Here is a 115,343-nt window from a genome sequence, read left to right on the forward strand (position 1 = left end):
TCAATAAGCCTTCTGTCGTCAAGGATCTGCCGACAGATCCGAACGCCTTGTATATTGGTCAGGGAGGAACAGGTTCACTGGTTATTTCAAAAGGAGAAACGGTTACTTCTGGCCAGAATAAGAACGATAATACAGGTTCTGTGCTGGGTTATAGCCAAGGCGATATTGGGAGTTTAACTGTCGACGGTGCTACCTGGTACGATAGCGTTACCACTTCTAATGTTCCCTCTGGCCGTGGCACCACGGCAGTTGGCGGCGGCGGCAACGGCACTCTGGACATTAAAAACGGTGGCAAAGCTTCCACGATGTTTATCAACATCGGACAAAACCAGGGAAGTACCGGCGTTGTTAACGTCGATGGCCCAGGCTCTGAGTTGTTTGCAACTGCGGATAGCACCTCTGGGATCACCGTTGGCACCAATGGCACGGGAACACTGAGCATCACCAACGGAGGGAAAGTTACCTCTAATACCTCTTCCAGTTTGGGCTATGGTCCGGGGTCAAGCGGCACAGTAAACGTTGATGGCCCAGGCTCTAACCTTACCATTACAGATGGCTCCATAGAGGTCGGTCGCCAGGGGACGGGTATATTGAACATTACCTCCGGTGGTACGGTGAATAGCCAATCTGGGGGGATTGGCACAGAGGCTGGTTCAGTGGGGACTGCCACGGTAAACGGCGCGGGATCGGTATGGAACGTCGGGCCAAAAAAAGGTATCAGCCTTGGCTTTACCCGGGATGTGAATCATCCAAACGACGTTAATAATACTGCCACCGGCACACTGATTATTGGTAATCAAGGCAAGGTCGTGGCAGAGGGGGGCATCAATGTATCTGGTAATTCCAGCACGCTCATTATTGGTGCCAAGGCTGGCGATCAGGCCATTACCCCCGGAACGCTGGAAGCTCCTACCGTTAGATTAGTGAATGCTACAAGTTCATTGGTATTTAATCACTCAGATGTTACAGGCAATTATCTGTTTTCACCCAAGGTGAGTGGCCTGGGTTCGGTGACGAACTTGAGCGGGACAACCGTCTTGACCGGCGCAAATACCTACACCGGCGGCACAACTATCAACGGTGGAACATTGCAATTAGGCAATGGTAGCTCAACCGGTTCCATCGTCGGCAATGTACTTAACAACAGCGCATTTGTTATCAATAACCCCGTAGAAACCGCCCTGACGGGTGATATCTCGGGTACCGGCACGTTGACCCAGCAAGGCGCTGGTACCACAGTTCTTAGTGGTAATAATAGCTACACGGGAAAAACCACCATCAATGCAGGCGCGTTGCGTACTGATGTGGTTGACAGTATCGCCAGCAGTAACGAGCTGAATATCAATGGCGGCGTGTTTGACCTGAACAGTAACAACCAGCGAGTGAATCGTCTGAACGGTACCGGTGGTGAGGTTCATCTGAATGGCGCAACGCTGACCGTCAACAATGCGGCCGCTACAGATAATACCCTCTTCGCCGGCGATATTATTGATGGTTCATCCAAAGGTGGGCTGACGAAAACAGGTGACGGTAGCCTGACGCTGAGCGGCAAAACCGGCTGGACCGGTGACACCCATATCGACGGTGGCGAATTGGTGCTCGATGGCAGTAACGGCGGCGCACAATTGGTCAGCAATATCATTGCCAAAGACAACACCGCGTTGTCTCTGCGTAATGGGGCTACGCTGACCGGCTGGATTGACCCGACGGATGTCAATATCGATTCGGCAAGCCGTTGGAACATGACGGCAGACTCGCTGGTCGATGACGTCAACCTCGCCGGTACCATCAACTTTGTTGCCCCAGCAACACTGCCAATGACTGCCGGACGTACCCTGACGGCCAACAACTGGAATGGTCAGGGCGGTACGGTCATGCTCAATACGGTGTTGGGGGATGATACTTCCGTCACTGATAAGATTTTGGTCAACGGCAACACCAGCGGAAACACCTTCGTGAAGGTGAATAATGCCGGCGGTGGCGGCGCATACACGGTGCAAGGCATTCGCGTGGTGGAAGTGAAAGGCCAGTCTGACGGCACCTTTACCAAATCAGGTCGTATCGTGGCCGGGGCTTATGACTATAGCCTGGAGAAAAAAGGCACCGACTGGTACCTGACCAACCTGCAAGCTGCTCCTCCGGTGGTTGTTCCGCCGGTAGTTGTTCCGCCGGTAACCGATCCAACAGACACGCCTCAGGGAGATAATTCGTCTCCGATTGTCCGTCCGGAATCTGCCAGCTATACCGCCAATTTGGCCGCGGCCAATACCATGTTCGTCACGCGTCTGCATGATCGACTGGGTGAGCCTCAGTACACCGACATTCTGACCGGTGAGAAGAAAGTCAGCAGCCTGTGGCTGCGCCAGGTGGGTGGTCATAATCGTTGGAAAGACAGCAGTGGGCAAATCAGCACTCAGAGCAACCGTTATGTGGTACAGCTGGGTGGCGATATTGCACAGTGGAGCTCGGATGAGCTGGAACGCTGGCATCTGGGGGTCATGGCTGGGTACGGTAACGAACACAGCAACAGCAATTCCAATGTGACGAGTTATAAATCCAAAGGCTCAGTTAATGGCTACAGTGTGGGCCTTTACGCCACCTGGTACCAAAACGACGAGACCAAACAAGGGATGTATCTGGACAGCTGGGCCCAGTACGGCTGGTTTAACAATCATGTGAAAGGCCAGGATATTCAGGGTGAGTCCTACAAATCCAGCGGTATCACTGCGTCGCTTGAAACGGGTTATACGCATAAGCTGGGTGAGTTTGCCGGCAGCCAGGGGTCACTGAACGAATGGTATATCCAACCTCAGGCGCAGGCCATCTGGATGGGGGTCACGGCGGAAGACCATCGTGAAAGTAACGGCACCCGAGTCAGCGCTGAGGGTGAAGGGAATCTCCAGACTCGCCTGGGTGTACGTACCTATCTGAAAGGTCATAACAAAATTGATGATGGAAAGAACCGGACCTTCCAGCCGTTCGTAGAAGTAAACTGGATCCACAATACCCAGGACTTTGGTACCCGGATGGATGGGGTGAGTATTTCCCAAAGCGGCGCCCGTAATCTTGGTGAAGTCAAAACAGGTGTTGAAGGTCAGCTTAACCCACACCTGAATCTGTGGGGTAACGTGGGTGTTCAGATCGGGGACAAGGGCTACAGCGACACCGCAGCCATGGTCGGTGTGAAGTACAGTTTCTGAACAGGTTAATGTAACCAATCACCAATCTTGGACGCATTTCAGTTAGCGACTAATGAGATCTGAGTTCAGCACTCCGCTGGACTCAGATCTTTAAATATCAGCCGTATTTATCGCTGGGTGTGAAATGCTTTTGGATTAATCCTGATTTTATTCCATTCATAGGCAGTTCATTTTAAAAAATGGACGCTGATGTTATATATTCGTTAAAACTCGCATCCACCTCAGAAAATAAAATAAAAAATAACTGCAACACAATCAACTAGTTAAATATAAATATTTTAGCTTTACTGTCTTTTTATATATGAATGTGTAAAAAAGAACATTATATATAGACGCGATAAGTTGCAAAGGTATTATATGTAAATTAGAATAATTGTGAATTACAAAATATATTGATATTTATGAAAGAAGAAACCATGTCATTTGAAGCGGTTGTTGAGAGTTACATCATAGATAGAACTCTCATATTTATCCCAGATGAATCATTTATTCAAAATTTGGAAACCAGGGAATACAAAAAACTTAAACACACAGAAAGCCAATGCTTACTGTTATTGTTGGCAAAGCAAGGCGTAGTAGTGCCACAGCTCGATCTTATGAAGTTCGCATGGGGCGAAAAACATCGAGATGTCAGTTTCAACATATTTTACCAGCGTATACTGGCCCTGAGAAAAGCTTTTGTCCAACTGGGAATGACTAAAAACATCATTATTACCCTGCCACGAAAAGGGTTAATCATAGACAATGGCATCACTATTGAAACGCATGATGAAACATCATCAAAATTAAATAATGACGCCTTTGAAATAAATGATGAAGTTTGCAAAAACAAGAACCACATGATTAATTGCTTACCTTCTCATCCCGCAATCAATTTCTTTACCACCAGACTTAATCGATATACCATCATTGCAATTATTTTATCCACAGTAATTATCAGCCTGTTTACTCTTTACTCTGGCAATGACCGAGATTACTTTTCTGATTATTATCTTGCCAGCAAAAACAACAACCCTTGCCAGATTTTTTTTAACACTGATACAGATAACCACTCGCGACACTGGCTGTTTATCAATCAGAACCTCGAGCTATGCCGCCCTAAAAAAACCATATATATCACCACCTATAACAACACAAAAAATCTATCTCTCCTAATATGTTCCGCACCAATTTATCGAACTAAAAACAATCGGTGCTCCTCATTCTACTATCCTGATTATCAAACAAAATGAAATTAATTAAGCTTTCTATGCATAAGATGGCAATTGCTGCGGTTGCTGTTTTCATCTTATCATCCACAACCTTATATTTTTTTCACATAAAAAAAGAAGAGTATCAAAAAATAACCTGCCGTGCAGATATGACAATAAAAAACACGCACTCGACTTTCAATGGTATTATGGACTTTAAAATCGGCCAAGAAAAAGGCATTGCCAATATAGCGGGCTCAGTATCCAATGAATCAGGCAATGAGTATATTGTTCAACGCACCATATTTTTCACTTTGACCAGCTACGGGGGAACGCCCATATGGCTTTCAAATAAAATCGTAGTTTCAGATGTTGAAAACTCCCCTGCAGCACTATTATCGGGCACACTTCCTGATTTTTATGTAAAGCCCTCAACAGTAAATGATGTCAATATAATCCCTATCAGCAAGGATGGCTGGTTGATAACAAAATCCAGCATCCCACTCCTATACTGTAAAAATTATAAAATAAATGATTGAATACTCGCTAAAGACACAGAGCGAGTACCAGTCTCAATCAGAAGAGGTCGCACTAATGATCCAAGTAGAGATAGTGCATCCAACTGGTCATCCGCAGCAGTACCTTGCGCATGACCGCCACGTGGGTAAAGTGATCGGAGTATACCGCCACCTGCGAGAAAATCCCGTCAGGCAATTCGTCGATTTCACTGTTGGGTGCCAGCTCAATCACCGCCAGCACGCCATCACTACCAGCGGCCACGCTCAGCGATTGTAGCGTCCCTTGCGCCTGGTAAGACCCACCGGGCACTACCGGAAGAATTCTGATCAATTTACCGGGGAATACCTGACCGGGAAAGGCATTAAACACTACTTCGGCTTCGTCGCCGGCCTTCAGGCGCAGCAAGGAGTTTTGGCGGAACTGAGCAATAATTTGCCTTTTTTGCTCAGGGATAAACACCATCACCGGCCGCAGCGGAATTGCCGCGGCATAGGTGCCTGGGCGGATCAATACCTGGGTAACGTAGCCATCGCTGGGGGCACGTATCACCGTTTGATCAAGATTATATTTGGCCTCAGCCAACTGCGCTCTGAGACTGACGATTTGAGACTGTTCCCCGTTAATCACGCTGTCTAACTGACTTTTTATTTGAGCTTGCTCAGCCACTGAGCCTTTTACCAGCGCATCTTGTGCCAGATAGTTCTGTCGTGCGTTATCAATATCACTTTCCGAAAATGGATTAACCTTGGCCTGGCTACCTTTGACATAGCGCTGATAGTCTTTATATAGCCGATCGCGCTCTGCGCTTACCCGAGAAGTATTGGCAATAGCTTCGTCGAGCTGACCTTTAAGCACCTGCGTATTATTAATTGCGGTAACCAAATCAGCCTGGAGTCGATTGACTCGCGCCTGGTAGCGCACGGGGTCTAATTTAAACAGCACTTCACCTTTTTTCATTAATACACTTTGCTTATCGGTTACTTCGATTACCACGCCAGTCACCTGTGGCGTAATAGGGATAGAGATAACCGCTTTTTGCGCCAAATAAGTATAGGGGTGGTTATAATTCATTAGCAAAATTAACGCCCCAATTAAAAATACCCCGCCTAATGCAGCCGTCGGCACGGTCCATTTATTGACTGGAATTTTGAAAATTTTAAATATTGACCAGGCAAATGCGACATAAGTCAGGATAATGAGCAGATCCATGGTGGCTACTCCAAAGGTGGCGTTTTATTATCAACCAGTTTCATCTCCAGCTCCGCTACACGTTGCTGTAACTGTGCGAACGACGCCTCCTGACCTTGCATACCCCAACCGCGCTCGGGGCGATATAAAGTAGCCCATATCCATAAAAACGGCCAGATCACGTGCAGAGTGAATAAACTCACCCAGCCCGCGACATGAATCGCATCGGCATGCGGATGGTTGCGTGCCTTGGCAATAAGATAGGGGATATCATGCAGGATAATGATCCCATAGAAAATAATAAGGAAAACCAGAATAAGTACACCCAACGCGAAGTAATTAAGAAACATAACTGCCTCTCATTTGCGGTTCCAATGTTCACTGGTAAAGTAAAGATAGTCGCGTTTTTAGCTCTTTGTGCTAAAACTGGGTAAGTTTATTACGTCGGGTGTACCTTATAGGAAATGAACCAAAACAGATAACAACGCCCCTTTGATTTTATGGGTTTTTTAGGTTTAAGCGAAAGATCCGTTACCACTCAGACGAGTAGCGCAAACCATCCAGTAATAATGATTATTATTAAAGGTAAACTCATTCAAAACCTGGAGCCCCAGTTTACGCGTATGTGCCGCATAAGAGCGTGGGTTAATTTTATTCACAAATGTGACCAAGACATCAAAACGCGATGACATTTGTTTTAATGCAAACGCAAACAGCGCTTCAAGCACCCCGCTGCCCCGAACCGAAACGTCGACACAGATCGGCCCATATTGGTAAGAGTTATCCACCGTCAACACCTGGCCGGCAAACTCACATTCTTCCAATCTGCCAATCATGTGCTCAAACAAAGGCCAGGGGGCCCAAAACTGCCAGGAAGCGGCCATCACGAACGCGACAATCTTACCTTTCTGCCTGGCGACAAACAGCCCTTGCTCTTGCTCGATCAACGCGACCATTTGCTCATAGGTCAGCAAAGTGGTCACAAAACCATCTTTCTTGTCTTCCTCACTGATGGTTGCTACCTGATACCGCTTGAGCAGTTCAGTCACTTGTTCAATATCAGCCACATTGGCCACACTCAATTCCATGCAAACCTCCTCGCAAGTCGAAATAGCCCAGTTTTTTAGAAATTTATCATTGCAGTAAAAATTAATTCTCTGTATTCCATCAAAGTTATCTTTTGATAAATAACAAACGGCTCAGTCACAGGAATATAAACCTCGGTCATTCACCAATTCGAGCTGACAAACTTTCTGCGAATGAACACATTGAATTCATTATTTCTAAGCCTTGCTAGCTAAACTACTATCAAAGTAATCTGTTTTATACGTACAGATCAGAGCGATATGGAGTGGAACAGATGCCAATGGAGCAGACGGAAGCGGGAAAACAGGGCAGCCTGTACCGTCAGATTGCCGAACAGATAAAACAGGCAATCCACGCAGGATTTTTACCTGCCAATGCACGTTTGCCGTCGGTAAGAACGCTGGCCACTCAATACAACATCAGTCTGACAACCGCACTTAAAACCTTGCGTACCCTGGAAGATGAACATTACGCCGTAGCCAAACCCAAATCCGGTTTTTTTGTCGCACCAAAGCGACATTCGCGGCAAAAGGACGCCGTTATCGTGGAACAGCCACGTGAGATTGCGCCGCTGGATGAACAAACCGAACTGCACATGGCAATGGTGGGAGAAGACTGCCGCGTTCGTCTGGATCTGGCCAATGGTGACAGCTCTTTGTACCCCATCAAAAAGCTGAGTTTGATCATGCGCCAGCTTGGTTATAGCAAACCATTTTTGCTCGGTGATACGGTCAAAGGCTCTGGCTATGCGCCGTTAAAAACAGAAATTGCCCGACGAGCGATAGACTATGGCTGCAATATTAATCCGGATAACATTTTAGTGACCAACGGCTGCGTGGAGGCGCTGTCGCTTTCTCTGCTTGCGACAGTGCAACCGGGAGATGCGGTTGCCGTTGAATCGCCCTGCTATTTCGTTTTATTGCAAATGTTGCGTCATCTCAAACTACGCGTGATTGAGGTTGAAACGGGTAACGAAGGCTATGTTGATAGCGAAAAGCTGATTGCGCTGTTCCAGAGAAAAGCGGTGAAGGTGTTTGTCACCCTCGCCAATGTTAATAACCCACTGGGCAAAACCATACCGAACGAGCAAAAAGCTCACATCGCGCGGCAGGCCGATGAAAACGATGTGATCATTATTGAAGATGACACCTTTGGCGACATCGCCTTTGGTGATCAACGGCCATTTCCCATGAGGGCCTTTAGCCCCAATGTTATCCTGTGCAGCGGTTTCTCTAAAACCGTGGCGCCTGGCGTGCGTGTCGGTTGGGTTCACAGCAACCATTACATGCGCAAAATCACCTCACTGAAATATACCTCGACCATGGGCTCACCAATATTGCCGCAGGCAACCATTGCCGAATTACTGAGCAATGGCGGATACGACGCCCATCTGCGCAAACTCAGGCATAAGTTGGCTAACCTGGTGAGCAAGATCCGTCAGGTAGTGTTACGAGCATTCCCCCCTGGCACAAAAGTCTCTGAGCCTGAAGGCGGTTATGTGCTGTGGGTGGAAATGCCGAAGAATGCCTTGAATGTACGTTCACTGTTTATCAAAGCGCGCAATGCCGGGATCGGCATCGCCCCCGGGCATATTTTTGCCACGGATGACCGCTACGATCACTGTTTCCGACTGAATGCAGGCTTTGGTTATAACGATGAGGTTGAACAGGCGATCGCCCAGCTTGGGCAATGGTGTACTCAGTCACTTGTGGGGAATGAAGCGGATTGATTGGCGGAAGATCACAGGAGTCGAACCTGCCCAGGACCGCTGGCGGCCCCAACCGGATTTGAAGTCCGGCCGCCCCACCGGGGACGAGGATCTTCCTTCGGGTACAGGAAGCAAGGGGCTGATTATAGCGCAGTTTACCCTTAGCGCTAAGAGGGAAATAGCGCTAGCCCCCGGCAATATGCCGGAGGCAGGCAGGGTTAAGGCTTCAGCAAGTCTTTGACGTCCAGCAGGATAAACTCGTTGTCATCCGCCACGTTCGGCTGGCGGCTGGAGGAGAACGGGAAGTTATTATCGTTGCCGACGATGATATGGCTGCCATCCACCACATCCACGTTTTCAATGGTGAAGAACGGGAAGGTCAGCACGCCGTTATTCAGCGGTTTGCGTGCCAGCTTGTTTGGGTCCTGAATGTTCATCAGATCAATATAAGCCAATTTATCGACCGGTTTGCCGACGTTATCGTCGGAAAAAGCGATTTTGTACACTCGCTTGAACTTCGCCACCTGGCTGAAGCAGTTATCGGTCGGTGCGCCCGCAACGCAGGCTTTGTCCGCCGTGCCTTCGTTATTATCGCGCTCGATCACCAGGCCATGGGTGGCGTCGATCATATTAAAATCGCCGATGGCGTTCTGGTTGTCTTCCAACACATATTGCCAACTGCGGCCGGTCCAGGCCTGTTGTTTCACGTCAAATTCCAGCACCCGCAGATAGCGTTTACCATCGATATTCTCGAATTTTTCACCGTCCCACAGCGCACCTTCAAGCAACGGGTACAATTTGCTGCCGTCCGGTGATGCCGCCATGCCCTCAAAGCCCTTGGAACGTGCCACCTGGAAGTTCTGTTTGCCGTCCGGTGCGCCCGGCAGGGTCAGCGTCGGGTTATCCGGCGACTTCACCACCTTGCCGTCGACCTTGGTATCGAACACCGCCAATACCTTACCGTTCAAATCGGCCTTAATCAGATAGGGGCCGAACTCATCGCCAATCCACAGGGCATTGTCGGCAAACTGGAAGCTTTCCGGGTCAAAATCGCTGCCGGTCAGGTAACGTTTATCGCTGCTCTCATTGATGATATGGAAGGGGACATTTTTGTCCGGATCGTGCAGGAATACCGTTTTCAGCGGCGTCACCGTGCCGTTGTCGAAGTCGATTTTGTAGTGGTTGAGGTACAGCATGGCGTCCGGTGAATTGGCCTTGCTGCCAAAACCGTTGTCAGTCAGCACCCAGTAGGTGCCGTCGGGCATATGTTTGATGCCGGAATGCCCCTGCAGCGGCTGCCCGTTGATCGGCAGGCCAATACCGGTCATGCGATCGGCGGATTTACCCGCCACGCTGCCCAGTTCGGTCACGCGTTTGCCGCTGGTGTATTTACCGCTTTGCTGTAAATCGGCGGGGGCATCCTGCGGTGCGGCAACGTTGGATTTCACCGCCAGTAACGCGTGCCCGGCCAGGGTTGCCGGCACCGGTTGAGCTTGCGCCCACAGGTTAGTGCTCAGCGCCATACAGCCGGCTAACAGCGCCAGGCGGGTTTTGGTTATGTGCATGTCTTGGTTCCCTTTTTGTTGTTATCGCCCAGAGGTAAAAGCAACGTCACTATAGGGAACCGCAATGACAGTAATATTATTCGGCGAACGCCCGCCGGTAGCTGCGCGGATGGAAGCGCCAGGTGATGGCGATCAGCACCACCACCAGCAGCGCATGGATTTGCCAATCCAACACAAAGTCACCGCTGTAATCACGCAACAGGCCAGAAATATAAGGCGTGGCCCCCGCCAGCAGGAAACCAATGCCCTGCATAAAGGCCACCAATCGCCCCGCTGCCGCCGGGTGCGGAATATGATCGAGCGCCAGCACCAGGCACAGCGGGAAAGCCCCGCCCAGCCCCAGGCCGGAAACCAGTACCCACAACCACGGCAACGTCTGCGGCAAATAAATCAGGCCGATGAAGCCGATCAACTGCATGACTAATGCCAGCAATAATAACGGCCGCCGATCTACCGATCGCGCCAGCGCCGGTAACAGCAGCGCCCCGACAACCTGCCCGAAGGTCATCAGCGCCAACAGCGATCCACTGGCCTGCGGCTGCCAGCCGAGCTGCATATAATACGGCGGCAGCCAGGCGATCAGGCTGGTATAGCCGCCATTGATCAAACCAAAATAAGCACCGAGCAACCAGGCGCGACGGCTGAACCACAGGCTCGGCCCGGAGGAGGTTCCGGATGGCGTCAGGCGCTTCAGGCCACGGCTGACCGGCCACCAGGCGATTAATGCCACCAGTGCAGGTACCGCCCACCAGGCCAGTGCACTGTGCCAGTCATGACCGACACTCATCAGCCAGGGGGTCATCGCCGCCCCCAAACCGCCACCGCCCATCAGAGCCGCCGACCACAGCCCGGCCACCAGGGCCATCTGCTTGAGAAAGTGATGTTTGATAATGCCGGGCATCACCGCCTGGATCACCCCAATCCCCAGTCCACCCAACACTGCGCTCAGCAGCAATTGCGTGCTGCCCGGTGCCAGTTCACGCCAGGCGGCCCCCAGGCCAATGGCCAACAGGCTCAGCACTACGCTGGTACGCTCGTCGAACAGGCGGTTGATCGCCCCACCCGCCAGCGCCATCAGCCCCATCATCAGCACCGGCAAGGTGGTCAGCAACGCCGCCCCGCCAAAACTCAGTCCGGTGGCCTGCCGCAACGTCGGCAACAACGGGCCGATCGAGGTCAGCAACGGCCGCATATTCAGGCCAATCAGCACCAGCGCCCACAGCAGGGGGTTGAACCAGCGGCGTAAGAAAGGGGGAGCAACAAATTGATTTAACACGGTCTATTCCTGAACTTCCGGGATGAAGAGTGCGGGGTCACAGAGTGGCTGCCGCAACGTTGCCTTACTCTAGGCTTCCCCGTTAGTATTGGGAAATTAAATAATAAAATAGCCAACAGTGGAAAAATGAATCGTTACCCGATGTTCAATCCGCAGTTACTGCTCAGCTTTGTCGCAGTCTGCGACAGCAATAGCTTCACTCGCGCCGCAGAGCGGGTGTTTTTGTCGCAGTCGACCGTCAGCCAACAGGTGCGCCGCTTGGAAGAAATGCTGGGGAAACCCCTGTTCGAACGTTCGTCCCATCAGGTATTGCTGACCGAGGAAGGCGTCAAGCTGTTGAGCTATGCGCGGCGCATCATCGCGCTGAATGAAGAGGCGCACGACGCCTTGACCGGCATCTGGCGCGACGGCGTACTGCGGTTGGGGATGCCGGAGGATTTTGCCGCCCCCACCACCGAACTGCTGGCGGAGTTCAGCCGGGCGCATCCGCATCTGCGGCTGGACGTCACCAGCGGCCTGAGCGCCGATCTGCACAGTGCCTACGCCCGTGAAGAGCTGGATCTGATCCTGGTTAAACAACGCCGTAGCCAGCCGCCGCGGGCCGCCCGGCCGGAACCGCTGCTGTGGCTGGACAGCCTGGCCTTCCCGGCAATAGAACAGTCGCCGGTACCGCTGGCGGTGTTCCCGCTCAATGGGTTATATCGCGATGATTTGTGTCAGGCGCTGGATAACCTCGGCAAGCGCTGGCGTATTGGCTACAGCAGCGCCAGTCTGGCCGCACTCACCGCCGCGTCTGCCGCCGGACTGGGTGTCACCCTGCTGCCGGCCAGTTGCCGCTTGCCCAGCCACCGGGTATTGGGCAGCGCCGAAGGTTTACCGCCGATCGACAACATTGAGCTGGCGCTGTATTACCGCGACGGCGCCCCCGCAGCTACGCCCGCGCTGGCCGAACGGCTAAAGGCGTTTTGTGGGTTGGTGTGATGAAACCTGTAGCTTGATTAGCTACATATGTAGCCATAACGGCTACACCCACCCTAATACCCAACCTCGCCATAACGCCCACGGTAGTCTTTGGGGGTCATGTCATAGCCCTTCTTGAACACCGAATAAAAATACTGCAGCGACGGGTAGCCACACATCTGCGAAATCTCGTTGATGGTCAATGAGGTTGCCGTCAACAGGTTGCGGGCGCGATCCAGCTTTTCCTGATGGATAACATGGTGGATAGTTTCGCCGGTCTCATCCCTGAAGCGTTTTTCCAGATTGGAACGCGACAGGCCGATCGCATCCAGCACCTGCTCAACCTTGATACCCTTGCAGGCGTGATGGCGGATGTAATGCATCGCCTGGATCACCGCCGGATCGCGCAACGAGCGGAAATCGGTAGAACGGCGTTCAATCACCTTCACCGGCGGCACCAAAATACGCTGCAATGGCAGTTCACGGCGATCGAGCAGTTGGTGCAGCAGCTTGGCGGCGCGGTACCCCATCTGGCGGGTGCCCTGCGCCACCGAAGACAGCGCCACCCGCGACAGGTAACGCGTCAGTTCTTCATTGTCGATACCGATCACGCACAGCTTTTCCGGCACCGCGATGTCCAGATGTTCGCACACCTGCAGCAAATGGCGTGCCCGCGCATCGGTCACGGCGATAATGCCGGTCTGCTGCGGCAGGGTCTGCACCCAGTCCGCCAATCGGTTCTGCGCGTATTGCCAGTTATCCGGCGCGGTGGCCATGCCCTGATACACCACGCCCTGATACTGCTCCAGCGCCACCCGCTGACGGAAAGCATGCTCACGCTCCTGCGCCCAGCGTTTACCGCCTTCACTGGGCAAACCATAGAAGGCAAAACGATTAATGCCTTTTTCTTTCAGGTGACTGAAAGCCGCCTCCACCAGCGCCTGATTGTCGGTGGCAATGTAGTGCACCGGCGGATAGTCCTCGTCACGATGATAAGAGCCACCCACCCCGACAATCGGCACCCGGACGTTATGCAGTAGTTGCTCGATGGCACCATCGTCGAAATCGGCGATCACCCCATCGCCCAGCCAGTCCTTGATGTTGTCGATACGGCAGCGAAAATCCTCTTCGATAAAGATGTCCCAATCACATTGCGAAGCCTGTAAATACTCGCCTACGCCCTCGACCACCTGGCGGTCGTACACTTTATTGGCGTTGAACAGCAAGGTAATGCGAAAGCGCTTTTCGAACATGGGCATCCCCGGTAAGTAGACTGCTCTCTGGGATAGCACAACCTCTCTGTGGGAGCAGCAGGCATCACCTCATAACTGTGAGCTCAGACGCGATTCTTTTATGCCCGGCGCTTGGTGGCGGAGTCCATCCATACCGCCAGCAGCAAAATGGCGCCCTTGACGATGTACTGCCAGAAGGTCGGCACGTCCAGCATGCTCATGCCATTATCCAGCGACGCCATAATGAATGCGCCCATCACCGCCCCGGCCACGCTGCCGATGCCCCCGGCCAGGCTGGTGCCACCAATCACGCAGGCGGCGATGGCGTCCAGCTCGGCAATATTGCCCGCCGAAGGCGAACCGGCCCCCAAACGTGAACTGAGGATCAACCCGGCGATCGCCACCATCAGGCCGTTGATGGCGAACACCGCCAGCTTGGTGCGTTCGACGTTGACGCCCGACAGCCGCGCAGCGTCAATATTGCCGCCGATGGCGTAGATCCGACGGCCAAAAGCGGTGCGGGTGGCCATAAATATCCCCGCCAACATCAGTGCAGTGAGGATCAGCACCGGCGTCGGTACCCCGCGGTAATCATTGAGCAAATAGATAGCCCCGAGCACCAGCAACGCCAAAATGCTTTGTCGGGTGACATCACCGCCTGCTGTCGCTACCGGCAAACCCAGTTGGGCACGCCGACTGCGTCGCCGCCACTGCCAGGTGACAAACAGCATCAACCCAACGGCACCGATGCCAAAACCCAGGCCGTTCGGCAAATAGCTCTGGCCAATTTGCGACATCGCCCCGCTGGTCGGCGCGACCGTGGTGCCATTGGTGATGCCGATCAGGATGCCGCGAAAGGCCAGCATCCCCGCCAGGGTGACAATAAACGACGGCACCTTGCGATAGGCGACCCACCAACCGTTCCAGGCCCCCAACAGCAGGCCGGCCAGCAGCGTCACCACGATGGTCAGCGGCAGTGGCCAACCCAGCCAGACGTCAAAAATCGCCGCCGCCCCGCCCAGCAGGCCCATCATTGAGCCGACCGACAGATCGATTTCTGCCGAAACAATCACGAACACCATGCCGACCGCCAAAATACCGGTGATCGCCGTTTGGCGCAGCAGGTTGGAGATATTACGCGCGCTGAGATAGGCCCCTTCGGTGGTAAAGGTAAAGAACAGCATAATGACGACTATCGCCGCCAACATCACAAACACCTGCAAATTGATGGATTTTAGTTTCACTATGGGTTTCTTCTCCACCATTGCCGGCACGATCGCTTCAGACTGCGTGTTTTTCGACATCTGTTTCACTCCTCAATGCGGCTTCCATCACCTGTTCCTGGGTCAGACCCTGGTTGACTAACGAAGCCTTGATACGCCCCTGGTGCATCACCAATACCCGATCGCTTAATCCCAACACTTCAGGCAGCTCCGAAGACACCACGATCACCGAAATGCCCTGCTGGACCAGCTGATTGATTAACTTATAGATTTCGTGTTTGGCACCGATATCGATACCGCGCGTCGGCTCATCCAGAATGAGAATTTTCGGCTTCAGCAGCAGGCATTTGGCGAGTATGGCCTTCTGCTGATTACCGCCGCTCAGCCGGGCTATCGCCAGTTCGGGCGAGGAAGTCTTCACTTTTAGCTGCGCCAGCGATTGGCGTATGGTCGCCTGCTCCCGGGCATCATCAATCACCGTCAGCACGCCGCTGAAATCGCTCAGCGCCGCCAATGTCATATTGGCCCCCACCCCCATCACCGGCACGATGCCATCACGCTTGCGATCTTCCGGCACCATGGCAATGCCATATCGCATCGCCTGGCGGCAATTGTTGATGACGGCCGGCTGGCCATTGAGGCTAATGCTCCCCTGCCAGCGGCCAGGGTAGACGCCGAACAGGCACTGCATGGTTTCGGTGCGCCCGGAGCCGACCAAGCCAGCGACACCGAGGATTTCGCCGCGCCGCAGGCTGAATGAGACATCGTCCACCCGACGAACGTGACGGTTCACCGGGTGCCAGGCGGTGAGATTATCCACCTGCAGGATCACCTCGCCGATATCATGCTGTTGCTGCGGATACAGCTCGGTTAATTCGCGCCCAACCATCATGGCGATAATGTCGTCCTCGCTCATTTCCGCGGCCGGGCGCGTACCGATATGTTTGCCGTCGCGGATCACGCAGATCAGATCCGAGATCGCCTTCACCTCATTCAATTTGTGCGAAATGTAAATGCAGGCGATGCCGTGATCGCGCAGATCCTCGATGATCGCCAGCAGCGTTGCGGTTTCACTTTCGGTCAGCGACGCCGTCGGCTCATCGAGCACCAGCAGCCGCACCTGCTTGTTCAGCGCCTTGGCGATTTCCACCAGCTGTTGCTGCCCCAGGCCCAGTTCGCCGATGGGGGTGTTGGGATCCACCGCCAGCTTGACCTGCGCCAGCATCCGTCGGCAGCGCAGATACATGGCGTCATAATCCATTACGCCGTATCGACGCCACTCATTGCCGAGAAACATGTTTTCCAGCACCGTCATCTGCTTCACCAGCGCCAGCTCCTGATGAATGATGGCGATGCCTTTCTGCTCGGTATCGCGAATATTTTTCGCCGCTAATAAATCATCAGAGAAATAAATATCGCCCTGATAACTGCCGTGCGGATATATCCCGCACAGCACTTTCATCAGGGTGGACTTTCCCGAACCGTTTTCACCACACAGCGATAATACCTGACCTGCCTCTAACTTCAGGCTGACATTATCTACCGCCTTCACCGCACCGAACTGCATGGTGATATTTTTCATTTCTAATAGGCTGGGCATTATTCCCCCGTATTACCGGTTAGCGGAATTAATTAATCTCGGATTTTTTGTGGAAACCGTCGGCAACAATGGTGCTGTCGATATTCGATTTATCGACCGGAATAGGGGTTAATAACCAGGATGGTACGTCTTTGCTGCCGTTATTTAATGTGGCGTTGGCCTTCGGCTGTTCACCCTTGCCCAGCTGCACCGCAATGCCCGCCGCCTCGTCGGCCAGCTTGCTGATCGGCTTATACACCGTCATGGTCTGGGTACCGGCGACAATACGCTTCACCGCAGCCAAATCGGCATCCTGACCGGAAATCGCCACCTTGCCCGCCAGGCCCTGCGCGGCCAGCGCCTGGATCGCGCCGCCGGCGGTGGCATCGTTGGAAGCTACTACCGCGTCTATCTTGTTATTGTTGGCGGTCAGCGCATTTTCCATGATTTTTAATGCGTTTTCCGGCAACCATCCGTCGACCCACTGATCGCCCACCACCTTGATTTTCCCACCGTCGATCAGCGGTTGCAGCACCTTCATCTGTCCCTGGCGGAACAGCTTGGCATTATTATCCACCGGCGAGCCGCCCATCAGGAAATAATTGCCCTGCGGTACCCGTTGCACCAGGCTTTGCGCCTGCAGCTCACCGACTTTTTCATTATCAAAGGAGATGTAAAAATCGATATCGGCGTTATTGATCATGCGATCGTAAGCCAGAACCTTAATGCCTTCCCGCTTGGCCTCGCTGATGACATTGCTCAACACCTTGCCGTTGTAGGGAATAATCACCAGCACGTCGACGCCGCGGTTGATCATATTTTCAATCTGCGCCATCTGGGTCTCTTCATTGCCATTGGCCGACTGGACAAACACATCTGCCCCCAGCGCTTTGGCTTTGCTGACGAAGATGTCACGGTCTTTTTGCCAGCGCTCCAGGCGCAGGTCGTCGATAGCCATGCCGATTTTGACTTCTTTGCTGAACGCCGGTTGGCTGGCCAGCGCCAGCAGCGCGCAGACCGAAAGGAACACAGGTTTGAATTTCATCTTATATACCTTTGTTATTTAACGTGTAGGGGCAATAATTGAAACGGGCTAGTGACGCAACTTAGAGCGGATTGTTATCGGTTATTTAATATTCAGCAATTACTGATTTTTACCGGCCAATTATGATTTTTGGTTTAATGTTGTTTTTATGATGGCGGTCATGCTTTCACGCTGAAAAACAGCAGGTCGACAAATAAAAATGAATTAAGCCTTAAATAAACTGCGGTTAATAACCGATTATGAGATCTGTCGCACATTTAATAATTCTGTGAATTTAACTGTGAAATAACGTAATTGAGCAGCCTGTCGCAAACTCCGAAGATAAAGCCATCCCGTAAACCGGGCATTGCTACCCAGGAGTCGATAATGCAATCTTATTTTGATCAGCTTGAGCAAGTGCGCTACGAAGGCCCCACCAGTAATAATCCACTGGCCTTTCATCACTACAATCCGGATGAACTGGTGCTCGGCAAGCGCATGGCGGAGCACCTGCGCTTTGCCGCCTGCTACTGGCACACCTTCTGCTGGAACGGTGCGGACATGTTCGGCGTCGGCTCGTTCGATCGCCCCTGGCAGCAGCCGGGCGACGCGCTGACGTTAGCCAAACGTAAAGCCGACGTGGCGTTCGAGTTTTTCCACAAGCTGAACGTCCCCTATTACTGCTTCCATGACGTCGATGTCTCGCCGGAAGGCGCGTCACTGAAAGAGTATCTGCACAACTTTGCGGTGATGACCGACGTGCTGGAAGAAAAACAACACAGCAGCGGGGTAAAACTGCTGTGGGGCACCGCCAACTGCTTTACCCATCCGCGTTACGGCGCCGGTGCGGCCACCAATCCGGATCCGGAAGTCTTCAGTTGGGCGGCCACCCAGGTGTTCACCGCCATGAATGCTACCCAGCGCCTGGGCGGTGAAAACTACGTGTTGTGGGGCGGCCGTGAAGGCTATGAAACCTTGCTCAATACCGATCTGCGCCAGGAGCGTGAGCAAATTGGTCGCTTTATGCAGATGGTGGTGGAGCATAAGCATAAAACCGGTTTCCAGGGCACCTTGCTGATCGAGCCAAAACCCCAGGAACCGACCAAGCATCAATACGATTACGACGTCGCCACCGTGTACGGCTTCCTCAAGCAGTTCGGCCTGGAAAAAGAGATCAAGGTGAATATCGAAGCCAACCACGCCACGCTGGCAGGCCACTCGTTCCACCATGAGATCGCTACCGCCATTGCGCTCGGCATCTTTGGTTCCGTCGATGCCAACCGGGGCGACCCTCAGTTGGGCTGGGATACCGACCAGTTCCCGATCAGCGTGGAAGAGAACGCGCTGGTGATGTTCGAAATTATCAAGGCCGGGGGCTTTACCACCGGCGGGCTGAACTTTGATGCCAAGGTGCGCCGCCAAAGCACCGACAAATACGACCTGTTCTATGGCCATATTGGGGCTATGGATACCATGGCGCTGGCGCTGAAGGTCGCGGCAAAAATGGTGACCGACGGCCAGTTACACCAGCAGGTATCAAAACGCTATGCCGGCTGGAATGGTGAATTGGGCCAGCAAATTTTGCAGGGCAAACTGTCGCTCGAGGCGCTGGCGCAGTACGCTGAAGGACATGCACTGGCGCCACAGCACGTCAGCGGCCGCCAGGAACAGCTCGAAAACCTGATGAACCGCTACCTGTTCGGCTAACTGACCCCGCGCGGCACTCGCCGCGCCTTTAAGGATCTTTTCCATGTATATCGGCATCGACCTCGGCACGTCCGGCGTAAAAGTCATTTTGCTCAGTGAGCAGGGCCAATTGCTCGCCAGCCACGGTGAGTCGCTGCCCATCTCCCGCCCTCATCCCTTATGGTCAGAGCAGGCCCCGCAGGACTGGTGGCACGCCACCGATCGCGCCATGCTGGCACTGGGCAAGCAGCACAGCCTGCAACAGGTGAAGGCCATCGGTCTCAGCGGCCAGATGCACGGCGCCACGCTGTTGGACGCACGGCAACAGGTGCTACGCCCGGCCATTTTGTGGAATGACGGCAGAAGTGGCGCGCAATGCCAGGCGCTGGAACAGGCGGTGCCGCAATCGCGGCAGATCACCGGTAACCTGATGATGCCAGGCTTCACCGCCCCTAAACTGCTGTGGGTGCAACAACATGAACCCCAGGTGTTTGAGCGTATCGATAAGGTACTGTTGCCCAAAGATTATTTACGCTGGTGCATCACCGGCGACTTCGCCAGCGACATGTCGGACGCCGCCGGCACCGGCTGGCTGAACGTGGCGCAGCGCGACTGGAGCGAAGAGATGCTGGCCGCCTGCGGCCTGACCCGCCGCCAGATGCCGCAACTGTTCGAGGGCAATCAGGTCACCGGGCAAACGCATACCGAACTGGCCCGGCGCTGGGGCATGTCTCCGGTACCTGTGGTGGCCGGTGGCGGCGATAATGCCGCCGGGGCGATTGGTGTGGGGCTATATCAGGCCGGGCAGGCAATGCTGTCGCTGGGTACCTCGGGGGTGTATTTTGCCGTCAGCGACGGCTTTCTCAGTAATCCGGCCAGCGCGGTGCACAGCTTCTGCCATGCGCTGCCCGACACCTGGCACCTGATGTCGGTGACCCTCAGCGCCGCCTCCTGTCTGGACTGGGTCTGCAAACTGACAAACGTCGAAGACGTCGCCACCCTGCTGCGCAATGTTGAACAGGCCCCCCCGACAGCGGCTCCGCTGTGGTTTCTGCCCTATCTGTCCGGCGAACGGACGCCGCATAACAATCCGAACGCCAAGGGGGCATTCTGGGGCCTCACTCACCAACATGGGCCGAACGATCTGGCTCGTGCAGTGCTGGAAGGCGTAGGTTTCGCCCTGGCAGAAGGCATGGACGTACTGCACGCCAGCGGTCTGCAACCTTCCAGCATCACCCTGATTGGCGGCGGTGCGCGTAGCCCGTTCTGGCGGCAAATGCTGGCGGATATCAGCGGTCAACGGCTGGAATACCGCACCGGCGGCGACGTCGGCCCGGCGCTCGGGGCCGCGCGGCTGGCGCAGATCGCACTGAATCCGCAGCGTCCACTCGGCGAACTGCTGCCTGAGTTGCCGCTGGAGCAGGTACATACCCCTAATACCGAGCGCCACCAGCAGTACGCCAAGCAGCGCAGCACCTTCCGCGAACTCTATACTCGCTTGTTGCCGCTGATGTAAAACCAGAGGGGGCATTAGCGTTGCCCCCTTATTATTGCCAAATCGAATAGTCTCCAGTGGCAAATGTCACTGCCAACCCGTCGGCTCCTCTCCTAAATTGGTGGCTGTCTTTTGACGCACTTCACCTCTGGATTAAGGAACTGAACGTGGAAAAAAACCAACAACAAAGCCGCAGAGCTTTCCTCAGCCAAACCGGCAAAATAACCACTGCCTGCGCGGTGATCGGCCTGACCGGCGGCATGGCGCAGGCCGCCGCACCCACCGGCAGCCCTTGTTTACCGGAGGCCCAACCCATGACCCTGACCGACAGCCACTACTGGCTGAGCGATGTGCGGCTGGAAGAGGGTTTCGAGTACGATGGCGACACGGTGACAGGCACCCGCACCGCGCTCTATCAGCTTGAAATCAAAGACGGCAAGATTGCGGCTATCCACCAGAAGGATGCAGCGGCCCCCGTCGGCGTACCGCGCTATCAGGCGCAGGGCCAGTTGCTGTTACCGGCATTTCGCGACATGCATATCCATCTGGATAAAACCTTTTACAGCGGCCCCTGGCAGGCACCGCGCCCACGTCAGGGCAAAACCATCATGGATATGATCGCGCTGGAACAAACATTAATCCCCAAACTGTTGCCCACCTCGCAACAGCGCGCAGAAAACCTGATCGCCCTGCTGCAATCCAAAGGCAGCACCGTGGCACGCAGCCACTGCAATATCGATCCGGTCAGCGGGCTGAAAAGCCTGGAACACCTGCAACGGGCACTGGAAAAGCATCAGGCGGACTTCAGCTGTGAAATCGTCGCCTTCCCGCAGCACGGGCTGCTGCATTCCAAAGTCGACGGTTTGATGCGCGAAGCCATGCAGATGGGAGTGCAGTACGTTGGCGGGCTGGATCCGACCAACGTCGACGGGGCGATGGAACAGTCGCTGGATGCCATGTTCCAGATTGCGCTAGATACCGGCAAAGGCGTCGATATCCACCTGCACGAAACCAGCCCGGCCGGGGTGGCCGCCATCAACTACATGATTACTACCGTAGAAAAGAACCCTTCGCTGCGCGGCAAAGTCACCATCAGCCATGCCTTTGCTCTGACCGCGCTGAACCCGAATGAACTGGAGGAAACCGCTACCCGACTGGCAGCGCAGCAAATCACCATCGCCTCGACGGTGCCGATTGGAGGGCTGATGATGCCACTGCCACAGCTCAGTGAAAAAGGGGTATTTGTGATGACCGGAACCGACAGCGTGATTGACCATTGGTCCCCGTTCGGCACCGGCGACATTCTGGAAAAAGCCAACCTTTACGCCCAACTGTATCGGGGTTCCGACGAGTTCCATCTGTCACGCGCCATGGCGATTTCCACCGGCGGCGTGCTGCCGCTGAATGACAAAGGTCAACGGGTGTGGCCCAAAGCCGGGGACAGCGCGGAGTTCGTGCTGATCGACGCCAGTTGCTCCGCCGAAGCGGTGGCCCGTCTGCCGACGCGCCGCGCCACCTTCCATCAAGGGCGGCTGGTGGCCGGTCAGGTGGGCAAAGCCTGATGCTGGTCCGCTAATGCCACCATGATGGCCGTTTTTGGCCTTCTCCCTTGCAGGATAACGGCTCAGTATGCGTTATACCTAATTGGCGGAGGGCCGAAAATGTCACATAGCGCGTTATTGATCATCGATGTTCAACAATCATTCCAGCATCGTCCATTCTGGCAAGAGCAGGATCTCCCCGCTTTCCAGCAGGCGCTGAGCAGGCTGATCGACGGCTGCCGCCAGCAGGGCGTAGCGCTGGTTGATGTATTCCATGTGTCGCCAGAGGGGCCCTTTTCTTTGGCGTCCGGCTGGGTAAAGCGCCTACCGTTCCTCGACCATCAGGCCGATGTCACCGTACACAAACAGGTGCACAACGCGCTGACCGAATCCGGCCTGGATGCCTGGCTGCTAGAGCGACATATCAAGCATTTGATTATCTGCGGCATTCGTACCGAGCAGTGCTGCGAAACCACCGCCCGAGTGGCGGCCGATCTCGGCTATCGGGTGACTTTCGTGACCGAGGCCACGCTGACTTTTCCGATGCAGCATCCCGGTGGAGAAGTCTTTACCACCGAACAACTCAAGCGGCATACTGAGACGGTGCTGGTCGATCGCTTCGCCCGCATCGCCAGCGTGGATGAGGCTCTGGCGCAACTCTCACAGGAGTAACCATGCCGCAGGCCGTCTACTTTCTGATGCTGCCCCAGGTGCTGTCGCTGGACGTCAGCGGCCCGGCCGAAACCCTGCGTCTGGCCGGGCAGTTCAGCCTGCACTACATCGGCCCAGTGCCGCAGGTCACCTGCTCGGTTGGCATGACGTTGAGTCAGCTACAGCCGCTGCCTGACCGGCTGGAAGACGGCGCTATTTTAGTGGTGCCGGGCGTCAGTGATTCGCAGCATTTCTTCGCCAATGCGCCGGCCGAACAGGCCCGCCGCTGGCTGGCAGCGCTGCAACCCGCCCTGCAACAGCAACGTATCACGCTGGTCTGTGTCTGTTCCGGCGCTCTGCTGGCAGCACAGGCCGGTTTGCTCGACGGTTACCAGTGCACCACCCATCACGACGTGATCGAACGCATGCGTCAGCAGGCCCCGGCAGCGCAGGTGAAAGAAAACCGCATCTTTGTTGAAGACCGCAGCGTTTACACCAGCGCCGGTATCACTGCCGGTATCGATCTGGCACTGCACCTGATTAATCGCCAGTGTGGCGCTACACGGGCGATGGAAATTGCCCGAGAAATGGTGGTGTATTTTCGCCGTTCCGGCGACGACCCGCAGCTTTCGCCCTGGCTCCGTTACCGTAACCATCTGCACCCGGCGGTACACCGGGCGCAAGACGTGATGGCCGCCGAGCCGGAAGCAGAATGGTCGGTGCCGCAGGTGGCGGAAAAGGCTCACGTCAGCAGTCGTCATCTGGCGCGGCTATTTCGCAGCCATGTTGGCATCAGCGTGCGTGAGTATCATGAGCAACTACGGCTGGCGGTGGCGCAGCAGCGCCTGCAGCAAGGCTATGGGCTGGAGAAAGCGGCGTTGGCCGCGGGGTTTTCCTCTGGCCGCCAACTGCGCCGCGCCCAGCAGCGCGGCTCAAACGGATTATGACACCAGCCGCCGAGAGTCTATTTTCTGCAGGCCTATCGACAGCAGCAGGCTAAGCGCCAGCGCCACGCCGAACACCCAGAAGATATCCAGCAACGGATGACTGGTCAGTTCCAGGTGCCGGTTGCGCATAAAATTAACGATAATGGCGTGAAAACCGTAGATCGCCAGCGAATGGCGGGAAAAAACACCCAACCAGCCAATCGGCTCCGGCAGGCAGTTTTTAAACCAGATAACCAACGATACCGCCGCGATAAACACCAGCGGGCCGCAGTAAATGTAATAGGTATCGGCGAAGTTGCCGTTAATGAACATCTGGCTTTTGGTGCCGTGAATAATCAACGCCACGCAGGACACAAAACCCAACGCCGCCAGCCCACTGACGCCACGCCCCTGGGTGTCCATCATGCCAATCGCCCGTCCGGCCAACGCATACAGCAGGTAATAGAAGGTATCGCCGTAAATATACAGATTCACCGGCAGCAGGTGCGCGTTGCCCAGGGTCAGCGAGCTGGTATTGGGGTTGGCGATCACCGCCAGGATCACCAGCACAGCGGCCAGATAGCGGCGCGATACCGGTTTGACGTTGATCAGTGGCGACAGCAAGTAAATGACCGCAATCGCATAGAAGAACCACAGGTGATAGAACACCGGTTTGAGTAGCATGCCGCGCAGCGACGGCCAGAAGCCGATTTTGGTGAACGTCGCGATATAGATCAACGCGATGGTGCTGTAGAACAGGATGCAACAGCCAATGCGGATGAAATGTTTCTTACCGGCGCTCTTCTCGCCGAAAAACAGATAGCCGGAAATCATGAAAAACAGCGGCACCGAGACGCGTGACAGCGAGTTCAGCACGTTGGCGATATCCCAGTTGTGTTCCCCCACCGCCACCCCGCTGGTAACGTAATAGGTAGTCGCGTGGATCATCACCACCATCATGCACGCCACCGCACGCAAGTTATCTATCCAGCCAGTTTTATTACTCAAAAGGTCGCCCGCAATATTGTCATCTTCGTTTGTTATAAAGAGGTTAACCAGCGAAAGTGTGGGTGGCAACCCTGACGGGTAATATCAGAATGTGCTGAAACAACACCTTATGATTGCCAAGGTGAACAATTGGCGGCAAAATAGCCGCCACAACTCGCTCAGATAGCGCTCCCCGCCCTGACAGTTCCTTATTTCTTCTTCACTTTCAGTACGATAACTATGAAAACAACATTACCACCTGCGGCTCGCTTGGGTCGACAGGCGCTTTTATTCCCTCTTTGTCTGGTGCTGTTCGAGTTCGCCACCTATATCGCCAACGATATGATCCAGCCTGGCATGCTGGCGGTGGTGGCCGATTTCAACGCCGGAGAAGAGTGGGTGCCAACCTCAATGACCGCCTATCTGGCCGGCGGTATTTTCCTGCAGTGGCTGCTGGGGCCGTTGTCGGATCGCCGTGGTCGTCGTCCGGTGATGCTGGCCGGTGTGGCGTTCTTTATCGTCGCCTGCCTGGCGATTTTGCTGGTGACCAGCATCGAGCAATTTATCTTTATGCGTTTCCTGCAGGGGATTGGTCTGTGCTTTATCGGCGCGGTCGGCTACGCCACGATACAGGAATCCTTTGAGGAGTCGGTGTGTATAAAAATCACCGCGCTGATGGCCAACGTGGCGCTGATCGCCCCGCTGCTCGGGCCATTGGCCGGTGCAGCGCTGATCCACGTCGCGCCGTGGCAGAGCATGTTCGTGCTGTTCGCGGCGCTGGCGGCCTTTGCCTTTTACGGCCTGTGGAAAGCGATGCCGGAAACCGCGTCGCTGCAGGGTGAGAAACTCTCGGCCGCCAACCTGTGGCGTGACTATCGCCAGGTGCTGTCCAACCGCCGCTTTGTCTGTGGTGCGCTGGCTATCGGCTTTGCCAGCCTGCCGTTGCTGGCCTGGATTGCCCAATCACCGGTGATCCTGATCAGCGGCGAATCGCTGTCGACGCTCGATTATGGCCTGCTGCAAATCCCGGTGTTCGGCGCGCTGATCCTCGGCAACCTGACGCTGGCGCGTTTGACCGGCAAGAACAGTGTACAACGGCTGATCAAACTGGGCGCTGGGCCAATGATGCTGGGGCTGCTGATCGCGGCGCTGGCGACCCTGTTCTCGACCCACGCCTACCTGTGGATGACCGCAGGCCTGAGCCTGTACGCTTACGGTATCGGGCTGGCCAACGCCGGGCTGTACCGCCTGACGCTGTTCTCAAGCTCCGTCAGCAAAGGCACGGTTTCCGCCACCATGGGCATGCTGAGCATGATGGTGTTCACCGTCGGTATCGAGCTGGCAAAAGTGGCCTACGTGTGGGGCGGCAGCGGGTTGTTCAATTTGTTCAACCTGATTAGCGGCCTGTGCTGGCTGGCGCTGGTGGCGCTGTTCCTCAGCAAACGCCGCAGCGGTGATGTGACACCGACGGCAACGACAAGCCTGTAATCGAATGCGGGGCGAATGTCCCCGCTTACCCACCAAAAAGACCACTGTCACGCAGCAGATGCTGGTTGCCCTTGCGGCGGGTGAAACCGCTGCGGTCGAAGAACTCCAGCACCTGGATCGCCAGCTTGCGGCCGACGCCGAGCCGATCGCGAAAATCGGCGGCATTGGCGCTGCCCTGCTCCACATCAAGCTGGCGGATCAGTGCCGCGAACTGTTCAATGCGTCGACTTAGGTAGTAACGATCCACCACCACTGCCGTGACATGCCCCAACTGTGCCGCTTTGCGCAATGTCGCCCGTATCCGGGCCTCGTCTTCGCCCAGTTCTGTCGCCAAATCGCGTACCCACCAGGCTTCATCGCCGAACCGTGGCTCGATAATTTCCCACAGGGTCAGTTCTTCGACACTGAACGCCAGGCCATGCTCCGGCAGGTGCAACCAACCCCGGGTATTGTTTATCAATCCTTCGGCCAGCAGCCGATCGATCATCATAAATACCAGCGACTCAGAAAGTTGCGGCAGTGCCATGCGCCGCAGGCGCGCCCGCCCCAGGCCGAGCTGATCGGCATGCTGCTGGTGGTACTCGGCCAATACCTGCAATAAACGCTGTTGGCCCTGCTGAGCATTCTCCTGCGCCAGCGCCATATCACCGGCAATCAGCAATTCACGACCCGCCAGCAGCGCTGTCAATTCGCCTGCGGTCAGTTGCCGCGCCCAGGCAAAAGCGGCCAGATCCAGTGCGCCATTAGGCAGATGCAACGCCAACACCTGCCGGTCATCGTCGGCCTGTGCCAGCGCCGCCAGCCAGGTCAGATATTCAGGTTGGCGCTTGCCTCGCGTCGGGGTGGTCAAACTCAGTACTCTGGCGCCCCCCAGCGTTTGGCGAGCGCCAATATCCCGCAGCACCAGCCGATCGTTTTCCGCCAGCCACAGCGGACGATCGAGGATCAGCTCTGCCAGCCCCTCATTGAGCAACGAAATTCGCCCGGTAATATGGCTGGCGGCATGATGCAGATGCAGCGGTTGCCAGTGCTTTATCGGTTGGTCAGCATCCAGCGCGACCAAAATGCGCTCGGCAGCGGCCAGCGGCTTTTGCGCCAGCAACCAGTCACCGCGCGCCACCTGTTCTTTACTGACGTCACCGCTGATATTCAGCGCGATACGCTGCCCGGCCTGCGCCTGCTCAACCGGCTGGTTTTGCGCGTGCAGACCGCGTACCCGCACCGGGGTATCGGTACCGGTCAGCCACAGCGTGTCACCCACCGCCACCTGCCCGCCTAGCGCGGTACCGGTCACCACCAGACCCGCCCCCTTCACGCTGAAGGCGCGATCCACCGCCAGACGGAAGCGACGGCTTAACGCGTGTTCGTCTGGCTGCAACGCCAGCAGGTGTGCACGCAATGTATCAATACCCTGTGGCTGAAGCGCTGCGGTAACGAACATCGGCACCTGATGCCACCCCTGGTGCGCCAGTTCGTCACTTAGCTGGCGTCGTACCTCTTCAATGCGTGCCTCATTCACCCGATCGGCCTTGGTCAGCGCCACCGTCAGCGCCGGCCGACCACTTAACCGCAGGATGGCCAGGTGCTCGCGGGTTTGCGCCATCACGCCGTCGTCGCAAGCCACCACCAGCAGCGCATGGTCGATGCCGCCAACGCCTGCCAGCATATTGGCGAGGAATTTTCCATGACCGGGCACGTCGATAAAACCCAGCACCCGGCCATCGGGCTGCGGCCAGTAGGCATAGCCCAGATCCAGGGTCATGCCGCGGCGTTTTTCTTCCGGCAGCCGATCGGCATTAATCCCGGTAATCGCCTGCAGCAGGGTGGTTTTGCCATGATCGACATGGCCGGCGGTAGCGATAATCATGCGCTCAGCGCCTCAATCAATGCGTCTTCCTGCTCCAGACAGCGTAGATCCAGCCACAGCCTGCCGTCGTTAATGCGGCCAATTACCGGCTGCGGCAGACGGCGCCAGCGTTCCGCCAGTGCCTCCAGCGTCGCGCCGCGCCCGTCCTGCGGCGTAAAGGTCAAGGCATAGCTGGGCAGCCGATCCACCGGCAATGAACCACTGCCGATCTGCGACCAGCACGGCTCGGCACGTAACTGGAAATGCCCGGCAAACTGCGGCGTCAGCGCCTGCAACAGTCGCTCGGCGGCATGCTGCATCGCCTGCTGTGGACGTGTGAGCAACCGCAACGTCGGCAACTGTTGCCCCAACAGTTCGGGTTGTTGATAGAGGCGTAAGGTGGCCTCCAGCGCCGCCAGCGTCAGTTTGCCGACACGCAGCGCACGCTTTAAAGGATGCTGTTGCAGCCTGGCTATCAGCGCCTTTTTACCCACGATGATGCCGGCCTGTGGGCCGCCCAACAGTTTGTCACCGGAGAAGGTCACCAGATCCACCCCGGCAGCCAGCAGCCGCTGCGGCATAGGTTCGGCCGGCAGGCCGTACTGCGCCATATCAATCAGCGAGCCGCTGCCCAGATCGGTGGCGGTCGGCAGGCCGTGTTCGGCACCAAGCTGTGCCAGCTCGGCTTCGTCCACCGCGGCGGTAAAACCCTGAATGCTGTAGTTGCTGGTATGTACCTTCATCAGCAACCCGGTCTGATCGTTAATCGCGTTACGGTAGTCTTTCAGATGGGTGCGGTTGGTGGTGCCGACTTCGATCAACTGGCAGCCCGCCTGACGCATCACGTCGGGAATGCGGAACGCGCCGCCAATTTCCACCAGCTCACCGCGCGACACCACCACTTGCTTGCCGGGGGCGATCGCCGCCAGCATCAGCAGTACCGCTGCCGCATTGTTATTGACGATGCAGGCGTCTTCCGCGCCGGTCAGTTGACACAATAAATCCGCGACGGCGCGATCGCGATGGCCCCGACCGGCACCATCGAGATCGTATTCCAGCGTCACCGCCGCGCCCATCGAACGTGTCACCGCCTCTATCGCCGGTTGCGCCAGCAAGGCCCGGCCAAGATTGGTGTGCAACACGGTACCGCTGAGATTAAATACCGGGGCCAACGACGGGCGCTGCTGCTGTGCCAGCCTGACGCCAAGCGCCTGCGGCCAGTCGGCACACCAGTCAGGCAGCCGTTGATGCTGTTTAATGGCCTCACGCGCCTGTAATTGCAGTTGGCGCAGTAGCTCGCTAATCAGCGTCTGGCCATGTTGTGCCACCAGCGGTTCGATAGTGGGATCGCGCAGCAGGCGGTCAATGGCGGGTAACTGGCTGTAAAGATGCTGGGATTCAGTGCTCATGGTCGCTCGGTTTTAATGTGGTGGTCTCGGCATAAAGCAAAACCCCGCCGCAGCGGGGTAAGGGAAAGCAGATCAGGGGGGCGAGGTGCGGGCAAAGCTTTCGCGGGCAAACAGCCGTTCGGCCAGTTTGATCAACGCCGGTCGTTCAACGCACCAGTTGGGCATGATGCGGCGGAAGTTGAGGTAGCCCAATGCGCAGCCGGTGGCGATGTCCGCCAGCGTCAGCGTTTCGGTGTTCAACAGCTTTTTTTCCAGCGCCAGCTTTTCCAGCGCGTCCAGCCCGTGCGTCAGCTTGGCGCGCTGGCGCAGGATCCAGTTTTCGTCCTGTTTGTCCGACGCCCGTTTGCTCTCGCGAAACAGCGTGGCGGCGGCCTCGGTGACGCCATCCGCCAGGGCTTCCACCTGACGTATGCTCAGTGCTGCCGCGCGATCGGCAGGCAGAAACGCCGGAGCCACCAACAGCAGCTCAAGGTATTCGGCGATCACCCGTGAGTCGTAAAAGACGCTACCGTCGTCAGCCACCAGCACAGGAACCTTGGCGAGCGGATTTAGCTCCACCACCCGGCTGCCCGGCTCATACGGCGGATCGTTAACGAATTCGAACGCCATCCCCTTTTCCAGCAGCATCACGGAAATCTTGCGGACAAAAGGGCTGGTGTAACTGCCAATAAGCTTCATCAGTCTTCCCCTCGGCTTGCAAACCTCAGCGTTGTTAGTTCACCGTCAGCGTGTCGATAATCTGCTGCACCAGCGCCTGATGCGCCTCCGGCGTTTTGGCCGGCGACAGCATTTGCAGCGTCACCACCCGCTTATTGAACACCGTCAGCACGATGGTGGAGACCACCTTCTGCCCGTTGATGCTCTGCTCGGTATCCAGACGATGGAATTTCTGTTTACCGACGGTGAAGTTCTCTTCTTTGGTGGTCTGGATATTCTGATAACGGTCGGCCAGCTCGGTAATGATGCTCTGCGTTAGGTCCTTCAGCATTTTATCGCTGCTGTTGAGCTTCATGTCGTCAGGCGGGATCACTTCGGAAGAGACGGTGCTCTGGCGCGATTTGCCGTCCAGAAAGCGCTGAATGGTGGATTTGCTGTCGTTGATAATGCCGCTGTTCTCGGTCTGATCGCTAAAGCCCGATGGCAATTCAAAGGTGATTTTTCCCTTTTGCATCGAGACTTTCAGGCCCGGAGGCGCTGCGGGTTTTGTCTCCACCACCGGCGGTGGCGGTGCAGGCTGCGTGACGACCGGCTTGGTATCCGGCTTCGGCACTTCCGGTTTGGTGTCGTCCTTGTTGTCACAGGCCGCCAGTCCGATGGCCAAAACGGCAACCGCCGTGAATTTCGCAATGGTCTTCAACATCGTCAGTCCCTTTCCTTTCGCTTCGCGCGTCATTGCGTAAACGTAGCAAGTCGCCCCGGCGAATGCCAGAAGCCCAGTCCGAAATTAATCATCCGTTTAATCAAATGGGCCGAATATATTCAGCCCATGAACACAATTAACGAGGATCTTAAGAACCCGGGAACAGGAACGGGTTGATGCTGCTGCGGGCAAAGCCTTCATCTTCCATTTTGGCGTCGAGCACCAGCGTGGCCAGATCGTCGGCAACCGCCTCAACCTGCGGATCTTTTTCCTGATATAAAATCTTCAGGTAAGTGCCGCAGTCACCGCAGCTTTCCGCTTTCACCGCCGCCAGTTCGCTGTCCAGCGACCAGTAGTTGAGGTCACGAGTCTGCTCGCAGTTGCTGCATTTGATTCGCACCACGTGCCACTCGCTTTCGCACAGGTTGCAGTGCAAATAACGCAGACCGCTGACGGTGCCGATATGCACCACGCTGGAAACCGGAATACTGCCGCACACCGGGCAGAATTGGCGATGCTCGCCATATTCGGCGCGAGCCTTGCCGGGGATTTGCCCGGCCATCTGCGCCCAGTAGAGCGACAGCGCGGCCCAGATAAACGGCGCTTTCTCGCTGCCAATCTTGCCGAAATCCTGGTTAAGCAAGGCGTCGGCCAGCAACTCCAGCTCGTGCGATGAGGCTTTTTCCAGGTTATCCAGCACCGCCAGAATGTGTTCCGGCGCCTGCGGGCGCAACTCGGCAATCAGCGAAGCCAACAGTTTGTGCCAGTGTTCAGTGCGCGGAAAAACGCTCAGATCCAGCGGGGGTTTGCCGCTGGCGGCACCCTGCTGCAACGCCTCGGTCAGATCCAACGTCAGCGGGTTGTCGTGCAGCGCGTGATGCTGCGCCTCGGCCAGTTGGGCGGCGAAGTTCAGGTAGTCGCCCAGCGGGTTGTCGGTCGCCAGCTTGCGCAGGCGTTCAGCACGGCGGCTGTAAAGGCTTTTCAGATTCGCGAAAAGTAACGGCGGGATGGTTTCCGCCGTTGTGGACTTCTCACGCTGTGCCCCTAACTGCTCTTTAGGAACAATGCGGATGCTCATCAGGGTTTGTCTTCCTGTTGTTTCTCGCGGACCTCTCGGTACCAACGCGGGTGATGTTTTTTAGCCCAGGCCGCCGGCACCCAGCCTTCCACCATCGCGGTAATGGTACCTTTTACCCACAACGCGGCGTAAATATGCACCATAATCACAATGATAAGGCCCACCGCCGCCAGCGAATGCACCAGCAACGCGAGACGGATCAGCGGTATCGGGAAGGACGGCGCAAAGTACGGCCGCCAGATCACCACACCGCTGGCCAGCAACAGCACCAGACTAATGATTGCCGCCCAGAATACGCACTTCTGACCGAAATTATAACGCCCGGTGTCACCCACTTCCTCGTTCATGACGATTTTTTGGATGTTTTTGGCCCAGACGATGTCTTCACGGTTGATCAGATTATGCTTCCAGTAGCGCAGGAACATCAGCAGGAAGGCCGCAAACATAATCACCCCGATAAAGGGGTGCAGAATACGCGCCAACTGCGGCGTGCCGAGAATGTTCATCAACCAGTTGAAGGAGGGGAAGAAGAACCCCAACCCGCTGATGGCGGCGAACACAAAGCAGAACGCCACAATCCAGTGGTTAATCCGCTCCGGCGCGCTGTAGCGCTGAATACGCTTTTCCTTCTTCATTTGCGCGTCTCCTCATCATGCGGCTCGTCGTCTTCGTCCTCATCGACGCGGTTAGGACCGACGCCAACATAGTGGAACACGCTCGCTGCAAAGGTAGCGGCAAAGCCGATGGCCGCCAGGGGTTTCCACACGCCTTTCCAGAACGTGACTGCCGGGCTGATGGTCGGGTTATCCGGCAAACCGTGATACAGCTGCGGCTTGTCGGCATGGTGCAGCACATACATCACGTGGGTGCCGCCCACGCCCGCCGGATCGTACAGACCGGCGTTCTGATAACCACGGGTGTTCAGCTCGCTGACGCGTTCGGCGGCGATCTCCTTCATGGCGTCCTTGGTGCCGAAATGGATGGCCCCGGTCGGACAGGTTTTCACACAGGCCGGTTCCTGGCCGACATCAACCCGATCGACACACAGGGTGCATTTGTACACCCGGTTGTCGTCCTTGTTCATGCGCGGCACATCGAACGGGCAACCGGCGATGCAGTAACCGCAGCCGATGCAGTGTTCGGACTGGAAGTCGACGATGCCGTTGGCGTACTGGATGATGGCCCCTTCCGACGGACAGGCCTTCAGGCAGCCCGGATCGGCGCAGTGCATGCAGCCGTCCTTGCGGATCAGCCACTCCAGCTTGCCGTTCTCCTCCACTTCGGAAAAGCGCATCACCGTCCACGACTTGGCGGTCAGATCGGCGGGGTTATCGTACACCCCGACGTTGTGACCGATTTCATCGCGGATGTCGTTCCATTCGGAACAGGCCACCTGACAAGCCTTGCAGCCGATACAGGTGGTGACATCGATCAGTTTGGCCACTTCCTCCTGGTGGTCACGGGCGCGCGGCGCCGGCGTGAAACCATTGGTGGCGGATTTACGAATGATGTCCTGAGATTGCATTGCCATAATTCGTCTCCGTTACACCTTTTCCACGTTGACCAGGAACGCCTTGAACTCTGGCGTTTGCGTATTGGCATCACCGACAAACGGCGTCAGCGTGTTGGCAATAAAGCCTTTCTTCGCCACCCCTTCGTAACCCCAGTGGATCGGGATACCTATGGTGTCGACGTCCTGCCCGTTCACCTGCAGGGTGCGGATACGCTTGGTCACCACCGCCTTGGCCTTGATAAAGCCGCGGTTGGAGCTGACCTTCACCGTATCACCATGCTGAATGCCTTTTTTCGCCGCCAGCTTCTCGCCAATCTCCACAAACTGCTCCGGCTGCGCGATAGCATTGAGTATCGCGTGCTTGGTCCAGTAGTGGAAATGCTCGGTCAACCGGTAAGTTGTCCCGACGTACGGGAACTTGTCGGACGTGCCCATTGCCGCCAAATCGTCCTTGAACACCCTGGCCGCCGGGTTGGAAACCACGTTCGGGTGCAGCGGGTTGGTGCCGAGCGGCGTTTCAAACGGCTCGTAGTGTTCCGGGAACGGCCCTTCGGCCATTTTATCGGTGGCAAACAGGCGGCCCATGCCTTCCGGCTGCATGATGAATGGCCCCACGTCACTGCCCGGTGCGGCGGCGCTGTAGTCCGGGATATCCACCCCGCCCCACTTGGTGCCGTCCCATTCCAGCAACTGACGTTTTGGATCCCAGGGCTTGCCCTGCGGATCGGCGGAAGCACGGTTGTACAGGATGCGGCGGTTAAGCGGCCAGGCCCAGGCCCAACCCAGCGTATTGCCGAGGCCGGACGGATCGGCGTTATCGCGCCGCGCCATCTGGTTACCGGCCTGCGTCCAGCTACCGGCGAAGATCCAACAGCCGCTGGCCGTCGTGCCGTCGTCACGCAGGTGGGCAAAGGTGCTGAGCTGCTCACCTTTTTTCGCCAACACTTTGCCGTCGGCGTCGAGAATATCCGCCAACGCCTTGCCGTTGCTTTCCATCGCCACTTCTTCAGAAGCAGGATTTTCCGGCGTCAGATAATCCCAGGTCATGTTCAGCACCGGTTCAGGTACCGCACCACCTTCACGCGCGTACATCTCACGCAAACGGGTAAAGATGCCCGCCAGGATTTCCCCGTCGTTCATCGCTTCACCCGGGGCATCCGCGCCCTTCCAGTGCCACTGCAGCCAGCGCCCGGAGTTGACGATTGAACCGTTTTCTTCGGCGAAGCAGGTGGACGGCAGGCGGAACACCTCGGTCTGAATCTTCGACGGATCGACGTCGTTGAACTCGCCGTGGTTCTGCCAGAAGTTGGAAGTTTCGGTATTGAGCGGATCAATGGTCACCAGGAACTTCAGTTTTGACAGCGAAGCCACCACCTTGTTCTTGTTCGGGAACGACGCCACCGGGTTGAAGCCCTGGCAGAAGTAACCGTTGACCTTGCCTTGTGACATCAGCTCGAAGTACTGCAGCACGTCGTAGCCTTTGTCCCACTTCGGCAGCCAGTCAAAGCCCCAGCCGTTTTCCTTCTGCGCCTTGTCGCCGTAGAAGCTCTTCATCATGCTGACGAAGAATTTCGGGTAGTTGCTCCAGTAGTTCACCTGGCCCGGCAACAGCGCCTTCGGCGTATTGGCTTTCAGGTAGGTGTCGATATCGGTCTGTTTCTCCGACGGCAGCGTCATATAGCCCGGCAGGCTCTGCGACAGCAGGCCCAGGTCGGTCAGACCCTGAATGTTGGAGTGGCCGCGCAGCGCGTTGACGCCACCGCCCGCCATGCCCATGTTGCCGAGCAACAGCTGGATCATCGCCATGGTGCGGATGTTCTGCGAGCCGACCGAGTGCTGAGTCCAGCCCAGGGCGTACAGGAACGACGCGGTTTTATCCGCCACGCAGGTTTCGGCGATGTATTCACAGACCTTGATGAAGTCTTCGGTTGGCGTACCGCAGATATTGTTCACCACCTCCGGCGTATAGCGGCTGACGTGCTGTTTCAGCAGGTTCCACACGCAACGCGGGTCCTGCAGTGTCAGATCGCGCTTGGCGAAGCCGTTTTCATCAAACTGGTAGTTCCAGGTGGTTTTATCGTACTTGCGGTTTTCCGCGTCATAACCGCTGAACAGGCCGTCTTCAAAGGTAAAGTCTTCCCGCACCAGCAGGCTGGCGTTGGTGTAGGCGTGGACGTATTCGTGGTTAATCTTGTCGTTGGTCATCAGGTACAGCAACACGCCCGACAGGAAGGCAATGTCGGTGCCGGAACGGATCGGAGTGTAGAAATCCGCCACCGATGCGGTACGGGTAAAGCGCGGATCGATGACGATCAGCTTGGCTTTATTGTGTATTTTGGCTTCCATCGCCCAGCGGAACCCCACCGGATGCGCTTCCGCCGCATTACCGCCCATGACGATAATCAAATTCGCGTTCTTGATATCAACCCAGTGGTTGGTCATCGCACCGCGACCAAATGTTGGAGCAAGACTTGCTACCGTTGGTCCGTGTCAGACACGTGCTTGGTTGTCTACGGCAAGCATGCCGAGAGCGCGACTAAATTTTTGCGTTAAATAACCGGTTTCGTTACTGGAAGCGGAGGCACACAGCATGCCGGTGCTCAGCCAGCGGTTGACGGTCACGCCCTGTTCGTTGGTTTTAACGAAGTTGGCGTCACGGTCTTCCTTCATCAGCTTGGCGATGCGGGTGAAGGCATCGTCCCAGCTCAGGCGCTGCCACTTGTCGGAACCTGGCGCACGGTACTCCGGGTACTGGAGACGGCTGGCGCTGTGGATGAAGTCGACCAGACCCGCGCCTTTCGGGCAAAGCGCGCCGCGGTTGACCGGGTGATCCGGGTCGCCTTCAATGTGGAAAATGCTTTCTTTGGCGTTTTTGGCGCCATCACCAAGGCTGTACATCAACAGCCCACAGCCGACGGAACAATACGTACAGGTATTACGGGTTTCACGGGCGCGCAGCAGTTTGTACTGCCGTGTTTCCGCTAACGCCACTTCCGGGGCAAAGCCCAGAGCAGCCACCGTAGTCCCTGCCATACCGCCAGCGCAGATCTTAAAGAACTGCCTTCTGCTGACCTGCATGGGGGTCTCCTTTCACTTGCGATTGTCACATTGTTTCAAATGGCGCTTTCCCCCTGGAAGCGGGAAGCGCTAAAATTACTGTTGTTTTTACGCGGCAATATTACCACAGCGTATATGTGGTTGTTACAAACAGGTGCCACTTAAGTGAACAATATAAACCCAGACCAACATATCAATGATATCAATGAGACCTCGCTCACCGGGGTGACCCGGTCTCAGGTGTATCAACGCGGGCAACTCGCCACCGCACAGCAGGATTGGCTGGCGGAAGAAGTCCCGGTCGCGCTGGTCTATAACGGCATTTCTCACGTGGTGATGATGTGCACCCCCAAAGATCTGGAGGCCTTCGCCCTGGGCTTTTCCCTGTCTGAAGGCATCATCGAGTCACCGCGCGATATCTACAGTATAGAGATTAACCAAACTTGTAACGGACTGGAGGTGCAAATTGAGCTTTCCAGCCGTCGCTTTGCCGGTTTAAAAGAGCGCCGCCGTGCCATGGCGGGCCGCACCGGCTGCGGCGTGTGCGGTATCGAACAGTTGGCGGATATTTTTCGTCCGTTGCCTGCACTGCCGTTTACCCAGACCTTTTCCCTCACCAACCTCGACTGCGCGCTGGGGCAGCTCAAGCAGGTACAGAGCGTCGGCCAGCTCACCGGTTGCACCCACGCCGCCAGTTGGATCTCGCCGCAAGGGGAACTGCTGGGGGGCTGTGAAGACGTAGGCCGTCACGTGGCACTCGACAAACTGCTCGGCGTGCGCGCTAAACAAGACTGGAATCAGGGAGCAATCCTGGTTTCCAGCCGCGCCAGCTATGAAATGGTGCAAAAATCCGCCATGTGCGGCGTCGAGATCCTGTTTGTGGTTTCTGCCGCCACGTCACTGGCCGTGGAAATCGCCGAACGCAGCAACCTGACGCTGGTTGGCTTCAGCAAACCCGGCCGCGCCACGGTGTTTACCCACCCGCAACGCATTGTGGATTAACCAAAGACCACAATATAAGTAGGGCATTGATAATCATTTTCAATATCATTTAAATAACTATAATGATCCGACTGCTTACGCGGTGCTCACATAATGCGCCGCCCCTATACCCTTGGAGATGATGATTATGAGTTACTCACTGCCATCCCTGCCGTACGCCTACGACGCACTGGAACCGCATTTCGACAAGCAGACGATGGAAATCCATCACACCAAACATCACCAGACTTACGTTAACAACGCCAACACCGTGCTGGAAGCTTACCCAGAGCTGGCTCAATACAGCGTTGAAGACCTGATCCAGGATCTGGATAAAGTACCTGCTGACAAGCGCACCTTCATGCGTAACAACGCCGGCGGCCACGCTAACCACAGCCTGTTCTGGAAAGGCCTGAAAATCGGCACCACTCTGGGTGGCGATCTGAAAGCAGCTATCGAACGTGATTTCGGCAGCGTTGAGAAATTCCAGGAAGAGTTCGAGAAAGCCGCAGCGACCCGCTTCGGTTCAGGTTGGGCCTGGCTGGTACTCAAAGGCGACAAACTGGCTGTAGTGTCTACCGCTAACCAGGACAGCCCGCTGATGGGCGAAGCCGTTGCCGGCGCTTCAGGCTTCCCAATCGTGGGCCTGGACGTGTGGGAACACGCTTACTACCTGAAATATCAAAACAAACGTCCAGACTACATCAAGGCATTCTGGAACGTGGTTAACTGGGATGAAGCCGCTGCACGCTTCGCTGCGAAGAAGTAATTCGCCCCCAGAAATGAAGATACCCGCTTAATGCGGGTATTTTTTTGACCAAAATTCGCTAAAGTTTGACCGTTCTTTGCCGATGGTTTGTTCAATTGACGTTCGCCCGAAGGAAAGGAAAATCATTATGGCGGCATTGAAAACCTTGGCAGGAAAGTTTGTTCATCTCACCGTGGGTAAAAAGCTCGGCCTCGGATTTGGCCTGATGCTGCTGCTGACGGCGATCATCGCCGGTACCGGCGCCCAGTATCTGAATATCATCGAATCCCGCGCCAACCGCATCGATTTCAGCAACCGGCTGAACGACGAGATCAATCAGGCCAAATACAACCGTGCTTTATTCGGCCAAACCTACAAACCGGAATACCTGAAAAATAACCGCACCAATATCGAAAATGCGGTCAAGCTGATCAACCAGGGCCAGGAGCTGAACTGGGATGCGCAGAGCCGGAAAGATCTGCAGCGTTTGGTCGGGCTGATTGGCCAATACCAGCAACAGCAAAACGCCTTCGAAAAGGCAGTGGCGGCAAAAGATGCCGTACGCCAAAGCTGGAACATGTCGGAAGTGCAGGACAGCCTGAATCAGGTGGAGCGGCAAATCACCAATGCCGACCTGCAACTGGCCTTTATCCAGTTGAACCAAAAGCTGACTCTGGTGCGCTACGGTGCTCGCGGCCTGTTGCTGAGCCTGAGCGCGGAATCCGAAGCCCCTCTGGTGGCGGCGATTGACGATGCACGCAGCGCGGCCAATGCGCTCAGTCGCCGGCTCAGCGATGCTCAGCGCCCCTTACTGCAACCCCTGCTGACCGCACTCGACGACTACAAAAACCGTATCGAAGCTTACCTGCCGGCCTATCAGCAGGAACAAGCGGTCAGTCAGTTGCTGGGCAACAGCGCGCAAGAAGTCGGCACCCTGGTTAACGCCTTTATGCAGGATGAACTGACGCAAACCCATAACGACATCAATTCGGCGCAGTTGCAGATGGGCATCACCACGCTGATCGCCATTATCGCCGGATTACTGGTTGCCTGGCGTATCACGTTGCAAATTACCCGACCGCTGCAAAGCACGCTGGCACTGGCGGAACGCATCGCCAGTGGCGACTTGCGTCAGGCGCAGACCAGTACCCGCCGCGACGAACTGGGCCAGTTACTGAACGCGGTGGCAGCCATGAGCCAGAACCTGCGCGATATGATTGAAAAAATCCAAATGGGCGTCAGCCAGGTGTCCACCGCCGCCGCCGAGATTGCCGCCGGTAACACCGATTTGTCCTCACGCACCGAACAGCAGGCGGCCGCAGTGGAAGAAACGGCCGCCAGCATGGAACAACTGACCGCCACGGTGAAGCAAAACGCCGAAAACGCCCATCATGCCAATCAGTTGGCTACCGACGCCTCGCAGACTGCCCAGCAGGGCGGCAAGCTGGTGGAAAGCGTGGTCAGCACCATGCGCGATATTTCCAGCAGTTCGCAGCGGATCGCCGAAATTACTACCCTGATCAATGGCATTGCCTTCCAGACCAACATTCTGGCGCTGAACGCGGCGGTGGAGGCTGCACGTGCCGGCGAACAGGGCCGTGGCTTCTCGGTGGTCGCCAGCGAGGTGCGCAATCTGGCACAACGCAGTGCCCAGGCGGCAAAAGAAATCGAAGGGCTGATTGCCGAGTCGGTCAACCGGGTGCAGACCGGCACCACACTGGTGGAAAACACCGGCAACACCATGGAGCAGATTGTCCTGTCGGTCACCCACGTGCGTGACATCATGGCGGAAATCGCCGCGGCCTCCGACGAACAGACCCGCGGCATCGCCCAGATCGGCCAGGCGATTGTCGAAATGGACCACACCACCCAGCAGAACGCCGCACTGGTGGAAGAGTCCGCCGCCGCCGCCGACTCGCTGGAGGAACAGGCAGAAATGCTGCTGCAAAGCGTCTCGGTATTCCGTCTGGCGGAGCATTCTGCGCCTGCCGCCGCGAAAGCCGTCGCGGTCAAAGCCCCGATCGGCAAACAACCGGCCAGCCAAACCGCCGGGCAAGACAACTGGACCACCTTCTGATGCCTTAAGGCGAAGAGTGGAAACATTCTTCGCCTTATTCTCGGGTTAGCAGATGTGTCGCCATGCCCCAGGTCACAAGTTCAAAACTTCCGTAATTCACATCGATAATGGCGTAGCCACAATTGTGATGACTGTATTGACGGAGATCGTCCTGCGGATCTTCACCTTTCAGTTTCCATATCAACGCCTGTAACGCATGCCCATGAGTGACGAGACAACACGTTTGATTATGATGATCGGCGCTAAGGCTTAGCAGGCAGGAAGCCATACGCCAGGCAACCTCAGGCGTACTCTCCCCTCCTGGCGCCCATGCGTCGGACTCACCGGAAAAAATGCGCCGGGCCGCATCAGGATAATCTCGCAGTACCTGCGCATGCGATAATCCCTCCAGCATGCCAAAGCTCTGCTCCTGTAGGCGCTCATCCGTCCGACAAGGACAATTGAACTGCGCCGCCAATGGCTGTGCCGTGGCGCAGGCTCGTCCAGCAGGCGAACTGATCACCCACGAAATAGGCATCGCTTGCAACGCCAGCCAAAGCGCGGTGATTTGGCTATGGCCCTCTGGAGTCAACGGGCTATCCCTTCGCCCCTGAATTATCCCCTCGCGATTCCACTGTGATTCCGCGTGCCTCAACACGATAAAACGCATAGCTGCTCCTGCACGGAAAAAAAATAACTATAGACTGACAAACAACATTTTTCAGTTCCGCTGAAAGCCAAGTGGTCTGGCCCAGCAACTCGGGCTATGCTGGACCTTCGACGCGAGACAAGGAGGCGCATATGCATCACCCAGAGGTTTACATCGGCACTATCCAACCCTACGAAGGCGGGCGGCCCAGCGGCATTGCCAAGCGCCTGGTGGACGGTGCCGTCAAGCTGACCCCGCTCGGCCTGGAAGGCGATGAACAGGCGGAGAAAAGTTATCACGGCGGGCCGGATCGCGCGCTGTGCCACTATCCACGTGAACATTATGACCACTGGCGTCAACAGTTCCCGGCGCAGGCGGAACAGTTCAGCGCGCCCGCTTTTGGCGAGAACATTTCTACCCTCGGGCTGACCGAACATAACGTGTTTATGGGCGATATCTTCCGCTGGGGCGAAGCGTTGATCCAGGTCACCCAGCCGCGTTCTCCCTGCTTCAAGCTCAACTACCATTTCGATATCGACGACATCTCGGTGCTGATGCAGCAAAGCGGCCGCTGCGGCTGGCTGTACCGCGTGGTATCTGCCGGCAAGGTCAGCGGCGATCACCCGCTGGAACTGGTGACGCGCAACAGCGATATCTCGGTCGCCGAGGCCGTCGGCATCGCCTGGCATATGCCGTTTGATGAAGAGCAGTATCGGCGTCTGCTGGCGGTGGCCGGGCTGTCTGCCAGCTGGAGCAAAACCATGTTGACGCGCATCAGCGAAGGCCGTCTCGAAGACTTTAATCGCCGCTTGCTGGGCCGCTAAAATAGACCGGTTGAAAATAAAACCTGGCGCAGCCTACAGCGCTAAACATTTTCACCGGCCTATACTGTTCAGCGTCGGTCGTTCCGGCAACCTCATTCAGGCAGGAGCAAAGTTATGAACACCCCGTCTCATTCGATTCACCCTGCAGCAGCCGAAGGCTACCAGGCCAACGCCGATCGTTACGTTAAAGGGCGTCCGGATTACCCGCCAGAAATAGCTACCTGGCTGCGCGACACCATCGGCCTGCACGCCGGTATGACGGTGATCGATCTCGGTGCCGGAACCGGCAAGTTCACCCCGCGCCTGTTGGAAACCGGTGCGCAGGTGATCGCCGTCGAACCCGTGGCCCAAATGCTGGAAAAGCTGTCGGCGGCGCTGCCGCAGGTGAAAACCCTGGCGGGCACTGCGGAGTCGATCCCGCTACCGGATGAGTCGGTCGACGCGGTGGTTTGCGCGCAGTCCTTCCACTGGTTTGCCACGCCGCAGGCTTTGGCCGAAATCCAGCGTATCCTCAAGCCCGGTGGCAAGCTTGGTCTGGTGTGGAACATGCGCGATGCGCGCGTAAGTTGGGTGCGTAAGCTCAATCAGATTGTCGACCGTCACGAAGGCGACGCGCCGCGTTTCTACACCGGTGAATGGCGTAAACTTTTCCCGTCCAAAGGATTAGAACCGCTGCAGGAACAGGTGTTTATGCTCGGCCACCAGGGCGCGATAGAAGATGTGATTTATAACCGGGTGCGCTCCACCAGCTTTATCGCCGCCTTGCCGCACGAGCAGCAGGAACAGGTGATCGAACAGATTCGGCAGTTGGTGGCAGAGGAAGGGGAATTGCAGGGCAAGGATACGGTGACCGTGCCTTATCAGACCAAGGCATATTTCACCACCAAGCGTTGAAAACCGGGCGCCACAAAAGGCGCCCCGGCAATCAGAATGCTTTTCTGGCGTAGCCGGTGACCACTTTCAGGCCCATTTCACGGCCCAGTGCGGTCATCGGGTGCACCACGATCAGGCCGCGCACGTTTTTCTTCAATGTGCCCATATCCGCCTGCTCTTTCTTGGTGATTTCACGGCTGAACGGCAGTTGGCTCAGCTTTTGCGCTTCGGCGCTCAGCTTTTCAACGCGCACGCCTTTCAGGCGCTCAATTTCCGCTGCCATCTTCTCTTTTTCTTTGGTGTGCTGTGCGATCAGGTCAAGATTGCCCTGTTGGATAATCAGGGTGTCTTTGTGCTTGAGGGCATCCAGCAGGTCGCTAAGGCGCTTGATCTCTGCCTTTTCTATTTCTTTCATGGTTTCTGGCCTGTTGTGCCGATACGGCACGCTAATCAATGATGTCCACATTGTAGCAAAATGCGCGCGTGGTTACTCGTCTTGCGCAATGCCCGGCGGCAAGCCGCTCATCTCGCAGGCTTTGGCGCCGACACGCGCCAGCGCCTGACTGTAACGTGCATTAAACGGGTAGCAGCAGGAAAGTCGCAACGCGTTACGATAGCGGCCACTGGGGGAGTACAGCGTGCCGGGCGTCAGGCAGATTTGTTCCTCCAGCATCTGGTGGAATAGCGCTACGCTGTCGACCCCGGCCGGGAACTCCACCCAGAATACAAAACCGCCCGCGGGTTGTGTCGCCCGGGTACCGCGTGGGAAGTGACGCGCAATCAGCGCCCGCGCCTCATCCACCTGAGCGGCGTAGCGTTTTCGCAGGTTGCGCAGATGGTGATCGTATCCGCCGGTTTCCAGAAACATCGCCAGGGTTTCCGACAGCAACTGCGACTCGGACATCGACGACACCGCCTTCAGCTTGCGCAACGCCTCGTTAAAGCGGCCACCACTGATCCAACCGATGCGAAAGTCCGGTGCCAGGGTCTTGGTAAAGCTCGAACAAAACAGCACCCAACCGTCGCGATCGAAAGATTTTACCGCCGGGGACAGCGCACCACCGAACTGCAGCTCTGCGTACAGCCCATCTTCAATCAAGGGTACCTGATGATCGTTCATCAACCGCGCCAAACGTTTTTTCGCCGCCAGCGGCATGGTGCTGCCCAAGGGGTTTTGCACCGTCGGCATAGCGATCACCGCGTTCAACCGCTTCTCATTGAGCAACAGCTCCAGCGCATCCAGCGACAGGCCGTGCTGCGGATCGGTAGGAATTTCCAGCGCCTTCAGCCCCAGGCTGGCCAGCAGTGGCAGCAGATAAAAATAGGTCGGTGACTCCAGGCCGACGCAGTCGCCCGGCCTGGTAGTCACGCGCAGCGCCAGTTGCAGCGCCTCCATGCAGCCGTGAGTCAGCGTGATGTCGCCGGGCTCCAGCAGCATGCCCAATGTCATCGAACGCCGGGTGATTTGCTGGCGCAGCCGCAGGCTACCGGGCGGCAACGCGTACTGGCCAATCAGATTCGGCTGGCGGCGTAACTGTGACGAAAGCATCCGCCCCAACTTGCCGCCGGGATAGAAATCAGAAGTCTGCGGGCAGGCCAGCGAAAGATTGGTGAACGCCGGATTTTGCTGGGCGGCAAACACCGTGTCGATCAACGCCAGTACGTCGTCCGCCGGTGGCTCTATCCGGCTGCTGGTCGGTGAGGCGGCTTTCAACGCCGGCAAGGTGTTGCAGACATAAAAACCGGACTGTGGCCGTGCTTCTATCAGCCCGCGATCTTCCAGGGTGCGGTAAGCCGCCACCACGGTATTGATACTGACGCTATGGCTCTGCGCGCAACGGCGCACCGAAGGTAAACGGCTGCCGGGTAGCAGCGTGCCGCGGCGTATGGCTTCTGCCAGCGTATCCGCCAGTTGCTGGTAGCGCGTTTCCGGCATTTCATCGAGCAAGGTCACAGTTTGTCTCCAGGTAATGGGTACAGTTTGAATTTGCTACAACTGTATCCATGACAATAGCGGGTTTTTGGTTCTGTCACCATCTGCCTGTAGGTTTTATGCTGGTTCCCTTGCTTCTCAGCCCTTGTAAGGTACCCGTTATGCTGGACTCCGCCTTTATCAGTTATGTCACCGTCATGTCGATCACCCCTGGCCCCAATAACCTGCTGCTGGCCTCGTCCGGGGTCAATTTTGGTCTGCGTCGCACCCTGCCGATGGTGTTTGGCATTAGCGTCGGCTGTGCGGTGCAGCTGGCCCTGACCACCACCCTGCTGGCACTGATCCTGAGTTCAGCCGCTATGATCCGCTTTCCGTTGGCGGTGATCGGTTGTACCTATCTACTCTGGCTGTCATGGAAATTATTCAGGGCGGCCTCGCCTGACGGCAAACAGCAGGCACAGCCGATGCGCTTAATCAGTGGCGCGCTGTTTCAGGCGGTGAATCCCAAAGCCTGGCTGATGGCGATTAACGTCGCCATTCTGTTCACCCCGCGTGAAGGTGCCAGCCTTGGCCATACGCTGATGATCATTGCCGGTTTCACCGCCCTGAACATTCCTTGCGTACTGGTGTGGGCGATATTGGGCGATCGGCTGCGTGATGCGCTGCGCGTGACCTGGAAACTGCGGTTGTTTAACGGCGTCATGGCGGGCTTGATGGCAGCCACGGCACTGTGGCTGTTATTCGACGAGTGGCGCGCGGCCTTTGCTTAATTGCGGCCGAGCGGGGAAAGCCGGGACGGTTGCTTGGCACCGATACCGGCGATCAGATCGGTGACCGAAAGCACCATGGTGGAGCGTAACACCTGCTGGTATCGCTGACGCTGCATGGCGATCAGCGATTCTTCCGCTTCGCCGGGCTGCAGGAAGGTTGGTACCGGCGGCAGCGCAGCCACGCAATGCAGTTCGCCGAACGGCCCGAGGATTTCATCATCGACAAAACGGTATTCCGCCCCGTCGTGGTTCAGTTCTTCGCGCATTGCCATCAGCAGTTCGGCGTCTTCGTATTCGTGACGTGAGATCACCCCCAGCCCATACATCAGCTTCAGGCGTACCGACAGCTCACCCAATGGACCGGCGCCGGACAATAGCGGTTCGACGGCATACTTCACCGCATAGTCATCTTTGCGGAACACCTGCACCACCAGCACGTTCAGCGCTTCCGCCAGCAGCTCTACCGCCGCGATCAGGAAACTGCGCACCGTCTTGCCTGCGTTCAGCCGTTCCAGAACCTTATTTTCAAATGCCTGTGCTTCTTCCATCGTCGCTTTTCGAATGGCCTGGGTGGCGCCGTCAATGCCGAAGTCGGGGTGTAGGGGCGCAACTTGCTGCGCCCGAAGATTCATCATATCGAATCTACTTTTGCATGGCGTTATACACAGCAACCGCCTGTTCTACAACCTCACTTTCCGCCGGCAGGCCGGAAATTTGCGCCAGCGCCGCTTTTGGCCCCAGTTTGGCCAGCAGTTCCACCAGCTCTTTGGCCTGCGGATCCTGCTCGCTGCGGTAGCTCATGGCGGCGGCAATACCCTGAATCAGGTTGGCGTGCGGCAGACCGTACTCCAGCGTGCCGAGCAGCGGCTTGATCAGGCGATCGCCGGCGCTCAGCTTGCGCAGTGGCTGACGGCCCACACGCTCCACGTCGTCGTGCAGATAGGGGTTTTCAAAACGGCTGAGGATTTTTTCGATGTAAGCGGCGTGTTTGGCGGCGTCAAAACCGTAGCGTTTGATCAGTACCGCACCGCTTTCTTCCATCGCGCCTTTCACCACGCGGCGGATCGCCGGGTCGAGAATGGCATCGCGGATGGTCAGCAGGCCGGCCTGCTGCCCAAGATAAGCGGTAATCGCATGGCCGGTATTGAGCGTGAACAACTTGCGCTCAACAAACGCCATCAGGTTATCGGTCAGTTCCATTCCGGCAATCGCCGGTGGCTGCCCCTTGAACTGGGTTTGATCGACAATCCACTCGCTGAAGGTTTCTACCGTCACTTCCAGCGGATCGCTGCTGCCCGCTTCCGCCGGCGGTACAATGCGGTCAACCGCCGAATCAACGAAGCCAACATGCTGTTCGACCCACGCCTGATCTTCCTGCGGCAACACATCGAACACGTGCTGTTTTAACTGGCTGGTGCCACGCACCATGTTCTCGCAGGCGATGATGTTCAGCGGTTGGCTGTTGCCCTGCTGATGACGTTTGATTAGCCCTTTGGCGATAGTCCCGGCAATCTTGGCCAGGATCTGCGGGCCCACGGCGGTGGTCACGATATCCGCTTCGGCGATCAGCGCAACCGCCTCTTCACTGCCGCTGTTCACTGCGCTGACGTTGTTGACCTGCTCGACCCGGGCCTGCTCACCGACCACGTTGACCTGGTAGCTTTTACGGCTGTTCAGCAGGTCCAGCACCGTCTGATTAACGTCGGCAAAGGTCAGCTCGGCCCGCGCGTCCGCCAGCAGCTTGCCGATAAAACCACGGCCAATATTTCCCGCACCGAAATGTAATGCTTTCATATTCCTACCTTTCTAATGTCGAAGGGTGCAGCAAGCTGCACCCCTTAAAATGATTCCGTTATCCGCGTTTTTTGCCGCCCAGCAGATCCAGCACTTCCTGCACGCTGGTGGTATTCGCCAGCCGCTCGATGACGCCGTCGTCATCCAATGCATTGGTCAGGCTGGTGATCACCTGGATATGTTCGTTATTGCGTGCGGCAATACCGATGACCAACCGCGCCACCTCGTCTTCTTCATCACCGAAACGCACACCCTGCGGGTATTGGCAGAACACCACGCCGGTGCGTAGTACCCGGTCTTTGGCTTCGATGGTGCCGTGCGGCACGGCGATCGACTCGCCCAGATAGGTGGAGGTCAGTTTTTCGCGCTCCAGCATCGCAGGAACGTATTCCGGTTCGACGTAGCCGCCTTTGACCAGTTGCTCACCGGCAAAGCGGATCGCCTGTTCCTTGTCGCTGGCCTGCAGGTTAAGGAACACGTTGCTTTCGCTGAGACGGAACAGGTTTTGCTCGCTCGCTTCAAAGCTATCGTCCAGCGTGCTGATCACTTTCTGCTGGTTGTCGGTGGTTTTGTTGGCCGCCACCAGACGCTCGGTCAGATCGCTGTACAGCTTGCTGTCGAGGAAGTTGGTCAGCGAAATATGCTGAGCCTGTGGCGCATGGCGCATCGCTCGCTCGGTCAGATCGCGGTGAGTGATCACCAGATCCACATCGTCCGGCAGGCTGTTGATGGCACTGTTGGTTACCGAGATATTTTTCAGCCCGGCATCCGCCACTTTCTTGCGCAGTACCCCAGCCCCCATTGCACTGGAGCCCATACCGGCATCACAGGCAACGATGATTTTACGCACCGTGGTCAAATCGCCATCGACCGCTGCATGAGCCGCCGCGCCGCCTTTAGACTGCGCTTTCATATCCTGCATGCGACGAGTCGCCTCTTCCAGGTCGTCCTCTTCTTTCACTTTTGAGGTCTTCAGCAGGAAGCTGGCGACCACGAATGACACCACAAAGGCCGCACCGATAGCCGCCAGGTTGGCGAAATAAGCGCCCTTCGGCGTCATCGCCAACACCGCCAGAATCGAACCCGGTGAAGCCGGTGAAACCAAACCACCATGTAACAGGGTCAGGGTGAATACGCCGGTCATGCCACCCAGGATCACCGCCAACAACAGGCGTGGGTTCATCAGCACGTACGGGAAGTAGATTTCGTGGATACCACCGAAGAAGTGGATGATCGCCGCACCACCGGCAGACTGCTTGGCACTGCCGCGGCCAAAGAACATGTAGGCCATCAGCACGCCCAAACCCGGGCCTGGGTTGGCTTCAATCAGGAAGAAGATGGATTTACCGGTTTCTGTCGCCTGCTGGATGCCCAGCGGTGAGAAGATACCGTGGTTAATCGCGTTATTCAGGAACAGGATTTTCGCCGGCTCCACGAAGATGGACGCCAGCGGCAACAGGTTGTTGGTCACCATGATATTTACACCGGCAGCCAGGATATGCGACAACCCTTCAACCAGCGGACCAATCGCCATAAACGACAGAATAGCCAACAACATACCGATAATGCCGGCGGAGAAGTTGTTCACCAACATCTCAAAGCCGCTTTTGATCTTGCCGTCTACCCAGCGGTCAAAATGCTTAATCGCCCAGCCGCCCAGCGGACCGGCAATCATCGCACCGAGGAACATTGGCATGTCGGCACCGACAATCACACCCATGGTAGTGATGGCACCGACCACGCCGCCGCGATCGCCCCCCACCAGGCGGCCACCGGTGAAACCGATCAGCAGCGGCAGCAGGTAAGTGATCATTGGGCCAACCAACTTGGCTAAGGTTTCGTTCGGCAGCCAACCGGTAGGAATGAATAACGCGGTGATGATACCCCAGGCGATAAATGCGCCAATGTTGGGCATCACCATGTTGCTTAAGAAGCGGCCAAAGTTCTGAACTTTGACTTTGATATCTGGTGAAAACATAAAACACACCCCTATTGTTACGCGCTGACAATAGAGCGCGTGATTATTGTTGTTACGATCCAGCTGTGTTGTGGCTGTATGCGAAATGGACTCTATCACGCTGCTTTTACCGTGCGAACTTCACGAATTTTTTGTGATGCAGATCACCAACACCACCCCACTCAATGGGCACTTATGGTGATTTGCATCACATTTAATCGGTGTAGAAAAAATACAACGCGCTAAATCCACCCTAAAATCCCGGAAAAATGCGATGCACGTCACATTTTCATATTGCGTGTTTGTTTTTAAATTGTGACGTTAATCACAATTTATTTGTTGATGGCTACCGAATCCTGGTCTGGAGGTGTTCTTCCCTGTGAGCATTCATCCCGTCGGGAAATAACAGTGCGATGGATGAATGAAAGAAAACTACATGTCGGAAAAGGATGATTAATTGAAGTGTAGTACAGAAGCGACGAGCAAGAAGTGAGCAAGTGATTGGAAAGACTGGCAGGGAATGGCTGAAGAGAAATGGCAGAAGCCGGGATGCCGGCCTCTGCGTTTACACTATTACTGGGTGACGCTTGAGACGGTTTTCTGTGCGTTCAGTAAATCCTGCTGCTTGGCGACCAGATTCGACATCATGGTGTTGTACTGCGTTGCCTGCTGAGAAGTACGGAATTGCACGCCGTTATTGTTAAAGCTCACCTGATTGCCCTGAGTGCGCAGGAAATCCCCCACCTGCACCAGATCCTGAACGAAACTGGCGGTAGCTGGAATAACCGGCATCAGCGCATTGGCAGGCCCGGTGACAATTTTGTCGTAGGCCTGGTTATACACCGCTTTCAGATCGTCAGGTTGCTTCAGCGCTGCCCGGGCGGTATCCGCCTGTGACTTGGCTGACTGGATCTGCTGCCCCAGCAGGTTCAGAGCCCCAACGGACTGTTGCAGCGAATCACGCTTGCTCATGTAGTCCTGTGCGGTGCGGATCTGGTTAATCTGATCCAACGCCGGCGTCAGGCTGGCATCCAGTGACTTGGACAACTGCTGTGAAAAACCGACCAAAATAGCGTAATCACCGGCATAGTTGCCGAACTTCTGTTTCTGATCTTCGCTCAGCGTCGGGATTTTCGCGCCGCTGCGCATCACCGTATTCTGTATGTAATCAATAAACGCCTTGCGTTGTTCCGGCTCTTTATCGCCGCAAGCAGTCAGCTGCATGACCACCAACAATGCCAATACCGGGGCCAACCAACGCGCGAAATTTCTGCTCTGGATCCCTACCGCCATGTGACATAACTCCTGTTATAAACCTGCTTTTTCATCGGACTCCGTCCCTTTTGCTGCACTCCCTGCGCCTATAAGAATAGATCAACTGAGTGCGATACGATACGCGATTCACCTTTCGGGGGTTATTCTTCGGTGAAAGGTGGGCAATGACGAAGTCCTACCCCCCAAGTCAGCCCCCAAGTCCCCCCCCAAGTCGGCGAGCTTTTGGCCGCGTTAAAAGGAACTGGTTTGACACAAAACCGTCCACTGCGGAAACAGCAATAAAAAAGGCGCCCTAAGGCGCCTTTTCACAGCAAAACCGCTTATTGCAGCACGGAGATATCCGCGACCTGCAGGAACAGCTCACGCAGCTTGCTCAGCAGCGTCAGACGGTTCACACGCACCGCTTCGTCTTCTGCCATTACCATGACGTTGTCGAAGAACGCATCGACCGGCTCACGCAGGTCAGCCAGCTCCACCAACGCATCCTGATAGTTGCCTGCCGCAAAATACGGCTCCAGCTTATCGCGCAGCACCACCAGATGGGTCGCCAGTTGGATCTCAGCCGCTTCTTTCAATACCGAGGCATGGACGCGGTCATTGAGCGTATCGGTAGATTTCGCCAGGATATTGGAAACGCGTTTGTTGGCCGCAGCCAGCGCAGCTGCCGCTTCCAGGGTACGGAAGTGGGTCACCGCTTTGACGCGCGCATCGAAGTCCGCCGGTTTGGTTGGACGACGTGCCAACACCGCCTGAATGGTGTCTACCGCGTGACCTTCTTCCTGATACCAGGCGCGGAAACGGCCCAGCATAAACTCAACCACTTCATCGACCACCTTGGCGTTGGTCAGCTTGCTGCCGTAAAGGCGCACGGCCTCTTCGGTCAGGGTCTGCAGATCCAGCGTCAGGTTTTTCTCAACGATAATACGCAGCACGCCCAGCGCAGCACGGCGCAGTGCGAACGGGTCTTTATCGCCTTTCGGATGTTGCCCGATACCGAAAATACCGGCTAGGGTGTCCATCTTGTCAGCGATCGCCAGCGAACAGGCCACCAGCGACTCTGGCAGCGCATCACCGGCAAAGCGCGGTTGATACTGCTCATTGAGTGCAACCGCCACGTCTTCAGCTTCGCCGTCATGACGCGCGTAGTGCATGCCCATCACGCCCTGGGTGTCGGTGAATTCGAAGACCATGTTGGTCATCAGATCACACTTCGACAGCAGGCCCGCACGGGTGGCGTGGTTAACATCGGCGCCAATCTGGCCGGCAACCCAGCCCGCCAGCGTCTGAATACGATCGGTCTTGTCGCGCAGGGTACCCAGTTGCTGTTGGAACAGCACGGTTTCCAGACGCGGCAGGTTATCTTCCAGACGTTTTTTGCGGTCGGTGTTGAAGAAGAACTCGGCATCGGCCAGACGCGGGCGCACCACCTTCTCGTTACCGGAGATAATTTGCTGCGGATCTTTGGATTCGATATTGGCCACAAAGATAAAGTTCGGCATCAGTTTGCCCGCGGCGTCATACACCGGGAAATACTTCTGATCGCCCTTCATGGTGTACACCAGCGCTTCCGCCGGCACCGCCAGGAATTTCTCTTCGAATTTGGCGGTCAACACCACCGGCCACTCGACCAGCGAGGCCACTTCTTCCAGCAGGCTTTCGCTCAGATCGGCCTTGCCGCCAATGGTCGACGCAGCCAGCTCGGCGTCACGCTTGATCATTGCCTTACGGGTTTCGTAATCGGCGATCACCTTACCGCGCTCCAACAGGATCTGCGGATATTGGTCGGCGTTGTCGATAGTGAACTCGGCTTCACCCATGAAACGGTGGCCGCGAACCGTACGGGCAGAATCGATGCCCAGCACGGTGCCTGGGATCAGTTCCGCACCCAGCAGCATCGTCACGGTGTGCACCGGACGCACGAACTGCACGTCGGAATCACCCCAGCGCATTAGTTTCGGGATCGGCAGCTTGGCCAGTGAATTACTGACCATGCCCGCCAGCAGCGCTTGCGCGGACTGGCCTTTAACGTGGGCGCGATACAGCAGCCATTCACCTTTGTCGGTCGCCAGACGTTCGGCCTGATCGACGGTAATACCACAACCGCGTGCCCAACCTTCGGCCGCTTTGCTTGGCTTGCCTTCGGCGTCAAACGCCTGGGCAATGGCCGGACCGCGTTTTTCGACTTCGCGATCGGCCTGTGCAGCGCTCAGATTAGCCACTTTCAGCGCCAGACGGCGTGGAGCGGCAAACCAGCTCACTTCGCCGTGCTCTAGGTTGGCGCTATCGAGCTCGGCGGTAAAATTCGCGGCAAAAGCTTCTGCCAGTGAACGAAGAGCCTTCGGCGGCAGCTCTTCCGTGCCGATTTCCACCAGGAAAGTCTGTTGAGTCATGGCTGCCTCTTAGCTCTTGTTCTTTTTGCACATTGGGAAGCCCAGCGCTTCGCGAGAAGCGTAGTAGGCCTCGGCAACGGCTTTGGTCAGCGTGCGAATACGCAGAATATAACGTTGACGCTCGGTCACCGAGATCGCCTTGCGCGCATCCAACAGGTTGAAGGTGTGGCCAGCCTTCAAAATACGTTCGTAAGCCGGCAGCGGCAGTGGTTTTTCCAGCGCCAGCAGCGACTGGGCTTCTTTCTCGTACTGCTCAAAGCAGGAGAACAGGAAGTCCACGTCGGCGTATTCGAAGTTGTAAGTAGACTGCTCCACTTCGTTCTGGTGGAACACGTCACCATAGGTGGTCACACCCAGCGGGCCGTCGCTCCACACCAGATCGTAGACGCTGTCCACGCCCTGGATATACATCGCCAGACGTTCCAGACCGTAGGTGATCTCGCCGGTTACCGGCTTGCATTCCATGCCGCCAACCTGCTGGAAGTAAGTGAACTGAGTCACTTCCATGCCGTTCAGCCACACTTCCCAACCCAAGCCCCAGGCGCCAAGCGTCGGGTTTTCCCAGTTATCTTCCACGAAGCGGATGTCGTGAATGGTCGGATCCAGACCCAGCTCTTTCAACGAGCCCAGGTACAGTTCCTGAATGTTGTCCGGCGATGGCTTAATCACCACCTGGAATTGGTAATAGTGTTGCAGACGGTTTGGGTTTTCACCGTAGCGGCCGTCGGTCGGGCGGCGGGACGGCTGCACGTAGGCGGTGGCCATAGGCTCCGGCCCCAGTGCGCGCAGGCACGTCATCGGGTGTGAGGTTCCCGCGCCGACTTCCATGTCCAATGGTTGAACGATGGTGCAGCCCTGGCGCGCCCAATAGTCCTGCAGTGTCAGGATCAGGCCCTGAAAGGTCTTGGTATCAAACTTTTGCATGTTGAATTCGCACGCGATACAAGTGGATTTAAATGGGATGCGCCAGTATACCCGTTGACCGTAAGATATACAGCCCGAATCCGGTAACAAGTGTGATTCATCAAAGAAGCGGGGCGTTTTTGCGCACTGAAATGGGGCAGATGCGCCCGAATGGCACTGTTTCACTCTGCGGATACATCACGGCCCCCTGCCCACCCTGGCCGCCGAGACTGGCACTAACCTTGCTAGCTTCCTGATAACCAACATTTCAGGAGGTTCGCTGATGACTACCGCCTTAACCGACAGCCGCTATCGCTACCGTATTTTCGCCATGGTGTTCTTTATTGCGTTGATCAATTACGTCGATCGCGGTGCGCTGTCCTTCGCCGCCAACGATATCTCCCGAGAATTCAACTTCAACAAGGCCCAGTTGGGTGCCGTACTCGGTTACTTTGGCTTTGGTTATTTATTCGGTTCGCTGTGCGGAGGCTTTCTGGCCGACCGCGTCGGCACCAAAAAGGTCTGGCTGATCGCCGGGGCCCTGTGGTCGCTGCTGGAGATTGCCACCGCCTGGGCGGGTGAACTGGGGGTGGCACTGTTCGGGGGTTCGGCAATCATGGGCTTCGCCGCACTGCGCATCATGTTCGGTTTTGCCGAAGGCCCGGCCTATGCGCTGATGAACAAAACCATCGCTAACTGGGCACCGCGCAAAGAACGCGGATTTTCACTGGGCATCGGGCTACTGAGCACCCAGGTGGGGTCGCTGCTAACCGCACCGCTGGCGGTGGGGCTACTGCTGCTGACCGATGACTGGCGCAGCATGTTTATTTTGCTGGGGCTGTTCTCGCTGATCGCCATTTTGCTGTTTGCCCGTTTCTTCACCGACACGCCGCAAGAGCATCCGCAGGTCAACGCCGCCGAACTGGCAGTTATCAGCGCCGATCAGGAGGCAGACAGTCAGCAACCGCGTCTGCCGTGGTGGGCTTTCTTCACCAACCGCACTCTAGTGTTTAACGCCCTGGGTTACTTCTCTTTCCTCTATGTCACCTTTGTGCTGGTCACCTGGGGGCCTAAATACCTGCAAGATACCTTTAATTACGATCTGCACTCGCTGTGGTATGTAGCGATGATCCCGTGGAGCGGAGCCTGTTTCACCGTTCTGCTCGGCGGCCGCATCGCCGATGCGCTGCTGAGACGCTTCGGCAACCTGCGGCTGGCCCGCAACCTGTTTGCGGCGGTAACGCTGCTGTTGACCGCCACCTGCTTCCTGTTGATCCCCTTTATGAGCACGCCAACCGAAATCATTTTGCTGATGACGTTGGGAAACGCGCTGAATGCGCTGGTGAATAATGTGTATTGGTCGGTGGTGATCGACGTAACGCCGAGAGCTTCCGTAGGGGCTTATAGTGGCATGACGCTGGCGATTGCCAATATTGCCTCGATCACCGCACCTATGCTGAGCGGCTGGCTGGCCCAACACCACGGCTATGGCGCCATGTTCTTGGCCACCGCCGTGGTGTCTTTCTGCAGCATGCTGTGCATGACTGTACTGCAGCCGGAACGAAAGATCGGGGCTGGCAGCGCGCAACCGAACCACAGTGGCATGCAACACGTAGCGCAGTGATAACAACAAAACCATGAGGCAAGGATGCCGTCAGATTCACGCATGTCGAGTTAAGTTAATTTTGCTACCCGCCGGTAATGACGCTTCATTTTCCCTATCGCGGAAATTAACTGGTTTGCATACATATTACGATACTCGTCCGTTAGCCTTCCGCGTCGAAGAGGACAGGCCGGATTAGCTGAAGCTCAACCCCAAGCCTAATGGCATGTTTAGCGTTAGTAACACCCAGTTTTTTTACGGCGTTACCAATGTGGTATTTTATTGTCGTCAGCTTAACACCCAAGATAAGTGCGATTTCAGGATAGGATTTCCCCATACTTGCCAGATAAAGCACCTCATTTTCACGAACGGAGAATATTTCCTTATCGTTTATCTTTTCAAAATAACCCGTACTGTTCAGACTCTGGTACTCTCCAATTAATCTTTCATGCATTGTTATTAATAACATTTGCAGTTTGTTTTTATTTTTCTCTATCAGGTCTATATTCCCAGATTTTTGGCCACCCAGGAAGAAAGATAACACAGCAAGATTGTGATGATGATCATGCAGGACAAATGTATAGCCATTGGCAATATTATAATTTTTAGCGGCGTCAAATAACTTTGAAAATTTCACGCCTGATTCCACAATCAGATTCTCATCCCAGGCAAAGGGAGTTATGCGATTGGATGCAGTAATAAGCACGGGGTCAATAAATTGAAAGTTATTTTTCGTATAAGTCTCAAACCAATCCACTCTGTTTGATATAACAGAAAAGTTTGCCGGGTTCCTTTTGTTCATTATAGCATAAACATATTTTATGTTATTATAATTGATAATGTGACTCTCTAAATCCCTTTTGATTCCCTCGTTGATTAATTCATTATCAAAGAATGAGCTAGTCACGTATACGCCTCCGTGGAAGAAAGTAAAGGTATAATATAGCAGTATTTGAAATGTGTATTAAGAACCGATCCAACGGAGGCGACCATAGGGTCAAAAAACAGGCTATTCGTCCAACGGCATGTCTGGATAAGTTTTAACGCGAAGTGACAGAGCGATGAGTTGAAAAATCAGCAATCGGTGCGGTTACCCGGTCTGAAATGAACATCTTGGTGCAACCTTGATAACACGGAGAACACCAGAGCTGTCCGGCAGGGAAACTGAAGCGCCCAGAAGGGCACATTCCAATTTGTACTACAAATTCCATCTTATTGATTAATAATAATTCCCTGATGTTGAAGCATAAGTTGTAAAGCGACTTTTTTCTGTAATTGCCTATTTCGTCGCTGTAAAGCGCCCGTCACCAAGCACCCTACTAAAGTACAGTGACAACACTATGCTTTTTCCAATGGTATGTAAATACCCTATAAGGCCAGCCCCTGACTGCTTCGGTGAAAGATTCAATAAAAAACCTAATTTTCAATCATTAACAGCAAAAACCTCAGCCAGAGAACTCTTCCAAATCAGACAGCCCTCTTTGAATGGGCCTGTACTTTAGGCCCATACGTTTGAACTATCAAAACCGAGCACTGACGCCGACGTTATACATAAACTGTTCGCCGCTGCTCAGGCCGCCGGTCTGCGAAACGGTGGCGAACGCGGCCACCTGATCGGTCAGCGGCATGTTTGCTCCCAGGGTCACATCCACCCAGTTTTTATCCTGATTGGCGCTGTCGCGGGTAAAAGAGGTCTGGGTGGACTTCAGTCCACCGCCGGCCCGATAGACATCATCGCCAAACTGATGCTGATAGCTCACCTCGGCGTACGGATTAAACAGGCCGAAATTGCTGTCTAACCGCCAGCCCAGCGCACCAATCTGCGAATGGTAGTTCTGGTCATTGAACCGCATGGCGGTGCTGTCGTTGCCGTCCTCGCTGTAACCGGAGACGTTACTGTAATCCCAGGCGAACTGCGCCATCGGTCCGGTGGTCAGGTAGGAGGTAACAGGGAAGTCATAACCGGCGGTGACCCGTGCGCCCCACTGCTTGCCATCGGTGCTACCGGTTTCGGTGCGGGTTAACGACCCTAGCTGCATGCTGCGGCGAATATCATCGTAATCCATTGTCGCGTAGTGCAGATCGGCGTTCACCCAACCGTGCTCAAACACATCCAGGGCGGTAAAGGCCGAAAACAGCAGGCCGCGCGCCTTGTACTCATAGCGGCTGGAAGGCTGCTGATCGTCATTGGAACCGGAAATCAGCGCCCCAATTAACCAGCCGTCCGTCAACTGGTAGTCCACCCCGACCGTCAGATTATGGGTGGTGGCGTTGCCGTCACCTGCCGCCAGATTGGAAGAATAGTCATAGTGTTGTCCGGCATAACCGCCGAACACGCCCAGCGCCCCTTGCGGGTTGTCGCCATTGCGTAGCTGTTGGAAACGGCTGTCGAGGGTAGCGCGGCTATCACGCGCCATGGCCGCCGTCGCCTGATTCAGCGCCACTGCCTGCGCCGGGCCGTCCAGCACCGCCTGAATGTAATCGGCAATCAGTTGATGTGCCTGCGGGCTGGGGTGGAAATGATCGGCAAACAGGTAGGATTGGCTGCTGTCAAAACCCGGCATCGCAGAGCTGCACACCGCGGAAGAAACACCTGGCGGGCAGGCCATACCGGCGGTATTGGTAAAGCCAAACTGCGCCGGATTGGCGATGGCTTCGCTAAACAGCTTATTTACGTCAACCCGAACGATATTGCCACCACCCTGTGCCAGCAGGCGGTCTTCGCTTTGGTTATAAAAATCGGTCAGTTGCCCGGCCTGAGCGCTCAGGCTGTCAAAGGCGGCAATCAGCTGTGCGGCAATCGCCTGCTGCACCTGCGGGATGGCACTGCCCTGCGCCGCCGCGGCCGTCAGCGCCTGGTGGATGGCCTGAGTCCGCGAGTCATTGTCCGGTGTCGCCAGCGAATTAAGGGTGGCGTAGGCCGCCTGCACTGCCGCGTTTTGCACCGGAGTCAGCGCCTGCTGGATAATCAGCTCCATCAGTTGCGGCGTAGAGCCAATATTCGGCACCGTCGGAACGATCACCGTACCGGCGCCGGCATTTAACAACGAGTGAACCTGCGCGGCGGCGGCGGCCGCACTGTTGTAGGCCACACCCGGCGCAGTCGTCGGGTTTAACGCCGCCGCCGCCAGGTCATTGCCACCAATCCAGTGAATATACAGGCCGTCACCATCGGCCCGGCCATTGACCCGGTTGAGATAGCTCTGCACCTGATCCTGAGTGTTATCCGCCGGGTTAAGCGCCGGCACCGCCACGCCACCACCGGCGGCATAGTTGTCACCACCGTTATCCGAGGCCACCAGCGCAGCACCGATACGTTGCGCCAGCACTTCGTCGTATAACAGGTGTTTATTACTGTCGTAGGTAAAGCGGCCATTGTTGCCGGTGTCGCTTAGGCTGTCGCCAAACACGTAGAGTTGGTCATAGGCCAGCACCGGGGTCGTCATACTGCATAATATTGCCACTGCAAGCACCGCTGGGCGGGGCATACGAGTTATTTTTAGAGGCATGAACAGACTCCTGAGAGCCAAGCAAATGAAGGAAAATACCTTTTTATCATTGGCCTTTTTGGCTACCGGCCATCTAGTAAATATTGCTGGCTTTTTCGCCACGTCAAGCCGGTTGTTGATAAAACAATCAGGGGCTTGCCAAGTTCGCAACTTCGGGCGATGCTTACTGTAAATAAACACAGCACAAGGACAGTCAGTATGGTCAATGAACGTTGCGGTTGGGTGACGGCAGATCCGTTATATCTCGAGTATCACGACAAGGAATGGGGCGCGCCGACCACCGATGCGCAGGAACTGTTCGAAATGCTGTGTCTGGAAGGACAACAGGCCGGACTTTCCTGGATCACCGTGCTGAAAAAGCGTGAAAACTACCGTCGCGCCTTCCACAATTTCGATCCGCAGCGGGTGGCGGCCATCACTGAACAAGAGGTGGAAACCTTGCTGCAGGACAGCGGTATTATCCGCCACCGGGGCAAAATCGAAGCCATTATCGCCAACGCCAGGGCCTATCTGGCGATGGAGGCGGCCGGAGAAGACTTCGTCAGCTTTATCTGGGCGTTTGTCGACGGCGAACCGCTGCTCAACCGTTGGCAACAGTTAAGTGAAGTACCGGCAAAAACCGAACGCTCGGACGCCATGTCCAAAGCGCTGAAAAAACGCGGTTTCAAATTTATCGGCTCCACTACCTGTTACGCCTTTATGCAGGCCAGCGGGCTGGTGAACGATCATCTGACAGGCTGCCTCTGCTACCCAAAGCCATAGCGATCCGCCCTTGCCATCCGGGCGATCTGCCGCGACTGATGGCCCTGTGGCTGCCCAGCACCATCGCCGCCCATCCGTTCGTGAAGGAAAGCTACTGGCTGGAAAGCGCCACCCTGGTGCAGGAAAACTACCTGCCGCGCGCACACAGTTGGGCGTATTGGCACGAAGGGGAAATCGTCGGCTTTATCAGCGTGTTGGATCAACGCTTTATTGGCGCGCTGTTTGTTGACCAGGCATTTCACGGCCGTGGCGTCGCCCAGGCGTTGATGGCGTATGTGCAGCAGCGCTATCCCCGGTTAAGTCTGGAGGTCTATCAGCAAAACCTGCGGGCCTGCGCGTTCTACCATAAGCAGGGTTTTCACGTCACACAGCGTTTGTTTAATGAAGAAACTCAAGCCCATACGTTGATCATGAACTGGGCCGCCAGCGTTTGATTTTTGTCATTTCTGGCTAAAAACAGCGCACTCCGCACCGGGGTGCGCTCAATTCAGAATCCGCTGCATGGTATTCCCCTCCGTTTTACCGGATAACAAGCGCAGCCCGTGAGCCGCTTATAAATTGTCACGTTTTTTTCCGGAACTGCCGGAGGAGATGCGCGTCATAGTAGCGCCGCAACCTGGCGTGCCAGGCGGCCAACGGTTTTTTTAGCGTCCCCGAGATTGGACTGACGCACACAGATTTTGATGCCACAAAGGAAAAAACATGAATAAACGCATTGCGATTATTGCCGGCGCGGTGAGCCTGGCGCTCACGCTGTCAGCCTGTACCACCAACCCGTACACCGGGGAATCTGAAGCCGGAAAATCCGGCATTGGCGCAGGGATCGGCGCGGCATTGGGCGCAGGCGTCGGCATGCTGTCCTCGTCTAAAAAAGACCGCGGCAAAGGTGCACTGATTGGTGCCGCTGCCGGTGCAGCACTGGGCGGCGGTGCCGGCTATTACATGGACGTGCAGGAAGCCAAACTGCGCGACAAAATGAAAGGTACCGGCGTTAGCGTGACCCGTCAGGGCGACAATATCGTGCTGAACATGCCAAATAACGTCACCTTCGACAGCAGCAGCGCTACCCTGAAACCGGCGGGTGCCAATACCCTGACCGGCGTGGCCATGGTGTTGAAGGAATACCCGAAAACGGCAGTTAACATCATCGGCTACACCGACAGCACCGGCTCCCGTGCGCTGAACATGACCCTGTCGCAGCAACGTGCCGACGGCGTCGGTAGTGCGCTGATCACCCAGGGCGTAGCGGCCAACCGCATCCGCACCTCAGGTGCCGGCCCGGACAACCCGATCGCCTCCAACAGCACCACAGAAGGCAAGGCGCAAAACCGCCGCGTTGAAATCACCCTCAGCCCGCTGCAGTAATCCCGTGCGGGGCGCTCTGCCCCGCCACTTCTTATCCCCCGGCGCTCCGCCATTGGGCATTCCGGCTCTGCGCCGGGTGTGTTAGTCTCCTTGGCAATTAACCACAGGGGAGATCGGCTGTGAGCAGTGTTAAGGCAATGCGCGCCTCGGGGCGGGCCACCATCAGCGATGTGGCGAAAACCGCCAAGACCGGTAAAACCAGCGTATCGCGCTATCTCAATGGTGAGCAGCACCTGCTTTCTGACGATCTCAAACAGCGCATCGAACAGGCGATCCACCAGCTCGACTATCGCCCCAGCCAGATGGCACGCAGCCTGAAGGGCGGCCAAACGCGGCTGATTGGCCTGATCATCGCCGATATCACCAATCCCTACTCGGTGGACGTGATGCGCGGTATCGAAGCGGCCTGTCGTCAGCATGGTTTTACCCTACTGGTGTGTAATACCAATAACGAGGTCAATCAGGAACAGCACTACCTGCAACTGCTTAGCAGTTACCGGGTAGAAGGCATCGTGGTCAATGCCGTCGGTATGCGCGAAGAGGCGCTGTCGACCCTGCAACAATCGATGTTACCCATGGTGCTGATTGACCGCAAAATCTCTGATTTTGCCTGTGATGTGGTGGGCCTCAACAATCACGAAGCGGCAACCGTCGCCACGGAACACCTGTTGCAACAGGGTTTCGAAGCCATTTTGTTTCTCAGCGAGCCGATCGGCACGGTCAATACCCGCCTGGAAAGGCTGCACGCCTTTAACCAGACTATGGCGCAACATGCCGGACTGTTGGCCGAACAGGCCGAAACTCCGCTTAACGACGTTAAGCAGCTGGAAGGCGTGATCCGCGACTTTAACGCCCGCCATCGCGGTATGCGCAAGGCGGTTATTTCCGCTAATGGTGCCCTGACGCTACAGGTGGCACGCGCCATGCGCCGATTGGGTATCCAATGGGGCAGCGATATCGGCCTGCTGGGCTTTGACGAACTGGAATGGGCCGAACTGGCTGGGGTGGGCATCACCACTCTGAAGCAACCTACCTATCAGATGGGCCATGCGGCACTGGAACAACTGGTGCAACGCATTCAGGGTCTGAATACCCCTATCAGCGAACAGATGTTCCCCGGTGAACTGATCGTACGCGGCTCCACCACCCGATAATCTCCCTTCTTTCCCGCCGGGGCGCGCCTGTGACGCCCCTTCATCACATCATCCAGACTATTTTTTGCTCAGGTTCGTGATTGCGATCATATTTTTACACTCTGTCGCTTTCACCTGGAACCGGTACCATTTAACTTGTGGTTAACAGCATCGGTGGGACTAACACCACCTCAGGAGCAAAAATGACCAGAGAAATTATCATAGTGACCGGCGCCTATGGCACCGATACCGTCCAGCAGCTCGGTGGCCAGGCCGCTTTACTGCCGATTATCGCCGCGGCAGGTGCCGACGGCGTAGAAATCCGCCGCGAACTGTTTTCTGCTCAGGATCTACAGGCCCTGCCGGCTCTGGCTCAGGCCATCGAACAGCAGCAACTGTTTGCCGTTTACTCCGCACCTGAAGCCCTGTTTACCCCACAGCACACTCTGAACCCCAACCTGGCGGCTCTGCTGGCGGAAGCCCAGACGCTGAACGCACGCCAGTTAAAATTATCCCTGGGCCATTACCAGCCCGGCTTCGATTTTACCGAACTGAAAGTGGCACTGGAGCAGCATCCGGTCAGCCTGGTGGTGGAAAATGACCAGACCCCGGACTGCGGCATTCTGTCACTGCTGAACGCCTTTTTCCACGCGGCGGAAGATAACCGTCTGCCGGTCAGCATGACTTTCGATATGGCCAACTGGCACTGGGTCGGGCAAGACGCCTTCGCCGCTGCCGAGCGTCTGGCTCGCCACGTCAGCTATGTGCACGTGAAGGCGGCCACCCATGGCCTGCGCGGTTGGCGCGCCGTGGCGCTCGACGACAGTGACGGCCGCTGGCGTGAGTTGCTGACCCGCCTGCCACAGGATGTCCCACGCGGTATTGAATTCCCATTGCAGGGCGACAGTCTGGAAGACGTAACCCGCTACTACGTTAACCTGTTACGCGCGGAGTAAAACATCATGACAATGCTGACAGCCGCGCATAGCGCACCCTTGGACGTCGTCACCCTGGGTGAAGCCATGGCCATGTTCGTGGCAAGCCAAACCGGCGATATGGCGGAAGTAGAAACCTTCACCAAACGCATTGCCGGTGCCGAGCTGAACGTGGCGATCGGTCTGGCACGTCTGGGCCTGAACGTCGGCTGGGTCAGCCGCGTCGGCAATGACAGTTTCGGCCGTTTCACCCTGCAACAATTGAAAAAAGAAGGCATTAACGCCCAGCAGGTCACGGTAGACGGCAATTATCCGACCGGTTTTCAGATCAAATCGAAAACCACCGATGGTACCGATCCCAAAGTGGAGTATTTCCGCAAAGGTTCGGCGGCCAGTCACCTTTCTGTGGACGATTTCAACCGCGATTACTTCGGTTCCGCACGCCATCTGCACCTGAGCGGCGTAGCGGCAGCCTTGTCCGGCCAGTCGCTGGCGCTGTGTCACCATGCCGCGCGTGAGATGCGGGCAATGGGCAAAACCATTTCGTTCGACCCTAATTTGCGTCCGGTGCTGTGGTCCAGCCAACAGGTGATGATCGAGCAGCTCAATAAGCTGGCGTTTGCCGCCGACTGGGTGCTACCGGGGCTGAAAGAAGGACAAATCCTCACCGGCCAATCAACGCCGGAAGGCATTGCCGATTTTTATCTGGAGCGCGGCGTACAGGCGGTGATTATCAAAACCGGCCCGGACGGCGCCTGGTTTAAAACCGCTGCTGGCGATCAGGCGGCAGTCGCGGCCATCAAAGTCGACAACGTGGTGGACACCGTGGGGGCAGGCGACGGTTTTGCCGTCGGCACCCTTAGCGCTCTGCTGGAAGGCAAAACGCTGAAACAGGCGGTTCAACGCGGTAACAAAATCGGCTCGCTGGCGATCCAGGCCATCGGCGATAGCGAAGGCTTGCCGACCCGCGCGGCACTGGCTGAATAAATATAACAAACATAATCGGTTAACCGACTTCTCCACACGACGTGTACCTCTGGCCCTACAACCAGGACGCGTTGGGAGAACACTGAGGAATCTGAACATGAACAAAGCGACTATCGCGGCTAAACGCTGGTGGTACATCATGCCCATCGTGTTTATCACCTACAGCCTGGCCTATCTCGACCGAGCCAACTTCAGCTTTGCTTCGGCTGCCGGTATCAATGACGATCTGGGCATCACCAAGGGCATGTCCTCGCTGTTGGGGGCGCTGTTTTTCCTCGGCTATTTCTTTTTCCAGATCCCCGGCGCCATCTATGCCGAACGCCGCAGCGTTAAAAAACTGATTTTCTGGTGCCTGATCCTGTGGGGGGCCTGCGCCTCACTGACCGGCATGGTCAGTAATATCCCCATGCTGGCCGCTATCCGCTTTATCCTCGGCGTGGTTGAAGCCGCGGTCATGCCGGCGATGCTGATTTACATCAGCAACTGGTTCACCAAATCAGAACGCTCACGCGCCAATACCTTCCTGATCCTCGGCAACCCGGTAACGGTGCTGTGGATGTCGGTGGTTTCCGGCTATCTGATCCACGCCTACGGCTGGCGTGAAATGTTCATCTTTGAAGGCATTCCGGCGGTGATCTGGGCCTTCTGCTGGTGGGTGCTGGCCAAAGACAAACCCGCCCAGGCCAAATGGCTGAGCGACAATGAAAAGCAGGCGTTGCAACAACAGCTGGAAGAAGAACAAAAAGGCATTAAAGCGGTACGGAACTACGGTGAAGCCTTCCGCTCACGCAACGTTATTCTGCTGTGCGCACAGTACTTTGCCTGGAGTATTGGCGTGTATGGCTTCGTGCTGTGGTTGCCTTCCATCCTGCGCAGCGGCATGCAGATGGGCATGGTGGAAGCCGGCTGGCTGTCGGCGGTGCCTTATCTGGCGGCGACTATCGCCATGATCCTGGTGTCCTGGGCCTCCGACAAAATGCAAAACCGTAAGCTGTTCGTCTGGCCACTGTTGCTGATTGGCGCGCTGGCTTTCTTCGGCTCTTACGCCGTCGGCGCCAACCATTTCTGGGTCTCTTACACCCTGTTGGTAATTGCCGGTGCCGCCATGTATGCCCCTTATGGGCCTTTCTTCGCCATCATTCCTGAAATGCTGCCGAAAAACGTTGCCGGTGGCGCCATGGCACTGATCAACAGCATGGGTGCGCTGGGCTCCTTCTTCGGCTCGTGGTTTGTCGGTTACCTGAACGGCGCTACCGGTAGCCCGGCGGCTTCTTATATGTTTATGGCCATTGCCCTGCTGGCAGCGGTGGTGCTGACGCTGGTAGTCAAACCCGCTCGCAACGAGGCCCAGCCACAACTGGCCTGATCGACCTGAATGACCGGGGTGACGGGCGCTGCGCCCTTCACCCTTTTTGCTTTATGTTATGTTGGATCCCCAACGTCCTAATCGTTAGCTTGCTGGAGTTCGTGATGAAGCCTTCTATCGTTTTATACAAAAACATCCCTGCCGACCTGCGTGAACGACTGGAACAGCACTTCACCGTGCACGCCTTCGACGGCCTGACCCCGGATAACCGCGATGAGCTGCGCCAGGCGTTGCAACAGGCGGAAGGGATCATCGGTTCCGGCGGCAAAATTGATGAGGCTTTCCTGCAGCAGGCGCCAAAACTGCGCGCGGCCTCAACCATTTCCGTCGGCTACGACAATTTCGACGTCGACGCGCTGAATGCCCATAACGTGCTGCTGATGCATACCCCTACCGTGCTGACCGAAACCGTCGCCGATACCATCATGAGTCTGGTGCTGGCGACAGCGCGCCGGGTGGTTGAAGTCGCCGAACGGGTCAAGGCCGGCGAATGGCAGGGCAGTATCGGGGCCGACTGGTTTGGCGTCGATGTGCACCATAAAACCATCGGCATTCTCGGGATGGGCCGAATCGGCCTGGCGCTGGCGCAACGTGCGCACTTCGGTTTCGGCATGCCGGTGCTGTATAACGCCCGCCGCACGCACGAAGAGGCGGAACAACGTTTTAACGCCCGCCGCTGCGACCTGGATACCCTGCTGGCCGAATCCGATTTCATCTGCATTACGCTGCCGCTGACCGATGAAACCTTCCATATGATCAGCCGTGAGCAACTGGCGAAGATGAAAAAGAGCGGCATCCTGATTAACGCCGGTCGCGGCCCGGTGGTGGATGAAGCGGCACTGATTGAAGCACTGCAAAACGGCACTATCCACGCTGCCGGGCTGGACGTGTTCGAAAAAGAACCGTTGGATGTGTCTTCACCGCTGCTGAAGCTGCCAAACGTAGTGGCGCTGCCGCATATCGGTTCTGCGACCCATGAGACCCGCTACGGCATGGCCGAATGCGCCGTCGACAACCTGATTGCCGCCCTGACCGGCACGGTCAAAGAAAACTGCGTGAATCCGCAACTGCTGAAGAAATAGTCATGAAGGGCGGCGCCCGCCGCCCATTTCGTTCCATCCCTCTCCCCCTGCCACCTCCTCCCGGAAAATTATCTGTTGGGATGAGGCGACTTTTTCATCATTTGTCACACTGGGCATTACCCTACAAGAAAAACGCTTCCTGCCACGCGTAAGGAGAGCCATGAAACGCCTGACCCTTTCCCTGCTGATGCTGCTGTCACCGGCGGCAATGGCGAGCTGGACGCTGCAAGGCTTCCCGGCCTTTGACGAGTCCGCCAGCGGCTTGTTCACCAGCCACGCCACCTTGCCCAAGGGCGAACTGCCGCTGAAGATTTACCAGGACCAACAGTGCTGGCAGCCGACCACTGCGGCCAAACTGAATCAAGCCCTGTCGCTGCAACCTTGCGGCGATAACCCACCGGTTAACTGGCGGCTGTTCCGCGCCGGCGAATATCAGGTGCGCATCGACACCCGCAGCGGTACGCCGACGTTGCAGCTCAGCCTAAAAACCGCACCGGAAATCGCCGCCGCTACGGTAGCGCGCACCTGCCCACGCTGGAACGGCTTGCCGGTCACTCTTGACGTGGCGGCGACCTTTGCCGAAGGCGAAAGGGTGCGTGATTTCTATTCTGGCCAAACGACCAGGGTCAGCCAGGGCAAAGTCACCCTGCAACCGGCCGCAGGCAGCGGAGGATTACTGTTGCTGGAGTCAGCAAACAGCGAGAAAGCCGCGCCGTTCAACTGGCACAACGCCACGGTCTACTTCGCCCTCACCGATCGCTTTGAAAACGGTAACCCGGCCAACGACCACAGCTACGGCCGTCGCAGCGACGGTATGCAGGAGATAGGCACCTTCCACGGCGGCGATCTGGCCGGCCTGACGCAAAAACTCGACTATCTGCAACAGCTTGGCGTCAATGCGCTGTGGATCAGTTCGCCGCTGGAGCAGATCCACGGCTGGGTCGGTGGCGGCACCAAGGGCGACTTCCCGCATTACGCCTATCACGGATACTACGCATTGGACTGGACCCGGCTCGATGCCAACATGGGCAGCGAGCAGGATCTGCGCACGCTGGTCGAGCAAGCCCACCAGCGTGGTATCCGCATTCTGTTCGACGTGGTGGTGAACCACGTCGGTTACGCCACGCTGGCGGATATGCAGACCTTCCAGTTCGGCTCGCTGTATCTGAAAGGGGCAGAGATCGAAAAAACGCTGGGTAAAAACTGGGGGGACTGGCGACCGGCGGCAGGCCAAAACTGGCATAGCTTCAATGATTACATCAACTTCAGCGATAAGGCCGGTTGGGATACGTGGTGGGGTAAAAACTGGATCCGTACCGATATCGGCGACTACGACTCGCCGGGCTATGACGACCTCACCATGTCGCTGGCCTTCCTCCCGGACATCAAAACTGAAGCGCCCGGTGCCAGCGGTCTGCCGCTGTTTTATCGCCATAAACCCGACACTGCTGCGCACGAAATTCCCGGTGCCACAACCCGCGACTACCTGACTACCTGGCTCAGCCAATGGGTACGCGATTACGGCATTGACGGCTTTCGCATCGACACCGCCAAACACGTAGAGAAACCGACGCTGGCGCTGCTGAAACAGCGTGCCACGGCGGCGTTGGCCGAGTGGAAAGCCGCTCATCCGCAACAGGCGCTGGATAACGCCCCATTCTGGATGACCGGTGAGGCCTGGGGCCATGGCGTGATGAAAAGCGACTATTACCAGAACGGCTTCGACGCGATGATCAATTTTGATTTTCAGGATCAGGCGTCGCAGGCGCTGAATTGCTTTTCCAGTATTGACACCACCTATCAACAGATGGCCGACAAGCTGCAGAATTTCAACGTGTTAAGTTATATCTCTTCGCACGATACCCGGCTGTTCTTTGCCAGTGATGCCAAAGGGTCGCTGGCACTGCAACAGCGTGCCGCCGATCTGCTGTTGCTGGCCCCCGGCGCGGTGCAAATTTACTACGGTGATGAAAGTGGCCGTCAGCTTGGGCCGAGCGGCTCGGACCCGTTGCAGGGCACCCGTTCCGATATGAACTGGAGCGAGCTGCAGGGCGACAAAGCCCCGCTGCTGGCGCACTGGCAGCGGCTGGGTCAATTCCGCGCTCGCCACCCGGCAATAGGTGCAGGTAAACAACAGTCGCAACAAACGGCGCAATACTACGCCTTCAGCCGTCAGCTCGGTGACGATAAGGTGATGGTGGTGTGGGTCGGCGATCGGTCACATTAATTGAGATAAATATGCTGTGAAATAACCATCAGGTGAAGTTTACGCCTGATGGTTATTTTATGAACCGCATTGCGCCGGAAATTGTCAGGCGGTATGGTGGGCGATTACCTGCTAAAAACACTACAGCTGCACCTATGACTTTTTCACTTTTCGGCGACAAATTTACCCGTTACGCGGGCATTACCCGTTTAATGGATGACCTGAACGAAGGCCTGCGCACCCCCGGTGCCATCATGCTTGGCGGCGGTAATCCGGCGCAAATTCCAGAGATGGAAAGCTACTTCAAGCAACTGTGTCAGGACATGCTCGACCAGGGCAAACTGACCGAGGCGCTGTGTAACTATGACGGCCCGCAGGGCAAAGACTCCCTGCTGAAAGCGCTGGCCAAATTGCTGCGCGACGAGCTAGGCTGGCAGATCTCTCCACAGAATATTGCACTGACAAATGGCAGTCAGAGCGCGTTTTTCTACTTGTTTAACCTGTTTGCCGGCCGCTATGCCGACGGCAGCCGCCGCCGCGTACTGTTCCCGCTGGCGCCGGAGTATATCGGCTATGCCGATGCCGGGTTGGACGAAGGGCTGTTTGTCTCGGCCAAACCCAACATCGAACTGCTACCGGAAGGTCAGTTCAAATATCACGTTGATTTCGAACATCTGAACATCGGCGATGATATCGGCATGATCTGCGTATCACGCCCGACCAACCCGACCGGCAACGTGATCACCGACGAAGAGCTGATGAAGCTCGACCGACTGGCGCAGCAGCGCAACATTCCGCTGGTGATCGATAACGCCTACGGCGTGCCCTTCCCCGGCATTATCTTCAGCGACGCAACGCCGCTGTGGAACCCCAACATCATTCTGTGCATGAGCCTGTCGAAACTCGGCCTGCCCGGTTCACGCTGCGGCATTGTGATCGCCGATGAAAAGACCATCAGCGCCCTGACCAACATGAACGGCATCATTAGCCTGTCACCGGGCAGCATGGGGCCGGCGATGGCAACGGAAATGATTGAACGCGGCGACCTGCTGCGCCTGTCCAACGAAGTGATCCGCCCCTTCTACAAACAGCGTGTCGAGCACACTATCGAGATCATTCGCCGCTACCTGTCACCGGAACGCTGCCTGATCCATAAACCGGAAGGGGCCATTTTCCTCTGGCTGTGGTTCAAGGACCTGCCGATCACCACCGAGCTGCTTTATCAACGTTTGAAAAAACGTGGCGTGCTGATGGTGCCGGGCCACTACTTCTTCCCGGGGCTGGAGCACGAATGGCCGCATACCCATCAGTGCATGCGGATGAACTACGTGCCGGATCCGGAGAAGATTGAGCGTGGCGTGGCGATCCTGGCGGAAGAGATTGAACGCGCGCATCAGGAAGCGGGCTGATCGTTGAGACGGGGCACCCAAGTGGCGCCCCGTCGTTTTACATCGCCCAGTTTTTTACATTGCCCAAAAAAGTACCGCCAGCAACTGCGGTGACATGATGCGCAGGAACATCGCCAAAGGATAAACCGTGGCGTAAGACAGCGCGGCAGCACCGCTGGTCGGGTGCAGGCCGTTAGCGAAGGCCAGCGCCGGCGGATCGGTCATTGACCCCGCCAGCATGCCCGACAGCGTCAGGTAGTTCATCTTGCCCACCGTCCGTGCCAATACGCCCACGCTGAACAGTGGGATAGCGGTAATCAGCGCACCATAGCCAATCCATGCCAGCCCTTCGCCATTGATCAGCGTATCGACAAAATTGCCACCCGACTTCAACCCGACCACCGCCAGAAACAGCACGATCCCCAGTTCCCGCAACGCCAGATTGGCACTGGGCGGCATAAACCAGTACAGCTTGCCGATGCTGCCGATACGCCCAAGGATCAGCGCCGCCACCAGCGGGCCACCGGCCAACCCCAGCCGCAGTGCCGCCGGGAAGCCCGGTATAAACAGCGGGATAGATCCCAACAGCACGCCCAGACCAATACCGATAAACACCGGCAGCATTTGCACCTGCTGGAGCTTCTGCTGGGCGTTGCCGACAATCGCCGCCACCGCCTCGATGGATTCGGGCCGCCCCACCAGGTTGAGGATGTCACCAAATTGCAGCGTCACATTGCTGCCGGCCACCAGTTCGACCCCGGCACGGTTGAGGCGCGAGATCACCACATCGTATTTTTGCTTGAGATTCAGATCGCGGATTTTGCTGCCCAACACCTTCTCATTGGTCACCACCGCTCTCACCACCTGCAGCTCTGTACCGCGCGTTGAAAGCGAGACGTCGACCTCTTCGCCAATCACCAGCCGGGCATTTTCCAGGCTTTCGCGCTTGCCCACCAGATGCAGGTAATCGCCCAGTTCCAGCCTCTCCAGCGGGGCCGGCACCATCAGCAAATCGCCGCGTTTCAGGCGAGAACAGATGATATCCTCACCGTTCAACAAGGGGACATTTTTGATAGCCATTCCCTGTAGATTCGGGTTTCGCACCGCCACGTTCATGGTGTGCAACAGTTCGCGCTGGTTGCCCAGGCTGCTTTCAAACGCCTGCGCCTCTTGTTCGATATTAATGCGGAAAAACAGGCGTATCAGCCACATCACCAACAGAATGCCGCAGATGCCAAACGGATAGGCCATGGCGTAACCCATACCCATGCGATCGACCAGTGCCGGATCTGAACCCAAATCGGTAAGGATTTGCTGCCCGGCACCGAGCGCGGGAGTATTGGTGACCGCCCCGGAGAACACGCCGAGAATGATTGGCAACGGCACGGCAAACAGCTTGTGAACTACCGCCGCGACCAGCCCACCGACCAGCACCAGTAAAATGGCAAAGCCGTTGAGCCGCAGCCCAGAGACCCGCAAGGAGGAGAAGAAACCCGGTCCGACCTGAATACCAATGGTGTACACGAACAGGATCAGGCCGAACTCCTGAATGAAGTGCAGCATGTCGCCATTAAGATTGAGCTGCCAGCTCTGGGCGAAATGCCCAACGATAATGCCACCGAACAGCACCCCACCGATGCCCAGCCCTACCCCATAGATTTTCCAGTTACCCATCCACAGCCCGAGAACGGCCACCAACGCCAACATACTGACGGTCAGGGCGATTTCGCTCATAGCTCACATCCTTGCCAGAAGTTTAACAACCGGTTTGCGGTTAAAAGCACACAATTAACAGGGATTCTGGCACAGGCGGGAAAGGGTGACTGTGGCTTGTGCCACAGAAAGCAAAGGGGGAAGCCCATAAGGACTTCCCCCTGAAAATTTAACTGTTTCTCAGTCGGTTATTTGGCTTCCAGCCCTGGCGTGGTGCCGATGGCAATCCGCTGTGGCTGCAGGGCTTCCGGCACCTGGCGCACCAGATCGATATGCAGCAGGCCATTTTCAAACTGGGCCTCGGACACCTGCAAATGCTCAGCCAGCGTGAAGGTCAACGTGAACTCTTTGCACACCAGCCCCTGATGCAGATATTCCACCTGTTTTTCCGATGGCGTCGGCTTACCGCGCACGGTCAGGCGTGGGCCTTCGACTTCGATATCCAGTTCGCTTTGTTTGAAGCCGGCCAGCGCCAGAGAAATGCGGTAGTGGTTATCGTCGCTTTTCTCGATGTTGTATGGCGGGAACCCTTGCGGCTCCTGGCCGCCCATTGAACTGGCCAATTTGTCAAAGCCGATCCACTGACGCAGTAGTGGGGATAAGTCGTAATTACGCATAATATTAACTCCTTCTATGAAGCGAGATGAGGTTTAATCGCCCCCTGACGGCAGGCAAGTTAACTAACATTCATTGCAGCGGCGGTTCATTCCGCCGATGAAATAAGAATTATTTAATTTCTATCCGGCGCGGTTTTAATGTTTCCGGCACGATACGTTCCATATCGATATACAACAGGCCGTTTTCCAATTTGGCGCCTTTAATTTGGATATGCTCGGCCAACTGGAATTTACGTTCAAAGTTGCGCTCGGCAATGCCTTGATATAAGTAGGTTCTTTCCGCTGGTTCGTTATTATGAGCACCACGCACAATCAACAGGTTATCCTGAGTCGTGATCTCGAGTTCTTGCTCGGCAAACCCAGCCACCGCGATGGCGATGCGGTAATGATTTTCATCCACCAGCTCAACGTTATAAGGGGGATAGCCGCCATTACCCTGACTCTGCCCCGCCTCCAACGCATTAAACAAACGGTCAAAGCCAATCGCGGAACGGTAGAGTGGAGAAAGATCGAAATTACGCATAAAACAGCCTCCTAAGGCACTTCAGCGAGGTTTAATAATTAGGCCTTCCATCATGGACAGGCTAAATAATCAGAATTCCCTTACGGCGAATTCTTAATTTACTTCTGATAAGAAAATGGGGGTGGCTTTCACCATTTCAAGCGGCGATGATCAAAAAAATGATAATCAGTGCGGCGAAAGTTTTTTTATCCCTTACAATAAACTGAGACGGCCGCCACAGAGCGGGCTCTTGCTCCTTTTAAAACATCCACAAGATGTTATAGATCAGCAGATTTTTGGGGAACAGCACCCTGCAGGATGGAATAATGAAAACGATAAGAGTCATAGCAACCAGTTGCATGCTGTTAGCGACCAACGGCTGCTCCAGCGTGATGAGTCACACCGGCCCGAATCAGGGCTACTATCCGGGTACCCGTGCCAGCATGGACGTGCTGAGGGACGACAATACCAGTTGGGCGATGATGCCACTGGTGGCGCTGGATCTGCCATTCTCGGCGGTGATGGACACGGTGTTACTGCCTTACGACTATATGCGCTCCGGCAGTGACGGTACCGCAGACTCGCCGAAAGCGCGTATCTTGCGTGGCGAAGAACAGAATCTGGCCGCCAGCGGTGACCCCGCCCATGCCGCCACGGCAACCCCACATTAAGCGACTCTGATGCGGGCTGTTCGCCCGCCGTTACTCACACCTCGGCCACAAAAATCTGGCTGAATCCACCGATCTCACGCATAAACGCCACTTTGCTACCGTCAGGTGAGAACACAATAGCGTCCCCCGAAGGCGGTAATGTCGTTCGCTGCGTCAGGCGTTGCATCCGTCCGCTGGCTACCTCACATAACATCAGGCTGTTATCACACACCAGCGCGATACGACCGCCCTGCGGATGCCAACTGAACGCCGATTGAATACCTTGCTCACCCTGCGTGACCTGACGCGGATCGCCGCCGTTGGGTGAGACAACCCACAGCTGTACCACGCCCGCGTCATCCTTCATCAGGCAGGCAATCATACTGCCGTCGGGTGAACTGCGCAGCCAGTGGCGGGGAGTGGTCGCCACACCGGGGAAACGTCGCTGGCCGGTAAAGGTCAGTCGACGTTGGCGTACCCCCAGCGGGGGGGCAGGTAAATGGGTGGCAGTACCTTGCAACGGCCGGGCACCGGCTTTGGCGTAATCAGCATCATCCTGCGGCAAATCAACGATGAACACCTCCGGCAGCTTTTCGCCGCTGCTGGAAATCGTATCGCCAATAAACGCCAGCGCCCAGCGCTGTTGCCGCCCATCAGGCCGGGTATAACCGCCCAGGCCAACCCAGCCCTCTTCATAGGCCCGATTAATTTGGTCACTGCCCGGCTGCGGTTGTGGCGTTGTCTCGCTGACCAATACGCAGTAATGGCTGCCGTCATATTCACGCGGATGCTGCTTGGGAGGATTCACGCCCTGTAATGGCACGGCTACCCCCACGTTGCGCAGATCCAGCGCCGGGTCCAGCTCATGCATCACATGGTCATTATAAGTAAAGCTCAGGCGGCTGCCGTCCGGACTAAATACGTGCACGTGAGTGCCGCCGCGCAGTGCGCCGGGAGTATAGGGCGCGGTGATATCCATCGCATCGAGGGTAATGGCCAGCTCGCGATCCGGTTCGCTGACAATCACTCCGCGACGATGGTGAAAATCGTAATGCCAAACGCTATCAGGATGCTCCGGGCCGTGGATAAATACATAACGGGCCGGTGCGTCCGGGCTGACGGTCACCACGCCCACGTGAGCACCGTGTTGGGCACGGTACACCACTTCTACCACGCCGCTGTCGACGTTCACCCGCTCAATGCTCAGGCCGGTGAAAGAAGCGCCGCTCGGGCGTACGTCGTAAGCCAGCCACTGGCTGTCCGGCGTCCAGACGTTAATATTGGTTAGCTGATGCCCACGTGGATCAAAAGTCAGCTGTTTTTCCCGATGGCTCATGGCGGCTCCCCTGCTCATGCTGGCACTGAGCCGCCATCTTACCGGATCAGCCGACGCGTTTCACATCACCCACCAACAGCAGATACGACAACGCGCCGAGTAGAGCCACAACGGCGATATAAATCAGTGAGGGTGCAAAACCATAATCTTGCGCCAGATAGCCCACCACCAGCGGTACTGTGATGCCCCCCAGCCCGCCGACAAAGTTAAACACCCCACCGGTCAAGCCAATCAACCGGGTCGGTGCCAGCGATGACACCAGCGACCAGGTAATGGAGGCGAAACCGTTGCCAAAGAATGCCAGCGCCATCAGCACCATAATCCACAGCGGATCGTCAGTGTAATTGGCGCCCATGATGCAGGTAGATAGCAACAACCCGCAGATGATCGGCGTTTTGCGCGCAAAACCAATTGAACGACCGCTGCGCAGCAAGCGATCGGCAACAAAACCGGATAACAACACACCGCAGAACGCCGCCAGGAAGGGCACCGTGGTCATAAAACCGGCGGTCAGTGCGGCAATGTGTTTTTCCTGCGTCAGATAATTCGGGAACCAGGTGAGGAAGAACCACAACGTAGAGGTAATGGCGAACTGGCCGAGATACACCCCCACCAGCTTGCGGTGAAACACCAGTTTCCAGTCAGCGGCGGTGAGCGCGACGCGGTTTTTCTTTTCCGACGCCACGTCGCCGTCCACCATACCGCCACCGGCCTGAATATATTTCAGCTCGGCGTCATTCACCCCTTTGCTGTTGCGCGGCGACTGATAAACACGCTGCCACACCAGCGCCCAGACGATACCGACACCGCCGGTGATGATGAACACCCAGTGCCAGCTAAGGATCTCTTGTACCCAGATCAACAGCGGCGTCAAAAACGCCAGCCCGACAAACTGCCCGGAAGTATAGAACCCCACCGCCGAAGCACGCTCCTGCTCGGGGAACCAACTGGTGACGATGCGATTATTGGTGGGGAATGCCGGCGCTTCAAACAGTCCGGTCACCGCACGCAGGCCAATCAGTGATACCAGGCCACTGGCGAACCCCTGCAGCAAGGTGGCGATCGACCAGCCCATAATGGCAATAAAATAGGTCAGCTTTGAGCCGACACGATCCAGAAACCAACCGCCAGGGATCTGACACAGGGTATAGGTCCAGGCAAAAGCAGAGAAAATATAGCCCATCTGCGCCTTGCTGATGCCGAACTCCTGCTGAATATGCGCCGAAGCCACTGCCAGATTAGCGCGGTCGACATAGCAGATCACCACGGTGACAAATATCATTAATAACGTTAGATAGCGGCGCTTACTTTTTGGTGCTGAGGTCAAGGTTGTATCCATTATCGTTATTCCGTTATTTTTCGGATTTTAATAATAGCGGTGCGATGTTGTAGGGTAGCGCCGCCGAGTAGATTTACTGGTGATGATTTAAAATTCTCAGATGACACACTGAGGAAAACCCACCTGACGGCGGCATTAACCTGTTATGGAAATACGTTAACGATATATGTTTTTCTTAAAAGAATAATAAAACCCACATAATTGAGAATTGCGACTGATTATTCATTGCTTAGCCTCTCATTATTTATTTCATGTTTGTCCCTCGCCTGACGGCGACGTCAAGCGAGACACCATTGAAGTATCTTTTCAGAATGAATTTAATAATTATTATTTAAAGCTGTATTACCACTCGGCAACTGCGCCGTCAGGATAGCGCCACACGGGATTACGCCAGTCCGTCGCTTGTTTGCTGCGCTCGATCACCAGCTCTTCGTTAATCTCCACCCCAAGACCCGGTTTAGTCAGTGGGTAGAAATGGCCATCGGTCATTTTGAAATCGTCTTTATTCACTACGTAGTCCAGCAGTTCGGCCCCCTGATTGTAGTGAATGCCCATGCTTTGCTCCTGGAACACCGCGTTACGCGCCACAAAATCCACATGCAAACAGGCAGCCAACGCAATCGGCCCCAGTGGGCAATGCGGTGCCAGCGCCACATCATAGGTCTCGGCCATGGCAGCGATCTTGAAACATTCGGTGATGCCACCGGCGTGAGACAGGTCGGGCTGAATAATCGCCAGGCCGCCCTCTGCCAGCACCCGTTTGAAATCAAAACGCGAATACATACGTTCACCGGCAGCAATCGGGATATGCGTCTGCGCTGCCAGGCGCGGATAGTACTCGGCCTGTTCCGCCAGCACCGGTTCTTCGATAAACAGCGGGCGGTACGGCTCCAGTTCTTTAATCAGGATTTTAGCCATCGGCGCATCGACACGACCATGGAAATCCAGACCGAACTCGATACGATTGCCAAAGGCTTCGCGGATCTGCGCCACCACCGCCACCGCAGCATCCACCTTGCGCGCACTGTCGATAATGCCCATTTCTTCGCAGCCGTTGAGCTTAAAGGTGTCGAAGCCGATTTCCGTCAGCTTGTTGATACCGGCGATCACGTCGGAAGGACGATCGCCCCCGACCCAGCTATACGCCTTGATTTTGTCGCGCACCAGACCGCCCAGCAGCTGATAAACCGGAACCCCCAGCGCCTTGCCTTTGATATCCCACAGCGCCTGATCAATACCGGCGATCGCACTCATCAGGATGGGGCCGCCGCGATAGAAACCGCCGCGGTAGAGCGTCTGCCAGATATCGTTAATCCGCGCGGGATCCTGGCCCACCACGTATTCCGACAGCTCGTGCACCGCCGCCTCCACGCTGCGCGCACGCCCTTCAATCACCGGCTCGCCCCAACCGACGATGCCTTCATCGGTTTCAATCTTCAGGAACATCCAGCGCGGCGGCAGCCGATAGGTGGTCATTTTGGTTATTTTCATTGAGTGGCTTCCTTATAGGCTCGAACAAAAGCGGCCGCCTGCTGAGCGGTGCGTTCCACCGATTGGCCGGCGCGATACAGATCGCCCCCCAACCCGGCCCCCACGCAGCCTGCGGCCAGATACAGATGCAAGTTTTCCGGCGTGATGCCGCCGACGGCAAAAACAGGGATCTGAGGCGGCAGTACCGCTTTCAGCGCCTTGATGTAATCCGGGCCAAAGGAGACCGAGGGGAAAATCTTCAATGCCTGGGCACCGGCTTCCAGCGCGTTGAATGCTTCCGAAGCGGTGGCACAACCGGCGCAAACCGTCATGCCCAGCGCCACGGCCCTACGGATCACCGCCGGTTGGGTATTGGGGGTCACCACCAGCTGGCCCCCCAGCGCGGCCAACTCTTCCACCTGCGCAGGTTGCAGCACGGTGCCGGCACCGATCAGGGCGCGATCGCCGAATTTCTTCACCGTATCGCCGATGCTTTGCTGCCAGTCCGGCGAATTCATCGGTATTTCAATCGCATCGAACCCCGCCTGCAGCAAGGTTTGCACGTGATCAGCCACTTCCTGCGGCGTAATGCCGCGCAGGATGGCGATCAGCGGCAGTTCAGTGTTCCAGCTCATGCACAATACTCCTTATTCCCGATTGGAAAGCCCGATCGCCCTCCAGGATCTGGTGGCGTATCCCGGCCATAGTCAGTGCCTGGGCATAACGCTCGCCAAGCTGCGGGTTGCCGATCACCGTTAATGCGGCATCAGGCGGCAGCGGGTATTCACGCTGCATCTGCGCCACTTCGTTACCGATCAACAAGCCGGAAAGCCAGTCACTGACGGCGCTTTTTTCCAGTTTGCCGAGCACGTGAGCGGCGCGGGTTTCAAATAAACGTCGCACGATGTGGCTTTCATTCATGCCGACTTCCAATCCGTTGGTAAACGCCAGTGGATTAGGCCGTTGTTCATTCACTCCCACGCCAATCAACGAATGGCTGAGCAGCAAATGATGCAATTCGCCGGTCATCACCGTGCGGAAATCCGCCAGGGTGTCACCCTCCATGCGCACCCATTTGCTGTGGGTACCGGGCATGACATACAGCGTCGCCGGCTGTTCGGCATAGGCGCCAATCAACTGGGTTTCTTCACCGCGCATGACGTTGCAGTTATCTTCACGTTCGATACAGATGCCCGGAATAATCCAGGCCCGATAAGGTAAAGCCTGCTCTACCGTCGTTAACTGTTGGGCAACCTCGGTCAGGCGGGTTGGGCAATGCAGATAAGGCACCTGCAGCCAGCCGGCATTGCTGCCGACCATCCCTGCCATCACCACCGGCAGCGGCTCCGCCCAACGCGCCATCAGCTCGCTGAAAACCTGCTGCGGCGTGCGGCCATCAAGGCGGGTAACACCAGCCTGCGACTGCAAGCTATCAACGCAGATGCCCTGTTCGTAACGCCAGGCGCGCAGGTTGGTGGAACCCCAGTCAATCGCGATAAAGCTGTCACTCATGTTATATCCTTTAAGCGTTTGGTCGAGCTGGCGATCATCGCCAGTGCCGCCTGCTCTGCGGCATTCGCATCCTGATGACGGATGGCGTCATACAACTCCTGATGCTCGCGCAGAGTACGTGGCATATTGTCCTCATCCGACATGTAGGTGCGCTCAAACACCGCGCGCTGCAGCGAGCTGATCGCCACGCTAAGCTGCTGCAAAACCGGGTTGTGCACCGCCGCCAGCACCGCTTCGTGATAGCGAATGTCGGCCTCATTAAAGCGTTCGCGATCCTGATGGTGGATTTTCATGTCGTTCAGCGCCGCCTCGATCACCGCCAGTTCACTGGAGGTAGCACGCTCCGCCGCCCAACGGGCAATAGTGGGTTCCACCAGGTTACGCACCTCACTCATCGAGGCGATCAGCCGTGGATCATAATCCTGTGCCAGCACCCAATTAAGGACGTCGGTATCCAGATAATTCCACTGGCTGCGTAGCGTCACGAATGCGCCACGATAGCGCTTCACCTCCACCAACCGTTTGGCCATCAGCGCACGCAAGACTTCGCGGATGATATTGCGCGAGGTTTCAAACTCTTCGCACAGCTCCGTTTCTGCGGGGAGTGCCGCCCCCGGGACATATTTGCCACCGACGATCTGCTGGCCCATCTCGATAATGATGCGGTCGGTTTTACCGATCTGCTGCTTGTTCATGATTTCTCCGTGGCATTCGCCATGCTGTGATAACGGATTTACTTTACCCGCGTCTCCCATTGGCGTCCTGCGGTTGCAGCACAATCTTGATAACTCACCTCAACAACAATGGTCATATTGTAGCTCCAAAAATAAATGTTGTACTACAATATGGATCACAAAATAGACAACTCAAGTTGGTGGGGATGCCAATAACCAATGGCAGTCGTCGAATGATCATCGTTGGAACGGATCCGAAAGCTTATCGGTTTACAAATTAGAAAATTAATTCTAAATTGGATTTTTAAATCCAAATGAAAGTTCACCATGCTGAGTCGCTACCACGCCATCGCCGATGCCATTACGCTGTTGTTTGCCCCTTACGCCGAAGTGGCACTTCATGATCTCGCCAGCCAGAAGCTGGTTTACATCAGCAATAACCGCTCACAGCGTGAGCTGGGCGAAGACTCCAACCTGAGCGAGCTACAGGGCGATCAAGGCTTGCAGGTGATCGGCCCCTATCTGAAGCGCAATTGGGATGGCAGCCAACTGCGTTCTATCAGCGCGGTATTGCGCGACGATAACGGTGGCCCCATTGGCCTGTTGTGCATCAATCTTGATATCACCGTGCTGGAAAGCGCCAAAGCTGCGCTGGAAGTCTTCCTGGGTGGCAATGCCCTGCAACCACAGCCGGACGTGCTGTTCCAGGATGACTGGCAGGAACGCATCAACACCTTCATTCATCAATGGTTGCAACAGCGCCAACAAACGCTCGGCACCCTTAACGGTGCGGGCAAGCGGGCCATGGTGGAGGCGCTCTATCACCAGGGGGCTTTCAAAGGAAAAAACGCCGCCGGCTACGTCGCCAAGATCCTTGGTATCGGCCGCGCGACCGTTTACAACTATCTGAAAAATATCAAGGAGTCTGTATGAGTCAGCTATTTGACGCGATTGTTTCCGCCCATCAGCAATTGCGCCCGCAGGTTCGCGTGACCCCGCTGGAACGCAGCGTACTGCTGTCACAGCAGTTAGGTTGCGAGCTGTATCTGAAGTGCGACCATCTGCAACATACCGGCTCTTTCAAATTTCGCGGCGCCAGCAACAAACTGCGGCTGCTGAATGACCAGCAGCGCAGCCGCGGGGTGATCGCCGCCTCGACCGGTAATCACGGCCAGGCCGTCGCGTTGGCTGGCAAACTGATGGGCGTCAGCGTGACGGTATATGCCCCAGAAACGGCGGCTGCGATTAAACTGGAGACCATCCGTGCGCTGGGTGGCAAAGTGGAACTGATACCTGGCGACGCACTGAATGCCGAGCAGGCGGGAGAAAAGGCAGCCACTGAGCAAGGCAAAGTCTATATCTCGCCCTATAACGACCCACAGGTGATTGCCGGTCAGGGCACCTGCGGCATGGAGTTGGTAGAGCAGCAGGCGGAGTTGGATGCGGTGTTTGTTGCCGTGGGTGGCGGTGGCTATATTTCAGGAATTGGTACCGTTTTGCAGCAATTATCGCCGAAAACCCAACTGATTGCCTGCTGGCCGGAAAATGCCACCAGCATGTATAGCGCACTGCAGGCGGGCCACATCTATCCGGTGGAAGAACAGGACACGCTGTCAGATGGTACCGCCGGCGGCGTTGAGCCGGATGCGATCACCTTCCCGCTGTGCCAGCAGGTGATTGACCGCAAAGTCTTGGTCAGTGAAGCGGAAATCAAACAGGCCATGCGCCAGATTGCCGCCAGCGATCGCTGGATTATTGAAGGTGCTGCCGGGGTGGCCTTGGCCGCTGCCATCAAACTGGCACCGGAATTTCAGGGCAAAAAAGTGGCGGTGGTACTGTGCGGGAAAAACATTGTGCTGGAGAAATACCTCAAGGCAATCGCCGATGAAAATCCTTAATAAGCGGCAGATCCTTGAAGCTTTCGATGCAGATGCCGTCACATTGTTGCTAAAAAAGGGATTTATTGCCTATTCCCAACGGCAGGTGCAACAACCGCCGGTGCAGCATTTTCTGTTTGAACAGGCGGCGGGTGACTGCTGCATTAAATCGGCCTGGCTGGAGGGGGACGAACAATTTGTCGTCAAAGTTTCCTCTGGCTTTTACCGTAATCCCGCGCAGGGGCTGGCCAGTAATCAGGGGCTGATGATGGCCTTCTCGGCGCAAACCGGCGAACCCCAGGCATTGTTGCTGGACGAGGGTTGGTTAACTGCGTTACGTACCGCGCTGGCCGGACGCATTGTCGCCGAGCTCTGTGCTCCAGCATCGATCCCGGCGATTGGCATTGTCGGCTGCGGCATGCAGGCCAGACTGCAGTTACAACAGCTAAAATCCCTGACCGCCTGCCGTGAGGTTTGGCTATGGGGCCGTAACGAAGAGGCTTTGCAAGCCTATCGGCGCGATGTCGAAGCCGAAGGCTTCCGGGTGAATATCACCCAGGATGCCGCGGAACTGGCGGCGCACTGTCGGTTGATTGTCACCACCACCCCGAGCCGCGAACCTATTCTGCAAGCGGCGGATATTCAGCCCGGTACCCACATTACCGCCGTCGGTGCTGACGCCCAGGGCAAGCAGGAGCTGGCGGCCGATCTGGTGGCCAGGGCGGATGTGCTGTTAGTGGATGCTTTGGCACAGTGTGCAGATTATGGTGAGATCGCCACCGCTTATCGGCAGGGTTTACTTAAATCGACGCCGATCGTCGAATTGGGTACGGCATTGGCTCAGGGGATAAAAGTGCGCAGCGATGCTCAGCAAATCACGCTGGCCGATCTGACCGGGCTGGCGATTCAGGACGTACAGATTGTGAAGGGTATTTTGGCTCGGATATAGAATGTTTTTAGGGGCGCGACTGCGCCCCTTTAAATCGAATCACTGTCAGGCATTCAGCACAAACTTCTCGATGGCGCGGGCTACACCGTCTTCGGTATTGGTGCTGGTAACAAACTGCGCTACCGCTTTCAGTTCCGGGATGGCATTACCCATCGCCACGCCAACGCCGGCATACTCGATCATCGCGGTGTCATTGGCCTGATCGCCCAGCGTCATCACGTTTTCACGCGCAATACCAAGATGATCGGCCAGCATTTTCACCCCGGTCCCCTTATCTACTTTCTGGTGCAGAATTTCCAGGAAGTAAGGCGCGCTTTTCAGGATGGTGTAACGTTCCCGAGCTTCGGCCGGGATGCGGGCAATGGCGCTATCGAGTAACTCTGGCTCGTCGACCATCATCAATTTCGGGAAACGAATCTCAGGATCCATCTCTTCCACGCTGCGGTACTTCAGCGGAATACCGGTCATCTCCGACTCATGTACGGTGTATTTGCCGATATCCTTGTTTGGGGTATACAGAGTGTCAAAATCAAATGCCTGGTAATGGACGCCCAACTCGCGAGCCATCTGCTCGAAATAGAGATAATCCTCAAAACCCAGCGTTTCCTGCAGGATGCAGGCACCGTCTACCGCCTGTAAAACCAGTGCGCCGTTATAGGTTATACAGAAATCACCGGGCCCCTGAATATCCAACTGTCGCAGATAGTCCTGCACGCCGACATAGGGCCGTCCGGTTGCCAGCACCACATGCACCCCTTTGCGGCGTGCCTCGGTGATCGCCTGCTTTACCGCCGGCGTAATCTGGTGCTGCGGGTTGAGTAGCGTGCCGTCCATATCAATCGCAATCAATTCAATAGCCATTCGAGCCTTCTCCCAGTGGTTTTTCCCCATGCTAACGCGTTTCAGCGTGTAATGTCAGCGCCAAAAAAGGCGTAAAAAAATCCGCGCGGGTTGCCCGGCGCGGATTTTCACAGCCATCAATGCGTTAGATATCGATGTTTGCCGCTTTCAGGGCATTTTCTTCGATAAAGGCACGACGAGGCTCAACCGCATCACCCATCAGGGTGGTAAACAGTTGGTCAGCAGCAATGGCGTCCTTCACGGTCACGCGCAGCATGCGGCGGCTTTCCGGATCCATGGTGGTTTCCCACAACTGCTCTGGGTTCATTTCGCCCAGACCTTTATAACGCTGTACTGCCAGTCCGCGGCGTGACTCTTTCACCAGCCACTCCAATGCCTGCTCGAAGCTTTCAACGGGTTGACGACGCTCACCACGTTCGATGAAGGCATCTTCTTCGATCAGGCCGCGCAGTTTTTCACCCAGCACGCAAATTTTGCGGTATTCGCCGCCGTGGATGAAGTCGAAGTCCAGCGCGTAGTCGGTATCCACACCGTGGGTACGGATGCGCAGTACCGGCTCAAACATCTGGCGCTCACGGTTCTCAAAGATCACCGAGTCATAGCTGCTGCCGTGCTGTTCTTTGTCGTTCAGCAATTTCACCAGCGAATCAATCCAGGTCTTAACCTTGGCCTGATCGCTCAGATCGCCTTCCAACAAAGTCGGCTGGTAGATCAGGTTGTTCAGCAGTGCGCGCGGGTAGCGGCGCTCCATGCGACCGATCAGCTTCTGCACGCTGTAGTGCTCGGCAACCAGTTTTTCCAATGGCTCACCGGCAAGCGCTGGGGCGCTGGCGTTGGTGTGCAAGGTTGCACCGTCCATCGCGATGGCGATTTGGTACTGATCCATCGCCTCGTCATCTTTGATGTACTGTTCCTGCTTGCCTTTTTTCACCTTGTACAGCGGCGGCTGAGCAATGAACACGTGACCGCGCTCAATGATTTCCGGCATCTGACGGTAGAAGAAGGTCAACAGCAGCGTACGGATGTGCGAGCCATCGACGTCGGCATCGGTCATGATAATGATGCTGTGGTAACGCAGCTTGTCCGGGTTGTACTCATCGCGGCCAATGCCGCAGCCCAGCGCAGTGATCAGCGTCGCCACTTCCTGCGAAGACAGCATTTTGTCGAAGCGTGCTTTCTCAACGTTGAGGATTTTGCCTTTCAACGGCAAGATTGCCTGGTTCTTACGGTTACGTCCCTGCTTGGCAGAGCCGCCCGCAGAGTCCCCTTCCACCAGGTACAGTTCGGACAGCGCCGGGTCACGTTCCTGGCAATCTGCCAGTTTGCCCGGCAAGCCGGCCAGATCCAATGCGCCTTTACGACGGGTCATTTCACGCGCTTTACGTGCCGCTTCACGGGCACGTGCCGCATCGATGATTTTACCGACGACAATTTTCGCATCGCCCGGATTTTCCATCAGATAATCGACCAGCTTCTCGTTCATCAGTGTCTCAACCGCGGTTTTCACCTCGGAAGAAACCAGCTTGTCTTTGGTCTGAGAAGAGAACTTCGGATCCGGTACTTTCACCGAAACCACGGCAATCAGGCCTTCACGCGCATCGTCACCGGTGGCGCTGATTTTGGCTTTTTTGCTGTAGCCTTCTTTATCCATGTAGCTGTTCAGGGTACGGGTCATCGCGGTACGGAAACCAACCAGGTGGGTACCCCCATCACGCTGTGGAATGTTGTTGGTGAAGCAGTAGATATTTTCCTGGAAACCGTCGTTCCACTGCAGCGCCACTTCCACACCGATGTCGTCTTTCACGGTTGAGAAATAGAACACGTTTGGATGGATCGGAGTTTTGTTCTTGTTCAGGTACTCAACAAACGCCTTGATACCACCTTCGTAGTGGAAGTGGTCTTCTTTGTCGGTGCGCTTGTCTTTCAGGCGGATAGACACGCCAGAGTTCAGGAATGAGAGTTCGCGCAGGCGCTTGGCCAGAATGTCGTACTCAAATTCGACATTGTTGGTGAAGGTTTCATAGCTCGGCCAGAAGCGCACCGTGGTACCGGTCTGATCGGTTTCACCGACCACTTTCAGCGGCGCCTGTGGCTCGCCCATGGCGTAGGTTTGCTCGTGCACCTTGCCTTCACGACGGATAACCAGTTCCAGCTTCTCGGACAGGGCGTTAACAACAGAAACCCCTACGCCGTGCAGACCGCCGGAAACCTTGTAGGAGTTGTCATCAAATTTGCCGCCGGCATGCAGTACGGTCATGATCACCTGTGCCGCAGAAACCCCTTCCTCTTCGTGAATACCGGTCGGGATACCACGGCCGTCATCCTGTACCGAAACGGAGTTGTCGGCATGGATGGTCACCTGGATGTCACTACAGTGGCCAGCGAGTGCTTCGTCGATAGCGTTGTCCACAACCTCGAATACCATGTGGTGCAGACCGGTGCCATCATCGGTGTCGCCGATATACATGCCCGGGCGCTTACGCACCGCGTCCAGCCCTTTTAATACCTTGATACTTGAGGAGTCATAAGAATTCGACATCAACGTTTCTCGCTCATTTTAGTCCTGTGGTTGAACCTCTATTTTACCTTGTTCCACGCGGAACATCTTGCCCTTTTCACCGGCCATATCGGTCACTTGTTCAGCACTGACAGCACTGACAAAAACCTGGGCCTGGGTGGCTTTCAGGCGATCGGCCAGCAACCGGCGACGGCCGGTGTCCAGCTCGGAGGCAAAATCATCAATCAGATACAGGCAACGCCGCCCGCTCTGCCGGGTGAGAAACTCACCCTGCGCTAAGCGCAACGCGCACATCAGCAGTTTCAGCTGACCGCGCGATAACAAATCCTCTACCGGCGTGCCATCGGCACGGATGCGAAAGTCCGCTTTATGCGGCCCCACCGCGGTATAGGTTAACGCCCTGTCGCGCTCAAACTGGCGCTCCAGTAGCTCTCCGTAGTCACTCTCTTTGTCCCAGCCACGCTGGAAAGAGAAACTCAGGGCAAATTCGGGCAAAAACTGCGCGCATGTCGCGGTAATATCCGCGGCAATCGCGTCGCTGTAAGCTGCCCGCCACTCGCTGATACGCTCGGCCAACGGGATCAATTCCTGATCCCAGGCACGGATCTGCGCATAGCGACTGACCTGGCGCAGCGCGGCATTGCGCTGCTTCAGTAACCGTTTCAGGTTGCTCCAGGCGGTGAAAAAACCGGGTTCGTTATGAAAACAGCCCCAGTCCAGGAAGGCGCGCCGGAATTTCGGCCCACCGTTTAGCAGGGTAAAACCTTCGGGGGTAATCAGTTGCATCGGCAAAAGCTGCGCCAGTTCAGCCACTTTGTGGCCGTCGCTGCCATCGATGCGCACCTTGCTGTCCCCCTGACGGCTCTTGCTTAATCCTACGGATATTTCACGCTCTGCACCGTCAATACGGCCGTGCAAAATAAACTCAGGCTGGTCGTGGCGGATCACCCGACCGGCCTGCAGGCTGCGAAACGCCCGCCCGTGCCCAAGGGTATACACCGCCTCAAGCACGCTGGTCTTTCCGCTGCCATTGGCACCCACCAGAAAGTTGAATCCCGGCGCCAGCGCCAAATCGGCAGCTTCTATATTACGGAAATCTTTAATCAGTAAACGCGTCAGAGCCATGCAATCTCTTTACCCATGACGGTAAGTTATTCAACCTTATATACCCTATGGATTTCAAGTTGCGGCTAGGCGGCCAGCTAGCTTATCCCCAGGCGCTTACTTAACTAAGTAACTGGGGTAAGCTAGTGCAGCTAACAACGCTGCAGCTTGAAAGACGACGGGTATGAACTACAACCGCATTGGCATGACGACGTACGCAGCAGACTTACTGGCACCGTCTTCGATCTGCACGCTGGAAACCGAGTCGGTCAGCAGCAGGCGCACATCTTCACACTTGAGCGCGTTCAATACGTCCAGCACGTAGCTGACGTTGAAACCAATTTCCATCTCGGTGCCGTCGTAGCTGACATCGAGGATCTCTTCCGCTTCTTCCTGTTCAGGGTTGTTGGCGGTGATCTTGAGTTGGTTTTGGCTGACATACAGGCGCACGCCGCGGAACTTTTCGTTCGACAAAATGGCCGCACGAGCAAACGCCTGCTTGAGCAGATCGCAGCCGGCTTCCAGCGTTTTGTCCGGGTTCTTCGGCAATACGCGACGATAGTCAGGGAAACGGCCATCAACCAGCTTGGAAGTGAAGATAAAGTCACCGACGTGGGCGCGAATGTTGTTACTGCCGATCTGCAGCTGCAGCAGCGTATCGCCACCGTCCAGCAGACGCACCAGCTCCATCACCCCTTTACGCGGCACGATCACCGAATGCGATGGCAATTGCTGGCCGATCGGCATTGAGCACACCGCCAGGCGGTGACCATCGGTCGCCACGGTACGCAGTTCTTCACCTTCGGTTTCGAACAGCATGCCGTTTAAGTAGTAGCGCACGTCCTGATGAGCCATCGAGAACTGCGTGGCTTCGATCAGGCGCTTAAGGGTCGCCTGCGGCAGAGAAAATTCAACTTCACTCTGCCAGTCGTCCAGGTTCGGGAAATCCACCGCCGGCAACGTAGAAAGAGAGAAGCGACTGCGGCCGGAACGCACCAGCATACGCTCGCCTTCCAGCGTCACAGTGATCTCGGCCCCTTCAGGCAAGCCACGGCAGATATCAAAGAGTTTACGCGCGGGGACGGTAGTCGCGCCCGCCTCATGAGGTTGGGACAGGGCAACGCGTGCCACCATCTCCATCTCCAGATCGGTGCCGGTCAACAGCAGGCAGCCTTCCGTCACCTGCAACAGCAGGTTACCCAGAATTGGCAGCGTTGGGCGGCCGCCCAGCGGGCTGCTCACCTGTTGCAGTGGTTTTAGCAGATGCTCACGTTCAACGATAAATTTCATAGCGCTAGGAAGATAATGTTCTGATTAAATTGGAGAAATCTTCTTTGATGTCGTGACTTTCCTCACGCAGCTGCTCGATCTTCCGGCAGGCGTGCAACACCGTGGTATGGTCGCGGCCACCAAACGCATCGCCGATTTCTGGCAGGCTGTGGTTGGTGAGCTCTTTTGCCAGCGCCATCGCCATTTGGCGGGGACGGGCAACGGAACGCGAGCGCCGCTTGGACAACAAATCAGCGATTTTAATTTTATAGTATTCCGCCACCGTCTTTTGAATATTATCGATGGTGACCAGCTTTTCCTGCAGTGCCAGCAGATCGCGCAGCGCTTCACGCACGAAATCAATGGTAATGGCACGGCCGGTAAAGTTTGCGTTGGCGATCACGCGGTTCAACGCCCCTTCGAGCTCACGCACGTTGGAACGCAGGCGCTTGGCGATAAAGAACGCCACTTCGCCCGGCAGACGGATATTATTCTCGTCGGCCTTTTTCATCAGGATCGCTACGCGGGTTTCCAGCTCCGGCGGTTCGATCGCGACCGTCAGCCCCCAACCGAAGCGGGATTTCAGACGATCTTCCACGCCGTTAATCTCTTTCGGATAACGGTCCGAGGTCAGGATAATCTGCTGATTGCCTTCCAACAGGGCGTTAAAGGTATGGAAGAACTCTTCCTGCGAACGCTCTTTGTTGGCAAAAAATTGGATGTCATCGATCAGCAGCGCATCGACCGAACGGTAATAACGCTTAAATTCTTCAATGGCGTTGTTCTGCAAGGCTTTGACCATGTCCTGCACAAAGCGTTCAGAGTGCATATAGACCACTTTGGCGTTGGCCTTGCGTGCCATGATGCCGTTGCCCACCGCATGCAACAGGTGAGTTTTACCCAGACCGGTGCCGCCATAAAGGAACAACGGGTTATAGGCACCGCCCGGGTTATCGGCCACCTGACGGGCCGCCGCACGCGCCAACTGGTTGGATTTACCCTCAACAAAGTTATCAAAGGTGTGCTTTGGGTTAACGTTGGAGCGGTAAGAAAGCTCAGGCTGCGGCGCCGCGTTGTCCCAGCTTGGGCGGGATGGCGCTGCAACGCGAACTATTGGCGCGCTGGGTGCGCTAACGCTGGCGGTGACGGTCTGGCTGATGATTTGGGAGAGGGGTTTACTGCCCACTTCAAAACGCAGCAATGGGGCATCCGTACCGCAGAAATCATTCAACAGGCCATTGATATTGTTTAAGTACTTATCGCGAACCCAGTCCAGCACAAAACGATTGGGCGCATAAAGCGCCAGGGTGTTGTCACTCAGTTCCGCCTGCAATGGGCGTATCCACATACTAAATTCTGTGGCAGGTAACTCATCCTGCAATCGGGCAAGACACTGCTGCCAAAGCGAAAGTGACACGGCGGACTCCACTCGAACAAGATCAATAAAAGAAAAGAATCAGGCTAATTTTTTTATAACTCATGATTTTTGACACATACCCGGCATCGGCTGTTTGCCTGTGGGGGATGCGAACCGCCTTTCACGGTTTATGTCCCTCACGATCCCCGCTTGAGAGATCGCGATCGGAATGACGGATCATAGCGCAATCCGCGCAAGAGATCCTCCTCTTCATCACAGATTAGATCCATTTTATCCACAGGCCCCGGCCTGCGGCGATCTTTTCGCCAGCCTCGCTACATTGCAGGCAAAAACCCGCCTGCGGAAAGGTATTTTTTACATTGTCAACCGGTTATACCCTGTTATCCACGCCGGATCCTTGGCTTTCCCCCCAAGGATCGCATCGGGATCCTTGCGATTTACCCCCGAGTCCGTATAATCTTCGCCCTACGTGTGTACCTGGTTCCTAAATGGTGTGTCATTAACCGGACAGGATTCTGCGGTGACCACGGGCCAATACCGGATTTTACTCCGAATTGGCAGACAACCAGGTAGGCTAGCGCAATGTGAATTGACTCAGGACTGTACAATTATTACAATCCCGCCTCTTTATATATTGCGATTGAGGCGTCGGTCGTCTTCACGCCGAATAGCCAAACGCGTTTACTGATCAGTAATTATTTTAAGTTTAGGTAGAAATCGCCATGAAACGCACTTTCCAACCGTCCGTATTGAAGCGTAACCGTAGCCACGGTTTCCGTGCTCGTATGGCCACCAAAAATGGTCGTCAAGTTCTGGCCCGCCGTCGTGCGAAAGGCCGTTCTCGTCTGACTGTTTCTAAGTAATAAAAGCTAACCCGCTGAGTGGTTAAGCTCGCTTTTCCCAGGGAGTTACGTTTGTTAACTCCCACTCACTTCACTTTCGTCTTCCAGCAGCCACAACGGGCTGGCACGCCGCAAATCACCATCCTCGGCCGCCTGAACCAGCTGGGGCATCCCCGCATCGGTCTTACCGTCGCCAAAAAACACGTCAAACGCGCGCATGAACGCAACCGGATCAAACGCCTAACCCGCGAAAGCTTCCGTTTACTTCAGCACGAGTTACCGGCGATGGATTTTGTCGTGGTGGCCAAAAAAGGGATAGCGGATTTGGATAACCGTGCACTGACGGAAGCTTTGGAAAAATTATGGCGTCGCCACTGTCGCCAGGCTCCCGCATCCTGATCGGGCTGGTGCGGGCTTACCAGCTCGTCATCAGTCCGCTGCTTGGGCCTCGTTGTCGCTTCCAGCCGACATGCTCTCATTACGCAATTGAGGCATTAAGCAGGTTTGGCATGATAAAAGGCAGTTGGTTAGCATTGAAACGCGTATTAAAATGCCACCCCTTGAACCCAGGTGGCGATGATCCCGTGCCGCCGAAACCCGACGATAACAGAGAACACTAACGATGGATTCGCAACGCAATCTTCTCCTCATCGCTCTGCTGTTCGTGTCTTTCATGATCTGGCAAGCCTGGCAAACGGACAACGCTCCGCAACCAGTCGCGCAGACCACGCAACAGACTTCGAACCCTGCTACCGGTGATGCCGCAAGCTCAGCAGTTCCAGCCAGTGGCCAAGGTAAACTGATTACCGTAAACACTGACGTGCTGTCGCTGACCATCAACACCCGTGGTGGTGATATCGAGCAGGCTAAACTGTTGGCCTACCCGGACACTCTGGGTTCATCGACGCCATTCCAGCTGCTGGAAACCACACCGGCATTTGTTTATCAGGCGCAAAGCGGCCTGACCGGCAGAAACGGTCCGGATAACCCGGCAAACGGCGAACGTCCTCTGTTCCAGGCGGCGCAGGACAGCTACACCCTGCCGGAAGGCCAGGAAGAGCTGCGCATCCCGCTGACCTTTACCGGTAAAGACGGTGCAATCTACACCAAGACTTTCGTGCTCAAGCGTAACCATTACGCGGTTGGCGTTGACTACAACGTCGACAACAAAAGCACCACTCCGCTGGAACTGACCCTGTTCGGCCAACTGAAGCAGACCACCGAGCTGCCTAAGCACCGTGACACCGGCAGCAACAACTTCGCCCTGCACACCTTCCGTGGCGCGGCGTACTCTTCCAGCGATGACAAATATCAGAAGTATGCGTTCGATAAGGACGAGAACCTGAGCGTGACCACCCAGGGCGGTTGGGTTGCAATGCTGCAACAATACTTCGCCACCGCGTGGGTACCGGCAACTCAGGGTAGCAATACCTTCTATACCGCCAAGCCTGGCGACAACCTGTCTACCATCGGCTTCAAATCGACTCCGGTAGTGGTGCAGCCTGGTGCGCAGCAGCAACTGAACGCCACCCTGTGGGTTGGCCCGGAGCTGCAGGATCAGATGGCCCAACTGGCGCCGCATCTGGACCTGACCGTGGATTACGGTTGGTTGTGGTTCATCTCCCAGCCGCTGTTCAAACTGCTGAAGTTCATCCACGGCTTTATCGGTAACTGGGGCTTCTCAATTATCATCATCACCTTCATCGTGCGCGGCATCATGTACCCGCTGACCAAAGCGCAGTACACCTCGATGGCGAAAATGCGCATGCTGCAGCCAAAACTGCAGGCGATGCGTGAGCGTATCGGTGATGACAAGCAGCGCATGAGCCAGGAAATGATGGCGCTGTACAAGTCTGAGAAAGTGAATCCGTTGGGGGGTTGTCTGCCGCTGGTTATCCAGATGCCAATCTTCCTGGCGCTGTACTACATGTTGATGGGCTCGGTTGAACTGCGTCATGCGCCGTTCGCTCTGTGGATCCATGACCTGTCAGCGCAAGACCCGTACTACATCTTGCCAATCCTGATGGGCGTGACGATGTTCTTCATTCAGAAGATGTCGCCGACCACCGTGACTGACCCGATGCAGCAGAAAATCATGACCTTCATGCCGGTGATCTTCACAGTGTTCTTCCTGTGGTTCCCGTCCGGTCTGGTGCTGTACTACATCGTCAGTAACCTGGTGACCATCCTCCAGCAGCAGTTGATTTACCGCGGCCTGGAAAAACGTGGTTTACACAGCCGCGACAAGAAAAAGACCTAAGCGTATTGTAGGGGTTCGGCGCGCTGAACCCTTGCTGCGAGAGATAAGAGGCGGTCATTAGACCGCCTTTTTGCATATTGAATTGCCAGAGAAGAGAATCACTATGAGCACCACCGATACCATCGTAGCCCAAGCCACCCCGCCGGGACGCGGCGGCGTCGGCATTCTGCGTATTTCCGGCCGTGGCGCCAAAGACGTCGCCCAGGCCCTGCTTGGCAAACTACCCAAGCCGCGTTACGCCGATTACCTGCCGTTCCGCGATGCCGCAGGTGCCACCCTCGATCAGGGCATCGCACTGTGGTTCCCGGGCCCTAATTCGTTTACCGGCGAAGACGTACTGGAGCTACAAGGCCATGGCGGGCCGGTGATCCTCGATCTGCTGCTCAAACGCGTATTGGCGCTGCCAGGCATGCGCATCGCGCGGCCGGGCGAGTTTTCCGAACGCGCATTCCTCAATGACAAGCTGGATCTGGCGCAGGCCGAGGCGATTGCCGACCTGATCGATGCCAGTTCCGAGCAGGCGGCACGCTCAGCCATGAACTCGCTGCAGGGGGCTTTTTCCACCCGCATCCACCAGCTTGTGGAAGCACTTACTCACCTGCGGATCTACGTAGAAGCGGCCATCGACTTCCCCGATGAGGAAATCGACTTCCTGTCTGACGGTAAAATCGAAGCGCAGCTCAACGGCGTCATGGCCGATCTGGACAGCGTACGCGCCGAAGCACGCCAGGGCAGCCTGCTGCGTGAAGGGATGAAGGTGGTGATCGCCGGGCGGCCAAACGCCGGTAAATCCAGCCTGCTTAACGCATTAGCCGGCCGCGAGGCAGCCATTGTTACCGATATCGCCGGCACCACCCGCGATGTTCTGCGCGAACATATTCACATCGACGGCATGCCATTGCACATCATCGATACCGCCGGCCTGCGTGAAGCTATCGACGAAGTTGAGCGCATCGGTATCGAACGTGCATGGAACGAGATCGAACAGGCGGATCGCGTACTGTTTATGGTTGATGGCACTACCACCGCGGCCACCGAACCGGCTGAGATTTGGCCCGAGTTTATGGCGCGTCTGCCGCACCGCCTGCCGATCACCGTGGTGCGCAATAAAGCCGACATCACCGGTGAGACGCTGGGTATGACAGAAGTGAATGGCCACTCACTTATTCGCCTGTCGGCGCGTACCGGTGAAGGCATCGATCTGCTGCGTGACCACCTGAAGCAGAGCATGGGCTTCACCAGCAATATGGAAGGCGGCTTCCTGGCACGCCGTCGCCACCTGCAGGCGCTTGAACAAGCGGCCCAGCATCTGGTTGAGGGCAAAGAACAGTTAGTGAGCGCTTACGCTGGGGAGCTGTTGGCCGAGGAATTGCGCCTGGCGCAGCAAGCGCTGAGTGAAATCACCGGTGAATTTACCTCCGACGACCTGTTGGGACGCATTTTCTCCAGTTTCTGCATCGGTAAATAAGCCAAAAATACGGCCCAGGGCTGATTTTTCACCACCAGAGCGGGTAAATCATTTTACCTGCTCTCGGTGATTGATGCCTGAGCGGCCGGTCACAGCACCCTTCAGTGCCAACGCGATATACTGAGCGGCCAAGGATCCCCTCTCAGGAAAGAGCAGGCATGGCATTAACCCTCAGAGTGTTGCTGGAAAACCGACGCGCCGCCGGCGTGGACAAGTCATTGCAGGCTAAAGCCGGGTTAAGCCTGTTGATTCAGGATGAAACCGACTCGGTTTTATTCGATACCGGCCCTGACGGCAGTTTTCTGCATAACGCGACGCTGATGGGCATCGACCTGTCCGGATTAACCGCGACCGTGCTGTCACATGGCCATTATGACCACTGCGGTGGCGTCCCCTGGTTACCCGATAACAGCCGTATCATCTGCCACCCGCAAATCGCCGACGAGCGCCACGCAGCCATGAAACTGCTTGGCCGCACAAAAAAAATCAAAAAACTCTCGCTGGATATCGATTATTCGCGCCATCGCATGGAATACAGCAGCGCCCCCCTGCATATCACCGATCGCTTTATGTGGTCAGGGGAGATCGCGGTTGCCAAACCGAAGGCCTATGGCGTGATCAATGGCAAAACTGAAGCGGTGGATTACGTTATCGACGAGGGCGTGCTGATTTATAAGTCCGATCGCGGGCTGGTGATTATTACCGGCTGTGGGCATCGCGGGATCATTAACATCGTGCGCCACTGCCAAAAGATCACCGGGGTCAGTAAGATCCATGCGTTGATCGGCGGATTCCATCTGCGTTGCGCATCGCCGCGCCAGATATGGCAGGTTCGCCAGTTTCTGAATCAGCAAAAACCGGAAAAACTCATGGGCTGCCATTGTACCGGAACCTGGGGACGGCTGTGGCTGCCGGAGATGATATCACCGGCGACGGGTGACACTTTCGTTCTGGAATAATACGCCAACAAGTACATTCGTTTTCCCCGCCGAACGGTTGAACAAGGTCCGCTACCTCCTCCGACTTGCCAAAACTCACCTAAGCTTATCTCTGTAACTTCTGTCGGGAGAGATAAGAAAAAATGAATGAACCACTGGATCTACTGGGTGTCGGCCTTGGCCCCTTCAACCTCAGTCTGGCCGCCCTGGCCTATGAAAGTGGCGTACTCAATTATACCTTTCTCGATCGAAACGCCAGCTTCCGTTGGCACCCCGGCATGCTGCTGCCTTCCGCCTATATGCAGACCTATGTCCTTCAGGACCTGGTTACGGCAGTAACACCGCGTAGCCAATTCTCCTTTATCAACTATCTGGTCGAGCAGAAAAAAATTTATCGATTTTTGATCACAGAACAGCAAATTATCAGCCGTGAAGAGTTCTCCGACTACCTGAGCTGGGCCTGCGATAGATTAGATGGACTACAGTTTTCACAGTCGGTTGAAAGTATTGATTTTGACGATGACAAGCAGCTGTTCGAGGTCCGCACCATCAACCAGACTTTGTGGGCGAAGAATATTTGCCTGGGTACCGGCCACGACCCCTGGCTGCCGGAGGAGTTTTACCCTGCACTGGGCGAAAACTGCCTGCATGCCGCCGAAATAGCCATTCGCAACCCGGATCTGACCGGTAAGCGGGTAACCGTTGTCGGGGGAGGCCAAAGTGGTGCAGATATTTTCCTGAACGCACTACGCGGCCATTGGGGAGAAGCCGCACAGCTGGACTGGATTTCTCGTCGGCCGAATTTCCAGCCGCTGGACGAGTCCGCCTTCACCAATGAATATTTCACCCCTGAATATGTCGATTATTTTTATACGCTGCCGCAGGAGATCCGCGAACGCGAAATCAAGGCTCAGAAGTTACCTGCCGACGGCATCAGTAATCATACGCTGCGCACGCTGTACCGTGAGTTGTATATGCGTTTCGACGTGATGCACCAGCCGCGTAACGTCCGGCTTTTACCACACCGAACGCTGCTGGCGATCGAACCGACGGACAAAAGCTATCAATTACGTACCCGCCACGGTTTGGAAAATCGACAGGAAGGATTTCACGCCGACGTCGTCATTTTAGCGACAGGTTACCGCCCTTCGCTGCCGTCCTGCCTCAAACCGCTGCTGTCACGCATTCCTTTCGACGACAAACAGCGCTTGCCGCTACAGCCGGATTTTAACCTTCAGTGGCAGGGGCCTGAGCAGAATCGCATTTATGCGGTGAATGCCGGAATACATAGCCACGGCAGCGCAGAAGGAGGACTCAGCCTGATGGCCTGGCGCTCAGCCCGCATCCTCAATCACCTGCTCGGCAAACCCCATTTTGATCTGACGCCGAACGCATCGATGATCCAATGGTGGAGTGATGCCCCTCCGGACAATGATAGTGCTTATCCAGATAAATAGGATAAAACGCATACTGTTTTTTAATGATAAATCCGCGACTTATGCTTAATCTAACTCCCCAGCGTTTTTAGCGACCCTCGGTTATGGAGTGAATAATGGCGTGTCATTTTGCCCGATGGATCCCCACATCCACCGCACTGGATACCCGCAGATTATCCGCCGACGTAGTCGCTGCAACCGCTGCTTTTTCCATTAAACGTCGCCAGCGCTTCCTGCAGGGGCGCATCCTGCTCGCAGAAATGATGTTTTATCTTTATGGGCTGTCGACATTGCCGGCTCTCGCCACCACCCCCACCGGACGCCCCTGTTTCGTCGATAATCACCTGCCCGACTTCAGCCTGGCCTATGCCAGCGATACGGTGGGGGTTTTGCTCAGTCAGGAAGGCAAGGTAGGGCTGGATATCGAAGTGATGCGTGCCCGTGCCGGGCAAAATAGAAAGCTGCAACACCAATACCAAACGCCGGCAGAAAACGCCTGGATCAGCGCACAATACGACCGGCTGGAGGCGGAAACCCAACTGTGGAGCATTCGCCAGAGCGTGCTGAAGCTTTCCGGCCTGGGTAACAGCGGGCAATCGACGCTGCTGCTGCACCCTTTTTCCGGTCATTTGCGCTCCAGCATCACTCCTCAGGTTCATGTGATGAGCGATGCCGACGAATATCTGAGCTGGGCTTGCGCACGTGAACCCAACCTGGAGCGCTTAATCTGCTGGCAATACGAAGCGGGTAAAGGCCTGCACAAGCACGGCGAAATCTCCCCGCGAGCCCCTGCGCTCTCCACCCGCTTTGTGAAATTAACCAGTCTGGCACTCCACCGCTGACATCGGCGATTGATCGCGAATCTGTAAGATAAAACTTTCTTTAACGGATAAATTTCTGCATAAAACTGCAAAGTCAGCCAATTATTCAGTAATCATCTATTCTCACCGCTCTCTTTGCCCTAGTATCTTCAGGTGTTCCAAGCTGAATCTGTTCATTCGAAAGGGAGAATCACCATGTCAGACCAAGCATTAAAAATCGTCACCCTGCTCGGCAGTTTGCGCAAAGGCTCTTACAACGCTATGGTAGCCCGCGCCTTGCCCGGTCTTGCGCCACAGGGTGTCACCATCGAAGCACTTCCCTCTATCCGTGATATCCCGCTGTACGATGCCGATGTACAACAGGAGGAAGGTTTCCCCGCCACGGTGGAAGCCATTGCCGAGCAAATCCGCCAGGCCGACGGCGTGATCATCGTGACCCCGGAATATAACTATTCGGTACCAGGCGGGTTAAAAAATGCCATCGATTGGCTGTCCCGTCTGCCGAATCAGCCGTTAGCCGGTAAACCGGTGGCGATCCAGACCAGTTCCATGGGGCCGATTGGCGGCGCGCGCTGCCAGTATCATCTGCGCCAGATCCTGGTGTTCCTCGATGCAATGGTGATGAACAAGCCGGAGTTCATGGGCGGCGTGATCCAGAACAAAGTGGACGCACAGGCCGAGGAACTGATCGATCAGGGAACCTTAGACTTCCTGACCGGACAGCTGTCCGCCTTCAGCGACTATATTCGTCGTTTGAAATAAATGTCTTTTTTGACGCCTTCATAAAAAATTCGATTGAAGGCGTCATTTCAATCAGAGAGTCACTGCCAACCCATTAAAAATAAAGTCATTAAATTATGTATTTTTTTATTTTAGCCATGTTACTGGCTTTCACCACCAGACCACTATTCGCTACAGAAATGCGTTATCCCGCCGGAGAAGAGCCGATCGAGCTACCGGTACATAGCCCACTAAGCACCCAACTGCCCCGTACCACCCAGAGCCAGGAAGATAAAAAGATCGCAGCCATGTCGTTGTATCTGACGCTGATGCGTGAAGACGGCCGTAACATATGGGCGCCTTATCAACTGGCGGCTTCCTCAGCGGAAAAGGGCCAGACCGAACTGGCAGAGCGCTATCTGCAACTGAGTGCCGATCGCGGGTTATGGTATTACTACAATCTGCTGGAAGATGACGCCTTCAACAACATCCAACACGGCAGTACCTACCAGTCGATCCTGGCGGTAACCAAAGCCCGCTATCTGCAACATGCTCATTGGTTCGAAGGTAAAGCCAGCTATGCCATTCCGGACGGCACGCCGCCGCCCGGAGGCTGGCCAACGGTGGTGTACCTGCACGCCTATGGCAAAAGCGCCGGTATCACACCGGAAGAACGCCTGTTTTTTAGTGAGATCGGCGTCGCCTATATAGAGATCAACGGCACCCAGATGCTGTCGGAAAACAGCTTCCGCTGGTCAAATTACAGCGACGAAAGCACCCAGAGCGCGATCCAGCGGGCTCTGCAGTCATCAACCGGGGAATTAAAGCTCAATCCGCAAAAAATCTACCTTACCGCCCGCGGACAGGGGGCGCTGCATGCCGCCAATCTGCTGGCCAAGTACCCGCAACTTTATGCCGGCGCGCTGCTGATTGCCCCCAACGGCGGGATCAAGCAGGCACAGCAATCGCTGGCGACCCATAAGCGGCTGGTGGTGGCCTACTACGATCGGCAAAACTTCAGCGATCAGGCACTGGCGATGCACTTTGCCAATCTGTTCAGCGAGAATAATCAGGTGGAGGCTTTGCATTTTGCCCAGGGCGAGAGCCCCGATGGCGGCTGGCAGGCACGTTTTAAACGGCCATTGCAGTGGATGTTGCATCAGGTGCCCGACGCAACGCCGGGCGCCTGATGTGACTACGCGCATTGACTTGCAGGCTATGAGAAAGTTGATTATTAGGGAGAGCGTGCCGAAGGGGCGCTAGGCCCGAGTATCTCAGGCTAAAAGCAAACCCAGGGCCGATATTTGTCGGCCCTTTTCTTTCGTATCAGTGACCGTCGACAAAAACAATCTTCAGCACAAACAGCAGCGCAACCACCACCACGCATGGGCTGATTTCACGCCAGCGGCCGGTACCCAACTTCATTACGCAGTAAGAAATAAAGCCGAGCGCGATACCTTCGGTAATTGAGAAGCTGAACGGCATCATCACCGCCGTCACAAACGCCGGTACGGCTTCGGTCAGGTCATCCCACTTCACCCGCGCCAGGCTGGATGTCATCAGCACGCCCACGTAGATCAACGCACCGGCAGCGGCGTAAGCCGGCACCATGCCTGCCAATGGCGACAGGAAAATCACCAACAGGAACAGAATACCGGTAACCACCGCGGTCAGACCGGTACGGCCGCCGACGGAAACCCCGGCGGAGCTTTCAATGTAGGCGGTAACGGAAGAGGTGCCGACAAAGGATCCGGCCACCGAACTGATGCTGTCCACGTACAGCGCCTGCTTCATGCGCGGGAATTTGCCCGTTGCGTCGGTCAGACCTGCCTTGTCGGTCACGCCAATCAAAGTGCCGGAGGAGTCAAACAGGTTCACCAGCATAAAGGAGAAAATCACCCCTGCCAGACCAATGTTCAGCGCACCCGCCAAATCAACCTGGCCCACCACCGAGGTAATGTTCGGTGGCATGGAGAACACACCGCCGTATTTCACATCGCCCAGCGCCCAGCCGATCAGGGTAGTTACCACGATGGAAACCAGCACCGCCGCATGGAAATTACGTGAGGACAGCACGGCAATAATAAAGAAGCCCAGCGCGCCCAGCAGCACGTTGTGCGAGGTCAGGCTACCTATGGTCACCAGCGTATCCGGGTTAGCCACCACGATGCCGGCGTTTTTCAGCCCCATCATGCCGATAAACAGGCCGATACCGCTGGTGATGCCCACCCGCAGGCTCATGGGGATATTGGCAATCATCCAGTAGCGGACGCGGAAAATAGTCAGCAGCAACAAGCCGACCGCGCCCCAGAAGATGGCTCCCATGCCGACCTGCCATGAAATGCCCATCGCACCCACGACCACAAAGGCGAAGAACGCATTGAGGCCCATAGCCGGCGCCAGCGCCACCGGCAGATTCGCCAGCAGACCCATAAAAATACTGCCGAAAGCGGCAATCAGGCAGGTGGTTACGAACACCGCCTGCGTATCCATGCCCGCCGCACCCAGAATTTGGGGGTTAACGAACACGATATACACCATGGTCAAAAAGGTAGTAATACCGGCAATCGTTTCCGTACGCGCCGTAGTGCCATGTTGCTTGAGCTTAAACACACGCCCAAGCAAGCCTTGCTCAACGTCAAGGCCAGTGACTTGTTTGTTCATTTTCAGAAATTCCGAAGAGGGGAATGGACCGTCGCTGGCTATCCTATAACAAAAAGTCAGGGTTTTGACGCCGCTCACAGCTTTTTTTCGCCGTCTTTACGGCTAAAAAACTCAACAGATTGTATTTACAGAGATTGATCGGCAATCGGTGATTCTGGGGTCGCAATCCTGCCTGATGCGGTTAAAGTGGCATTATCACCGCATAACCTAAGGACACGCCCCCTGATGAACCAAATTGACTGTATTTTGTTTGATTGCGACGGCACGCTGGTGGACAGCGAAGTGCTGTGCAGCAAAGCCTATGTGCACATGTTTGCCCACTATGGCATTCACCTTTCGCTGGACGAGGTATTCAGGAAGTACAAAGGGGTCAAACTGTACGAGATTATCGAACAGGTTAATGCGGAGCACGGCGTCGCCTTGCCGAAGGAAGAACTGGAGCCTTTATACCGTCAGGAAGTGGCCCGTCTGTTTGACAGTGAACTGCAGCAGATTGCCGGTGCGCGCGAGCTGCTGGCGCAGGTGGCAGTACCAATGTGTACCGTGTCTAACGGCCCGGTCAGCAAAATGCAGCACTCGCTCGGCCTGACCGACATGCTGCACTATTTTGATGACCGGTTGTTCAGCGGCTATGACATTCAGCGCTGGAAACCGGACCCGGCGATCGTGTTTCACGCCGCCGAAAAAATGCAGGTTGCCGTGGAACGTTGCATCCTGGTGGACGACTCCGCTGCCGGTGCACAGGCAGGGATCGCGGCCGGGATCCCGGTATTTTACTTCTGCGCCGATCCGCACAACCAACCGATCGACCATCCGCTGGTCACCGCATTCGACGATTTGGCGCAATTACCTGCGCTGTGGCGTGAACGCGGCTGGCAGTTGACTAACTAGCCGGCAACGGCGGTTTGTTGCGCCACCAGCGCCATGAGCGTTTCAACGCCCGGGTCTGCGGGCTAAAGCGGCGGTTGACCGCATTGGCCAGCAGATCCAGCGCCAGACAGAACACAAAGTACACCAGGGCGATAAACAGGAAGACTTCCATCGGGTATACCATGCTGCGGTTGTTGACCTGGGTCGCCAGGAACGTCAACTCACCGACACCAACGATATAGGCCAGCGAAGTGTCCTTGATCAGCGAAATCCACTGGTTGATAAACGAAGGCACCATCATCCGCAACGCCTGCGGCAACACGATCATCCGTAGCGTTTGCCAACGGGTCAATCCCAGAGACAAACCCGCCTGCCACTGGCCGGGGCCGATGGCGATAATCCCCGCCTTCACCGCATGCGCCAGATAGGCCGAGGCGATCAGCGCCAATGCGCAAACTACGGTGGTGATTTCCGGAATATCCACACCAAAAACGATAGGCAGCAGGAAATAGGTCCAGAAAATCAGCATGATCACCGGGATGGCGCGGAAAAACCCCAGCAGCATGGCCAGCAACCCGGCCGCCACGCCGCGCGACATCGCCAGAGCCACCCCCAGCAAGGTGCCGATAATGGCCGAAACCACGCCGGCCATCAGGCTGATCGCCAACGTCAGCGCTGCGCCCCCCAGCGGCCCGTCCGGCCAGGTGCCCCACAGCAGATAACCCAGATTGTCGTAAATGACGCTGAAATCCATCTTAATGCCCTCTCAGCGGTTTACGCTGCTGTCGCCACATGCCCCAACCTTCCAACAGGGCAATGATGGCGATGTACAGCACCGTCGCCACGCCAAACGCCTGGAAGGTGCGTAGCGTCTCGGTTTCCACCTGACGCGAAGCATAGGACAGCTCGGCAACGCCGATCGCCATGGTCAGTGAGGAGTTTTTTATCACGTTCATATACTGGCCCAGCAGCGGCGGCATGGCGATTTTCAGCGCCTGCGGCAGCACCACATAGCGCATCGCCTGCCAGCCGGTTAATCCCAGCGCGTTGGCCGCATATTTTTGCCCACCGGCGACACCTCGGATGCCGGAACGGATCTCTTCGGCGATAAAGGCACTGGAGTACAGCGTCAGGCCGAAAAAGCCGGCGAGAAATTCAAACGACGGCCACTCAAGCGGACCGATTTGATGTGAAGTGTTGAGCCACTGCATGGCGGCAGAAGGCAGGATTTGCCCGGCGGCGAAATACCAAAAGAACAGCTGCACCAGCAACGGCGTGTTGCGAAACAACGAGCTATACCCCACCGCCAACCAGCGCAGTGTCCACAGGGGGCTGTCACGCATCGCGGTCAGTAAAAATCCCAACAGCGTGGCGGCCAGGCTCGCACAGGCGGAAAGCCACAGCGTCAGCAGGAAACCCCGCCATAGCCAGCTCAGATACTCCGGCGCCAGCAGCCAGTCCAGATTCATGGTCAATCCTTGTCTTGCAAAATGCGTCAGGGGCGCAGCAAGCTGCGCCCCTCCAAACAGATTTCAGCCCCGTGAAAATCAGGCCTTCGGCTGTTGATCCAAAGGCGCGATTTTGAAGTCACCGCGCGGCTGCGCGGTTTTGGTTTCCGGGCCAAACCAGCGATCGTAGATCTTCGCCGCTTCACCGTCTTTTTCCAGCTTGATCAAGGTGTCGTTAACGCTGGCGGTCAGGCGGTCTTCACCTTTGGGAATACCCACCCCCTGGTACTCTTTGGTGATGCTGAACGGCGAGATTTCGAAGTCCGCTTTCTGTGCTGCCGGCAGGTTGCCGAGCAGGCCCACCAGCTTGGCATCATCCTGAGTAATCGCCTGCACGTTGCCGTTGCGCAGTGCTACGAACGCCAGCGGAGTATCGTCGTAAGAGATCACTTTGGCCGTCGGGTAATGTTCACGCAGGGTAATTTCCTGCACCGTGCCTTTGTCCGCGCCGATGCGCAGTTTTTTGATATCTTCCGGGGTTTTCAGCACGCCCTTATGGGCGATAAATTTCTGGCCGGTAGCGAAGTACGGCACGCTAAAGTTCACTTCCTTGGCGCGCTCGTCAGTAATGGTGAAGTTGGCGGCGATCAAATCGACCTTTTTCGCTACCAGTAAAGGAATACGGTTGGCCGGGTTAGTGGCACGCAGCTCCACCTTCACCCCCAGCGCTTTGCCGATCGCATCGGCCACATCAACGTCATAGCCCACCAGCTTTTTGCTTTGCGGATCGATATAACCGAACGGCGGATTGCTGTCGAACACCGCGATACGCACTACGCCGGCTTTCTTGATGTCGTCGAGTTTGTCCGCATGCGCGGCACCGGTGGCGAGGCTGGTCAGGCTGGCTAACAAAGTTAAGGCCAAAACGCGATGTTTCATGAATTGCTCCTAAGGGGTTGATGTCCTGCTGGCTGCTACGCTAACAAGTCCCACTTAGGTCAGGAAATAATATAAAAAGCTATATTTATAACCTTTTTGTCTTTGGGGGTTTTTAATAGCATAAAGGCGCAGTTTTCTGCGCCTTTATGAGGTCACTCGAGGGGAAAGTTACTCTTTTTTCTCGTCTTTACCGTCGGAGGACAACAGCTTTTCCAGCGCATCGCCACCAATATGACGGAAGTCCTGACCTTTCACGAAGTAGAAGATAAATTCGCAGATGTTCTGGCAACGGTCGCCGATACGCTCGATTGAACGGGCGCAGAACAACGCGGTCAGCACGCTGGGAATGGTGCGCGTGTCTTCCATCATGTAAGTCATCAACTGACGCACGATGCCTTCATACTCCTGATCGACCTTTCTGTCTTCGCGATAAATTCGGATCGCTTCATCCAGATCCATACGCGCGAAGGCGTCCAGCACGTCATGCAGCATCTGCACGGTGTGGCGGCCCAGCGACTCCAGGCTCACCAACAGCGGCTGGTGCTGGTGCGAGAACTTTTCCAGCGCGGTGCGGCAGATTTTATCCGCCACGTCGCCGATACGTTCCAGCTCGGAGATGGTCTTGATAATCGCCATCACCAGGCGCAGGTCGCTGGCGGTCGGCTGACGTTTGGCAATGATCCGCACGCAGGCCTCGTCGATCGCCACTTCCATCATATTGACCTTGGCGTCGCCTTCAATTACGCGCTTGGCCAACTCACCGTCCTGGTTATGCATCGCGGTAATGGCGTCAGTCAGTTGCTGTTCCACCAGCCCGCCCATGGTCAACACCTGGGTGCGGATGTGCTCAAGTTCTGCGTTGAACTGGCCGGAAATGTGTTTGTTTAAATTCAGGTTATCCATGATGCATCCTATCAACCATAACGGCCAGTGATGTAGTCTTCGGTCTGTTTTTTCTGCGGCGCAGTGAACAGGGTATCAGTATCACTGAACTCGATCAGTTCGCCCAGATACATAAATGCCGTGGAGTCGGAGCAACGCGCAGCCTGCTGCATGTTGTGGGTTACGATCACCACGGTGTAGTCAGACTTCAGCTCGCTGATCAGCTCTTCAATCTTGCCGGTGGAAATCGGATCCAGCGCCGAGCAAGGTTCATCCAGCAATAATACGTCCGGACGAATAGCGATGCCGCGGGCGATACACAGACGCTGCTGCTGGCCGCCGGACAGGCTGTAACCGCTCTGTTGCAGCTTGTCCTTGGTTTCGTTCCACAGTGCAGCCTTGGTTAAAGCCCACTGTACACGCTCATCCATATCGGCACGCGACAGCTTTTCAAACAGACGCACACCGAAGGCGATATTGTCGTAAATCGACATCGGGAACGGCGTCGGCTTCTGGAACACCATGCCGACCTTGGCGCGCAGCAGGGCGATATCCGAGTTGTCGGTCAGAATATTCTGCCCATCGAGCAGGATGCCGCCTTCGGCACGCTGCTCAGGGTATAACTGATACATCTTGTTGAAAGTGCGCAGCAGGGTCGATTTACCACAACCGGATGGGCCGATGAACGCGGTGACCTTGTTCTTGGCGATATCCAGCGTGATGTTTTTCAGCGCATGGAATTTGCCATAGTAGAAGTTCAGATCGCGTACCTGAATTTTGCTGCTGGAAGCGTCGTTAACCATACTCATCAAGACTTCTCTCTTTTCATCAGCGCCGCCATGGCCGCGCTCAAAATTTTATGAATGTTTTTGCTTGGCGAAAACCACACGCGCCAAGATATTCAGTAGCAGTACACACAGGGTAATCAACAGCACCCCGGCCCAGGCCAGTTCTTGCCATTCTGCGAACGGGCTCATGGCGAATTTGAAAATGGTCACCGGCAGGTTGGCGATCGGCTGCATCAGGTCGGTGCTCCAGAACTGATTCGACAGCGAGGTGAACAGCAGCGGTGCGGTTTCCCCGGCAATGCGCGCAATCGCCAGCAGCACGCCGGTGATAATGCCGGACACCGAGGCTTTCAGCGTGATGGCGGAAATCATGCGCCATTTCGGCGTCCCCAGCGCGTAAGCGGCCTCACGCAGCGTATCCGGCACCAGCTTGAGCATATTCTCGGTGGTACGAATCACGATCGGCACCTGCAACAGCGCCAGGGCGATGATCCCGGCCCAACCGGAGAAGTGCTGCATCTTCGCCACCACAATGGTGTAGACGAACAGACCCACAACGATCGACGGTGCCGATAACAGGATGTCGTTAATAAAGCGGATGACTTCCGCCAGCCAGGATTTACGGCCGTATTCTGCCAGGTAAATGCCGGCCATAATGCCCAGCGGCGTACCAAAAATCGTCGCCCACATGATCAACAGCCCGCTACCGGCAATGGCGTTAGCCAGGCCACCACCCGCAGTGTTCGGTGGCGGGGTCATTTCGGTGAACAGCGCCAGCGACATGCCGTCGATGCCTTTGGTCACGGTGGAAAACAGGATCCACACCAGCCAGAACAGGCCAAACGCCATGGTCGCCATCGACATGAACAGCGCCAGGCGGTTTTTCTGACGGCGCCAGGCCTGCATTTTGCGACGGCTTTCCAACAGCGCCTGGTTGTTTTGCATTTCCATAGTCGCCACGTTAGCGTCCCTCCTTCTTGGCCAAACGCATGACCATCAACTTCGACAGCGCCAGGACGATAAAGGTGATAACAAACAGGATCAGGCCCAGCTCCATCAACGCTGCGGTGTGAACCCCAGACTCCGCTTCGGCGAATTCATTGGCCAACGCAGAGGTAATACTGTTGCCCGGCATATACAGTGAGGCGCTGTCGAGCTGGTAGGTGTTACCGATGATAAAGGTCACCGCCATGGTTTCCCCCAGCGCGCGGCCCAACCCCAGCATCACACCACCAATCACGCCATTCTTGGTAAACGGCAGCACGATACGCCAGATCACTTCCCAGGTGGTGCAGCCGATGCCGTAGGCCGACTCTTTCATCATCACCGGGGTCTGTTCGAACACATCGCGCATCACGGCAGCGATGTAAGGAATAATCATAATCGCCAGGATGACCCCGGCAGCCAGAATACCGATACCGAACGCCGGGCCAGAGAACAGCTCACCAACAATCGGAATGCCGGACAGCACGTCGCCAACCGGAGTCTGGAAATATTCGGCAAACAGCGGGGCAAACACGAACAGGCCCCACATGCCGTAAACGATACTTGGGATTGCCGCCAGCAGTTCAATGGCGATACCCAGTGGACGTCGCAGCCAGTTTGGCGCCAGCTCAGTCAGGAACAACGCGATACCAAAACTGACGGGAACGGCAATAATCAGTGCAATCACCGAGGTGACCACGGTTCCGTAAATCGGTACCAGCGCACCGAACTGTTCGGCAGGCGCGTCCCACTCTTTGGTCCACAGGAAGGAGAAACCGAATTTCTGGATGCTTGGCCAGGAGGCGAAGATCAGCGAAACAATAATGCCGCCCAGCAACAATAGGGTAATCAGCGCTGCCAGTTTAACCAGCGCGCTGAAGATGACGTCACCATTTTTACTCGGTGCTTTCATGGTCGGCTTGTACTCAGCCATAGATCACTCTCTGTTTTAACCCTGGCAGGCCCAACATAGGTCAGACCCTGAAAAACTGAGTGGGGCGCGCTTAATCACGCGCCCCTGCGTTGTTAGTACAGCGCTTTACCGGAACTGTCTTTTACGTTGGTTTTCCATGCTGCACGCACCTGCTCGACAACTTCTTTCGGCAGAGTGGCGTAATCCAGGTCATTAGCCTGCTTGGCGCCAGTTTTGTACGCCCAGTCAAAGAACTTCAGCACTTCGGTGCCCTGAGCCGGGTTTTTCTGCTCTTTGTGCACCAGGATGAAGGTGGTAGAGGTGATTGGCCAGGCGTTGTCGCCTTTCTGGTTAGTCAGGTCCTGTGCGAAGGTCTTGCTCCAGTCCACGCCTTTGGCCGCGGCGCTGAAGCTCTCTTCTGTCGGACTAACCGCTTTGCCATCGGCAGAAATCAGCTTGGTGTAAGCCAGGTTGTTCTGCTTGGCGTAAGCGTATTCCACGTAGCCGATAGAGCCTGGCAGACGTTGTACGAAGGCGGCGATGCCGTCGTTACCCTTGCCGCCCAGGCCGGTTGGCCAGTTAACGGTAGAGCCTGCACCAATTTTCTCTTTCCATTGGGCGTTGGCTTTGGACAGGTAGCTGGTGAACACGAAAGAAGTACCTGAACCGTCAGCACGACGCACAACGGCAATGTTCTGATCCGGCAGTTTAACGCCTGGGTTGAGCTTGGTGATCGCCGGGTCGTTCCACTTCTTCACGTTACCCAGATAGATATCGCCCAGAGTTTTACCGTCCAGGGTCAGCTCACCGGATTTGATGCCCGGGATGTTAACTGCCAGCACCACGCCACCAATCACGGTAGGGAACTGGAACAGGCCATCAGCAGCCAGTTTTTCGTCAGTCAACGGCGCATCAGAAGCACCAAAGTCAACGGTGTTGGCAATGATTTGCTTCACGCCACCAGAAGAGCCGATGCCCTGATAGTTAACTTTGTTGCCGGTTTCTTTCTGATAAGAATCTGCCCACTTGGCATAAACCGGAGCGGGGAATGTCGCACCTGCACCGGTCAGGCTAGCAGCAGCGAACGCGGACACGGCGGTCAGGGAGAAAGTCGCTGCCACAATACTGGCGACGGTGGTACGCATCAGTTTCATAATCCCTCCTAATGGGATATTCAAAAATCGACTTCAAGTCGTTTTCATCAGAGTAAGTATTGCTGCAGGAGGGAAAATAGGACAGTTTGGTGACAGTAAAATGTACGAAATATGACAGTTATATTACAGTGCACCAATAGTGCAATTAACATCTTGATTAGGCTATTCTTTCATCTGAAACATTCAATAATATCTTGCTCACGCAAAGGGATCTTCCATGAAAAAAACACTTATCTTGTCAGCGGTTAGCCTTTGTTTGCTGGCTTCAGCAAACGCCACGGCGTCAAATGAATATCAGCGCCTCAAGACATCGGGAGACGATAGGGATGAAATCCTTGTTTGGAGCAACAACGCCCCTGGCTATGCTATTTCTAATTATAAACTTAGGGATTTAAACAACTTCAAAGAACAATTAAGGCTTCAGGAACAGACGATTAAGAAACTGGAAAGCAAGCTGAGCGATATGGAGAGAGTCAGCCAAAATCAGAACCGCGAGATCGGAAATCTGCAGCGAAAGTTACAAGAACAAGACAATAATCAACGCGAAATCAGCAATCTGAAACGCTCGGTGCAAGACATAAGTAACAAGATAAAATAGTAAAAAAGCCGGCACAGCGGCCGGCTTTTAGAGATTAACAGCAGCGAGTTACTCTACCGTGACAGACTTCGCCAGGTTGCGCGGCTGGTCAACGTCGGTGCCTTTGATCAGCGCGACGTGGTAGGACAGCAGCTGCAACGGCACGGTGTAGAAAATCGGTGCCACGATTTCTTCAACGTGCGGTAACGGGATGATGGTCATGCCTTCGCTGCTGACAAAACCGGCATCCTGATCGGCGAACACGTACAGCTGGCCACCGCGCGCGCGCACTTCTTCAATATTGGACTTCAGCTTTTCCAACAGTTCGTTGTTCGGCGCCACCACGATCACCGGCATATCGGCATCGATCAACGCCAGCGGGCCGTGTTTTAACTCACCGGCCGCATAGGCCTCTGCGTGAATATAGGAAATCTCTTTGAGCTTCAGAGCGCCTTCCATAGCAATCGGGTACTGATCGCCACGGCCGAGGAACAACGCGTGATGCTTGTCGGAGAAGCCTTCCGCCAGCGCTTCAATGTTTTTGTCCAGCGACAGCATCTGCTCGATACGCGCCGGCAACGCCTGCAGGCCGTGCACAATTTCATGCTCAACGCTTTCCGCCATGCCTTTCAGACGACCCAAACGCGCCACCAGCATCAACAGCACCGCAAGCTGGGTAGTAAAGGCCTTGGTGGAAGCCACACCGATTTCGGTACCGGCCTTGGTCATCAGCGCCAGATCGGACTCACGCACCAGTGAAGAACCGGCCACGTTACATACAGCCAACGAACCGAGGTAACCCAGTTCCTTCGACAGGCGCAGTGCCGCCAAGGTATCGGCGGTCTCACCGGACTGCGACAAGGTAATGATCAGGCTGCCCGGACGTACGGCAGATTTGCGATAGCGGAATTCTGACGCGATTTCCACGTCGCAAGGCACGCCGGCCAGCGATTCGAACCAATAGCGGGCAACCATACCGGAGTGGTAAGAAGTCCCACAGGCAATGATTTGCACGTGCTGTACCTTCGCCAACAATTCGTCGGCACGCGGGCCCAGCTCGCTCAGGTTGATTTGGCCATGGCTGAAACGCCCTTCCAGGGTGTTCTTCAGCGCCAGAGGCTGTTCGTAGATCTCTTTTTGCATGTAGTGGCGATAAGCGCCTTTGTCACCGGCGTCGTACTGCACCTGGGATTCGATTTCAGGACGTTCAACGGCGTTGCCCTGCTTATCGAAAATGTTGACGGTGCGGCGAGTCATCTCCACCACGTCACCTTCTTCCAGGAAGATAAAGCGACGGGTTACCGGCAACAGCGCCAGTTGATCGGAAGCCAGGAAGTTTTCACCTACGCCACGGCCGATAACCAATGGGCTGCCGGAGCGCGCTGCCACCAGCACGCTTGGGTCACGGCTGTCCATCACCACAGTGCCGTATGCGCCACGCAACTGAGGGATCACGCGCTGAACCACTTCCAGCAAGGTGCCCCCCTGGCGCTGTTCCCAATGCACCAGGTGAGCAATCACCTCGGTATCGGTTTCAGAGCTGAAGTGATAACCGCGTTCGATCAGCAGTTCACGCAGCGGCTCGTGGTTTTCGATGATGCCGTTATGCACCACCGTAATGTAATCAGAAACATGCGGGTGCGCGTTAGCTTCGGTAGGTTCACCGTGCGTTGCCCAGCGGGTGTGAGCAATACCGGTGCCCCCATGCAATTCATGTTGTTCAGCGGCTTCGGCCAGTTTATTGACTTTGCCCACGCGGCGTAAACGGCTGACGTTACCTTCGGCATCCACCACCGCCAAACCGGCTGAGTCATAGCCACGGTATTCAAGACGGCGTAACCCTTCCAACAGAATCTCTGCAATATCACGTTGCGCTACTGCGCCTACAATTCCACACATCAGTTGTATTCCTAATTAAACGCCTTTCGGGGCGCTTTCGATGTCTTGACCTGATTTTGCCGGTTTTTACCGTGCGTCCCCGAGCCTGTAGAGAATGGGGATTATTATGTTTTGTATTGGGCTCTTAAGCAGAGCCCAACGCAAAACACACGGGTTACTTCTTCTTGACCGGGCGCTGCCAGCCCTGGATATGCACCTGCTTGACGCGGCTCAGTACCAGTTCATCTTCACCGATATCACGGGTTACCGTAGTGCCGGCGGCAATGGTAGAACCTTTGCCGACAGACACTGGCGCCACCAGCTGGGTGTCGGAACCGACGAACACGCCATCGCCGATAATGGTTTTATGCTTATTGGCACCATCATAGTTACAGGTGATGGTACCGGCACCGATATTCACATCGTCGCCAATCTCGGCATCACCCAGGTAGCTCAGATGACCCGCTTTAGAACCTTTGCCCAAACGCGCCTTTTTCATTTCGACGAAGTTGCCAACATGGGCACCCACCGCCAGCTCAGCACCCGGACGCAAGCGGGCAAAGGGACCCACGGTGCATTCCGCTGCCAGCACGGCATCTTCCAGCACGCTGTACGGGCTGATTTCGCAGTCATCGCCGATCTCGCAGTTTTTCAACACGCAGCCAGCACCTATTTTCACCCGATCCCCGAGCTTGACCGTGCCTTCAATAATAACGTTGGCATCAATAGAGATGTCGCGGCCGTGCACAAGTTCCCCGCGCAGGTCAAACCGCGCCGGATCCAGCAGCATTACGCCGGCCAACAGCAATTTTTCAGACTGTTCTGCCTGATAGATGCGCTCAAGCCGAGACAGTTGCAGACGGTTATTCACGCCTTCCACTTCACTCAGGCGTGACGGATGCACGGCTTCAATTTTCTTGCCGTCGGCATGGGCCAGCGCAATGATATCGGTGATGTAGAATTCACCCTGTGCGTTTTCGTTATTCAGCATCCCCAACCAGCGCTTGAGATCGCGGCCGTTGGCCACCAGGATACCGGTGTTGATTTCATTGATTTGGCGCTGGGCTTCGCTGGCATCTTTATGCTCAACAATCCCCACCACCTGGTCATTTTCACGCACGATGCGACCGTAACCACTTGGATCAGCCAGCTTCACCGTCAGCAGGCCAATGCCGCCCTGTGGCTTCGCGGCCATCAGACGCTGCAAAGTATCGACAGAAATCAGCGGGACGTCGCCGTACAGCATCAGCACGTCTTCATCATCGGCAAAATGCGGGGCCGCCTGCTGCATGGCATGGCCGGTACCCAATTGCTCGGCCTGCAGCACCCAGTTCAGTGCGCCGTCGGTCAGGGTGTTTTTCAACAAGTCGCCGCCATGGCCGTACACCAGATGGACGTTTTTCGCGCCCAGTTTCATCGCGGCATCAATGACGTGCTGCACCATCGGCTTGCCGGCCAACGGATGTAACACCTTGGGAAGATCGGAATACATGCGTGTTCCCTTGCCCGCGGCGAGGATCACCACACTCATTGCGCTGTTCGACATAAGCAACCTGATAACTCCATTTTAATAGACGAAAGTAGAACCCTTTAGTGACGATATTACTACATATTTCTCTGCACGAACCCAGCGCAGGCCTTGGGGCACTAAGCACGCCGAAGTTAACGCCCCAGTAACCCGACGGTGGGGAGAACTGTCGGCGATCGGCGACATTTCCAGCCGCTATTGAAGGTTATACCTCACAATGCCTGCCGGGGTATCAGGCTTATTTTAAAACAAAAAAAAAGCGACCCAATAGGCCGCTTTCTTAATTTTGGCTGCGTTATGCACGCGCCAAAATATTACATCGATCTTCTGGTGAGCTCGATAACGCGCAGTTTTGCGATCGCTTTCGCCAGTTCTGCAGATGCCTGAGCATAGTCGACATCGCCATGAGAGCTACTGATATGTTCTTCAGCTTTACGCTTAGCTTCCAGCGCTCTCGCTTCGTCGAGGTCCGTTCCACGGATAGCAGTGTCAGCCAGCACGGTGACCACGCTCGGTTGTACCTCAAGGATACCGCCGGACAGGTAGATGAACTCTTCTTCACCGTGTTGTTTAACAATACGCACCATGCCAGGCTTGATGGCAGTCAGCAGCGGCGCATGACCAGGGAAAATCCCTAGTTCGCCTTCGCTACCTGTCACCTGGATCTTTTGCACCAGGCCGGAAAACATATGTTTTTCCGCGCTGACTACATCCAGATGGTAAGTCATAGCCATATCACCCTCCTCTCAAGACGTTACAGTTTCTTGGCTTTTTCCACTGCTTCTTCAATGGTGCCAACCATGTAGAACGCTTGTTCAGGCAGGTGGTCATAGTCGCCGTCCATAATGCCTTTGAAACCACGGATGGTGTCTTTCAGCGATACGAACTTGCCCGGAGAACCGGTGAAGACTTCTGCCACGAAGAACGGCTGAGACAGGAAGCGTTGGATTTTACGCGCACGGGATACGACCAGTTTGTCTTCTTCAGACAGCTCGTCCATACCCAGGATTGCGATAATATCTTTCAGTTCCTGATAGCGTTGCAGAATCGACTGCACGCCACGCGCTACATCGTAGTGCTCCTGGCCAACTACCAGCGGATCCAGCTGACGGCTGGTAGAATCCAGCGGGTCAACGGCCGGGTAGATACCCAGAGAAGCGATATTACGGCTCAGTACCACGGTTGCATCCAAGTGAGCAAAGGTGGTGGCTGGTGACGGGTCAGTCAAGTCATCCGCAGGGACGTAAACGGCCTGTACGGAGGTGATTGAACCAGTCTTGGTAGAGGTGATACGTTCTTGCAGAACACCCATCTCTTCCGCCAGCGTTGGCTGATAACCTACCGCCGATGGCATACGGCCCAGAAGTGCGGACACTTCGGTACCGGCCAGGGTATAACGGTAGATGTTATCAACGAACAGCAGAACGTCACGGCCTTCGTCACGGAATTTCTCCGCCATGGTCAGACCGGTCAGAGCAACGCGCAGACGGTTACCCGGTGGCTCGTTCATCTGGCCGTAAACCAGGGATACTTTGTCCAGTACGTTGGAGTCGTTCATTTCGTGGTAGAAGTCGTTACCCTCACGAGTACGCTCACCCACGCCCGCAAACACAGAATAACCGGAGTGCTCGATCGCGATGTTACGGATCAGCTCCATCATGTTTACGGTTTTACCAACGCCCGCACCACCGAACAGACCGACTTTACCACCCTTGGCGAACGGGCAGATCAGGTCCATTACCTTGATACCGGTTTCCAGCAGATCCTGGGAGTTGGCCAAATCTTCGTAGCTTGGCGCCGGACGGTGAATCGCCCAACGTTCTTCTTCGCCGATATCGCCCTTCATGTCGATTGGTTCACCCAATACGTTCATGATACGGCCCAGGGTAGCTTTACCTACCGGTACTTCAATTGGGTGGTCCAGGTCTGTGACTTTCAGACCGCGACGCAGACCATCAGAGGTCCCCATTGCGATACAGCGAACCACGCCACCGCCCAACTGTTGCTGAACTTCCAGCACCAGCTTATTGGCACCGTTTTCTACCTCAAGAGCGTTGTACACTTTTGGTACGGCATCCTGAGGGAACTCGACGTCCACTACGGCGCCGATTACCTGGATAATCTTTCCAGTAGCCATCTTGAATCCTCTACGTAATTCGTAAACCTAGCTTAAACCGCGGAGGCTCCC

The 115,343-nt window shown here is 55.9% G+C and carries 101 protein-coding genes and 1 tRNA gene (2 of these 102 running past the window's edge); 44 read left to right on the forward strand and 58 right to left on the reverse strand.

Annotation, left to right across the window (positions count from 1 at the left end; genetic code table 11):
* The 3 genes from FCL49_RS19190 to FCL49_RS19200 form a co-directional block, all read left to right on the forward strand.
* On the forward strand, positions 1-3,200 hold the 3' portion of the coding sequence (locus FCL49_RS19190) for an autotransporter outer membrane beta-barrel domain-containing protein (RefSeq protein ID WP_174354760.1). Its footprint begins 94 nt before the window's first position; the window shows 3,200 of its 3,294 coding nt (coding positions 95-3,294); its start codon lies off the left edge, out of view; its stop codon occupies positions 3,198-3,200.
* Positions 3,201-3,601: 401 nt separating this feature from the next.
* The gene (locus FCL49_RS19195; RefSeq protein WP_174354761.1) at positions 3,602-4,432 is read left to right on the forward strand and encodes a winged helix-turn-helix domain-containing protein; all 831 of its coding nucleotides are present in this window, start codon (positions 3,602-3,604) and stop codon (positions 4,430-4,432) included.
* On the forward strand, positions 4,429-4,929 hold the full coding sequence (locus FCL49_RS19200; RefSeq protein WP_174354762.1) for a hypothetical protein: 501 nt from the start codon (positions 4,429-4,431) through the stop codon (positions 4,927-4,929). The genes FCL49_RS19195 and FCL49_RS19200 overlap by 4 nt, the downstream gene beginning before the upstream one ends.
* A 52-nt stretch (positions 4,930-4,981) precedes the next feature.
* Here FCL49_RS19200 and FCL49_RS19205 read toward each other — a convergent pair whose 3' ends face one another.
* The 3 genes from FCL49_RS19205 to FCL49_RS19215 all read right to left on the reverse strand — a co-directional run bounded on the left by FCL49_RS19205 (position 4,982) and on the right by FCL49_RS19215 (position 7,185).
* Entirely contained in the window at positions 4,982-6,118 is a 1,137-nt protein-coding gene (locus FCL49_RS19205; RefSeq protein ID WP_174354763.1) for an HlyD family secretion protein, read from the reverse strand.
* Between the two features lie 5 nt (positions 6,119-6,123).
* Positions 6,124-6,447, reverse strand: a complete 324-nt coding sequence (locus FCL49_RS19210) for a DUF3302 domain-containing protein (RefSeq protein ID WP_174354764.1) — start codon at positions 6,445-6,447, stop codon at positions 6,124-6,126.
* 165 nt (positions 6,448-6,612) lie between these two features.
* Complete coding sequence (locus FCL49_RS19215) at positions 6,613-7,185, reverse strand: GNAT family N-acetyltransferase (protein WP_174354765.1); 573 nt, start codon at positions 7,183-7,185, stop codon at positions 6,613-6,615.
* A 272-nt stretch (positions 7,186-7,457) separates the two neighbouring features.
* Between FCL49_RS19215 and FCL49_RS19220 the strand changes: the two genes are divergently transcribed.
* A complete protein-coding gene (locus FCL49_RS19220; protein ID WP_174354766.1) occupies positions 7,458-8,912 on the forward strand; it encodes a PLP-dependent aminotransferase family protein in 1,455 nt (484 codons plus the stop codon).
* Between the two features lies 1 nt (position 8,913).
* Here the strand turns inward: FCL49_RS19220 and FCL49_RS19225 are convergent.
* From FCL49_RS19225 to FCL49_RS19235, 3 genes are all read right to left on the reverse strand, one after another.
* A tRNA-Sec gene (locus FCL49_RS19225) sits at positions 8,914-9,008 on the reverse strand.
* A gap of 101 nt (positions 9,009-9,109) precedes the next feature.
* Entirely contained in the window at positions 9,110-10,456 is a 1,347-nt protein-coding gene (locus FCL49_RS19230) for an esterase-like activity of phytase family protein (protein WP_174354767.1), read from the reverse strand.
* Positions 10,457-10,532: 76 nt separating this feature from the next.
* Positions 10,533-11,732, reverse strand: coding sequence for a CynX/NimT family MFS transporter (locus FCL49_RS19235; RefSeq protein WP_174354768.1), 1,200 nt, complete (start codon positions 11,730-11,732; stop codon positions 10,533-10,535).
* Between the two features lie 126 nt (positions 11,733-11,858).
* Here FCL49_RS19235 and FCL49_RS19240 point away from each other — a divergent pair, with 126 nt between their 5' ends.
* On the forward strand, positions 11,859-12,713 hold the full coding sequence (locus tag FCL49_RS19240) for a LysR family transcriptional regulator (RefSeq protein WP_174354769.1): 855 nt from the start codon (positions 11,859-11,861) through the stop codon (positions 12,711-12,713).
* Positions 12,714-12,766: 53 nt separating this feature from the next.
* On the opposite strand, the gene xylR is transcribed toward FCL49_RS19240, so the two are convergent.
* The 4 genes from xylR to xylF all read right to left on the reverse strand — a co-directional run bounded on the left by xylR (position 12,767) and on the right by xylF (position 17,771).
* Positions 12,767-13,945: a D-xylose utilization transcriptional activator XylR gene (gene xylR, locus FCL49_RS19245; RefSeq protein WP_174354770.1), complete on the reverse strand. Its 1,179-nt coding sequence runs from the start codon at positions 13,943-13,945 to the stop codon at positions 12,767-12,769.
* A 98-nt stretch (positions 13,946-14,043) separates the two neighbouring features.
* Positions 14,044-15,228 carry a xylose ABC transporter permease XylH gene (xylH, locus tag FCL49_RS19250; RefSeq protein ID WP_174354771.1) on the reverse strand — a complete coding sequence of 395 codons (1,185 nt, stop codon included), beginning with the start codon at positions 15,226-15,228 and terminating at the stop codon, positions 14,044-14,046.
* Positions 15,206-16,747 carry a xylose ABC transporter ATP-binding protein gene (locus FCL49_RS19255; protein ID WP_174354772.1) on the reverse strand — a complete coding sequence of 514 codons (1,542 nt, stop codon included), beginning with the start codon at positions 16,745-16,747 and terminating at the stop codon, positions 15,206-15,208. Before FCL49_RS19255 ends, xylH begins: the two co-directional genes overlap by 23 nt.
* Before the next feature lie 28 nt (positions 16,748-16,775).
* Complete coding sequence (xylF, locus tag FCL49_RS19260) at positions 16,776-17,771, reverse strand: D-xylose ABC transporter substrate-binding protein (protein WP_153858639.1); 996 nt, start codon at positions 17,769-17,771, stop codon at positions 16,776-16,778.
* Between the two features lie 366 nt (positions 17,772-18,137).
* Here xylF and xylA point away from each other — a divergent pair, with 366 nt between their 5' ends.
* The 5 genes from xylA (at position 18,138) to FCL49_RS19285 (ending at position 24,070) form a co-directional block, all read left to right on the forward strand.
* Positions 18,138-19,457, forward strand: coding sequence for a xylose isomerase (xylA, locus tag FCL49_RS19265; RefSeq protein WP_174354773.1), 1,320 nt, complete (start codon positions 18,138-18,140; stop codon positions 19,455-19,457).
* Between the two features lie 43 nt (positions 19,458-19,500).
* Complete coding sequence (xylB, locus tag FCL49_RS19270; RefSeq protein ID WP_174354774.1) at positions 19,501-20,952, forward strand: xylulokinase; 1,452 nt, start codon at positions 19,501-19,503, stop codon at positions 20,950-20,952.
* 146 nt (positions 20,953-21,098) lie between these two features.
* Entirely contained in the window at positions 21,099-22,493 is a 1,395-nt protein-coding gene (locus FCL49_RS19275; RefSeq protein WP_174354775.1) for an amidohydrolase family protein, read from the forward strand.
* Between the two features lie 99 nt (positions 22,494-22,592).
* Positions 22,593-23,144: a cysteine hydrolase family protein gene (locus tag FCL49_RS19280; protein WP_174354776.1), complete on the forward strand. Its 552-nt coding sequence runs from the start codon at positions 22,593-22,595 to the stop codon at positions 23,142-23,144.
* A 2-nt stretch (positions 23,145-23,146) separates the two neighbouring features.
* Positions 23,147-24,070, forward strand: coding sequence for a GlxA family transcriptional regulator (locus FCL49_RS19285; RefSeq protein WP_174354777.1), 924 nt, complete (start codon positions 23,147-23,149; stop codon positions 24,068-24,070).
* On the opposite strand, the gene FCL49_RS19290 is transcribed toward FCL49_RS19285, so the two are convergent.
* Entirely contained in the window at positions 24,065-25,057 is a 993-nt protein-coding gene (locus tag FCL49_RS19290; RefSeq protein ID WP_174354778.1) for an acyltransferase, read from the reverse strand. The two genes, FCL49_RS19285 and FCL49_RS19290, sit on opposite strands and share 6 nt — an antisense overlap.
* A 219-nt stretch (positions 25,058-25,276) precedes the next feature.
* Here FCL49_RS19290 and FCL49_RS19295 point away from each other — a divergent pair, with 219 nt between their 5' ends.
* Positions 25,277-26,524 carry an MFS transporter gene (locus FCL49_RS19295; protein ID WP_174354779.1) on the forward strand — a complete coding sequence of 416 codons (1,248 nt, stop codon included), beginning with the start codon at positions 25,277-25,279 and terminating at the stop codon, positions 26,522-26,524.
* 25 nt (positions 26,525-26,549) lie between these two features.
* Here the strand turns inward: FCL49_RS19295 and selB are convergent, their stop codons facing one another.
* The 8 genes from selB to fdnG all read right to left on the reverse strand — a co-directional run bounded on the left by selB (position 26,550) and on the right by fdnG (position 36,808).
* The gene (gene selB / locus FCL49_RS19300) at positions 26,550-28,391 is read right to left on the reverse strand and encodes a selenocysteine-specific translation elongation factor (protein WP_174354780.1); all 1,842 of its coding nucleotides are present in this window, start codon (positions 28,389-28,391) and stop codon (positions 26,550-26,552) included.
* On the reverse strand, positions 28,388-29,779 hold the full coding sequence (selA, locus tag FCL49_RS19305) for an L-seryl-tRNA(Sec) selenium transferase (RefSeq protein WP_174354781.1): 1,392 nt from the start codon (positions 29,777-29,779) through the stop codon (positions 28,388-28,390). The genes selB and selA overlap by 4 nt, the downstream gene beginning before the upstream one ends.
* A 72-nt stretch (positions 29,780-29,851) precedes the next feature.
* The gene (locus FCL49_RS19310; protein WP_174354782.1) at positions 29,852-30,457 is read right to left on the reverse strand and encodes a glutathione S-transferase; all 606 of its coding nucleotides are present in this window, start codon (positions 30,455-30,457) and stop codon (positions 29,852-29,854) included.
* A gap of 34 nt (positions 30,458-30,491) precedes the next feature.
* A complete protein-coding gene (locus FCL49_RS19315; protein ID WP_174354783.1) occupies positions 30,492-31,139 on the reverse strand; it encodes a DcrB-related protein in 648 nt (215 codons plus the stop codon).
* Between the two features lie 148 nt (positions 31,140-31,287).
* Positions 31,288-32,217: a formate dehydrogenase accessory protein FdhE gene (fdhE, locus tag FCL49_RS19320; protein WP_174354784.1), complete on the reverse strand. Its 930-nt coding sequence runs from the start codon at positions 32,215-32,217 to the stop codon at positions 31,288-31,290.
* Positions 32,217-32,852 carry a formate dehydrogenase cytochrome b556 subunit gene (gene fdoI, locus FCL49_RS19325; RefSeq protein WP_174354785.1) on the reverse strand — a complete coding sequence of 212 codons (636 nt, stop codon included), beginning with the start codon at positions 32,850-32,852 and terminating at the stop codon, positions 32,217-32,219. The genes fdhE and fdoI overlap by 1 nt, the downstream gene beginning before the upstream one ends.
* Positions 32,849-33,748, reverse strand: coding sequence for a formate dehydrogenase subunit beta (fdxH, locus tag FCL49_RS19330; protein WP_174354786.1), 900 nt, complete (start codon positions 33,746-33,748; stop codon positions 32,849-32,851). The genes fdoI and fdxH overlap by 4 nt, the downstream gene beginning before the upstream one ends.
* A 12-nt stretch (positions 33,749-33,760) precedes the next feature.
* Entirely contained in the window at positions 33,761-36,808 is a 3,048-nt protein-coding gene (fdnG, locus tag FCL49_RS19335) for a formate dehydrogenase-N subunit alpha (protein WP_174354787.1), read from the reverse strand.
* A gap of 171 nt (positions 36,809-36,979) precedes the next feature.
* Here fdnG and fdhD point away from each other — a divergent pair, with 171 nt between their 5' ends.
* The 3 genes from fdhD to FCL49_RS19350 all read left to right on the forward strand — a co-directional run bounded on the left by fdhD (position 36,980) and on the right by FCL49_RS19350 (position 40,593).
* Positions 36,980-37,789, forward strand: coding sequence for a formate dehydrogenase accessory sulfurtransferase FdhD (fdhD, locus tag FCL49_RS19340; protein WP_368040120.1), 810 nt, complete (start codon positions 36,980-36,982; stop codon positions 37,787-37,789).
* A gap of 127 nt (positions 37,790-37,916) precedes the next feature.
* Complete coding sequence (gene sodA / locus FCL49_RS19345) at positions 37,917-38,537, forward strand: superoxide dismutase [Mn] (protein WP_012004554.1); 621 nt, start codon at positions 37,917-37,919, stop codon at positions 38,535-38,537.
* A 127-nt stretch (positions 38,538-38,664) separates the two neighbouring features.
* Positions 38,665-40,593: a methyl-accepting chemotaxis protein gene (locus FCL49_RS19350; protein ID WP_174354789.1), complete on the forward strand. Its 1,929-nt coding sequence runs from the start codon at positions 38,665-38,667 to the stop codon at positions 40,591-40,593.
* 34 nt (positions 40,594-40,627) lie between these two features.
* On the opposite strand, the gene FCL49_RS19355 is transcribed toward FCL49_RS19350, so the two are convergent.
* Positions 40,628-41,242, reverse strand: coding sequence for a histidine phosphatase family protein (locus FCL49_RS19355; RefSeq protein WP_174354790.1), 615 nt, complete (start codon positions 41,240-41,242; stop codon positions 40,628-40,630).
* A 131-nt stretch (positions 41,243-41,373) separates the two neighbouring features.
* Between FCL49_RS19355 and yiiM the strand changes: the two genes are divergently transcribed.
* Both yiiM and FCL49_RS19365 read left to right on the forward strand, forming a co-directional pair.
* On the forward strand, positions 41,374-42,045 hold the full coding sequence (gene yiiM, locus FCL49_RS19360) for a 6-hydroxyaminopurine reductase (RefSeq protein WP_174354791.1): 672 nt from the start codon (positions 41,374-41,376) through the stop codon (positions 42,043-42,045).
* 114 nt (positions 42,046-42,159) lie between these two features.
* A complete protein-coding gene (locus tag FCL49_RS19365; RefSeq protein ID WP_174354792.1) occupies positions 42,160-42,939 on the forward strand; it encodes a class I SAM-dependent methyltransferase in 780 nt (259 codons plus the stop codon).
* A gap of 31 nt (positions 42,940-42,970) precedes the next feature.
* Here FCL49_RS19365 and FCL49_RS19370 read toward each other — a convergent pair whose 3' ends face one another.
* Positions 42,971-43,333 carry a YibL family ribosome-associated protein gene (locus FCL49_RS19370; protein WP_135314598.1) on the reverse strand — a complete coding sequence of 121 codons (363 nt, stop codon included), beginning with the start codon at positions 43,331-43,333 and terminating at the stop codon, positions 42,971-42,973.
* A gap of 72 nt (positions 43,334-43,405) precedes the next feature.
* Positions 43,406-44,872 (reverse strand): PLP-dependent aminotransferase family protein, encoded by a 1,467-nt coding sequence (locus FCL49_RS19375; protein ID WP_174354793.1) that lies wholly within the window; start codon positions 44,870-44,872, stop codon positions 43,406-43,408.
* A gap of 140 nt (positions 44,873-45,012) precedes the next feature.
* Here FCL49_RS19375 and FCL49_RS19380 point away from each other — a divergent pair, with 140 nt between their 5' ends.
* Positions 45,013-45,621: a LysE family translocator gene (locus tag FCL49_RS19380; protein ID WP_012004548.1), complete on the forward strand. Its 609-nt coding sequence runs from the start codon at positions 45,013-45,015 to the stop codon at positions 45,619-45,621.
* On the opposite strand, the gene FCL49_RS19385 is transcribed toward FCL49_RS19380, so the two are convergent.
* From FCL49_RS19385 to glyQ, 6 genes are all read right to left on the reverse strand, one after another.
* The gene (locus FCL49_RS19385) at positions 45,618-46,169 is read right to left on the reverse strand and encodes an MltR family transcriptional regulator (protein ID WP_012004547.1); all 552 of its coding nucleotides are present in this window, start codon (positions 46,167-46,169) and stop codon (positions 45,618-45,620) included. The two genes, FCL49_RS19380 and FCL49_RS19385, sit on opposite strands and share 4 nt — an antisense overlap.
* Before the next feature lie 94 nt (positions 46,170-46,263).
* Positions 46,264-47,415, reverse strand: coding sequence for a mannitol-1-phosphate 5-dehydrogenase (locus FCL49_RS19390; RefSeq protein ID WP_174354794.1), 1,152 nt, complete (start codon positions 47,413-47,415; stop codon positions 46,264-46,266).
* Between the two features lie 58 nt (positions 47,416-47,473).
* Positions 47,474-49,393 carry a PTS mannitol transporter subunit IICBA gene (locus FCL49_RS19395; RefSeq protein ID WP_174354795.1) on the reverse strand — a complete coding sequence of 640 codons (1,920 nt, stop codon included), beginning with the start codon at positions 49,391-49,393 and terminating at the stop codon, positions 47,474-47,476.
* A gap of 552 nt (positions 49,394-49,945) precedes the next feature.
* Complete coding sequence (locus FCL49_RS19400) at positions 49,946-50,665, reverse strand: DUF3053 domain-containing protein (protein ID WP_153858617.1); 720 nt, start codon at positions 50,663-50,665, stop codon at positions 49,946-49,948.
* Positions 50,666-50,967: 302 nt separating this feature from the next.
* On the reverse strand, positions 50,968-53,037 hold the full coding sequence (gene glyS, locus FCL49_RS19405; RefSeq protein WP_174354796.1) for a glycine--tRNA ligase subunit beta: 2,070 nt from the start codon (positions 53,035-53,037) through the stop codon (positions 50,968-50,970).
* Positions 53,038-53,046: 9 nt separating this feature from the next.
* The gene (glyQ, locus tag FCL49_RS19410; RefSeq protein ID WP_012004542.1) at positions 53,047-53,961 is read right to left on the reverse strand and encodes a glycine--tRNA ligase subunit alpha; all 915 of its coding nucleotides are present in this window, start codon (positions 53,959-53,961) and stop codon (positions 53,047-53,049) included.
* A 262-nt stretch (positions 53,962-54,223) separates the two neighbouring features.
* Here glyQ and FCL49_RS19415 point away from each other — a divergent pair, with 262 nt between their 5' ends.
* Entirely contained in the window at positions 54,224-55,564 is a 1,341-nt protein-coding gene (locus FCL49_RS19415; RefSeq protein ID WP_174354797.1) for an MFS transporter, read from the forward strand.
* A 142-nt stretch (positions 55,565-55,706) separates the two neighbouring features.
* Here the strand turns inward: FCL49_RS19415 and FCL49_RS19420 are convergent, their stop codons facing one another.
* Positions 55,707-56,450 (reverse strand): helix-turn-helix transcriptional regulator, encoded by a 744-nt coding sequence (locus FCL49_RS19420; RefSeq protein WP_174354798.1) that lies wholly within the window; start codon positions 56,448-56,450, stop codon positions 55,707-55,709.
* A gap of 613 nt (positions 56,451-57,063) precedes the next feature.
* The gene (locus tag FCL49_RS19425) at positions 57,064-59,052 is read right to left on the reverse strand and encodes an autotransporter outer membrane beta-barrel domain-containing protein (RefSeq protein ID WP_174354799.1); all 1,989 of its coding nucleotides are present in this window, start codon (positions 59,050-59,052) and stop codon (positions 57,064-57,066) included.
* A 198-nt stretch (positions 59,053-59,250) separates the two neighbouring features.
* On the opposite strand from FCL49_RS19425, the gene FCL49_RS19430 reads away from it, so the two are divergent.
* The 10 genes from FCL49_RS19430 to FCL49_RS19475 all read left to right on the forward strand — a co-directional run bounded on the left by FCL49_RS19430 (position 59,251) and on the right by FCL49_RS19475 (position 70,297).
* Positions 59,251-59,814, forward strand: a complete 564-nt coding sequence (locus FCL49_RS19430) for a DNA-3-methyladenine glycosylase I (RefSeq protein ID WP_174354800.1) — start codon at positions 59,251-59,253, stop codon at positions 59,812-59,814.
* Positions 59,790-60,248 (forward strand): N-acetyltransferase, encoded by a 459-nt coding sequence (locus FCL49_RS19435; protein ID WP_174354846.1) that lies wholly within the window; start codon positions 59,790-59,792, stop codon positions 60,246-60,248. The genes FCL49_RS19430 and FCL49_RS19435 overlap by 25 nt, the downstream gene beginning before the upstream one ends.
* A gap of 268 nt (positions 60,249-60,516) precedes the next feature.
* Positions 60,517-61,179, forward strand: a complete 663-nt coding sequence (locus FCL49_RS19440; protein WP_135314588.1) for an OmpA family lipoprotein — start codon at positions 60,517-60,519, stop codon at positions 61,177-61,179.
* Positions 61,180-61,316: 137 nt separating this feature from the next.
* A complete protein-coding gene (locus FCL49_RS19445; RefSeq protein WP_041418841.1) occupies positions 61,317-62,333 on the forward strand; it encodes a LacI family DNA-binding transcriptional regulator in 1,017 nt (338 codons plus the stop codon).
* A 182-nt stretch (positions 62,334-62,515) separates the two neighbouring features.
* Positions 62,516-63,268 carry a sugar phosphate isomerase/epimerase family protein gene (locus FCL49_RS19450; RefSeq protein WP_174354801.1) on the forward strand — a complete coding sequence of 251 codons (753 nt, stop codon included), beginning with the start codon at positions 62,516-62,518 and terminating at the stop codon, positions 63,266-63,268.
* Between the two features lie 6 nt (positions 63,269-63,274).
* On the forward strand, positions 63,275-64,234 hold the full coding sequence (locus tag FCL49_RS19455) for a sugar kinase (protein ID WP_174354802.1): 960 nt from the start codon (positions 63,275-63,277) through the stop codon (positions 64,232-64,234).
* A gap of 97 nt (positions 64,235-64,331) precedes the next feature.
* Positions 64,332-65,600, forward strand: a complete 1,269-nt coding sequence (locus tag FCL49_RS19460; protein WP_017891160.1) for an MFS transporter — start codon at positions 64,332-64,334, stop codon at positions 65,598-65,600.
* 104 nt (positions 65,601-65,704) lie between these two features.
* Positions 65,705-66,682: a glyoxylate/hydroxypyruvate reductase GhrB gene (gene ghrB / locus FCL49_RS19465; protein ID WP_135314585.1), complete on the forward strand. Its 978-nt coding sequence runs from the start codon at positions 65,705-65,707 to the stop codon at positions 66,680-66,682.
* A gap of 160 nt (positions 66,683-66,842) precedes the next feature.
* Positions 66,843-68,909, forward strand: a complete 2,067-nt coding sequence (locus FCL49_RS19470) for an alpha-amylase (RefSeq protein ID WP_174354803.1) — start codon at positions 66,843-66,845, stop codon at positions 68,907-68,909.
* A 134-nt stretch (positions 68,910-69,043) separates the two neighbouring features.
* A complete protein-coding gene (locus FCL49_RS19475) occupies positions 69,044-70,297 on the forward strand; it encodes a valine--pyruvate transaminase (protein ID WP_174354804.1) in 1,254 nt (417 codons plus the stop codon).
* A 54-nt stretch (positions 70,298-70,351) separates the two neighbouring features.
* Here the strand turns inward: FCL49_RS19475 and FCL49_RS19480 are convergent, their stop codons facing one another.
* From FCL49_RS19480 to ibpA, 3 genes are all read right to left on the reverse strand, one after another.
* A complete protein-coding gene (locus FCL49_RS19480) occupies positions 70,352-72,010 on the reverse strand; it encodes a putative transporter (protein WP_174354805.1) in 1,659 nt (552 codons plus the stop codon).
* A gap of 167 nt (positions 72,011-72,177) precedes the next feature.
* Complete coding sequence (gene ibpB / locus FCL49_RS19485; RefSeq protein WP_135314580.1) at positions 72,178-72,606, reverse strand: small heat shock chaperone IbpB; 429 nt, start codon at positions 72,604-72,606, stop codon at positions 72,178-72,180.
* Between the two features lie 109 nt (positions 72,607-72,715).
* The gene (gene ibpA, locus FCL49_RS19490) at positions 72,716-73,129 is read right to left on the reverse strand and encodes a small heat shock chaperone IbpA (protein WP_004950577.1); all 414 of its coding nucleotides are present in this window, start codon (positions 73,127-73,129) and stop codon (positions 72,716-72,718) included.
* Between the two features lie 305 nt (positions 73,130-73,434).
* Here ibpA and FCL49_RS19495 point away from each other — a divergent pair, with 305 nt between their 5' ends.
* On the forward strand, positions 73,435-73,779 hold the full coding sequence (locus FCL49_RS19495) for a YceK/YidQ family lipoprotein (RefSeq protein WP_174354806.1): 345 nt from the start codon (positions 73,435-73,437) through the stop codon (positions 73,777-73,779).
* 34 nt (positions 73,780-73,813) lie between these two features.
* On the opposite strand, the gene FCL49_RS19500 is transcribed toward FCL49_RS19495, so the two are convergent.
* The 6 genes from FCL49_RS19500 to FCL49_RS19525 form a co-directional block, all read right to left on the reverse strand.
* Positions 73,814-75,094: a DUF3748 domain-containing protein gene (locus FCL49_RS19500; protein WP_174354807.1), complete on the reverse strand. Its 1,281-nt coding sequence runs from the start codon at positions 75,092-75,094 to the stop codon at positions 73,814-73,816.
* Positions 75,095-75,140: 46 nt separating this feature from the next.
* On the reverse strand, positions 75,141-76,433 hold the full coding sequence (locus FCL49_RS19505) for an MFS transporter (protein ID WP_174354808.1): 1,293 nt from the start codon (positions 76,431-76,433) through the stop codon (positions 75,141-75,143).
* A gap of 342 nt (positions 76,434-76,775) precedes the next feature.
* The gene (gene dgoD, locus FCL49_RS19510) at positions 76,776-77,924 is read right to left on the reverse strand and encodes a galactonate dehydratase (protein ID WP_126501183.1); all 1,149 of its coding nucleotides are present in this window, start codon (positions 77,922-77,924) and stop codon (positions 76,776-76,778) included.
* Positions 77,921-78,538 (reverse strand): 2-dehydro-3-deoxy-6-phosphogalactonate aldolase, encoded by a 618-nt coding sequence (locus tag FCL49_RS19515; RefSeq protein WP_174354809.1) that lies wholly within the window; start codon positions 78,536-78,538, stop codon positions 77,921-77,923. The genes dgoD and FCL49_RS19515 overlap by 4 nt, the downstream gene beginning before the upstream one ends.
* The gene (locus tag FCL49_RS19520) at positions 78,522-79,415 is read right to left on the reverse strand and encodes a 2-dehydro-3-deoxygalactonokinase (RefSeq protein WP_174354810.1); all 894 of its coding nucleotides are present in this window, start codon (positions 79,413-79,415) and stop codon (positions 78,522-78,524) included. Before FCL49_RS19520 ends, FCL49_RS19515 begins: the two co-directional genes overlap by 17 nt.
* Entirely contained in the window at positions 79,412-80,110 is a 699-nt protein-coding gene (locus tag FCL49_RS19525) for a FadR/GntR family transcriptional regulator (protein WP_174354811.1), read from the reverse strand. The genes FCL49_RS19520 and FCL49_RS19525 overlap by 4 nt, the downstream gene beginning before the upstream one ends.
* Positions 80,111-80,416: 306 nt before the next feature.
* On the opposite strand from FCL49_RS19525, the gene FCL49_RS19530 reads away from it, so the two are divergent.
* From FCL49_RS19530 to FCL49_RS19540, 3 genes are read left to right on the forward strand one after another with little or no spacing between them, the layout of a single operon-like run.
* Positions 80,417-81,022 carry a helix-turn-helix transcriptional regulator gene (locus FCL49_RS19530; protein ID WP_174354812.1) on the forward strand — a complete coding sequence of 202 codons (606 nt, stop codon included), beginning with the start codon at positions 80,417-80,419 and terminating at the stop codon, positions 81,020-81,022.
* Positions 81,019-81,987, forward strand: a complete 969-nt coding sequence (locus tag FCL49_RS19535; RefSeq protein WP_174354813.1) for a threonine/serine dehydratase — start codon at positions 81,019-81,021, stop codon at positions 81,985-81,987. Before FCL49_RS19530 ends, FCL49_RS19535 begins: the two co-directional genes overlap by 4 nt.
* Positions 81,974-82,915: an ornithine cyclodeaminase family protein gene (locus FCL49_RS19540; RefSeq protein WP_174354814.1), complete on the forward strand. Its 942-nt coding sequence runs from the start codon at positions 81,974-81,976 to the stop codon at positions 82,913-82,915. The genes FCL49_RS19535 and FCL49_RS19540 overlap by 14 nt, the downstream gene beginning before the upstream one ends.
* Positions 82,916-82,960: 45 nt before the next feature.
* Here the strand turns inward: FCL49_RS19540 and yidA are convergent, their stop codons facing one another.
* The 5 genes from yidA to dnaA all read right to left on the reverse strand — a co-directional run bounded on the left by yidA (position 82,961) and on the right by dnaA (position 90,084).
* The gene (gene yidA / locus FCL49_RS19545; protein ID WP_174354815.1) at positions 82,961-83,776 is read right to left on the reverse strand and encodes a sugar-phosphatase; all 816 of its coding nucleotides are present in this window, start codon (positions 83,774-83,776) and stop codon (positions 82,961-82,963) included.
* Between the two features lie 124 nt (positions 83,777-83,900).
* Positions 83,901-86,315 (reverse strand): DNA topoisomerase (ATP-hydrolyzing) subunit B, encoded by a 2,415-nt coding sequence (gyrB, locus tag FCL49_RS19550; RefSeq protein ID WP_174354816.1) that lies wholly within the window; start codon positions 86,313-86,315, stop codon positions 83,901-83,903.
* Between the two features lie 18 nt (positions 86,316-86,333).
* The gene (gene recF, locus FCL49_RS19555) at positions 86,334-87,419 is read right to left on the reverse strand and encodes a DNA replication/repair protein RecF (protein ID WP_012004508.1); all 1,086 of its coding nucleotides are present in this window, start codon (positions 87,417-87,419) and stop codon (positions 86,334-86,336) included.
* A 168-nt stretch (positions 87,420-87,587) separates the two neighbouring features.
* On the reverse strand, positions 87,588-88,688 hold the full coding sequence (gene dnaN, locus FCL49_RS19560; protein ID WP_012004507.1) for a DNA polymerase III subunit beta: 1,101 nt from the start codon (positions 88,686-88,688) through the stop codon (positions 87,588-87,590).
* A gap of 4 nt (positions 88,689-88,692) precedes the next feature.
* Positions 88,693-90,084: a chromosomal replication initiator protein DnaA gene (gene dnaA / locus FCL49_RS19565; RefSeq protein ID WP_012004506.1), complete on the reverse strand. Its 1,392-nt coding sequence runs from the start codon at positions 90,082-90,084 to the stop codon at positions 88,693-88,695.
* 683 nt (positions 90,085-90,767) lie between these two features.
* On the opposite strand from dnaA, the gene rpmH reads away from it, so the two are divergent.
* The 10 genes from rpmH to FCL49_RS19615 all read left to right on the forward strand — a co-directional run bounded on the left by rpmH (position 90,768) and on the right by FCL49_RS19615 (position 99,720).
* Positions 90,768-90,908, forward strand: coding sequence for a 50S ribosomal protein L34 (gene rpmH / locus FCL49_RS19570; protein WP_003849659.1), 141 nt, complete (start codon positions 90,768-90,770; stop codon positions 90,906-90,908).
* An 18-nt stretch (positions 90,909-90,926) separates the two neighbouring features.
* A complete protein-coding gene (gene rnpA, locus FCL49_RS19575) occupies positions 90,927-91,286 on the forward strand; it encodes a ribonuclease P protein component (RefSeq protein ID WP_025123954.1) in 360 nt (119 codons plus the stop codon).
* Positions 91,250-91,507 (forward strand): membrane protein insertion efficiency factor YidD, encoded by a 258-nt coding sequence (yidD, locus tag FCL49_RS19580; RefSeq protein ID WP_012004505.1) that lies wholly within the window; start codon positions 91,250-91,252, stop codon positions 91,505-91,507. Before rnpA ends, yidD begins: the two co-directional genes overlap by 37 nt.
* Before the next feature lie 2 nt (positions 91,508-91,509).
* Positions 91,510-93,147 (forward strand): membrane protein insertase YidC, encoded by a 1,638-nt coding sequence (gene yidC / locus FCL49_RS19585; RefSeq protein WP_135314570.1) that lies wholly within the window; start codon positions 91,510-91,512, stop codon positions 93,145-93,147.
* Between the two features lie 103 nt (positions 93,148-93,250).
* Positions 93,251-94,615 (forward strand): tRNA uridine-5-carboxymethylaminomethyl(34) synthesis GTPase MnmE, encoded by a 1,365-nt coding sequence (gene mnmE / locus FCL49_RS19590; RefSeq protein WP_135314569.1) that lies wholly within the window; start codon positions 93,251-93,253, stop codon positions 94,613-94,615.
* A gap of 158 nt (positions 94,616-94,773) precedes the next feature.
* Complete coding sequence (locus FCL49_RS19595; RefSeq protein ID WP_174354817.1) at positions 94,774-95,574, forward strand: MBL fold metallo-hydrolase; 801 nt, start codon at positions 94,774-94,776, stop codon at positions 95,572-95,574.
* 122 nt (positions 95,575-95,696) lie between these two features.
* Entirely contained in the window at positions 95,697-97,010 is a 1,314-nt protein-coding gene (locus tag FCL49_RS19600) for a lysine N(6)-hydroxylase/L-ornithine N(5)-oxygenase family protein (RefSeq protein WP_174354818.1), read from the forward strand.
* Between the two features lie 95 nt (positions 97,011-97,105).
* Positions 97,106-97,831 carry a 4'-phosphopantetheinyl transferase family protein gene (locus tag FCL49_RS19605; protein WP_174354819.1) on the forward strand — a complete coding sequence of 242 codons (726 nt, stop codon included), beginning with the start codon at positions 97,106-97,108 and terminating at the stop codon, positions 97,829-97,831.
* Between the two features lie 174 nt (positions 97,832-98,005).
* Positions 98,006-98,572: an NADPH-dependent FMN reductase gene (locus FCL49_RS19610; RefSeq protein WP_017894489.1), complete on the forward strand. Its 567-nt coding sequence runs from the start codon at positions 98,006-98,008 to the stop codon at positions 98,570-98,572.
* 95 nt (positions 98,573-98,667) lie between these two features.
* Positions 98,668-99,720 (forward strand): hypothetical protein, encoded by a 1,053-nt coding sequence (locus FCL49_RS19615; RefSeq protein WP_174354820.1) that lies wholly within the window; start codon positions 98,668-98,670, stop codon positions 99,718-99,720.
* A gap of 136 nt (positions 99,721-99,856) precedes the next feature.
* Here FCL49_RS19615 and FCL49_RS19620 read toward each other — a convergent pair whose 3' ends face one another.
* On the reverse strand, positions 99,857-101,194 hold the full coding sequence (locus FCL49_RS19620) for an NCS2 family permease (protein WP_012004497.1): 1,338 nt from the start codon (positions 101,192-101,194) through the stop codon (positions 99,857-99,859).
* 225 nt (positions 101,195-101,419) lie between these two features.
* Here FCL49_RS19620 and yieH point away from each other — a divergent pair, with 225 nt between their 5' ends.
* On the forward strand, positions 101,420-102,085 hold the full coding sequence (gene yieH, locus FCL49_RS19625) for a 6-phosphogluconate phosphatase (RefSeq protein WP_174354821.1): 666 nt from the start codon (positions 101,420-101,422) through the stop codon (positions 102,083-102,085).
* On the opposite strand, the gene FCL49_RS19630 is transcribed toward yieH, so the two are convergent.
* The 8 genes from FCL49_RS19630 to pstS all read right to left on the reverse strand — a co-directional run bounded on the left by FCL49_RS19630 (position 102,078) and on the right by pstS (position 109,172).
* Positions 102,078-102,818 carry an amino acid ABC transporter permease gene (locus FCL49_RS19630; RefSeq protein ID WP_174354822.1) on the reverse strand — a complete coding sequence of 247 codons (741 nt, stop codon included), beginning with the start codon at positions 102,816-102,818 and terminating at the stop codon, positions 102,078-102,080. The genes yieH and FCL49_RS19630 overlap by 8 nt on opposite strands.
* A gap of 1 nt (position 102,819) precedes the next feature.
* Positions 102,820-103,533 (reverse strand): amino acid ABC transporter permease, encoded by a 714-nt coding sequence (locus FCL49_RS19635; RefSeq protein ID WP_174354823.1) that lies wholly within the window; start codon positions 103,531-103,533, stop codon positions 102,820-102,822.
* Between the two features lie 78 nt (positions 103,534-103,611).
* Positions 103,612-104,451, reverse strand: coding sequence for an ABC transporter substrate-binding protein (locus tag FCL49_RS19640; protein ID WP_174354824.1), 840 nt, complete (start codon positions 104,449-104,451; stop codon positions 103,612-103,614).
* Positions 104,452-104,619: 168 nt separating this feature from the next.
* Entirely contained in the window at positions 104,620-105,354 is a 735-nt protein-coding gene (phoU, locus tag FCL49_RS19645; RefSeq protein ID WP_085120124.1) for a phosphate signaling complex protein PhoU, read from the reverse strand.
* A gap of 11 nt (positions 105,355-105,365) precedes the next feature.
* Entirely contained in the window at positions 105,366-106,142 is a 777-nt protein-coding gene (gene pstB, locus FCL49_RS19650) for a phosphate ABC transporter ATP-binding protein PstB (RefSeq protein ID WP_135314559.1), read from the reverse strand.
* A 48-nt stretch (positions 106,143-106,190) separates the two neighbouring features.
* Positions 106,191-107,081 carry a phosphate ABC transporter permease PstA gene (gene pstA / locus FCL49_RS19655; protein WP_174354825.1) on the reverse strand — a complete coding sequence of 297 codons (891 nt, stop codon included), beginning with the start codon at positions 107,079-107,081 and terminating at the stop codon, positions 106,191-106,193.
* A gap of 1 nt (position 107,082) precedes the next feature.
* Entirely contained in the window at positions 107,083-108,039 is a 957-nt protein-coding gene (gene pstC / locus FCL49_RS19660) for a phosphate ABC transporter permease PstC (RefSeq protein WP_174354826.1), read from the reverse strand.
* Positions 108,040-108,131: 92 nt separating this feature from the next.
* A complete protein-coding gene (gene pstS, locus FCL49_RS19665) occupies positions 108,132-109,172 on the reverse strand; it encodes a phosphate ABC transporter substrate-binding protein PstS (protein ID WP_174354827.1) in 1,041 nt (346 codons plus the stop codon).
* Between the two features lie 217 nt (positions 109,173-109,389).
* Between pstS and FCL49_RS19670 the strand changes: the two genes are divergently transcribed.
* Positions 109,390-109,770, forward strand: a complete 381-nt coding sequence (locus FCL49_RS19670; RefSeq protein WP_174354828.1) for a hypothetical protein — start codon at positions 109,390-109,392, stop codon at positions 109,768-109,770.
* A 48-nt stretch (positions 109,771-109,818) separates the two neighbouring features.
* On the opposite strand, the gene glmS is transcribed toward FCL49_RS19670, so the two are convergent.
* From glmS to atpG, 5 genes are all read right to left on the reverse strand, one after another.
* Positions 109,819-111,648, reverse strand: coding sequence for a glutamine--fructose-6-phosphate transaminase (isomerizing) (glmS, locus tag FCL49_RS19675; protein ID WP_153858537.1), 1,830 nt, complete (start codon positions 111,646-111,648; stop codon positions 109,819-109,821).
* A 154-nt stretch (positions 111,649-111,802) separates the two neighbouring features.
* Entirely contained in the window at positions 111,803-113,173 is a 1,371-nt protein-coding gene (gene glmU / locus FCL49_RS19680) for a bifunctional UDP-N-acetylglucosamine diphosphorylase/glucosamine-1-phosphate N-acetyltransferase GlmU (protein WP_174354829.1), read from the reverse strand.
* A gap of 296 nt (positions 113,174-113,469) precedes the next feature.
* The gene (locus FCL49_RS19685) at positions 113,470-113,889 is read right to left on the reverse strand and encodes a F0F1 ATP synthase subunit epsilon (protein ID WP_004950490.1); all 420 of its coding nucleotides are present in this window, start codon (positions 113,887-113,889) and stop codon (positions 113,470-113,472) included.
* Between the two features lie 20 nt (positions 113,890-113,909).
* Positions 113,910-115,292, reverse strand: a complete 1,383-nt coding sequence (gene atpD / locus FCL49_RS19690) for a F0F1 ATP synthase subunit beta (protein WP_012004485.1) — start codon at positions 115,290-115,292, stop codon at positions 113,910-113,912.
* A 32-nt stretch (positions 115,293-115,324) separates the two neighbouring features.
* Positions 115,325-115,343: the 3' end of a F0F1 ATP synthase subunit gamma gene (atpG, locus tag FCL49_RS19695; RefSeq protein ID WP_174354830.1), read on the reverse strand. It continues 845 nt past the right edge of the window; the window shows 19 of its 864 coding nt (coding positions 846-864); the start codon falls outside the window, past its right edge; it ends in the stop codon at positions 115,325-115,327.

The organism is Serratia proteamaculans, assembly GCF_013337185.1.
GTDB lineage: Bacteria > Pseudomonadota > Gammaproteobacteria > Enterobacterales > Enterobacteriaceae > Serratia > Serratia proteamaculans_D.

Bases quoted from the DNA above. Each gene is read 5' to 3' on its own strand.
- glyS (WP_174354796.1), bottom strand. From the start codon at position 53,037: ATGACTCAACAGACTTTCCTGGTGGAAATCGGCACGGAAGAGCTGCCG.
- dnaN (WP_012004507.1), bottom strand. From the start codon at position 88,688: ATGAAATTTATCGTTGAACGTGAGCATCTGCTAAAACCACTGCAACAG.
- xylH (WP_174354771.1), bottom strand. From the start codon at position 15,228: ATGTCGAAAAACACGCAGTCTGAAGCGATCGTGCCGGCAATGGTGGAG.
- FCL49_RS19425 (WP_174354799.1), bottom strand. From the start codon at position 59,052: ATGCCTCTAAAAATAACTCGTATGCCCCGCCCAGCGGTGCTTGCAGTG.
- yieH (WP_174354821.1), top strand. From the start codon at position 101,420: ATGAACCAAATTGACTGTATTTTGTTTGATTGCGACGGCACGCTGGTG.
- FCL49_RS19285 (WP_174354777.1), top strand. From the start codon at position 23,147: ATGCCGCAGGCCGTCTACTTTCTGATGCTGCCCCAGGTGCTGTCGCTG.
- atpD (WP_012004485.1), bottom strand. From the start codon at position 115,292: ATGGCTACTGGAAAGATTATCCAGGTAATCGGCGCCGTAGTGGACGTC.
- glmU (WP_174354829.1), bottom strand. From the start codon at position 113,173: ATGTCGAACAGCGCAATGAGTGTGGTGATCCTCGCCGCGGGCAAGGGA.
- xylF (WP_153858639.1), bottom strand. From the start codon at position 17,771: ATGAAATTCAAACCTGTGTTCCTTTCGGTCTGCGCGCTGCTGGCGCTG.
- ibpA (WP_004950577.1), bottom strand. From the start codon at position 73,129: ATGCGTAATTTCGATCTTTCTCCACTCTACCGTTCCGCGATTGGCTTT.
- FCL49_RS19600 (WP_174354818.1), top strand. From the start codon at position 95,697: ATGAATGAACCACTGGATCTACTGGGTGTCGGCCTTGGCCCCTTCAAC.
- FCL49_RS19540 (WP_174354814.1), top strand. From the start codon at position 81,974: ATGAAAATCCTTAATAAGCGGCAGATCCTTGAAGCTTTCGATGCAGAT.
- xylA (WP_174354773.1), top strand. From the start codon at position 18,138: ATGCAATCTTATTTTGATCAGCTTGAGCAAGTGCGCTACGAAGGCCCC.
- FCL49_RS19230 (WP_174354767.1), bottom strand. From the start codon at position 10,456: ATGCACATAACCAAAACCCGCCTGGCGCTGTTAGCCGGCTGTATGGCG.
- FCL49_RS19350 (WP_174354789.1), top strand. From the start codon at position 38,665: ATGGCGGCATTGAAAACCTTGGCAGGAAAGTTTGTTCATCTCACCGTG.
- glmS (WP_153858537.1), bottom strand. From the start codon at position 111,648: ATGTGTGGAATTGTAGGCGCAGTAGCGCAACGTGATATTGCAGAGATT.
- yidA (WP_174354815.1), bottom strand. From the start codon at position 83,776: ATGGCTATTGAATTGATTGCGATTGATATGGACGGCACGCTACTCAAC.
- selB (WP_174354780.1), bottom strand. From the start codon at position 28,391: ATGATTATCGCTACCGCCGGCCATGTCGATCATGGCAAAACCACCCTG.
- FCL49_RS19365 (WP_174354792.1), top strand. From the start codon at position 42,160: ATGAACACCCCGTCTCATTCGATTCACCCTGCAGCAGCCGAAGGCTAC.
- selA (WP_174354781.1), bottom strand. From the start codon at position 29,779: ATGAGCACTGAATCCCAGCATCTTTACAGCCAGTTACCCGCCATTGAC.
- sodA (WP_012004554.1), top strand. From the start codon at position 37,917: ATGAGTTACTCACTGCCATCCCTGCCGTACGCCTACGACGCACTGGAA.
- pstS (WP_174354827.1), bottom strand. From the start codon at position 109,172: ATGAAACTGATGCGTACCACCGTCGCCAGTATTGTGGCAGCGACTTTC.
- FCL49_RS19610 (WP_017894489.1), top strand. From the start codon at position 98,006: ATGTCAGACCAAGCATTAAAAATCGTCACCCTGCTCGGCAGTTTGCGC.
- FCL49_RS19390 (WP_174354794.1), bottom strand. From the start codon at position 47,415: ATGAAAGCATTACATTTCGGTGCGGGAAATATTGGCCGTGGTTTTATC.
- FCL49_RS19280 (WP_174354776.1), top strand. From the start codon at position 22,593: ATGTCACATAGCGCGTTATTGATCATCGATGTTCAACAATCATTCCAG.
- FCL49_RS19640 (WP_174354824.1), bottom strand. From the start codon at position 104,451: ATGAAACATCGCGTTTTGGCCTTAACTTTGTTAGCCAGCCTGACCAGC.
- FCL49_RS19475 (WP_174354804.1), top strand. From the start codon at position 69,044: ATGACTTTTTCACTTTTCGGCGACAAATTTACCCGTTACGCGGGCATT.
- FCL49_RS19605 (WP_174354819.1), top strand. From the start codon at position 97,106: ATGGCGTGTCATTTTGCCCGATGGATCCCCACATCCACCGCACTGGAT.
- FCL49_RS19515 (WP_174354809.1), bottom strand. From the start codon at position 78,538: ATGAGCTGGAACACTGAACTGCCGCTGATCGCCATCCTGCGCGGCATT.
- fdhE (WP_174354784.1), bottom strand. From the start codon at position 32,217: ATGAGCATCCGCATTGTTCCTAAAGAGCAGTTAGGGGCACAGCGTGAG.
- FCL49_RS19500 (WP_174354807.1), bottom strand. From the start codon at position 75,094: ATGAGCCATCGGGAAAAACAGCTGACTTTTGATCCACGTGGGCATCAG.
- FCL49_RS19215 (WP_174354765.1), bottom strand. From the start codon at position 7,185: ATGGAATTGAGTGTGGCCAATGTGGCTGATATTGAACAAGTGACTGAA.
- FCL49_RS19480 (WP_174354805.1), bottom strand. From the start codon at position 72,010: ATGAGCGAAATCGCCCTGACCGTCAGTATGTTGGCGTTGGTGGCCGTT.
- FCL49_RS19685 (WP_004950490.1), bottom strand. From the start codon at position 113,889: ATGGCTATGACTTACCATCTGGATGTAGTCAGCGCGGAAAAACATATG.
- FCL49_RS19670 (WP_174354828.1), top strand. From the start codon at position 109,390: ATGAAAAAAACACTTATCTTGTCAGCGGTTAGCCTTTGTTTGCTGGCT.
- FCL49_RS19385 (WP_012004547.1), bottom strand. From the start codon at position 46,169: ATGGAAGAAGCACAGGCATTTGAAAATAAGGTTCTGGAACGGCTGAAC.
- FCL49_RS19470 (WP_174354803.1), top strand. From the start codon at position 66,843: ATGAAACGCCTGACCCTTTCCCTGCTGATGCTGCTGTCACCGGCGGCA.
- FCL49_RS19460 (WP_017891160.1), top strand. From the start codon at position 64,332: ATGAACAAAGCGACTATCGCGGCTAAACGCTGGTGGTACATCATGCCC.
- FCL49_RS19440 (WP_135314588.1), top strand. From the start codon at position 60,517: ATGAATAAACGCATTGCGATTATTGCCGGCGCGGTGAGCCTGGCGCTC.
- FCL49_RS19530 (WP_174354812.1), top strand. From the start codon at position 80,417: ATGCTGAGTCGCTACCACGCCATCGCCGATGCCATTACGCTGTTGTTT.
- mnmE (WP_135314569.1), top strand. From the start codon at position 93,251: ATGAGCACCACCGATACCATCGTAGCCCAAGCCACCCCGCCGGGACGC.
- dgoD (WP_126501183.1), bottom strand. From the start codon at position 77,924: ATGAAAATAACCAAAATGACCACCTATCGGCTGCCGCCGCGCTGGATG.
- FCL49_RS19525 (WP_174354811.1), bottom strand. From the start codon at position 80,110: ATGAACAAGCAGCAGATCGGTAAAACCGACCGCATCATTATCGAGATG.
- FCL49_RS19505 (WP_174354808.1), bottom strand. From the start codon at position 76,433: ATGGATACAACCTTGACCTCAGCACCAAAAAGTAAGCGCCGCTATCTA.
- FCL49_RS19415 (WP_174354797.1), top strand. From the start codon at position 54,224: ATGACTACCGCCTTAACCGACAGCCGCTATCGCTACCGTATTTTCGCC.
- recF (WP_012004508.1), bottom strand. From the start codon at position 87,419: ATGGCTCTGACGCGTTTACTGATTAAAGATTTCCGTAATATAGAAGCT.
- FCL49_RS19595 (WP_174354817.1), top strand. From the start codon at position 94,774: ATGGCATTAACCCTCAGAGTGTTGCTGGAAAACCGACGCGCCGCCGGC.
- FCL49_RS19455 (WP_174354802.1), top strand. From the start codon at position 63,275: ATGACAATGCTGACAGCCGCGCATAGCGCACCCTTGGACGTCGTCACC.
- rpmH (WP_003849659.1), top strand. From the start codon at position 90,768: ATGAAACGCACTTTCCAACCGTCCGTATTGAAGCGTAACCGTAGCCAC.
- phoU (WP_085120124.1), bottom strand. From the start codon at position 105,354: ATGGATAACCTGAATTTAAACAAACACATTTCCGGCCAGTTCAACGCA.
- pstC (WP_174354826.1), bottom strand. From the start codon at position 108,039: ATGGCTGAGTACAAGCCGACCATGAAAGCACCGAGTAAAAATGGTGAC.
- xylR (WP_174354770.1), bottom strand. From the start codon at position 13,945: ATGTTCGAAAAGCGCTTTCGCATTACCTTGCTGTTCAACGCCAATAAA.
- FCL49_RS19620 (WP_012004497.1), bottom strand. From the start codon at position 101,194: ATGAACAAACAAGTCACTGGCCTTGACGTTGAGCAAGGCTTGCTTGGG.
- FCL49_RS19220 (WP_174354766.1), top strand. From the start codon at position 7,458: ATGCCAATGGAGCAGACGGAAGCGGGAAAACAGGGCAGCCTGTACCGT.
- FCL49_RS19355 (WP_174354790.1), bottom strand. From the start codon at position 41,242: ATGCGTTTTATCGTGTTGAGGCACGCGGAATCACAGTGGAATCGCGAG.
- gyrB (WP_174354816.1), bottom strand. From the start codon at position 86,315: ATGTCGAATTCTTATGACTCCTCAAGTATCAAGGTATTAAAAGGGCTG.
- FCL49_RS19615 (WP_174354820.1), top strand. From the start codon at position 98,668: ATGTATTTTTTTATTTTAGCCATGTTACTGGCTTTCACCACCAGACCA.
- FCL49_RS19520 (WP_174354810.1), bottom strand. From the start codon at position 79,415: ATGAGTGACAGCTTTATCGCGATTGACTGGGGTTCCACCAACCTGCGC.
- yiiM (WP_174354791.1), top strand. From the start codon at position 41,374: ATGCATCACCCAGAGGTTTACATCGGCACTATCCAACCCTACGAAGGC.
- FCL49_RS19240 (WP_174354769.1), top strand. From the start codon at position 11,859: ATGAATCGTTACCCGATGTTCAATCCGCAGTTACTGCTCAGCTTTGTC.
- FCL49_RS19630 (WP_174354822.1), bottom strand. From the start codon at position 102,818: ATGGATTTCAGCGTCATTTACGACAATCTGGGTTATCTGCTGTGGGGC.
- fdxH (WP_174354786.1), bottom strand. From the start codon at position 33,748: ATGGCAATGCAATCTCAGGACATCATTCGTAAATCCGCCACCAATGGT.
- FCL49_RS19400 (WP_153858617.1), bottom strand. From the start codon at position 50,665: ATGGCGGTAGGGATCCAGAGCAGAAATTTCGCGCGTTGGTTGGCCCCG.
- yidC (WP_135314570.1), top strand. From the start codon at position 91,510: ATGGATTCGCAACGCAATCTTCTCCTCATCGCTCTGCTGTTCGTGTCT.
- FCL49_RS19200 (WP_174354762.1), top strand. From the start codon at position 4,429: ATGAAATTAATTAAGCTTTCTATGCATAAGATGGCAATTGCTGCGGTT.
- FCL49_RS19380 (WP_012004548.1), top strand. From the start codon at position 45,013: ATGCTGGACTCCGCCTTTATCAGTTATGTCACCGTCATGTCGATCACC.
- fdoI (WP_174354785.1), bottom strand. From the start codon at position 32,852: ATGAAGAAGGAAAAGCGTATTCAGCGCTACAGCGCGCCGGAGCGGATT.
- FCL49_RS19315 (WP_174354783.1), bottom strand. From the start codon at position 31,139: ATGTTGAAGACCATTGCGAAATTCACGGCGGTTGCCGTTTTGGCCATC.
- FCL49_RS19255 (WP_174354772.1), bottom strand. From the start codon at position 16,747: ATGCCCAGCCTATTAGAAATGAAAAATATCACCATGCAGTTCGGTGCG.
- FCL49_RS19210 (WP_174354764.1), bottom strand. From the start codon at position 6,447: ATGTTTCTTAATTACTTCGCGTTGGGTGTACTTATTCTGGTTTTCCTT.
- FCL49_RS19445 (WP_041418841.1), top strand. From the start codon at position 61,317: ATGCGCGCCTCGGGGCGGGCCACCATCAGCGATGTGGCGAAAACCGCC.
- FCL49_RS19635 (WP_174354823.1), bottom strand. From the start codon at position 103,533: ATGAATCTGGACTGGCTGCTGGCGCCGGAGTATCTGAGCTGGCTATGG.
- glyQ (WP_012004542.1), bottom strand. From the start codon at position 53,961: ATGCAAAAGTTTGATACCAAGACCTTTCAGGGCCTGATCCTGACACTG.
- FCL49_RS19450 (WP_174354801.1), top strand. From the start codon at position 62,516: ATGACCAGAGAAATTATCATAGTGACCGGCGCCTATGGCACCGATACC.
- FCL49_RS19295 (WP_174354779.1), top strand. From the start codon at position 25,277: ATGAAAACAACATTACCACCTGCGGCTCGCTTGGGTCGACAGGCGCTT.
- FCL49_RS19430 (WP_174354800.1), top strand. From the start codon at position 59,251: ATGGTCAATGAACGTTGCGGTTGGGTGACGGCAGATCCGTTATATCTC.
- yidD (WP_012004505.1), top strand. From the start codon at position 91,250: ATGGCGTCGCCACTGTCGCCAGGCTCCCGCATCCTGATCGGGCTGGTG.
- ghrB (WP_135314585.1), top strand. From the start codon at position 65,705: ATGAAGCCTTCTATCGTTTTATACAAAAACATCCCTGCCGACCTGCGT.
- FCL49_RS19495 (WP_174354806.1), top strand. From the start codon at position 73,435: ATGAAAACGATAAGAGTCATAGCAACCAGTTGCATGCTGTTAGCGACC.
- FCL49_RS19370 (WP_135314598.1), bottom strand. From the start codon at position 43,333: ATGAAAGAAATAGAAAAGGCAGAGATCAAGCGCCTTAGCGACCTGCTG.
- FCL49_RS19195 (WP_174354761.1), top strand. From the start codon at position 3,602: ATGAAAGAAGAAACCATGTCATTTGAAGCGGTTGTTGAGAGTTACATC.
- xylB (WP_174354774.1), top strand. From the start codon at position 19,501: ATGTATATCGGCATCGACCTCGGCACGTCCGGCGTAAAAGTCATTTTG.
- FCL49_RS19395 (WP_174354795.1), bottom strand. From the start codon at position 49,393: ATGTTTTCACCAGATATCAAAGTCAAAGTTCAGAACTTTGGCCGCTTC.
- FCL49_RS19535 (WP_174354813.1), top strand. From the start codon at position 81,019: ATGAGTCAGCTATTTGACGCGATTGTTTCCGCCCATCAGCAATTGCGC.
- FCL49_RS19310 (WP_174354782.1), bottom strand. From the start codon at position 30,457: ATGAAGCTTATTGGCAGTTACACCAGCCCTTTTGTCCGCAAGATTTCC.
- FCL49_RS19205 (WP_174354763.1), bottom strand. From the start codon at position 6,118: ATGGATCTGCTCATTATCCTGACTTATGTCGCATTTGCCTGGTCAATA.
- pstB (WP_135314559.1), bottom strand. From the start codon at position 106,142: ATGAGTATGGTTAACGACGCTTCCAGCAGCAAAATTCAGGTACGCGAT.
- ibpB (WP_135314580.1), bottom strand. From the start codon at position 72,606: ATGCGTAATTACGACTTATCCCCACTACTGCGTCAGTGGATCGGCTTT.